119 protein-coding genes, 1 tRNA gene and 3 pseudogenes (1 of these 123 cut by a window edge) are annotated in these 108250 nt (G+C 61.4%); 80 read left to right on the top strand and 43 right to left on the bottom strand.

Annotated elements, in window-relative coordinates; all coding sequences use genetic code 11:
• Positions 1 to 42 precede the first annotated feature (42 nt).
• The 13 genes from V0R59_RS12605 (at position 43) to V0R59_RS12665 (ending at position 14311) form a co-directional block, all read left to right on the top strand.
• Positions 43 to 1446 carry a Wzz/FepE/Etk N-terminal domain-containing protein gene (locus tag V0R59_RS12605; protein WP_330077393.1) on the top strand — a complete coding sequence of 468 codons (1404 nt, stop codon included), beginning with the start codon at positions 43 to 45 and terminating at the stop codon, positions 1444 to 1446.
• Positions 1447 to 1734: 288 nt separating this feature from the next.
• The gene (locus tag V0R59_RS12610) at positions 1735 to 2139 is read left to right on the top strand and encodes a sugar 3,4-ketoisomerase (RefSeq protein ID WP_330077394.1); all 405 of its coding nucleotides are present in this window, start codon (positions 1735 to 1737) and stop codon (positions 2137 to 2139) included.
• Positions 2140 to 2260: 121 nt separating this feature from the next.
• The gene (locus V0R59_RS12615; protein WP_330077395.1) at positions 2261 to 3391 is read left to right on the top strand and encodes a DegT/DnrJ/EryC1/StrS family aminotransferase; all 1131 of its coding nucleotides are present in this window, start codon (positions 2261 to 2263) and stop codon (positions 3389 to 3391) included.
• Positions 3388 to 4635 (top strand): O-antigen translocase, encoded by a 1248-nt coding sequence (locus tag V0R59_RS12620; protein WP_330077396.1) that lies wholly within the window; start codon positions 3388 to 3390, stop codon positions 4633 to 4635. Before V0R59_RS12615 ends, V0R59_RS12620 begins: the two co-directional genes overlap by 4 nt.
• A 97-nt stretch (positions 4636 to 4732) precedes the next feature.
• Complete coding sequence (locus V0R59_RS12625; RefSeq protein WP_330077397.1) at positions 4733 to 5812, top strand: glycosyltransferase family protein; 1080 nt, start codon at positions 4733 to 4735, stop codon at positions 5810 to 5812.
• A gap of 26 nt (positions 5813 to 5838) precedes the next feature.
• A complete protein-coding gene (locus V0R59_RS12630) occupies positions 5839 to 6882 on the top strand; it encodes a hypothetical protein (RefSeq protein WP_330077398.1) in 1044 nt (347 codons plus the stop codon).
• A 60-nt stretch (positions 6883 to 6942) separates the two neighbouring features.
• Positions 6943 to 7908: an NAD-dependent epimerase/dehydratase family protein gene (locus V0R59_RS12635; protein ID WP_330077399.1), complete on the top strand. Its 966-nt coding sequence runs from the start codon at positions 6943 to 6945 to the stop codon at positions 7906 to 7908.
• 7 nt (positions 7909 to 7915) lie between these two features.
• Complete coding sequence (locus V0R59_RS12640; RefSeq protein ID WP_330077400.1) at positions 7916 to 9058, top strand: glycosyltransferase family 4 protein; 1143 nt, start codon at positions 7916 to 7918, stop codon at positions 9056 to 9058.
• 40 nt (positions 9059 to 9098) lie between these two features.
• Positions 9099 to 9692, top strand: a complete 594-nt coding sequence (locus V0R59_RS12645) for a sugar transferase (RefSeq protein WP_330077401.1) — start codon at positions 9099 to 9101, stop codon at positions 9690 to 9692.
• Positions 9689 to 10306, top strand: coding sequence for an acetyltransferase (locus V0R59_RS12650; RefSeq protein WP_330077402.1), 618 nt, complete (start codon positions 9689 to 9691; stop codon positions 10304 to 10306). The genes V0R59_RS12645 and V0R59_RS12650 overlap by 4 nt, the downstream gene beginning before the upstream one ends.
• Before the next feature lie 55 nt (positions 10307 to 10361).
• Positions 10362 to 11537 carry a DegT/DnrJ/EryC1/StrS family aminotransferase gene (locus tag V0R59_RS12655; RefSeq protein WP_330077403.1) on the top strand — a complete coding sequence of 392 codons (1176 nt, stop codon included), beginning with the start codon at positions 10362 to 10364 and terminating at the stop codon, positions 11535 to 11537.
• A gap of 282 nt (positions 11538 to 11819) precedes the next feature.
• On the top strand, positions 11820 to 13814 hold the full coding sequence (locus V0R59_RS12660; RefSeq protein WP_330077404.1) for a polysaccharide biosynthesis protein: 1995 nt from the start codon (positions 11820 to 11822) through the stop codon (positions 13812 to 13814).
• 176 nt (positions 13815 to 13990) lie between these two features.
• Positions 13991 to 14311: a ComEA family DNA-binding protein gene (locus V0R59_RS12665; RefSeq protein ID WP_330077405.1), complete on the top strand. Its 321-nt coding sequence runs from the start codon at positions 13991 to 13993 to the stop codon at positions 14309 to 14311.
• Between the two features lie 54 nt (positions 14312 to 14365).
• Here V0R59_RS12665 and V0R59_RS12670 read toward each other — a convergent pair whose 3' ends face one another.
• Positions 14366 to 14533, bottom strand: coding sequence for a DUF2897 family protein (locus V0R59_RS12670; protein WP_330077406.1), 168 nt, complete (start codon positions 14531 to 14533; stop codon positions 14366 to 14368).
• 182 nt (positions 14534 to 14715) lie between these two features.
• Between V0R59_RS12670 and pyrF the strand changes: the two genes are divergently transcribed.
• Entirely contained in the window at positions 14716 to 15417 is a 702-nt protein-coding gene (pyrF, locus tag V0R59_RS12675) for an orotidine-5'-phosphate decarboxylase (RefSeq protein ID WP_330077407.1), read from the top strand.
• A gap of 36 nt (positions 15418 to 15453) precedes the next feature.
• Here pyrF and V0R59_RS12680 read toward each other — a convergent pair whose 3' ends face one another.
• On the bottom strand, positions 15454 to 16458 hold the full coding sequence (locus V0R59_RS12680; RefSeq protein ID WP_330077408.1) for an NADP-dependent oxidoreductase: 1005 nt from the start codon (positions 16456 to 16458) through the stop codon (positions 15454 to 15456).
• Between the two features lie 230 nt (positions 16459 to 16688).
• Between V0R59_RS12680 and V0R59_RS12685 the strand changes: the two genes are divergently transcribed.
• Positions 16689 to 17450: an SDR family oxidoreductase gene (locus V0R59_RS12685; protein WP_330077409.1), complete on the top strand. Its 762-nt coding sequence runs from the start codon at positions 16689 to 16691 to the stop codon at positions 17448 to 17450.
• Here the strand turns inward: V0R59_RS12685 and V0R59_RS12690 are convergent.
• On the bottom strand, positions 17443 to 18576 hold the full coding sequence (locus tag V0R59_RS12690; RefSeq protein WP_330077410.1) for an MFS transporter: 1134 nt from the start codon (positions 18574 to 18576) through the stop codon (positions 17443 to 17445). The two genes, V0R59_RS12685 and V0R59_RS12690, sit on opposite strands and share 8 nt — an antisense overlap.
• 115 nt (positions 18577 to 18691) lie before the next feature.
• Between V0R59_RS12690 and V0R59_RS12695 the strand changes: the two genes are divergently transcribed.
• The 3 genes and pseudogenes from V0R59_RS12695 to V0R59_RS31915 all read left to right on the top strand — a co-directional run bounded on the left by V0R59_RS12695 (position 18692) and on the right by V0R59_RS31915 (position 22182).
• Positions 18692 to 20104: an aminotransferase-like domain-containing protein gene (locus V0R59_RS12695; protein WP_330077411.1), complete on the top strand. Its 1413-nt coding sequence runs from the start codon at positions 18692 to 18694 to the stop codon at positions 20102 to 20104.
• A 992-nt stretch (positions 20105 to 21096) separates the two neighbouring features.
• Positions 21097 to 21318 (top strand): annotated as a pseudogene (locus V0R59_RS31910) (HAMP domain-containing protein); the annotation flags it as partial.
• On the top strand, positions 21319 to 22182 hold the full coding sequence (locus tag V0R59_RS31915) for a methyl-accepting chemotaxis protein (RefSeq protein ID WP_375547412.1): 864 nt from the start codon (positions 21319 to 21321) through the stop codon (positions 22180 to 22182). It abuts the pseudogene before it with no gap.
• Between the two features lie 15 nt (positions 22183 to 22197).
• Here V0R59_RS31915 and V0R59_RS12705 read toward each other — a convergent pair whose 3' ends face one another.
• Entirely contained in the window at positions 22198 to 23391 is a 1194-nt protein-coding gene (locus V0R59_RS12705; RefSeq protein ID WP_330077413.1) for a benzoate/H(+) symporter BenE family transporter, read from the bottom strand.
• Positions 23392 to 23526: 135 nt separating this feature from the next.
• Here V0R59_RS12705 and V0R59_RS12710 point away from each other — a divergent pair, with 135 nt between their 5' ends.
• On the top strand, positions 23527 to 24129 hold the full coding sequence (locus V0R59_RS12710) for a glutathione S-transferase family protein (RefSeq protein WP_330077414.1): 603 nt from the start codon (positions 23527 to 23529) through the stop codon (positions 24127 to 24129).
• Positions 24130 to 24255: 126 nt separating this feature from the next.
• Here the strand turns inward: V0R59_RS12710 and V0R59_RS12715 are convergent, their stop codons facing one another.
• The 5 genes from V0R59_RS12715 to V0R59_RS12735 form a co-directional block, all read right to left on the bottom strand.
• Positions 24256 to 24627, bottom strand: a complete 372-nt coding sequence (locus V0R59_RS12715; RefSeq protein ID WP_330076419.1) for a glutathione S-transferase N-terminal domain-containing protein — start codon at positions 24625 to 24627, stop codon at positions 24256 to 24258.
• A gap of 58 nt (positions 24628 to 24685) precedes the next feature.
• Positions 24686 to 25231: a GTP cyclohydrolase I FolE gene (gene folE / locus V0R59_RS12720; protein ID WP_330076420.1), complete on the bottom strand. Its 546-nt coding sequence runs from the start codon at positions 25229 to 25231 to the stop codon at positions 24686 to 24688.
• 69 nt (positions 25232 to 25300) lie between these two features.
• Positions 25301 to 25858, bottom strand: coding sequence for a Smr/MutS family protein (locus tag V0R59_RS12725; RefSeq protein WP_330076421.1), 558 nt, complete (start codon positions 25856 to 25858; stop codon positions 25301 to 25303).
• Positions 25859 to 25895: 37 nt separating this feature from the next.
• Positions 25896 to 26216: a hypothetical protein gene (locus V0R59_RS12730; protein ID WP_330076422.1), complete on the bottom strand. Its 321-nt coding sequence runs from the start codon at positions 26214 to 26216 to the stop codon at positions 25896 to 25898.
• 68 nt (positions 26217 to 26284) lie between these two features.
• Positions 26285 to 26875: a cysteine hydrolase family protein gene (locus V0R59_RS12735; RefSeq protein WP_330076423.1), complete on the bottom strand. Its 591-nt coding sequence runs from the start codon at positions 26873 to 26875 to the stop codon at positions 26285 to 26287.
• 188 nt (positions 26876 to 27063) lie between these two features.
• On the opposite strand from V0R59_RS12735, the gene prmB reads away from it, so the two are divergent.
• Complete coding sequence (gene prmB, locus V0R59_RS12740; protein ID WP_330076424.1) at positions 27064 to 27972, top strand: 50S ribosomal protein L3 N(5)-glutamine methyltransferase; 909 nt, start codon at positions 27064 to 27066, stop codon at positions 27970 to 27972.
• A gap of 33 nt (positions 27973 to 28005) precedes the next feature.
• On the opposite strand, the gene V0R59_RS12745 is transcribed toward prmB, so the two are convergent.
• Positions 28006 to 28803, bottom strand: a complete 798-nt coding sequence (locus tag V0R59_RS12745) for a hypothetical protein (RefSeq protein WP_330076425.1) — start codon at positions 28801 to 28803, stop codon at positions 28006 to 28008.
• Positions 28804 to 28901: 98 nt separating this feature from the next.
• Positions 28902 to 29864: an alpha/beta hydrolase gene (locus V0R59_RS12750; protein ID WP_330076426.1), complete on the bottom strand. Its 963-nt coding sequence runs from the start codon at positions 29862 to 29864 to the stop codon at positions 28902 to 28904.
• Positions 29865 to 29998: 134 nt separating this feature from the next.
• Between V0R59_RS12750 and aroC the strand changes: the two genes are divergently transcribed.
• Genes aroC through V0R59_RS12765 form a run of 3 tightly spaced genes read left to right on the top strand, consistent with a single transcriptional unit; the run spans position 29999 to position 32858 of the window.
• On the top strand, positions 29999 to 31090 hold the full coding sequence (gene aroC, locus V0R59_RS12755; protein WP_330076427.1) for a chorismate synthase: 1092 nt from the start codon (positions 29999 to 30001) through the stop codon (positions 31088 to 31090).
• 38 nt (positions 31091 to 31128) lie between these two features.
• Entirely contained in the window at positions 31129 to 32274 is a 1146-nt protein-coding gene (locus V0R59_RS12760; protein WP_330076428.1) for an MFS transporter, read from the top strand.
• A gap of 38 nt (positions 32275 to 32312) precedes the next feature.
• Positions 32313 to 32858, top strand: a complete 546-nt coding sequence (locus V0R59_RS12765) for an acireductone dioxygenase (RefSeq protein ID WP_330076429.1) — start codon at positions 32313 to 32315, stop codon at positions 32856 to 32858.
• 76 nt (positions 32859 to 32934) lie between these two features.
• Here the strand turns inward: V0R59_RS12765 and V0R59_RS12770 are convergent, their stop codons facing one another.
• Positions 32935 to 33207 carry a DUF3509 domain-containing protein gene (locus V0R59_RS12770; protein WP_330076430.1) on the bottom strand — a complete coding sequence of 91 codons (273 nt, stop codon included), beginning with the start codon at positions 33205 to 33207 and terminating at the stop codon, positions 32935 to 32937.
• Positions 33208 to 33477: 270 nt separating this feature from the next.
• Here V0R59_RS12770 and V0R59_RS12775 point away from each other — a divergent pair, with 270 nt between their 5' ends.
• Together V0R59_RS12775 and V0R59_RS12780 are read left to right on the top strand one after the other, a co-directional pair.
• On the top strand, positions 33478 to 34002 hold the full coding sequence (locus V0R59_RS12775; protein ID WP_330076431.1) for an ankyrin repeat domain-containing protein: 525 nt from the start codon (positions 33478 to 33480) through the stop codon (positions 34000 to 34002).
• A gap of 51 nt (positions 34003 to 34053) precedes the next feature.
• The gene (locus V0R59_RS12780; protein ID WP_330076432.1) at positions 34054 to 34584 is read left to right on the top strand and encodes a hypothetical protein; all 531 of its coding nucleotides are present in this window, start codon (positions 34054 to 34056) and stop codon (positions 34582 to 34584) included.
• Here the strand turns inward: V0R59_RS12780 and V0R59_RS12785 are convergent.
• Entirely contained in the window at positions 34581 to 35522 is a 942-nt protein-coding gene (locus tag V0R59_RS12785) for a ZIP family metal transporter (protein ID WP_330076433.1), read from the bottom strand. The genes V0R59_RS12780 and V0R59_RS12785 overlap by 4 nt on opposite strands.
• A 125-nt stretch (positions 35523 to 35647) precedes the next feature.
• Here V0R59_RS12785 and V0R59_RS12790 point away from each other — a divergent pair, with 125 nt between their 5' ends.
• The 7 genes from V0R59_RS12790 to V0R59_RS12820 all read left to right on the top strand — a co-directional run bounded on the left by V0R59_RS12790 (position 35648) and on the right by V0R59_RS12820 (position 42383).
• Positions 35648 to 35839, top strand: a complete 192-nt coding sequence (locus tag V0R59_RS12790) for a PLDc N-terminal domain-containing protein (RefSeq protein WP_330076434.1) — start codon at positions 35648 to 35650, stop codon at positions 35837 to 35839.
• A 227-nt stretch (positions 35840 to 36066) separates the two neighbouring features.
• A complete protein-coding gene (locus V0R59_RS12795; RefSeq protein ID WP_330076435.1) occupies positions 36067 to 38127 on the top strand; it encodes an LTA synthase family protein in 2061 nt (686 codons plus the stop codon).
• A 156-nt stretch (positions 38128 to 38283) separates the two neighbouring features.
• Positions 38284 to 38520, top strand: a complete 237-nt coding sequence (locus tag V0R59_RS12800; RefSeq protein ID WP_330076436.1) for a hypothetical protein — start codon at positions 38284 to 38286, stop codon at positions 38518 to 38520.
• Between the two features lie 174 nt (positions 38521 to 38694).
• A complete protein-coding gene (locus V0R59_RS12805; RefSeq protein ID WP_330076437.1) occupies positions 38695 to 39024 on the top strand; it encodes a ribonuclease E inhibitor RraB in 330 nt (109 codons plus the stop codon).
• Positions 39025 to 39228: 204 nt separating this feature from the next.
• Positions 39229 to 40638: a circularly permuted type 2 ATP-grasp protein gene (locus tag V0R59_RS12810; RefSeq protein ID WP_330076438.1), complete on the top strand. Its 1410-nt coding sequence runs from the start codon at positions 39229 to 39231 to the stop codon at positions 40636 to 40638.
• A 3-nt stretch (positions 40639 to 40641) separates the two neighbouring features.
• Complete coding sequence (locus V0R59_RS12815) at positions 40642 to 41592, top strand: alpha-E domain-containing protein (protein ID WP_330076439.1); 951 nt, start codon at positions 40642 to 40644, stop codon at positions 41590 to 41592.
• Positions 41589 to 42383: a transglutaminase family protein gene (locus tag V0R59_RS12820; protein WP_330076440.1), complete on the top strand. Its 795-nt coding sequence runs from the start codon at positions 41589 to 41591 to the stop codon at positions 42381 to 42383. The genes V0R59_RS12815 and V0R59_RS12820 overlap by 4 nt, the downstream gene beginning before the upstream one ends.
• Here the strand turns inward: V0R59_RS12820 and V0R59_RS12825 are convergent.
• Complete coding sequence (locus V0R59_RS12825; protein ID WP_330076441.1) at positions 42367 to 43182, bottom strand: cytochrome c; 816 nt, start codon at positions 43180 to 43182, stop codon at positions 42367 to 42369. The genes V0R59_RS12820 and V0R59_RS12825 overlap by 17 nt on opposite strands.
• A gap of 522 nt (positions 43183 to 43704) precedes the next feature.
• On the opposite strand from V0R59_RS12825, the gene V0R59_RS12830 reads away from it, so the two are divergent.
• Positions 43705 to 44433: an amidotransferase gene (locus tag V0R59_RS12830; RefSeq protein ID WP_330076442.1), complete on the top strand. Its 729-nt coding sequence runs from the start codon at positions 43705 to 43707 to the stop codon at positions 44431 to 44433.
• On the opposite strand, the gene V0R59_RS12835 is transcribed toward V0R59_RS12830, so the two are convergent.
• The 3 genes from V0R59_RS12835 to V0R59_RS12845 all read right to left on the bottom strand — a co-directional run bounded on the left by V0R59_RS12835 (position 44411) and on the right by V0R59_RS12845 (position 46976).
• On the bottom strand, positions 44411 to 45382 hold the full coding sequence (locus tag V0R59_RS12835; RefSeq protein ID WP_330076443.1) for a magnesium and cobalt transport protein CorA: 972 nt from the start codon (positions 45380 to 45382) through the stop codon (positions 44411 to 44413). The two genes, V0R59_RS12830 and V0R59_RS12835, sit on opposite strands and share 23 nt — an antisense overlap.
• A 67-nt stretch (positions 45383 to 45449) precedes the next feature.
• A complete protein-coding gene (locus tag V0R59_RS12840) occupies positions 45450 to 46172 on the bottom strand; it encodes a lysophospholipid acyltransferase family protein (protein WP_330076444.1) in 723 nt (240 codons plus the stop codon).
• A 114-nt stretch (positions 46173 to 46286) separates the two neighbouring features.
• Entirely contained in the window at positions 46287 to 46976 is a 690-nt protein-coding gene (locus V0R59_RS12845; protein WP_330076445.1) for a crotonase/enoyl-CoA hydratase family protein, read from the bottom strand.
• A 300-nt stretch (positions 46977 to 47276) separates the two neighbouring features.
• On the opposite strand from V0R59_RS12845, the gene V0R59_RS12850 reads away from it, so the two are divergent.
• A tRNA-Ser gene (locus V0R59_RS12850) sits at positions 47277 to 47366 on the top strand.
• Between the two features lie 109 nt (positions 47367 to 47475).
• Here V0R59_RS12850 and V0R59_RS12855 read toward each other — a convergent pair.
• From V0R59_RS12855 to V0R59_RS12905, 11 genes are all read right to left on the bottom strand, one after another.
• Positions 47476 to 48705, bottom strand: coding sequence for an Arm DNA-binding domain-containing protein (locus V0R59_RS12855; RefSeq protein WP_330076446.1), 1230 nt, complete (start codon positions 48703 to 48705; stop codon positions 47476 to 47478).
• Complete coding sequence (gene xisR, locus V0R59_RS12860; RefSeq protein WP_330076447.1) at positions 48702 to 48956, bottom strand: excisionase family protein; 255 nt, start codon at positions 48954 to 48956, stop codon at positions 48702 to 48704. Before xisR ends, V0R59_RS12855 begins: the two co-directional genes overlap by 4 nt.
• Positions 48957 to 48966: 10 nt before the next feature.
• Complete coding sequence (locus V0R59_RS12865) at positions 48967 to 49176, bottom strand: hypothetical protein (RefSeq protein ID WP_330076448.1); 210 nt, start codon at positions 49174 to 49176, stop codon at positions 48967 to 48969.
• Positions 49169 to 49897, bottom strand: coding sequence for a hypothetical protein (locus tag V0R59_RS12870; protein WP_330076449.1), 729 nt, complete (start codon positions 49895 to 49897; stop codon positions 49169 to 49171). The genes V0R59_RS12865 and V0R59_RS12870 overlap by 8 nt, the downstream gene beginning before the upstream one ends.
• Positions 49894 to 50763, bottom strand: coding sequence for a DNA adenine methylase (locus tag V0R59_RS12875; protein ID WP_330076450.1), 870 nt, complete (start codon positions 50761 to 50763; stop codon positions 49894 to 49896). The genes V0R59_RS12870 and V0R59_RS12875 overlap by 4 nt, the downstream gene beginning before the upstream one ends.
• Positions 50763 to 52448, bottom strand: coding sequence for a DNA cytosine methyltransferase (locus tag V0R59_RS12880; protein ID WP_330076451.1), 1686 nt, complete (start codon positions 52446 to 52448; stop codon positions 50763 to 50765). The genes V0R59_RS12875 and V0R59_RS12880 overlap by 1 nt, the downstream gene beginning before the upstream one ends.
• Complete coding sequence (locus V0R59_RS12885) at positions 52445 to 52942, bottom strand: hypothetical protein (RefSeq protein WP_330076452.1); 498 nt, start codon at positions 52940 to 52942, stop codon at positions 52445 to 52447. Before V0R59_RS12885 ends, V0R59_RS12880 begins: the two co-directional genes overlap by 4 nt.
• Positions 52943 to 53033: 91 nt before the next feature.
• The gene (locus V0R59_RS12890; RefSeq protein ID WP_330076453.1) at positions 53034 to 53276 is read right to left on the bottom strand and encodes a pyocin activator PrtN family protein; all 243 of its coding nucleotides are present in this window, start codon (positions 53274 to 53276) and stop codon (positions 53034 to 53036) included.
• Complete coding sequence (locus V0R59_RS12895) at positions 53269 to 53781, bottom strand: hypothetical protein (RefSeq protein ID WP_330076454.1); 513 nt, start codon at positions 53779 to 53781, stop codon at positions 53269 to 53271. Before V0R59_RS12895 ends, V0R59_RS12890 begins: the two co-directional genes overlap by 8 nt.
• A gap of 219 nt (positions 53782 to 54000) precedes the next feature.
• Positions 54001 to 54840: an HIRAN domain-containing protein gene (locus V0R59_RS12900; protein WP_330076455.1), complete on the bottom strand. Its 840-nt coding sequence runs from the start codon at positions 54838 to 54840 to the stop codon at positions 54001 to 54003.
• A gap of 12 nt (positions 54841 to 54852) precedes the next feature.
• A complete protein-coding gene (locus V0R59_RS12905; protein WP_330076456.1) occupies positions 54853 to 55539 on the bottom strand; it encodes an XRE family transcriptional regulator in 687 nt (228 codons plus the stop codon).
• Positions 55540 to 55644: 105 nt separating this feature from the next.
• On the opposite strand from V0R59_RS12905, the gene V0R59_RS12910 reads away from it, so the two are divergent.
• The 35 genes and pseudogenes from V0R59_RS12910 to V0R59_RS13070 all read left to right on the top strand — a co-directional run bounded on the left by V0R59_RS12910 (position 55645) and on the right by V0R59_RS13070 (position 83717).
• Positions 55645 to 55866, top strand: a complete 222-nt coding sequence (locus V0R59_RS12910; protein ID WP_330076457.1) for a helix-turn-helix transcriptional regulator — start codon at positions 55645 to 55647, stop codon at positions 55864 to 55866.
• Between the two features lie 222 nt (positions 55867 to 56088).
• A complete protein-coding gene (locus V0R59_RS12915; RefSeq protein WP_330076458.1) occupies positions 56089 to 56577 on the top strand; it encodes a phage regulatory CII family protein in 489 nt (162 codons plus the stop codon).
• Positions 56570 to 56782 (top strand): TraR/DksA C4-type zinc finger protein, encoded by a 213-nt coding sequence (locus V0R59_RS12920; protein ID WP_330076459.1) that lies wholly within the window; start codon positions 56570 to 56572, stop codon positions 56780 to 56782. Before V0R59_RS12915 ends, V0R59_RS12920 begins: the two co-directional genes overlap by 8 nt.
• Entirely contained in the window at positions 56779 to 59535 is a 2757-nt protein-coding gene (locus V0R59_RS12925; RefSeq protein ID WP_330076460.1) for a bifunctional DNA primase/polymerase, read from the top strand. Before V0R59_RS12920 ends, V0R59_RS12925 begins: the two co-directional genes overlap by 4 nt.
• A 325-nt stretch (positions 59536 to 59860) precedes the next feature.
• The gene (locus V0R59_RS12930; protein ID WP_375547400.1) at positions 59861 to 60406 is read left to right on the top strand and encodes a hypothetical protein; all 546 of its coding nucleotides are present in this window, start codon (positions 59861 to 59863) and stop codon (positions 60404 to 60406) included.
• Positions 60407 to 60619: 213 nt separating this feature from the next.
• Positions 60620 to 60961, top strand: coding sequence for a phage holin family protein (locus V0R59_RS12935; RefSeq protein WP_330076461.1), 342 nt, complete (start codon positions 60620 to 60622; stop codon positions 60959 to 60961).
• Between the two features lie 130 nt (positions 60962 to 61091).
• Positions 61092 to 61316 carry a hypothetical protein gene (locus V0R59_RS12940; RefSeq protein WP_330076462.1) on the top strand — a complete coding sequence of 75 codons (225 nt, stop codon included), beginning with the start codon at positions 61092 to 61094 and terminating at the stop codon, positions 61314 to 61316.
• Positions 61317 to 61466: 150 nt separating this feature from the next.
• Positions 61467 to 62000: a phage terminase small subunit P27 family gene (locus V0R59_RS12945; RefSeq protein ID WP_330076463.1), complete on the top strand. Its 534-nt coding sequence runs from the start codon at positions 61467 to 61469 to the stop codon at positions 61998 to 62000.
• A complete protein-coding gene (locus V0R59_RS12950) occupies positions 61963 to 63795 on the top strand; it encodes a terminase large subunit (RefSeq protein ID WP_330076464.1) in 1833 nt (610 codons plus the stop codon). Before V0R59_RS12945 ends, V0R59_RS12950 begins: the two co-directional genes overlap by 38 nt.
• Entirely contained in the window at positions 63792 to 63968 is a 177-nt protein-coding gene (locus V0R59_RS12955) for a hypothetical protein (protein WP_330076465.1), read from the top strand. The genes V0R59_RS12950 and V0R59_RS12955 overlap by 4 nt, the downstream gene beginning before the upstream one ends.
• A 2-nt stretch (positions 63969 to 63970) precedes the next feature.
• Positions 63971 to 65239 carry a phage portal protein gene (locus tag V0R59_RS12960; RefSeq protein WP_330076466.1) on the top strand — a complete coding sequence of 423 codons (1269 nt, stop codon included), beginning with the start codon at positions 63971 to 63973 and terminating at the stop codon, positions 65237 to 65239.
• On the top strand, positions 65236 to 66183 hold the full coding sequence (locus tag V0R59_RS12965) for a S49 family peptidase (protein ID WP_330076467.1): 948 nt from the start codon (positions 65236 to 65238) through the stop codon (positions 66181 to 66183). Before V0R59_RS12960 ends, V0R59_RS12965 begins: the two co-directional genes overlap by 4 nt.
• A gap of 65 nt (positions 66184 to 66248) precedes the next feature.
• Complete coding sequence (locus tag V0R59_RS12970) at positions 66249 to 67568, top strand: phage major capsid protein (RefSeq protein WP_330076468.1); 1320 nt, start codon at positions 66249 to 66251, stop codon at positions 67566 to 67568.
• A 45-nt stretch (positions 67569 to 67613) separates the two neighbouring features.
• Positions 67614 to 67871 carry a hypothetical protein gene (locus tag V0R59_RS12975; RefSeq protein WP_330076469.1) on the top strand — a complete coding sequence of 86 codons (258 nt, stop codon included), beginning with the start codon at positions 67614 to 67616 and terminating at the stop codon, positions 67869 to 67871.
• A gap of 2 nt (positions 67872 to 67873) precedes the next feature.
• Positions 67874 to 68425, top strand: coding sequence for a hypothetical protein (locus V0R59_RS12980; protein WP_330076470.1), 552 nt, complete (start codon positions 67874 to 67876; stop codon positions 68423 to 68425).
• Positions 68426 to 68427: 2 nt separating this feature from the next.
• Positions 68428 to 68805: a head-tail adaptor protein gene (locus tag V0R59_RS31920; protein WP_446033242.1), complete on the top strand. Its 378-nt coding sequence runs from the start codon at positions 68428 to 68430 to the stop codon at positions 68803 to 68805.
• A complete protein-coding gene (locus V0R59_RS12985) occupies positions 68783 to 69217 on the top strand; it encodes a hypothetical protein (protein WP_330076471.1) in 435 nt (144 codons plus the stop codon). The genes V0R59_RS31920 and V0R59_RS12985 overlap by 23 nt, the downstream gene beginning before the upstream one ends.
• Before the next feature lie 9 nt (positions 69218 to 69226).
• Positions 69227 to 69826 carry a phage tail terminator protein gene (locus tag V0R59_RS12990; RefSeq protein WP_330076472.1) on the top strand — a complete coding sequence of 200 codons (600 nt, stop codon included), beginning with the start codon at positions 69227 to 69229 and terminating at the stop codon, positions 69824 to 69826.
• On the top strand, positions 69823 to 70080 hold the full coding sequence (locus V0R59_RS31925; protein ID WP_375547401.1) for a DUF2635 domain-containing protein: 258 nt from the start codon (positions 69823 to 69825) through the stop codon (positions 70078 to 70080). Before V0R59_RS12990 ends, V0R59_RS31925 begins: the two co-directional genes overlap by 4 nt.
• Entirely contained in the window at positions 70077 to 71573 is a 1497-nt protein-coding gene (locus V0R59_RS13000) for a phage tail sheath subtilisin-like domain-containing protein (RefSeq protein ID WP_330076473.1), read from the top strand. The genes V0R59_RS31925 and V0R59_RS13000 overlap by 4 nt, the downstream gene beginning before the upstream one ends.
• Positions 71574 to 71627: 54 nt before the next feature.
• Positions 71628 to 71975 carry a phage tail tube protein gene (locus tag V0R59_RS13005; protein WP_330076474.1) on the top strand — a complete coding sequence of 116 codons (348 nt, stop codon included), beginning with the start codon at positions 71628 to 71630 and terminating at the stop codon, positions 71973 to 71975.
• Positions 71975 to 72283, top strand: a complete 309-nt coding sequence (locus V0R59_RS13010) for a phage tail assembly protein (RefSeq protein ID WP_330076475.1) — start codon at positions 71975 to 71977, stop codon at positions 72281 to 72283. The genes V0R59_RS13005 and V0R59_RS13010 overlap by 1 nt, the downstream gene beginning before the upstream one ends.
• Before the next feature lie 122 nt (positions 72284 to 72405).
• Positions 72406 to 74709 (top strand): phage tail tape measure protein, encoded by a 2304-nt coding sequence (locus V0R59_RS13015; protein WP_330076476.1) that lies wholly within the window; start codon positions 72406 to 72408, stop codon positions 74707 to 74709.
• Positions 74706 to 76076 (top strand): DNA circularization protein, encoded by a 1371-nt coding sequence (locus tag V0R59_RS13020; protein WP_330076477.1) that lies wholly within the window; start codon positions 74706 to 74708, stop codon positions 76074 to 76076. Before V0R59_RS13015 ends, V0R59_RS13020 begins: the two co-directional genes overlap by 4 nt.
• Positions 76077 to 76080: 4 nt before the next feature.
• A complete protein-coding gene (locus tag V0R59_RS13025) occupies positions 76081 to 77190 on the top strand; it encodes a phage baseplate assembly protein (protein WP_330076478.1) in 1110 nt (369 codons plus the stop codon).
• Complete coding sequence (locus V0R59_RS13030; RefSeq protein ID WP_330076479.1) at positions 77187 to 77675, top strand: phage baseplate assembly protein V; 489 nt, start codon at positions 77187 to 77189, stop codon at positions 77673 to 77675. The genes V0R59_RS13025 and V0R59_RS13030 overlap by 4 nt, the downstream gene beginning before the upstream one ends.
• A 7-nt stretch (positions 77676 to 77682) precedes the next feature.
• Positions 77683 to 78078 (top strand): phage GP46 family protein, encoded by a 396-nt coding sequence (locus V0R59_RS13035; protein ID WP_330076514.1) that lies wholly within the window; start codon positions 77683 to 77685, stop codon positions 78076 to 78078.
• Positions 78068 to 79108: a baseplate J/gp47 family protein gene (locus V0R59_RS13040; RefSeq protein ID WP_330076480.1), complete on the top strand. Its 1041-nt coding sequence runs from the start codon at positions 78068 to 78070 to the stop codon at positions 79106 to 79108. Before V0R59_RS13035 ends, V0R59_RS13040 begins: the two co-directional genes overlap by 11 nt.
• Positions 79099 to 79704 (top strand): YmfQ family protein, encoded by a 606-nt coding sequence (locus tag V0R59_RS13045; protein WP_330076481.1) that lies wholly within the window; start codon positions 79099 to 79101, stop codon positions 79702 to 79704. The genes V0R59_RS13040 and V0R59_RS13045 overlap by 10 nt, the downstream gene beginning before the upstream one ends.
• Positions 79705 to 79983: pseudogene (locus V0R59_RS13050) on the top strand (hypothetical protein); the annotation flags it as partial.
• A gap of 729 nt (positions 79984 to 80712) precedes the next feature.
• Complete coding sequence (locus V0R59_RS32170) at positions 80713 to 81210, top strand: gp53-like domain-containing protein (RefSeq protein ID WP_446033243.1); 498 nt, start codon at positions 80713 to 80715, stop codon at positions 81208 to 81210.
• Positions 81211 to 81226: 16 nt separating this feature from the next.
• The gene (locus V0R59_RS13055) at positions 81227 to 81646 is read left to right on the top strand and encodes a tail fiber assembly protein (protein WP_330076482.1); all 420 of its coding nucleotides are present in this window, start codon (positions 81227 to 81229) and stop codon (positions 81644 to 81646) included.
• 48 nt (positions 81647 to 81694) lie between these two features.
• Complete coding sequence (locus tag V0R59_RS13060) at positions 81695 to 82246, top strand: glycoside hydrolase family 19 protein (protein WP_330076483.1); 552 nt, start codon at positions 81695 to 81697, stop codon at positions 82244 to 82246.
• The gene (locus tag V0R59_RS13065) at positions 82243 to 82770 is read left to right on the top strand and encodes a lysis system i-spanin subunit Rz (RefSeq protein ID WP_330076484.1); all 528 of its coding nucleotides are present in this window, start codon (positions 82243 to 82245) and stop codon (positions 82768 to 82770) included. The genes V0R59_RS13060 and V0R59_RS13065 overlap by 4 nt, the downstream gene beginning before the upstream one ends.
• A gap of 152 nt (positions 82771 to 82922) precedes the next feature.
• Positions 82923 to 83717 carry a DNA adenine methylase gene (locus tag V0R59_RS13070; RefSeq protein WP_330076485.1) on the top strand — a complete coding sequence of 265 codons (795 nt, stop codon included), beginning with the start codon at positions 82923 to 82925 and terminating at the stop codon, positions 83715 to 83717.
• A 105-nt stretch (positions 83718 to 83822) separates the two neighbouring features.
• Here V0R59_RS13070 and V0R59_RS13075 read toward each other — a convergent pair whose 3' ends face one another.
• From V0R59_RS13075 to V0R59_RS13090, 4 genes are all read right to left on the bottom strand, one after another.
• Positions 83823 to 84350, bottom strand: a complete 528-nt coding sequence (locus tag V0R59_RS13075; protein WP_330076486.1) for a hypothetical protein — start codon at positions 84348 to 84350, stop codon at positions 83823 to 83825.
• A gap of 413 nt (positions 84351 to 84763) precedes the next feature.
• Positions 84764 to 86929: a TonB-dependent siderophore receptor gene (locus tag V0R59_RS13080; RefSeq protein ID WP_330076487.1), complete on the bottom strand. Its 2166-nt coding sequence runs from the start codon at positions 86927 to 86929 to the stop codon at positions 84764 to 84766.
• A 241-nt stretch (positions 86930 to 87170) separates the two neighbouring features.
• Positions 87171 to 87554 (bottom strand): hypothetical protein, encoded by a 384-nt coding sequence (locus V0R59_RS13085; RefSeq protein ID WP_330076488.1) that lies wholly within the window; start codon positions 87552 to 87554, stop codon positions 87171 to 87173.
• Between the two features lie 98 nt (positions 87555 to 87652).
• Positions 87653 to 88840: an MFS transporter gene (locus tag V0R59_RS13090; protein WP_330076489.1), complete on the bottom strand. Its 1188-nt coding sequence runs from the start codon at positions 88838 to 88840 to the stop codon at positions 87653 to 87655.
• Between the two features lie 103 nt (positions 88841 to 88943).
• Here V0R59_RS13090 and V0R59_RS13095 point away from each other — a divergent pair, with 103 nt between their 5' ends.
• Positions 88944 to 89822, top strand: coding sequence for a LysR family transcriptional regulator (locus V0R59_RS13095; protein ID WP_330076490.1), 879 nt, complete (start codon positions 88944 to 88946; stop codon positions 89820 to 89822).
• A gap of 4 nt (positions 89823 to 89826) precedes the next feature.
• On the opposite strand, the gene V0R59_RS13100 is transcribed toward V0R59_RS13095, so the two are convergent.
• Positions 89827 to 90576, bottom strand: a complete 750-nt coding sequence (locus V0R59_RS13100) for a 3-oxoacyl-ACP reductase family protein (RefSeq protein WP_330076491.1) — start codon at positions 90574 to 90576, stop codon at positions 89827 to 89829.
• Positions 90577 to 90702: 126 nt separating this feature from the next.
• Between V0R59_RS13100 and V0R59_RS13105 the strand changes: the two genes are divergently transcribed.
• A complete protein-coding gene (locus V0R59_RS13105) occupies positions 90703 to 91629 on the top strand; it encodes a LysR family transcriptional regulator (RefSeq protein WP_330076492.1) in 927 nt (308 codons plus the stop codon).
• A 6-nt stretch (positions 91630 to 91635) separates the two neighbouring features.
• Here V0R59_RS13105 and V0R59_RS13110 read toward each other — a convergent pair whose 3' ends face one another.
• Positions 91636 to 92112: a GreA/GreB family elongation factor gene (locus V0R59_RS13110; protein ID WP_330076515.1), complete on the bottom strand. Its 477-nt coding sequence runs from the start codon at positions 92110 to 92112 to the stop codon at positions 91636 to 91638.
• A 1-nt stretch (position 92113) separates the two neighbouring features.
• Positions 92114 to 92554, bottom strand: a complete 441-nt coding sequence (locus V0R59_RS13115) for a hypothetical protein (RefSeq protein WP_330076493.1) — start codon at positions 92552 to 92554, stop codon at positions 92114 to 92116.
• A gap of 126 nt (positions 92555 to 92680) precedes the next feature.
• Between V0R59_RS13115 and earP the strand changes: the two genes are divergently transcribed.
• A complete protein-coding gene (gene earP, locus V0R59_RS13120; protein WP_330076494.1) occupies positions 92681 to 93799 on the top strand; it encodes an elongation factor P maturation arginine rhamnosyltransferase EarP in 1119 nt (372 codons plus the stop codon).
• A gap of 48 nt (positions 93800 to 93847) precedes the next feature.
• The gene (gene efp, locus V0R59_RS13125; RefSeq protein ID WP_330076495.1) at positions 93848 to 94417 is read left to right on the top strand and encodes an elongation factor P; all 570 of its coding nucleotides are present in this window, start codon (positions 93848 to 93850) and stop codon (positions 94415 to 94417) included.
• Positions 94418 to 94478: 61 nt separating this feature from the next.
• On the opposite strand, the gene V0R59_RS13130 is transcribed toward efp, so the two are convergent.
• From V0R59_RS13130 to V0R59_RS13140, 3 genes are all read right to left on the bottom strand, one after another.
• Positions 94479 to 94898: an organic hydroperoxide resistance protein gene (locus tag V0R59_RS13130; protein WP_330076496.1), complete on the bottom strand. Its 420-nt coding sequence runs from the start codon at positions 94896 to 94898 to the stop codon at positions 94479 to 94481.
• A 167-nt stretch (positions 94899 to 95065) separates the two neighbouring features.
• Positions 95066 to 95527 carry a MarR family winged helix-turn-helix transcriptional regulator gene (locus V0R59_RS13135; RefSeq protein ID WP_330076497.1) on the bottom strand — a complete coding sequence of 154 codons (462 nt, stop codon included), beginning with the start codon at positions 95525 to 95527 and terminating at the stop codon, positions 95066 to 95068.
• Positions 95528 to 95581: 54 nt separating this feature from the next.
• Positions 95582 to 96538: a LysR family transcriptional regulator gene (locus tag V0R59_RS13140; RefSeq protein ID WP_330076498.1), complete on the bottom strand. Its 957-nt coding sequence runs from the start codon at positions 96536 to 96538 to the stop codon at positions 95582 to 95584.
• A gap of 108 nt (positions 96539 to 96646) precedes the next feature.
• Here V0R59_RS13140 and V0R59_RS13145 point away from each other — a divergent pair, with 108 nt between their 5' ends.
• Positions 96647 to 97396: a sulfite exporter TauE/SafE family protein gene (locus V0R59_RS13145; protein WP_330076499.1), complete on the top strand. Its 750-nt coding sequence runs from the start codon at positions 96647 to 96649 to the stop codon at positions 97394 to 97396.
• A 63-nt stretch (positions 97397 to 97459) separates the two neighbouring features.
• Entirely contained in the window at positions 97460 to 98701 is a 1242-nt protein-coding gene (locus V0R59_RS13150; RefSeq protein WP_330076500.1) for a winged helix-turn-helix domain-containing protein, read from the top strand.
• Here V0R59_RS13150 and V0R59_RS13155 read toward each other — a convergent pair.
• A complete protein-coding gene (locus V0R59_RS13155; protein ID WP_330076501.1) occupies positions 98682 to 100028 on the bottom strand; it encodes a class II 3-deoxy-7-phosphoheptulonate synthase in 1347 nt (448 codons plus the stop codon). The genes V0R59_RS13150 and V0R59_RS13155 overlap by 20 nt on opposite strands.
• Before the next feature lie 136 nt (positions 100029 to 100164).
• Here V0R59_RS13155 and V0R59_RS13160 point away from each other — a divergent pair, with 136 nt between their 5' ends.
• Both V0R59_RS13160 and V0R59_RS13165 read left to right on the top strand, forming a co-directional pair.
• Positions 100165 to 100917, top strand: a complete 753-nt coding sequence (locus tag V0R59_RS13160) for a spermidine synthase (RefSeq protein WP_330076502.1) — start codon at positions 100165 to 100167, stop codon at positions 100915 to 100917.
• Between the two features lie 323 nt (positions 100918 to 101240).
• Positions 101241 to 102942, top strand: a pseudogene (locus V0R59_RS13165) (DEAD/DEAH box helicase).
• Between the two features lie 60 nt (positions 102943 to 103002).
• Here V0R59_RS13165 and V0R59_RS13170 read toward each other — a convergent pair.
• Positions 103003 to 103770 carry a DODA-type extradiol aromatic ring-opening family dioxygenase gene (locus V0R59_RS13170; protein ID WP_330076503.1) on the bottom strand — a complete coding sequence of 256 codons (768 nt, stop codon included), beginning with the start codon at positions 103768 to 103770 and terminating at the stop codon, positions 103003 to 103005.
• A 105-nt stretch (positions 103771 to 103875) separates the two neighbouring features.
• Between V0R59_RS13170 and V0R59_RS13175 the strand changes: the two genes are divergently transcribed.
• A complete protein-coding gene (locus V0R59_RS13175) occupies positions 103876 to 104529 on the top strand; it encodes a thiopurine S-methyltransferase (protein ID WP_330076504.1) in 654 nt (217 codons plus the stop codon).
• A gap of 67 nt (positions 104530 to 104596) precedes the next feature.
• On the opposite strand, the gene htpX is transcribed toward V0R59_RS13175, so the two are convergent.
• Together htpX and V0R59_RS13185 are read right to left on the bottom strand one after the other, a co-directional pair.
• Positions 104597 to 105484 (bottom strand): protease HtpX, encoded by an 888-nt coding sequence (gene htpX / locus V0R59_RS13180; protein ID WP_330076505.1) that lies wholly within the window; start codon positions 105482 to 105484, stop codon positions 104597 to 104599.
• A gap of 213 nt (positions 105485 to 105697) precedes the next feature.
• Complete coding sequence (locus V0R59_RS13185) at positions 105698 to 106909, bottom strand: pyridoxal phosphate-dependent aminotransferase (RefSeq protein ID WP_330076506.1); 1212 nt, start codon at positions 106907 to 106909, stop codon at positions 105698 to 105700.
• Positions 106910 to 107076: 167 nt separating this feature from the next.
• Between V0R59_RS13185 and msrB the strand changes: the two genes are divergently transcribed.
• Together msrB and V0R59_RS13195 are read left to right on the top strand one after the other, a co-directional pair.
• Positions 107077 to 107469, top strand: a complete 393-nt coding sequence (gene msrB / locus V0R59_RS13190) for a peptide-methionine (R)-S-oxide reductase MsrB (protein ID WP_330076507.1) — start codon at positions 107077 to 107079, stop codon at positions 107467 to 107469.
• Positions 107470 to 107504: 35 nt separating this feature from the next.
• Positions 107505 to 107990: a glutathione peroxidase gene (locus tag V0R59_RS13195; RefSeq protein WP_330076508.1), complete on the top strand. Its 486-nt coding sequence runs from the start codon at positions 107505 to 107507 to the stop codon at positions 107988 to 107990.
• On the opposite strand, the gene V0R59_RS13200 is transcribed toward V0R59_RS13195, so the two are convergent.
• Positions 107983 to 108250, bottom strand: the final stretch of a protein-coding gene (locus V0R59_RS13200) for a response regulator (RefSeq protein WP_330076509.1). 2051 nt of this gene lie beyond the right edge of the window; the window shows 268 of its 2319 coding nt (coding positions 2052–2319); its start codon lies beyond the right edge, outside the window; its stop codon occupies positions 107983 to 107985. The two genes, V0R59_RS13195 and V0R59_RS13200, sit on opposite strands and share 8 nt — an antisense overlap.

The following is a 108250-nucleotide window of genomic DNA, read 5'->3' on the forward strand; positions in this document are numbered from 1 at the left end:
GGATTACTTCTTGCGACCCTGATGTCATCAAAAAATTAATGCTTGGGTGCGTTTGTCCGAACGATCAATTTTTCGAAGGCGGACAGTGCATTGAGCGGCTTTTTTGAGGTACCGGCGAAATCTCCTGGGGACGATCTCGACTTTTGGGCGTTGTTCCAGTCGCTCTGGCGGCAGAGGCTGCTCATCTGCAGTGTCGCTCTGGTCACGGGTGCTTGTGCGGCTGGTTATGCCCTGCTCAGTACTCCCGTATACCAGACCAGCACTATCTTGAGGCCGGCTGCCATAAACGAACTGGACGCCCTCAATCGATCGGAAATCTACAGCCTTCCTCCAGCCACGGCGCTGGCCAAGGTCGCCGCCTCGCTGAGTTCCTACGAGATGCGTTTGAGCTTCTTTCGCAAGAATCAGGAGCTTTTTGCGCAATACATAGCTCCAGCCCAGTCGCTTGAGCAAAACTTCGATGAGTTCAACAGAAATGCCATTGCGTTGGATACTCCAGAACCTAGCAAGGACTCCGGAGATTTCGGGCGTTCTGTGATTTTGACCCTGGATTATCCCAAGGGTGTAGATGGCGCGCTTATTCTCAATAAGTTCATTGACTATGTGGTCGATATGGAGCGCGAGCATATTTCTGGTGAAATGAATGTACTCATCAGAAACAGGTTGTCGGAAATCGACGGGAAGATCAACTCGGCGCGTGCCAGCTATCAATTGGATAAGGAGGCAAAGATTGCGTCCTTGACCGAAGCAGACAGCTTAAAGAAGGCTAAGCTTCAAGATGAGCTGAATGCGTTGAGGCTGCAGTTGAGGATGCTGCGTGCCGATCGGGTTGCGCTGCTGAACGAGGCAATCAGCATTGCCCGTAGCCTGGGAATCAACAGACCTACTACCCAGTCTTCGATTGCCGTAGAGAATGCGCCACAGGGTGGGAATGTCATCAGAACAGAGGTCAATAACCAGCAGACGCCTCTGTATTTCATGGGGACCGACGCACTGGAAGCAGAGTTGAATACACTGCGCACGCGTAAGTCCGATGATTTTGTGACCGCGAGAATTTCCGAGATCGCGAAAGAGCTACAACTGCTCCAGGTCAATCGCGAGGTCGAAGTGCTGAAGAAGCGCTTGAATGAAGATCTCTTCCTCGACAACGTTCAACCTTTGCGGGCCGAGGCTGCTCGTTTGAGAAGCTTGGGTACGGACTTCAGCTCAGTGCAGCTGGTCTCGGTTGACCAACGAGCGCTGTCGTCGGAAAAGCCGGTAAAACCAAGGCGTGTCCTTATCGTTCTGGTGGGGCTGATTGTCGGTTTGGGGTTGGGTTTCCTGATGGCATTTTCCCGTTATTGTCTCCAGTCCATGCGGGATCGTTCGCTGCGGCTATCCAATACCCATGTTCTTGAAGCCCAGGATCCGGCTCTTCGTCAGGCCGGAGCGATTAGGATCGAATGAGAAGGTAGGCGCAGAGCTGCTTGTGTTTTTACCATGCGCTTGAGGTGATACATACGTATAATCTTCGCACTCTCCAAGTGCGCGGACTTGGGTGCTTGAGCAGCTACTCACTGAAATCGGAAAATTTATGGCGATATGGCATCATTTTCGGTTCCGACATCGAGAATATTTCGATGTATGGAGTCGTCGCCAGATCCCGGGTCTGGCAGCACGAGATCTCGTTATTTTTTTGGTTTTGAAATGATTATCAAGTAAGGGTTTCAAGGAATGGAAAGCAGGGGCGGGAAAGTGAGTCTGATCAATCTTGTTGAGGTTCAGACTCTTGGCGACGAGCGCGGTCATCTGAGTGTTCTGGAGGCAAACAGGAATATTCCATTCGACATCCGTCGTGTCTATTACCTCACCGCTACACAGCAGGGTGTCGCACGAGGCTTCCATGCTCATAAGGAGTTGGAGCAGATGGCAGTCTGCGTAGCCGGAAGCTGCCGTATGATCATGGACGATGGCCGCCACCGGGAGGAGATTGATCTGGATTCTCCAGCCAAGGTTCTTCATGTCGGCAAGATGATCTGGCATGAAATGCACGACTTCAGCGAGGACTGTGTCCTGCTCGTTCTGGCTAACGACTATTACGACGAGAGCGATTATATTCGTGACTATGGCCAATTTTTGCAGGCTGTTGCCAGTGTCTGACCCTCTCAATACTGCTTTTTCCAAATACACATGAGCCAATTATACCGAGCAATCAAGATGGTATTGCTCTGTTCAGGGCCTGGGCTCTGCAAGCCCGGAAAATTTATCAGGATGGTATCCCATGGTTGAATTCCTTGATTTGAAGTCGATTAACAAACTTGATCGAGAGGAAATGATCGAAGCTTGTACGCGCGTGATCGATTCGGGTTGGTACATTGCCGGTAAAGAGCTCGCCAGTTTCGAGCGCGACTTCGCTGATTATTGCGGGACGGAGTTCTGCATTGGAGTTGCCAACGGCCTTGACGCACTGATTCTGACGCTACAGGCCTGGAAGCAACTCGGCCTGCTGGTGGATGGCGATGAAGTGATCGTGCCAGCGAATACCTACATTGCTAGTATCTTGGCGATCAGTCAGAACGCTCTTGTTCCTGTACTGGTAGAGCCGGACGAATCGACGTTCAACCTCTGCCCAATTGCAGCTGAAGCTGCAGTTACCGACAGAACTCGTGTGATCCTGGCCGTCCATTTGTACGGCCAGTTGGCTGATATGCCAGCGCTGAGCGAGTTGGCTAGGCGCAAAAAACTCTTGCTTTTGGAAGACTCAGCTCAATCCCATGGAGCAGCTTTCAATGGACGTCGTGCGGGTAGTTGGGGTGATGCCTCCGGCTTCAGTTTCTACCCTGGCAAGAACCTAGGCGCTCTCGGAGATGCGGGGGCGATCACTACTAATGATGCTAAGCTCGCCGAGACGCTGCGGGCGTTACGAAATTACGGTTCTCACGAAAAGTACAAGAATCTTTTCAAAGGTGTCAATAGCCGTCTCGATGAACTTCAAGCTGCGGTGCTAAGTGTCAAGCTGAAGGGGCTGGATCAGCAAACTCAACGTCGCCGCGAAATAGCGGAGCTTTATCTGCGCGGCATCAACAACCCGTTGCTTACGCTGCCGTGCCAGGATGTGGTTAACGTGCTGGATTTTCAGGCTCACTCTTGGCACTTGTTCGTGATTCGTAGTTCGCACCGGGAAGCATTGCAGAAACATCTGTTGGATAATGGTGTACAAACGCTGATCCACTATCCCATCCCCCCGCACAAGCAGCAGGCTTATGTCGAATGGAACAAGCTGTCTTTCCCGCTAACCGAACGCCTTCACCAAGAAGTTCTGAGCTTGCCAATGGGGCCGACGTTGAGCAATGAAGAGGCTGACCGTGTTGTGTTAGCCTGTAACAGCTTCAGTGTGGCAAGTAGTCAATGACTTTTTTGAAGACAAGCTTGCTGAACGGTATAGCTGTTCTAGTTAAGCTTCTTACTTTGTTAGGGATTAACAAAATATTAGCGGTGTACGTAGGGCCCGCTGGATATGCCGCCTTGGGGCAGTTCCAGAATGCGGTACAAATGATTACTACATTTGGTTCCGGCGCTATTAATACTGGCGTGACTAAATACACGGCTGAATATGATGGTGATGTAAAGAAGCAGCACCGAGTATGGGCGACCGCAGGTACCATCGTGTGCGCCAGTTCTATTTCTGTTGCTTTGCTGATCGCTCTCTTCAACCAGCCATTGGCTGGTTGGTTTCTAAAGGATGAAACTTATGGCAGCGTATTCATCTGGTTCGCCGCGTCCCTTATCTTTTTTACCCTCAATGCCATGTTGCTGGCTATCCTGAATGGTAAAAAAGATATTCCAAGGTATGTATTGGCTAATATTGCAGGAAGTGTCTTTGCCTTGGTAGTCACAGCCGTAATGACGGTGATAATGGGCTTGTATGGTGCTTTAGTTTCCTTGGCGATATATCAGTCACTTGCTTTTTTTGTGACCTTGTTCATTTGTTTCAATGCGCCCTGGTTCAGCATCCCTGCCATAATTGGGCGTGTGGACAAAAGCACGGCGCTGAATCTAGGGAAGTTTACGTTGATGGCCTTGGTGTCGGCGATTAGTGTCCCTCTCACGCAGATCTTCGTACGTAACCACTTGGGTGAGCACCATGGTTGGGTGGCTGCTGGGTACTGGGAGGCAAGTTGGCGGTTAAGCTCGGCATATCTGATGCTGTTAACTACAACGCTGAGTGTCTACTTTCTGCCGCGATTCTCTGAAATAGAATCTGCAGCGGAACTAAAGGCAGAGGTCTTGCGAGGCTATAGGTTTATTTTTCCGGCGGTGGTCGTATTCGGAGTGATACTTTATGCCTTGCGAGACTGGGTGGTTTTTATTTTATTCAGTTCAGAATTCTATGAGATGCGTGATTTGTTTTTCTGGCAGATCATAGGTGATACTCTCAAGGTCCTAAGTTGGATCTTGGCTTATGTAATGACAGCGCGTGCGCTGTGGAAGCCTTATATCTTTGGTGAGATACTATTTGCTGTGCTTTTTTATGGGCTGGTTGTCTTATTCGATAAGTATGGTGCGGTGGGTGCAACCATAGCGCATGCGGTGAATTACTTTCTGTATTTTGTTTTTGTTTTTTTTGTTTTGAAAAGGCATAAGGTGTTTCCATAGCGAGATGCAATAGCTTTAATTTACCTGGGCAGATGTTGGTTGGCGAGGGGCGCAGGGGAAGGATTCTAAAGGCTCTCGCTTCAAGGAGTAAAGATACGTGAAAATATTACTCATCGGTGAGTACAGTGGCTTGCATAAGGAATTGAAAGGGGCGCTGAAGGCCTGGGGGCATGATGTAACGTTGGCAGCCGCAAGTGATTTTTGGAAAAAATTTGATGCTGATATTAATTTGGGTTACGGCTCGAATATCTACACCTACAAGGCGCGTCAGTTAGTACTCCCACTCTTGAAAATGAAGGATTTCAAGGGGTATGATGTCGTTCATTTGATTAATTTTTATACATTCCCTCGCCTTCCATATTTGAACCTTTTGTTTTTCAGGTTTTTGAAGCGCCATAATAAGGTAGTTACTCTTTCAGGGTCCGGAGATGATCCGTTTTTTGTAAAGTATTCTGAAAAGACTATGCGGTACAGTCCCATACCTTGGCACGAAAAATACGATCGTAATGAGCCCTATTATATGCGTGGCAAGCAACACCTGAAGGCAATGCATTCCTGTATGGAATGTGTGGATGGTGTTATTCCGATCATGTATGAGTACTATTCCACCTTTTGTGCTGCAGGTTATAGCCATAAGGTATGTCAACCTATTCCTATTCCGATTTCTATTGATAGTATCCCTTACACTGAAAATCGCGAATCCAACGGCAAATTGGTTCTATTCCACGGATTGAATCGCAGAGGGTTCAAGGGCACATTTTTGATTGAAAAAGCATTCGATTATCTTCAAGAAAAATATCCCAACGATGTTGAGTGCCTCATAAAGGGGCATATGCCATTCGGTAAATATATGGAGTTATTGTCTAGGGTCAACATTTCTGTAGACCAGGTTTTTTCTTATAGCCTGGCTATGAACGCATTGTATTCTATGGCTCAAGGCAAGGTCGTCGCGGGTGGCGCAGAACCAGAGTCTGCAATTCTCTATGGTGGCGAGTTGCCGCCTGTCTACAATCTGCCTGCGGATCAACAAGGATTGAACCAGGCCTTGGAACGGATTCTGGATGAGCGTCAAGATATCGCCGAGCGATCTTTTGCGTCCCGGGAGTTTGTAGTGAAGCATCATTCGCCGGTAAAAGTGGCGGAGGCTTACGTAAATTACTGGGGTGGCCTCTTGTGATTTATATTTTGTTCTTTGCGATAATCGTGTTTCTGAAAATCGTGTTTTTTGCCGTCTACGTGTTCAAACCTAATAGTTTTTTTTTAGGTGGTAATGATGCTGATTATTACGACTCCTATGCGCGAGGAACAAATTATCCTACCTCAAGTATCTGGCCGGACTTCTTGCGACTGCTCAACGAGTTGGGTGTATACTCTCGTGAAGGTGTCAGTTTTTTTCTGATGATTTTAGGGGTTGTTGCCATTCCGCTTTTGGTTGGAAGGCTTTCGATGGTGCGTGGCCCCGTCTTGAATGGCCGTGTGTGCCTGATGATGGTAATAGTGGTTAGCTTCTATCCTACCTTGTTCTATTACACATTAGATATCTATCGTGATGTTTTAATGTTGTTCCTCTTCTTGGTTGGTTTGGTCTGGGTCAAGTCTTTCATTGGGGCTTCTTCTTTTCATGGTTCTTTGGGAAGTGGCTTGATGGTTTTGTTAGTTGGTGGTGTGCTTTTCCTATTTCGTGGCTACCTTGGTTTTGCGTTTATATTTTCTTTCCTTGTTTTTCGGCTTGTCAGGTTTTCCCGGTTTTCGGTGTTAGGGTACGTAGTGCCTTTGCTGATAATTTTGAATTTGCTGTTTGCTGTCGGCTTTCTGAAGCCGTTGTTGAGCTATAGGAACTTGTTCAATGATGTCCAGAGCGCTACCAACCTTGGTATCCAATTCGACTCTGTTTATAAATTTATCCCTGACTTGATGAATAGCCTGTTTTCTCAACTGTTTGGCTTCTTTTATCCAAACCTGAGTGCTGTGATTGCATTCGTTCTGGAGAGTGTTCCGTTTTGCTTCGCATTTGTCTATCTTGTGCGAAACCGAAAATTTTCAACTAGTTTTGTTGACTATGTCGTCGTTTTCTCCGTTGTCTACTCGACTGTTTGGGTTTTAGGGAATGATAACCTTGGAACAGCCATGCGACTTAGAATGTATAGCTATGTTGGTGTCTTGATAGCATGCGCCATAATTTATCAGCGAAAGTCTTTTTTTCTCAAGTTTTTAGCAGGTAAAGCGGTTCTTGCAAAAGGAATCTAGCATTGTTTTTTCGCGGTTGGGATTGGTTCGCCTGTTTAACGGTTTGATGGTGAGGTATTAATGAATGTATCTATCACGGGGGCTAGTGGTTTCATCGGGCGGTTGCTCGTCGATGAGATAAGCCTCTTGGGAGACAATGTCCTTCAGCTGTCACGGAAAGTAGAGAATGGACCTTCATTCATCGTTGGTGACCTGACTGAAGCTAGTGATGCTCTGGATCAGTTTGTAGCAGACGCTGACCTCATTTACCACTGTGCTGGCGAAGTTAAGAATGCTTCGCTTATGTACGAGCTCCACGTGCGGGGAACAGCCAACCTCCTGGCAGCCGTCCAGCGGCGCATAAGACGCACAGGCCAGCCAATTCATTGGGTACAGCTGAGTAGCACAGGGGCATATGGTAGGCAAAGTGATCGATGTGTTGTGAGTGAGTCGTTTTCGCCCGCCCCAATAGGCGACTACGAAATTACAAAAACGATTTCCGATGAAATGGTTCTGGCGTTGGCTCAGTGTGAGCCGCTATTTTCCTGCACCTTAATCAGGCCTTCGATAGTTGTTGGGGCGACAATGCCCAATCGATCATTTTTCCAGCTCGCAGCCATGGTAAAGAAGCGGATGTTCTTCTACATGGGAGAGCGAAACAAGAATAAATCTACTTATGTTCATGTCGGCGATGTCGTTAGAGCTCTTATTCTCTGTGGGCGTGACCCAAGGGCAGTCGGACAGATCTTTATCGTTTCCAATGACTGCTCGCAGGAGAAGGTCATACAAGCCTTTGCATCCTATGCTGGAGTACCTGAACCTAGGCTGGCCGTGTCAGAAAAACTAGTGCGATTAATTTTAAAATTTTTACCTTCTGGGCTCAATTTACCCTTGACCAGTGAGCGAGTCGATGCTTTGACGAAAACTGGAGGTTTTGATAGTAGTCTTATTCGTAATAGACTTGATTTTGAGTTCTTGCATGATATTCCGCGCAGTGTACCAGCTATACTCATGGGTCACGAAGTCGAAAGCGCAAGTAAAGGATAGGTCTAGTATGCCGGATAAGAAAAAAATTTGTATCGTTGCAACTGTTCCAGTGGCCCTGCGGGTGTTCATGCTAGAACACATTCGTGAACTTTCTGTTTTTTATGATGTTACGCTGATGGCGAATGCTGAGCCATCCGAAATGGAGAGCACATTCAGCGATAACGTAAAATTCATTCCGCTTCCTATTAAAAGAAAAGTCTCTTTGCTTAGTGATGTTTTGTCTCTATTTAATCTATATAATTTGTTTAGACGAGAAAGATTCGATTGTGTTTTTTCGATAATGCCCAAGTCAGGGCTTCTTTCCATGGTTGCGGCTTTTTTTGCGCGAATTCCGCACAGAATTCATATGTTTACGGGTCAGGTCTGGTTTACTAAGACAGGGGTAGTACGTGCCGGGTTGAAGTTTTTGGACAAAATCTTGGTATGGAGCGCTACGTCTGTTCTCGCTGACAGCCCGTCCCAGCGGCAGTTTTTGATTGATAACAGAATTGTTCGATCCGAGAAAATTTCGGTTTTAGGGAAGGGCTCCATCAGTGGTGTAGACGTCAACCGATTCAAACCTGATGCTCTAGCCAGAAAAAAATATCGGAAAGACTTGGGAGTTGCAGACGACGCCGTCGTTTTTTTATTCATGGCTCGCTTGACGCATGTGAAAGGCATCTTGGAACTTAGCCGGGCTTTCAGCCAAGTAGCGGCGCAGATGCCAAGGGCGCATTTGCTTGTGATCGGACCAGACGAAGACGGAATTGAAGGCGATCTGCAGAAAGAGCTGGAGTCTTGCAAGTCGCGCGTTCACCGCGTAGGTTACACCTACAATCCCGAAGGCTACATGGCTGCGGCTGACGTGTTCTGTATTCCAAGCTACCGTGAGGGTTTTAGTCTAGCTACGATCCAGGCTGCAGGTGTAGGATTGCCAGCTATCGCCTCAAATATCTATGGCTTGAGTGATGCGGTACAAAAGGACCAGACTGGCATTTTTCACGAGCCAGGTAATGTTGGTGCGATGGCAGCGGCCCTGCAGTGTTTGTATCTTGATGAGGAGCTGAGGGCCAGGCTCTCGGCCCAAGCCTATCAACGTGCTCATTCGGAGTTTGCTCAGCAAGTTATCGTGGCCGAGATGGTTGCATTTGTCCGTAAACGCCTTCACTGATGAGAGAAGGCCTTGTTCCAGTGACTTGGTTGAAAGAGCTATGAAACGTTTTTTTGATATTTTTATTTCTTTTTTTTCGTTGCTTATTTTGTCTCCAGTCATAATTTTCGTTGCTTGGAAAATAAGGAGCAAACTTGGCTCACCGGTATTGTTTCGCCAGATACGTCCAGGAAAGTACGGCAAGCCCTTCGAAATGGTCAAGTTCCGCACGATGCGTGATGCGGTCGATAGCGACGGTCAGCCTCTTCCAGATAGCGAAAGAATGACGCCATTTGGTTCGTTTCTGCGCTCGTCCAGTCTGGATGAGCTGCCAGAGCTCTGGAACGTATTGAAGGGAGATATGAGCCTTGTTGGTCCTCGTCCGTTGTTGATGGAGTATTTGCCCCTTTACTCAACTGAGCAGTATCGGCGACACGAGGTTCGTCCCGGGGTGACAGGTTGGGCTCAGATAAATGGCAGGAATGCCTTGAGCTGGGAAGAAAAGTTTAAGCTTGATGTTTGGTATGTAGATAATAGGTCCTTTGTTATGGACTTTAAAATATTATTTATGACCGGCTGGAAAGTTATTAAGCGTGATGGCATCAGCGCTGCTGGCGAGGCAACTATGTCAAAATTTTCCGGGAATCGAACATGAGGCGCCTGGCTATCCTTGGAGCTAGTGGGCATGGGAAAGTCATAGCCGATATTGCGGAGTGTTGTGGTTGGCAGGACTTGGTGTTTTTCGATGATGCGTGGCCATGCCGTTCCGCTAACGGTTGTTGGCAGATAAATGGAAATACTGAGTCGTTACTTTCTACACTTGATCAGTTCGACGGTGTAATTGTCGGAATCGGCAACAACAAGATTCGCCAGGAAAAGCAACAAATGCTGATGGCGCATGGCGCCAGGATGGTATCGTTGGTTCATCCTCAAGCGATCATCAGTAGTCATTCGACGCTCGGAGTCGGCAGTGTCATCATGGCTGGAGCTGTGCTAAACGTTGATGCTGTTATTGGCTGTGGTGTTGTGTTGAACACGGCGTGCAGTGTAGACCATGATTGCTTACTTGGTGACTTCGTTCATGTGAGCCCAGGGGCGCATCTCGCGGGTGGGGTCCATGTAGGTCAGTTGTCTTGGATCGGTATCGGGGCGAGTGTTCGGCAATCGGTAAAAATCGGTGTAGCAACAATGGTTGGTGCCGGAGCCGTGGTGGTCAATAATGTCGTCGATGGTCTTACTGTTGTTGGCGTCCCCGCGCGATCTAAATAGTTCGCGACTTTGCGGTGCTCTTGTTATTCATAATATAAGTTAACGGGTACGTAAAATGTTAAATACTCCATTTTCGCCTTGGCCGTCTTTTTCTGTCGAAGAGGCTGATGCGGTGCGAGATGTTATTCTTTCCAATAAAGTTAACTATTGGACAGGGCAGGAGTGCCGTCAGTTCGAGATAGAGTTCGCTTCTTGGTCGGACTGCGATTTCGCGGTAGCAGTCGCTAACGGCACTGTTGCACTCGACTTGGCCTTGAAGGCGCTGGGGATTGTCCCTGGCGATGAGGTGATAGTCACTTCGAGGACATTCCTTGCTTCTGTCTCTTCTATCGTAAATGCTGGTGCCATCCCTGTCTTTGCTGATGTTGACGAGTCTACACAGAACATTACTCCCGATACCATTCGTGCGGTATTGACTGCAAAAACACGCGGCATTATTTGTGTGCATCTGGCTGGTTGGCCTTGTGACATGGACCCGATAATGGATATCGCGCGCGAGCACGATCTGAAAGTCATCGAGGATTGTGCGCAGGCTCATGGTGCTCGTTACAAAGGACGGTCCGTAGGCTCCATCGGTCATGTTGGCGCTTGGTCTTTCTGCCAAGACAAGATCATGACTACCGGAGGTGAAGGTGGCATGGTCACAACTAATGACAAAGCACTTTGGTCGGCCATGTGGTCGTATAAGGATCACGGGAAAAATTGGGATTCTGTATATGTCAAGCAGCATCCGCCTGGGTTCCGATGGTTGCATGATAGTTTTGGTACCAACTGGCGTATGATCGAAACTCAGGCAGCCATAGGCCGTATTCAACTGAGGGCCATGGCAGATTGGCATGCAGCCCGGCTTTCCAATGCGCAGCGTATCTGGAGCGTTGCGGTCGGTTTGGAAGGGCTGAGAGTTCCAGGCATCCCGTTGGATATCGAGCATGCGGCTTACAAGTGCTATGTGTTCGTGGAGCCTGAAAAGCTCAATCAAGGCTGGGATCGTGACCGTATTGCTGCAGAAGTCAATGCCTTGGGCGTACCTTGCTTCTCTGGGTCCTGCTCTGAGGTCTATTTGGAAAAGGCGTTCGATGACACTGGCTGGAGACCGGCAGAGCGCTTGGCCGTAGCGAAGAATTTGGGAGATACCAGTTTGATGTTCTTGGTGCATCCGACCTTGACCAACGAAGAGATCGAGAAGACCTGCGAGGTCCTTCGCGGTGTTATGCGTTCTGCTAGCCGATAGCCCAGATCCGGCAGGGCTCAGCCCTGCCGGATTACTCGAGGTGCCGGCGGACCTTCTGCTTAGAGAGCTGCTCTGGAAAAATGCACTCCATCTCTTCTGCCTTGTCCCTGATGATGAGTGAGACGTTTATCTTTTTCAGGGCGCTAAATTCGATCTGTGTTAGATTATGCCGTTGATGGAGTGAGCGCACTGCTCAAGTAAAAGCCGTGACAGAGTGCCAATCACATGAAATTGGTGCACAGGATCCAGAAGTAGGAGAGGCATAAGGTGTTTGAGAGCGTTATGGACAAGGTTCGCACTAGGCTGCTCAGTTTGCCGCGTCGGAGAAAGCGACTACTGCAGGTATTTGCCGATATATTGCTGATCTGGATATCGCTCTGGCTTGCTTTTGCAGTTCGTCTGGGCCTCGACGAAATGGAAAATCCTGTTCAACACCATTTGTGGTTGTTCGCAAGTGCACCGGTGGTTGCAATTCCACTGTTTATTCGATTCGGACTGTACCGTGCCGTAATGCGTTACTTTGGCAATGATGCGCTTGTTGCCATAATCAAGGCCGTCAGCCTTTCATCTTTAATTCTCGCGGCATTAATCTTTTGGCGCGCAAATCCGCAGTCTCTGGTTCCACGGTCTATTATCTTCAACTACTGGTGGCTCAGCCTGGTGACAATAGGTGGGCTACGTCTGGCAATGCGTCAGTATTTTCTTGGCGATTGGTTTGCGGCAACCCGTCATGTTCCCTTTGTCGGTCGTGACGATGGCTTGATAAAGGTCGCGGTTTATGGTGCGGGTGCCGCTGGAAATCAGTTGGTTGCTGCACTGCGTATGGGACGCGTAATGCGGCCTGTTGCATTCATCGACGACGATAGCAGTATCGCTGATCGTGTCATTTCGGGACTGCAGGTTTTCAAGTCCAGCAGTATTCATAAGATGATCGACATTACGGGTGCCCAAGAGGTTTTGCTGGCTATCCCCTCTGCATCTCGGGGCCGGCGCCGCGAAATTCTTGGTTACCTAGAAGGTTTCCCGCTACACGTACGCAGCGTTCCAGGTTTCATGGATTTAGCTAGCGGACGGGTTAAGGTTGATGACATCCAAGAGGTTGACATCGCGGATTTGCTTGGCCGCGATGCCGTTCCTGCACAGGGGGAATTGTTAGAACGCTGTATTTTCCAACAGACAGTTCTGGTTACCGGAGCCGGTGGTTCCATCGGTTCGGAGTTGTGTCGCCAGATCCTCTCACTGGAGCCGAAGACACTGCTGCTGTTCGAGCACAGCGAGTTCAACCTATACAGCATTCTCAGTGAATTGGAGCAGCGTGTCGGACGTGAGGCGCTGCCCGTTCGCGTGCTACCGATCCTGGGTACCATTCGCAATCAACATCAGTTACTTGATGTCATGAAAACCTGGCGGGTAGATACCGTGTACCACGCGGCAGCTTACAAGCATGTACCGATGGTCGAACATAATATCGCCGAAGGCGTATTAAATAATGTCATCGGTACCTTGAATACGGCGCAGGCAGCACTCCAGGCAGGTGTCGCCAACTTTGTGCTGATTTCGACTGATAAAGCAGTGCGCCCTACCAACGTGATGGGAAGTACCAAGCGTCTGGCTGAGATGACCTTACAGGCGCTCAGTCGCGAGCAAGCACCGGTTCTGTTTGGGGATGACAGTAATATCTCCTATGTAAACAAGACCCGTTTTACCATGGTTCGTTTCGGTAATGTTCTTGGTTCTTCCGGTTCAGTGATCCCACTATTTCACAAGCAGATCAAGTCCGGTGGCCCGCTGACCGTTACCCATCCCAAGATCACCCGCTACTTCATGACCATCCCAGAGGCGGCTCAACTTGTGATTCAGGCCGGTTCTATGGGGTTGGGCGGAGATGTCTTTGTTCTCGACATGGGCGAGCCAGTACGCATTGTCGAGCTCGCGGAAAAGATGATTCATCTTTCCGGCCTCAGTGTACGCTCCGACAAGAACCCTCACGGAGATATTGCTATCGAGTTTACTGGGTTACGTCCTGGCGAGAAGCTTTATGAGGAGTTGCTGATTGGAGACAACGTTGTCGCTACCCAACACGCGATGATTATGAGCGCCAATGAGGACTTTCTGGATTGGGATGTACTCAAGGGGCGGTTGTCTGCACTTTTAGCTGCCGTCCGGCAGGACGACTACGGCAGCGTCCGCCAGTTGCTGCGTGAAACCGTGAGTGGTTACATGCCTGACAGCGAAATCGTCGACTGGATATACCAGCAGCGCCGACTTGAGCCCTGAATCGTGTGCGAGCCCGAAAGGCAACTGTGAGAGTTGCCTTTTTTTGACCGCTACAGAGAGAAAATTCAGATTTGGTAAAGAATACCGATTTGACGCCTGCCAGTGACGATCTAGGTTTGAAAAAGGCAGTCAAGGAAACGCTGCCTCTGTCATTCGTACCTTAAGGAGTATCACCCATGCGCCATACCTATCTCGCTTCCGTTCTATTTGCCCTCATCGGCGCCATTTCTCTGCCACTCAGCGCCGCGTCCGCTACGGCTGTGCCCAGTGCGGGCGTAGCGACTACTACCCTGCAAACCGTCACGCTGGATTTGAACAAGGCAGATGCCGCGACCCTGCAAAGCCAGTTGAGTGGAATAGGCAAGAGCAAGGCCGAAGCCATCGTCGCTTACCGTGAGGAGCACGGCGACTTCGCTTCAGTAGACGAGTTGCTGGAGATCAAGGGAATCGGCAAGGCGTTACTTGAGCGCAATCGCGACAGGTTGACGGTGAACTGAGTCAATAGGGAGATGAGGCCGATCTAACCGATCGGCCTTTTCAGTTACCGCATGTCAACGATCCCGCGCTTCCTTGGCATCCATCTCCGCATTGCGTTCGTGAATCCGCTTGAGCTGTTCGTCCGTCAACGGCAACTTCTTCGCAGTGTCCCTGAGCATCATCAGTCCACCCACGATCGAGCCGATCGCCACCAGCAGAATCAACCAGGCGTACCAGGGCATGACATTCCTCCTTCATACATACGGCAATGGGGCCGTATCTGTAATATCGAGTAAAACTTGTCTGCGTTGGTTCAATTATAGGGCTGCATGCGCCACAAGGTGATTTGCGATCACCGGCCCCCGTTGCATCGCCGCATCGTTTACAATGCGCGCCGTTTTCGACTTGCCAAGAGACCCTGCCCATGTCCGCCTGCCAGACGCCCCTGATTGTCGCCCTGGATTTCCCCACCCGTGACGCCGCCCTGAAGCTGGCCGATCAGCTGGACCCTGCGCTGTGCCGGGTGAAGGTCGGCAAGGAGCTGTTCACCAGCAGCGCTTCCGGCATCGTCGAGACCTTGTGCGCCAAGGGCTTCGAAGTGTTCCTCGACCTGAAATTCCATGACATCCCCAACACCACGGCGATGGCGGTCAAGGCCGCTGCAGAGATGGGCGTGTGGATGGTCAACGTGCATTGCTCCGGCGGCCTGCGCATGATGTCGGCCTGCCGCGAGGAGCTGGCCAAGCGCAGCGGCCCGCAGCCGCTGCTGATCGGCGTGACCGTGCTGACCAGCATGGAGCGCGAGGACCTGGCTGGCATCGGCCTGGACATTGAGCCGCAGGAGCAGGTGCTGCGCCTGGCCGCGCTGGCGGAGAAAGCCGGCATGGACGGCCTGGTTTGCTCGGCCCTGGAGGCGCCGGCCCTGAAGGCCGCGCATCCGTCGCTGCAACTGGTGACCCCGGGCATCCGTCCGGCCGGCAGCGCCCAGGACGACCAGCGTCGCATCCTGACTCCGCGCCAGGCCCTGGATGCCGGCTCCGACTACCTGGTGATCGGCCGTCCGATCAGCCAGGCCGCCGATCCAGCCCAGGCGCTGGCTGCGGTCGTCGCGGAAATCCGCGGCTAAGAAAGAAGACAGGGCCCGAAAGGGCCCTGTTTCGTTTCAGACCTTCAGCACCAGCTTGCCGAAGTTCTCCCCGCTGAACAGCTTCAGCAGCGTCTCGGGGAAGGTCTCCAGGCCTTCCACCACATCTTCCTTGCTCTTCAGCTTGCCACTGGCCAGCCAGCCTGCGATTTCCTGGCCCGCAGCAGCGTACTGCGACACATAGTCCATCACCACGAAGCCTTCCATCCGCGCCCGGTTGACCAGCAGCGCCAGGTAGTTGGCCGGGCCTTTGACCGCCTGCTTGTTGTTGTACTGGCTGATGGCGCCGCAGATGACCACCCGTGCCTTGAGGTTCAGGCGACTGAGTACCGCATCGAGGATGTCGCCGCCGACGTTGTCGAAGTACACATCCACGCCTTTCGGGCATTCGCGCTTGAGGCCTTCCAGCACATCCTCGGCCTTGTAGTCGATGGTGCCGTCGAAGCCCAGTTCATCCTTCAGGTACTGGCATTTTTCCGCTCCGCCGGCGATACCCACCACGCGGCAGCCTTTGATCTTCGCGATCTGCCCGGCAATGCTGCCTACCGCACCTGCGGCGCCGGAAATCACCACGGTGTCACCGGCCTTCGGCTGGCCGACATCCAGCAGGGCGAAGTAGGCGGTCATCCCGGTCATGCCCAGGGCCGAGAGGTAGCGCGGCAGCGGCACCAGCTTTGGATCGACCTTGTAGAAACCCTGTGGCTCACCGAGGAAGTAGTCCTGCACGCCCAGGGCGCCGTTGACGTGATCACCGACGGCGAACTTCGGGTTGCGCGATGCGACCACCTCGCCAACGCCAAGGGCACGCATCACCTGGCCCAGGCCCACCGGTGGAATGTACGACTTGCCTTCGTTCATCCAGCCGCGCATGGCCGGATCGAGGGAGAGATACAGGTTCTTCACCAGCACCTGGCCGTCGGCGGGTTCGCCCACTGGTACCTGTTCGAAGCTGAAGTCGTCCCGCGTTACGGCGCCCACCGGGCGTTTGGCGAGCAGGAAGCGGCGGTTGGTCTGGGCAGTCATGGGGGCCTCGCGAAGGTTGGGCAAAAGCTTTGTGATAGACCCTCATCACGCCTTCGGCAAGCTCGTGCGCCGCAGCGAATACCCGAGCATCCAGCAGGCTGATGAAGGCTGGCAGGGATAATCATCGCTTCGCATGGTACTTCAACCGGCGCCTTGATGATGCTGCCCAAGCGCGGCGCCGCCTGACTAGACTCTCGCCACTCTCTTCACCCTTGTTGCAGGAGCTATCGATGAGCATGAAATTCAGCGGCCAGGTCGCCCTGGTCACCGGTGCCGCCGCGGGGATTGGTCGGGCCACGGCCCAGGCATTCGCAGTGGAAGGCTTGAAAGTGGTGGTCGCCGATCTCGATGTGGCCGGTGGCGAAGCCACGGTGGAAGCGATCCGTGCGGCGGGCGGCGAAGCGCTCTTCGTACCGTGCAACGTGACCCGGGATGCGGACGTTCAGCAATTGATGGCACGCACCATCGAAGCCTACGGTCGCCTGGACTACGCCTTCAACAACGCGGGTATCGAGATCGAGCAGGGCCGCCTGGCCGAGGGCAGTGAAGCCGAGTTCGACGCAATCATGGGCGTCAACGTCAAGGGCGTATGGCTGTGCATGAAGTACCAATTGCCGCTGATGCTGGCCCAGGGCGGTGGAGCGATCGTCAACACCGCCTCGGTCGCCGGCCTTGGCGCGGCACCGAAGATGAGCATCTACGCAGCCTCCAAGCATGCGGTGATCGGCCTGACCAAGTCCGCCGCCATCGAGTATGCGAAGAAGCAGATCCGCGTCAACGCGGTGTGCCCGGCGGTGATCGACACCGACATGTTCCGTCGTGCCTACGAGGCCGATCCCCGCAAGGCCGAGTTCGCCGCGGCGATGCACCCGGTGGGGCGCATCGGCAAGGTTGAGGAAATCGCCGCCGCCGTGCTGTACCTGTGCAGCGACGGTGCGGCGTTCACCACCGGCCAGGCCTTGGCCGTCGACGGTGGTGCCACCGCTATCTGACCTGCAGCAGTGCGCCGGCCACCGCCAGGCAGCCGAGCAGCAGCAGGGCACCGAACAGCGCCAGGGCGGTGCCGGCGCCAAAGCGGTCGGCGAGCAGCCCGGTGAAGATCACCGGCAAGCTGAAACCCAGATACGCCAGCAGGAAGAATCCGGCGCTGGCGCGGGTCTTTTCCGTGCCGGCCAGGGCATTCACCGCCGACAACCCGCCCAGGTAGATGAAGCCGTAGCAGGCGCTGCTGGCACCGATCGCCCCCAGCAATACTGCAGCGAGCACGCCGCTGTGTGCGCCCCAGGCCAGTACGGCGTAGCTGCACGGCAGGACCAGCAACCCCAGCAAAGTCGAACGGTTCGACGCCATGCGCCGGGCCAGTGGCTGGAACAGCAAGCCGCAACTGATCACGCAGAAGGTCGACAGTCCCGACCAGTTCGCCAGTTCATGGCGCGCCAGGATCGATGGCATCAGCGCGATCACCAGGCCGACACAGGCCCAGGCCAGCAGGATCGCCAGGCCATAGGGCAGGCTGCCCTCCGGGTAGAACGGCAGGCGTAGCAGGGGCGTGGCACGGCGTGGTGCCGGGTCCGGCAATCTCAGCACCGCCAGCAGCGCGAGCAGGGCCAAGCCCAGGTGCAGGGGGAAACTGCCCGGTGCCAGGCTCGGCCCCTGCAACAGGAACAGGCTGGTGACTGCGGCGCCCAGGCCGAAGCCCAGTGACGTGCTGGCGGTGACCCGGTTCGCTGCGGCGCGGCTGTCGCCGCCCTGCAGCAGCTCGCCCATGTACGCCGTGCCAGTGGCCGAGGCCAGTGCCGTGCCGATCCCGAGCAGGGTGCGAGCGAAGGCGAGGCTGGTCAGGCCCGGGGCGACCAGCATCAGCCCGGTGGCCGCCATCGACAGCAGCAGTGCCGCAGCAATCAGGCGCTTGTGTCCGACCCGGTCCGCCAGCCCGCCCAGCAGCAGCAACACCGGCAGCACGCCGATCACATAGCCGGAGAACGCCACCGCCGTGGCCGCCGCGCCTTGGCCGGACAAGGCTGCGTAGGCGGTGTACAGCGGGGCCTGGAGGTTGACGGCGAAGGTCACCAGGCACAGGGCGAAGGCCAGTGTGGTGGAGGCGTGGCGGCTGGTCATGGGGTTCTCCTTGGATGACTCCTCGATTGTCCAGAGGCGTCCTGTGTGGAGAAAGACACAGCCCGCAGGCTTTTGTGATTAACTGTTTGCCCAAAACGACCAAACACTTTACGTGATGAAACTGAACCTCGACCGCCAATCGACCACCCCCCTGGTGCAACAGCTGAGCGATGGACTGTGCCAGTGGATCAGCGCCCAGCGCCTGCGCCCCGGGACCCGGCTGCCCTCCATTCGCCATTTGGTGCGCGAGCAGGGTGTCAGCCAGTCTTGTGCCATCGAGGCCTACGACCGTCTGGTGTCCCAGGGCTGGCTGGAGGCGCGGCATGGCGTGGGATTCTTCGTCGCCGAGCGTCGAGGCCAGGCATCGTTCGCCGAGGAACCGGCCTGGGGCGAGGGTGCCGAGGGGCGCTGGCGGCTGTTCAGCGACGAACAGGAAAACCTGCTGCGGCTCGGTTGCGGCTGGCTGCCGGCTAACTGGCGGCAAAGTGAGGAAATCGCCCTGGCGATTCGCCAGGTCAGCCGCGGCGCCGATCAGGACCTGTTCGGCTATGGGCCGCCGCTGGGCCTGACCGCGTTGCGCCAGCAGGTGCGCAAGCGCCTGGCGCTGCTCGGCATCCATGTGCAGCCGGAACAGATCCTCGCCACCCAGGGCGCCAGCCAGGCCCTCGACCTGCTGGTGCGCACCCTGCTCAAGCCTGGCGACACGGTGCTGGTGGAGCGTCCCGGCTATTACAACCTGTACAACCTGCTGCGGCTGCATGGCGTGCGCATGCTGGAGGTCCCGCGTACGCCGCAGGGCCCGGATCTCGACGTCCTGGCCACAATGCTGCGTGAGCATCGCCCGCGCTACCTGTTCGTCAACAGCCTGTACCAGAACCCCACCGGCACCAGCCTTAGCCCGCGCAGCGCCCAGCGCCTGCTGGAGCTGGCCGGCGAACATGACCTGCGGATCATCGAGGACGATATCTACGCCGACTTCCAGGAAGGTCCGGCGACCCGTCTGGCGACCCTCGACAGCCAGCAGCGGGTGATCTACCTGGCAAGCTTCTCCAAGACCCTCAGCAGTTCGCTGCGGGTTGGCTACCTGGTGGCCGATGCCGGGCTGGTGGCGCGGTTGGCGGAGGTGAAGATGGTCACCGGGATCGGCGCCTCGCGTTTCGCCGAACAGGTGGTGGCGCAGTTGCTAGGCAGCGGTGTGTACCGCAAGAGCGTGCAGCGCCTGCGGGTACGCCTGGCCGAACACATGGCCAGCGCGTTGCGGTTGCTGGAAGCCAACGGCTGGGAAGTCTTCGCCGAACCCTACGGCGGCATGTTCGTCTGGACCCGCTACCCGGGCGCAAACTTTTCCCACCTGCAAGCGCTCGCCCAGGACGCGGGTGTACTACTCTCACCGGGCTCCGCCTTCGACCCGCAAGGCCGCGACAGCGACTGGCTGCGGATCAACGTCGCCTATGCCCGCGACGTGCGCGCCCAGGCGTTTTTCCAGGCCGTCCGGCAAGCATCGTCGTGGCGACCTCCAGCTTCCTGAAAACGACGACTCCCTAGCTTTTTGCCATTATTGCGACTGGGGTGTCTTGTGCACTCCCCAGCGCCATTGCCACTCTGCACCCTTGGATATCCGGCACGTTTTCCAAGGGCAGCAGGAGAGGGCGGCGAACAATGAACTCGGGCGCGAATGGCGGTTTTGCCAACCTGGGCATGGCCCGCAAGCTGGGGCTTGGATTCACTCTGGTACTGCTGCTGACGGCAGTGGTGGCGGCGATCGGTATCGCCGCGTTGTACGGGCTGGGCCAGCGTTTCGACGGCCTCAAGCAGATCACTGCGTTCAACAACGGCGTGCTGGCGCTGCGCATGCACGAGCAGCGCTACGCCCAGCGCTCCGACCCCAAGGAGGCCGAGGCGCTGCGCAAGGGCGTCGAGGCGTTGACCAGCCAGGCCGCAGCTCTGCCGGAACTGGGTGGCAGCGATGTCGGCAGCGCCCTGACCGCCTACCGCCAGGCCTTCGATGAATACGTGGAACTGACCCAGTCCAAGGAGCTGGCGCTGGACATGGCCAGCTGGTCAGTCTCCAGCGTCGCCAACAACCTCGATGTGCTGCAGGCCGGACTGGCCGACGACGGCACCTGGACCCTCAAGGATTCCCAGGGCCAGAAAGGGGCCGAGTTCGTCGAGCAGGCCGGCAAGGTCGCCCAGGTGGCGCGCCTGATGCTGCAGGCCATGGACGAAGCGCGGGTGCGTCTGGAACAGAACCGCAAGGGCGCCGAGGACGCGCGCCAAGGCCGCATCGAGCAGGCCGAGCAGGCCGCGCAACTGGCTGCGGAACTCAAGGGTACAGTGCAGGACCCCGGTTACCAGAGCGTGCTCGGCGAAGTCACCACCCATATCGCCAGCTTCGGCGAGAAACTCGGCGAATACACCGACCTGCTGGCCCGTGAAGAGCAGTTGCGCAAGCAGTTGCAGGATCGCGCCGACCAGGTGACCGCGCGGGTGGAGCAGATCAACGCCAGGATCGATGCCGACATGCAGGCAGAGCTCAAGCGCAATGCCCTGCTGATCCTGGTGTCGTCACTGGCAGCACTGCTGGTGGGCGTGGTTGCTGCGATCCTCATCACCCGTGCGATCGTCCTGCCGCTGCGCCGGGTCATTGTCCGCGCCCAGGAAATCGCCGCTGGCGACCTGCGCGGCGAAATCGCCGTCGACAGGCGCGATGAGGTCGGCCAGTTGCTCCTGGCCATGCAGCAGATGGGCAGTGGCCTGAGCGGTATCGTCAGTGGTCTGCAGGCCGGGATCGACAAGCTGGCGAGCAACGCCCATACCCTGTCGGCGGTGACCGAACAGGCCAACCGCGAAGTCAGCAGCCAGAAGGACGAGACCGACCAGGTCGCCACCGCCATGCAGCAGATGACGGCCACCGTGCACAGCGTCGCCCGCGATGCCGAGGAAGCGGCGCAGGCCGCGCAGTCGGCGGACGGCAAGGTGGAAAGCGGCCAGCAGGTGGTGCGCCAGAGCATGCAGCGCATCGAGCGCCTGGCCAGCGCGGCGGACTCCGCCAGCCATAGCATCGAAAGCCTCAGTGCCGAGATCCAGCACATCGGTTCGGTGCTGGAAGTGATCAAGAGCGTTGCCGAGCAGACCAACCTGCTGGCCCTCAACGCGGCGATCGAGGCGGCCCGGGCCGGCGAGCAAGGGCGCGGGTTCGCGGTGGTGGCGGACGAAGTGCGCGCCCTGGCCCAGCGTACCCAGCAATCCACCGGCGAGATCGAGCGCCTGGTCAGCAGCCTGCGCAGCAACGCCCAGGCCTCGGTGGCGCAGATCCAGGGCAGCGGTGAACTGGTCAAGCTCGCGGTGGCCGACGCCCTGCAGACCGAAAGTGCCCTGGGCAGCATCGCCAGCGCGGTGTCGTTGATCCAGCAGATGAACCAGCAGATCGCCGCGGCAGCGGAGCAGCAGAGCTCGGTGGCCGAGGAAATCAGCCGCAGCGTCACGCAGATCCGCAGCAGCGCCGATCAGTCGGCGGTGGCCATGCGCGGCAACGCCAGTTCGAGTATCGAACTGGCGCAGCTGGGGACGGAGCTGAAGGGGATGGTCGGGCATTTCCGGATTTGACTCCGGAAAGGCCTGTCAGGCGGTCTTGCGCCAGTTGAGGATCAGCAGCGTCAACACCCCGGCGACGATGCCCCAGAAGGCCGAGCCGATGGAGAACAGGGTGAAGCCCGAGGCGGTGACCATGAAGGTGATCAGCGCCGCCTCGCGTTCCTTGGCCTCGTTCATCGCCACGCTGAGGCCGTTCATGATCGAGCCGAACAGGGCCAGGGCGGCGATGGACAGCACCAGTTCCTTCGGCAACGCGGCGAACAGCGCCGCGAGGGTGGCGCCGAAGGTGCCGACGATGGCGTAGAAGATCCCGCACCAGACCGCCGCGGTGTAGCGCTTCTCGGGGTTCTCGTGGGCGTGTGGCCCGGTGCAGATGGCCGCGCTGATGGCCGCCAGGTTGACGCCGTGGGCACCAAAGGGCGCGAGCAGCAGCGAGGCGATGCCGGTCGTCGAGATCAGCGGCGAGGCGGGCACCTGGTAGCCGTCGGCGCGCAACACGGCGATCCCGGGCATGTTCTGCGAGGTCATCGCCACCACGAACAGCGGAATGCCGATACTGATCGTCGCAGCCAGGGAGAAGGTCGGGGTGGTCCACACCGGCGTTGCCACTTCCAGGGTGAAGTGGCTGAAGTCCAGCAGCCCCAGCACGGCGGACAGCGCCGTCCCCACCACCAGCGCCGCCAGCACCGAATAGCGCGGCGACATGCGCTTGACCAGCAGGTAGCTGAACAGCATGGCCAGGACCAGGCCGGTGCGATGCTGCGCGGCGACGAAGATCTCGCTGCCGATCTTGAACAGGATGCCCGCCAGCAGCGCCGACGCTAGCGAGGCCGGGATGCGCCGCATCAGGCGTTCGAAGCTGCCGGTCACGCCGCAGATCACCACCAGCACGGCACAGGTGATGTAGGCGCCGATCGCTTCGCCGTAGGTCACGCCGCCGAGGCTGGTGATCAGCAGCGCCGCGCCGGGGGTCGACCAGGCCACGGTCACCGGGGTGCGGTAGCGCAATGACAGGCCGATGCTGCACACTGCCATGCCCATCGACAGGGCCCAGATCCACGAGGAGATCTGGCCGGTGGTCAGGCCAGCCGCCTGGCCAGCCTGGAACATCAGGACCAACGAGCTGGTGTAGCCGGTGAGCATGGCGATGAAGCCGGCGACCACCGCCGAGGGAGAGGTGTCGGCCAGCGGCCGCAGTTGTGCGGAGGTGGCGTCGGGCATGGGAAATTCCTTATTGTTTCGATGTAAGCAGATTTTTCAGACTACCGTGCGATGGGGTGCCGATTGCGGTACAGCGATCAGAGCATTTAGCCGTACAGTCGACAGGTTTCGTTTTGCGCAATGGGGGAGGGCACGATGTACAAGGTCTACGGGGATTACCACTCGGGCAACTGCTACAAGATCAAGCTGATGTTGCATCTGCTCGACCTGCCCTACACCTGGCAGCCAGTGGATATTCTCAAGGGAGAGACGGAGACGCCGGAGTTCCTGGCGATGAATCCCAACGGCAAGGTGCCGGTGCTGCAACTGGAAGATGGTACTTGCCTGTGGGAGTCCAACGCGATCCTCAATTTCCTTGCCGAGGGCAGCGAGTTCCTGCCGGGCGAGCCGCGCTTGCGCACCCAGGTGCTGCAGTGGCAGTTCTTCGAGCAGTACAGCCATGAGCCGTACATCGCCGTGGCGCGCTTCATCCAGTTCTACCTGGGGCTGCCGGACGAGCGCCTGGACGAATACCGCAAGCTGCACAAGGGCGGGCACAAGGCGCTGAGGGTGATGGAGCGGCAGCTGGAGGTTACGCCGTACCTGGTGGGGGACCAGTATTCGATCGCCGATGTGGCGCTTTATGCCTATACCCATGTGGCCCAGGAGGGGGGCTTCGACCTGGCGGGGTATCCGAAGGTCAGGGAATGGCTGGCGCGGGTTGCCGAGCATCCGCGGCATGTGCCGATGGTGGATTGAAACACTGACCTGAAGGGTGACACGGAGCCTGTGGGAGCGGGTTCACCCGCGATTGAGGGCGGTGGATTCACCGACGCAATCGCGGGTGAACCCGCTCCCACATTGATCCCTGATCAAGCCCGACAATCAGGCTGCCGAAAACCGCTTGTTCAGATAATCGATGATCACCTTGGACTCATACATCCAGGTGGTCTTGCCATCTTCTTCGATGCGCAGGCACGGCACCTTGATCCTGCCGCCACCTTCGAGCATGGCCTGGCGGTCCTGTTCGTTGTTCTTCGCATCCCGCAGCGCCACCGGCACGTTCAGGCGGTGCAGGGTGCGGCGCGTCTTCACGCAGAACGGGCAGGCGTGGAACTGGTACAGGCTCAGGCCGCGAGCCTGTTCCTCGACCCTGGCTTGTGCCGCCGGATCACGCTTGAGCTTGGCCGGACGGCTGATCCAGTCGAAAAAGACGATCATTTGGCCGAGGCCGACCCGCAGGGCTTTGACGATCATGATGATTCCTCGCAATAAAAAGCCGACCTGAGAAGGTCGGCTCGAAAAACGCACCCGATCACTTGATCAGGCTGAGAAACTCGCTGCGGGTCGCTGCGTTTTCACGGAATTCGCCGAGCATCACCGAGGTGATCATGGACGAGTTCTGCTTCTCCACACCGCGCATCATCATGCACATGTGCTTGGCCTCGATGACCACCGCCACGCCCATGGCGCCGGTGACCTGCTGGATCGCCTCGGCGATCTCGCGGCTGAGGTTTTCCTGGATCTGCAGGCGACGGGCATACATGTCGACGATCCGTGCCACCTTGGACAGGCCCAGCACCTTGCCACTCGGGATGTAGGCGACATGCGCCTTGCCGATGAACGGCAGCAGGTGGTGTTCGCACAGCGAGTACAGCTCGATGTCCTTGACCAGGACCATTTCGCTGTTGTCGGAGCTGAACAGTGCGCCGTTGGTGACTTCTTCCAGGGTTTGGTTGTAACCGCGGCAAAGGTACTGCATGGCCTTCGCGGCCCGCTTCGGCGTGTCGAGCAGGCCTTCGCGGGAGACATCCTCGCCGAGTTGGCCAAGGATCGCGGTGTAATGCTGTTCCAGGGACATGGATCTACCTGTGGTGTATTTCGCAAACGCGAAGGGTACGGCGGCTGTGACGGCACCGCAAGTGCGGCGTTACTCGTCGCGGCCTTCGAGCATGGTCCGGCGCAGCATCACGTACACTGCGCCGGTGCCGCCGTGACGGGCCTGGCAGGAGGTGAAACCGAGCACCTGGGGGTGCTGGCGCAGCCAGGTGTTGACATGGCTCTTGATCATCGGCCGCTTGCCGTCCAGGCGTACCGCCTTGCCGTGGGTGACGCGCACGCAGCGGATTTCGAAGCGGGTGGCTTCGGCGAGGAAGTCCCAGAGGATTTCCCGGGCCTTTTCCACGCTCATGCCGTGCAGGTCGAGGCTGCCCTCGAAAGGGATCTGGCCGATCTTGAGCTTGCGCATCTGGCTTTCCTGGACGCCATCGCGGCTCCAGTGCAGGTCGTCTTCCGGGCCGACGTCGATGACGAACTGGTCGGACAGGCCATCGACCACGGTCTGGTCGTTGCGCACCGTCGCGTGCTGCCGCAGGCTGGCCAGCTGCTTGCGGTCGGCCTTGGCCTTGCCGGTGTCAGCGCGGTCATGGGTGATCGGCTTGACGCCACGCATCTCGCTCTTGAACAGGGAAAAATCGTCGTCTTGCATGTAAAGCCTCCGCCAGAACCGCGCAGAGTCTACGCAGTCAGTCGTGTTTTTTCATCAGGTGCGGGGACAGGTTCAGTTCGCGGCTGCGCCGCATGCGCAGGCGACGGCGGCGCCAGATCCACACGCCGAGGTAGAGCACCAGCAGGCCGCCGGCGAGTACCAGGCTGGCGGCGGCGGGGTTGTCGTTCAGTTCACCCAGCGCCGCCGGGCGGCCCAGCAGGCTGGCGGCACCGGCCATGGCCAGGAGCACGCCGAGGGTCGCAAGCAGGGCGGAGAAGGCCGCGGCCAGCCGCGCACCCCAGGTGCCCGACTGGCGCGGGCGCAGGCGCTTGGCGTCGAAACCGTCGGATATCTTCATGCCGATCTCCTCTGTAAAGATCCGGGATTGGACCGGAAATCGTCGAGGTGGTTCCGACCGCCGCCGCCTCAGACCAGGCTGTTGGTCGGGGTCACGCAGGCGAAGTTGTCGGCCATGATCGCCATTTCGCTCTGCTGGATCTGCGCCGCCGGGATCACGCCGTCCTTGAACGGCAGGTCGCGGGTGGCGCAGGCATCTTCCACCAGGGTGCAGCGGTAGCCGTAGTCCTTGGCGCGACGCACGGTGGTGCTGACACTGGAGTGGCTCATGAAGCCGCAGACGATCAGGTCGAGGTGGCCGAGCTCCTGCAGGGTTTCATGCAGCTTGGTGTTCTTGAACGCATTGGGCATGCGCTTCTCGATGATGATCTCGTCGCCCTGCGGTTCCAGGCCCGGGATGAACTGGCCGCGCGAACCCTGGGGATCGAACAGGCCGCCGACGGTGCCGAGGTGACGCACGTGGATGATCGGACGACCGGCCTTGCGTGCGGCTTCGAGCAGTTTGCCGATGTTCGCCACTGCTTCCACCATGCCCGACAGCGCCAGGGGACCGCTGAGGTACTCCTTCTGCGCATCGATAATCACCAGGCTGGCGTTGCTCAGCTTGGCGGGTGGGTAGCCGCGTCCGCTGAGGTGGAACATCGTCGTTGGAACAGACATTAAGGGCTCCTTTGGATAGGGCTTTTTCCCTATTCTCCCCTGCTTGGCCGCCGATGTGAATCGCTTAGCGTACAAGCGGCGTAGTTAGTGGCTTTCAGCCATGTCAGAAAATCGCCCATATTCGCCGTCGCGGCCAATTGTGGCGCGCGGGCTGGTAGAATCGCCGGTCGTCTTTCCAGGAGTCTGCCGTGATCACTTCCCGCCTGCGCACGTTGCGCGACCATATTCGCTGGGCTGTCAGCCGTTTCCATGAGCACGACCTGTTCTTCGGGCACGGTGCCGACAATGCCTGGGACGAGGCCCGCCTGTTGGTGCTGGGCGCGGTGCACCTGCCATGGGAAGTGGCCGACAGCTACCTCGATTGCCGTCTGGAAGACGACGAGCTGGTCAAGCTGCAGCGCCTGCTCAAGCGCCGTATCGAGGATCGCGTGCCCACGGCTTACCTGCTCGGCGAGGCCTGGTTCTGTGGCATGTCGTTCCTGGTGGACGAGCGCGTGCTGGTGCCGCGCTCGCCGATCGGCGAGCTGATCGAGCGACGTTTCGAACCCTGGCTGGGCAATGAGCCGGCGCGGATCCTCGACCTCTGCACCGGCTCCGGTTGCATCGGCATCGTCAGCGCCGAGGTGTTCCCCGAGGCGGAAGTGGTGCTGGCCGACCTGTCCTTCGAGGCCCTTGAAGTGGCCAACCAGAACATCGAGCGGCATGGCCTGGAAGAGCGGGTCTACACCGTCCAGGGCGACGGTTTCGCTGGCCTGCCGGGCCAGCGTTTCGACCTGATCCTGTCCAATCCGCCCTATGTCGACGCCGAGGATTTCGCCGACATGCCAGCCGAGTACCACCACGAGCCGGAACTGGGCCTGGCCTGTGGCAACGATGGCCTGGACCTGGTGCGGCGCATGCTGGCCGAGGCGGCGGACCATCTGACCGAGAAAGGCTTGCTGATCGTCGAGGTGGGCAACAGCCAGGTGCATGTCGAGCAGCTGTACCCGGAAGTGGATTTCGCCTGGCTGGAGTTCGAGCGTGGCGGCCACGGGGTGTTCATGCTGACCGCCGAGCAATGCCGCCAGCACCAGGCGCTGTTCGCGTCCCGGGTCTGAATGCAATCGGGGCCGCAAAACGGCCCCGATTTTTTAGCGGTGGGTGGCAATCCAGATCAGCAACCCGGCCTGGAACACCGCGAACGCCACCAGGCAGGTGATGGTAAAGCGCAACCCGCCGTCCTCGCGCTTGTACTTGGCAACCCGCTCATCGCGCTCGCGCAGTTGCGCTTCCTTCTCGTGCAGCTTGGTTTCCGCCTGCTGCAGCATGTTCGCCGCGTCGATGATATCGACCCGCTGCAACTTGTCGGTATTCCAGCCGCCCTTGAGCTGGCCCACCTGGGTTTCCACCCAGCGGCCCTTGAGGTGCTGGGCATCGGCGTACTCGACTTCCACGCCATGGCTGCGCAGGGTGTGGTCGCGGCGCAGGCGGGTGTCTTCGTTGAGTGCATCCTTGTTCGCCAGCGCACCGCCTTCTAGACGGTAGTGCGACCAGCGCCGCTGTGCCCAGAGCACCGCCTGGGCCAGCAGGAAGCGCCCGATGCCGCGGTTCAGCGGCTCGATCTGCAGGCCGCTCTCGGGCTGGATGCTGACCAGCTTCTGCTCGTGATCGACACGAACGTCCAGGGTGTTCTGTTCCTTGCGGGTCTTCTGCCCGGGCAGGCGGATTTCCATGCGCAGCAGGCTGTGTTCCTTGCTGTGGCGCTCGGCGTAGCCGTACTGGACGAAGCGCAGCGGCCGCGCGCCGCTGCTGCGGTCGGTCGGCAGCGGCGCCAGGCGCAGCAACTGGAAATGTTCCGCGGCCAGGTCCGCCCAGGGCAGCGGGGCGGCTTCCGGGGCAACCGGTTCGTCAGTCGCTTCGCCAGCGTCCTGGGTGGGTGCATCAGTCATCACGGGTGTCCTCTTTCTATCCTCGCCAGGCAGCCTGCAATGGCATTGCCTGCAACGGTTTATCGGCCGTCACGGCGAGGACTGGAGGACGATTTTGCTCAGCTGGGTGTCAACTGGCGCACAAAAGCGACGATGCGTTCGCCCAGCTCGCTGGCCAGGGGCAGTTGCGGGTTGGTGTAGGCGTTGCGCTGCTGGCCCGGGTCTGCAGGGCTGATGCGCAGCATATGGTTCATGCCGTCGATAAGCGCCAGTTGCGCGTCAGGCTTCGCCGCCTGCAGCGCCTTGGCGTCGGCTGGGCTGACCTGGATATCGTTGCGGCCCTGGATGATCAGCGCCGGGATCGTCAGCTTGCCGAAGGCCGCCGCCGGATCCTGGCGGAACAGGGAAATCAGGTAGGGCTGCACGCTGGGGCGCAGGATGTCCTTGAGCGCGGCGGGGACCTGGCTGACCTGGCGGCCGGCCTTGAGTTGATCCAGCGCGGCTTGCGCGCGCTTGAGCTGGTCGGCCGGAAGTTGCTCGGCCAACTGTTCGCGCAGCACCTGGTCCACCGGGCGACCACTGCCGGCGAGAGCGATCACCCCGTCGGCCCCTGCGGGACCAGCAGCCAGGCTGGCGATCAGCGCGCCTTCGCTGTGGCCAAGCAGGATCAACGGGCCGAAGCGCGGATCGGCCTTGATCCTGTGGCTCCAGGCCACGGCGTCGGCGACATAGCGCTCCACGCTGAGATCACGCTCGTCCGGCGTCGCGGCCAGGCTCGCGGCCACGCCGCGCTTGTCGTAGCGCACGCTGGCGATGCCCTGCGCGGCCAGTTGCAGGGCCAGGCGCCGGAGGATGTCGATGCGCCCGACCGCCGGGTTGTTGCCATCGCGGTCGGTAGGCCCGGAACCGGCGATGATCAGCACCACCGGCGGCGGGGTCTGGCTGCGCGGCAACAGCAGGCTGCCCTGCAGCACGCCCTGGCCGGTGTCGAGGCTGAGCGGACGTTGCAGCACGCTGGGCGTGGCGGCCTGGGCAAAGGAGCAGACAAGCAGGAGCAGGAGGACGGCGAGGCGCGACATCACGAGGCTACACGGGGGAAGGTGGCATTTTGACCAAGCACCGGGCAGAAGGTTCGCCGCCAGGGATGAACTGAAGGGTTCGCCTGCGTATACTGGCGGCCTCGTTCAAATCAGGCTGAATTCGCGGAGCGTCCTGCATGTCCGGCAATACCTACGGCAAGCTGTTCACTGTCACCACCGCTGGCGAAAGCCATGGTCCGGCGTTGGTCGCCATTGTCGATGGCTGCCCGCCAGGCCTGGAGATCGCCCTGGAAGACCTGCAGCGCGACCTGGACCGGCGCAAGCCCGGCACCAGCCGCCACACCACCCAGCGCCAGGAAGCCGACGAAGTCGAGATCCTTTCCGGCGTCTTCGAGGGCCGCACCACCGGTTGCGCCATCGGCCTGCTGATCCGCAACACCGACCAGAAGTCCAAGGACTACTCGGCGATCAAGGACCTGTTCCGCCCGGCCCACGCCGACTACACCTACCACCACAAGTACGGTGAGCGCGACTACCGTGGCGGTGGCCGCAGCTCGGCGCGGGAAACCGCCATGCGCGTGGCCGCCGGCGCCATCGCCAAGAAGTACCTGGCCACCCAGGGTATCCGCATTCGTGGCTATATGAGCCAGCTGGGCCCGATCGAGATCCCGTTCAAGACCTGGGACTCGGTGGAGCAGAACGCCTTCTTCAGCCCGGACCCGGACAAGGTCCCGGAGCTGGAGGCCTACATGGACCAGCTGCGTCGTGACCAGGATTCGGTCGGGGCGAAGATCACCGTGGTCGCCGAAGGCGTGATGCCGGGCCTCGGCGAGCCGATCTTCGATCGCCTCGACGCCGAGCTGGCCCATGCGCTGATGAGCATCAACGCGGTCAAGGGCGTGGAGATCGGCGCCGGCTTCGCCAGCGTCGCCCAGCGCGGTACCGAGCACCGCGACGAACTGACCCCGGAAGGCTTCCTCAGCAACAACGCCGGCGGCATCCTCGGCGGGATTTCCTCGGGCCAGCCGATCGTCGCCCACCTGGCGCTGAAACCGACTTCCAGCATCACCACCCCGGGTCGTTCCATCGACAAGGACGGCAACCCCGTGGACGTCATCACCAAGGGCCGCCACGACCCGTGCGTGGGCATCCGTGCCACGCCGATCGCCGAGGCGATGATGGCCATCGTGCTGATGGATCACCTGCTGCGCCATCGCGGACAGAACGCCGACGTACGGGTGAACACCCCGGTACTGGGCCAGCTCTGATGCCCGGCATCGCCCGTCGCGCCATGGCTTCCTGAGCCGTGGCGCTTCCCTACTGGCGGCTGTCCAGTTTCTATCTTTTCTACTTCGCCCTGCTCGGGTCCACCGCGCCGTTCCTGGCGCTGTATTTCGACCACCTCGGCTTTTCCAGCGCGCGCATCGGCGAGCTGGTAGCCATTCCCATGCTGATGCGCTGCGTCGCGCCCAACCTGTGGGGCTGGCTTGGCGACCGCAGCGGCCAGCGCCTGTTGATCGTGCGCCTCGGCGCGCTGTGCACCCTGCTCAGCTTCGCCCTGATCTTCGTCGACAAGAGCTATGCCTGGCTGGCGCTGGTGATGGCCCTGCATGCGTTCTTCTGGCATGCCGTGCTGCCGCAGTTCGAGGTCATCACCCTGGCCCACCTGCAAGGACAGACCGGGCGCTACAGCCAGATCCGGCTGTGGGGCTCGATCGGTTTCATCCTCACCGTGGTCGGCCTGGGGCGGCTGTTCGAATGGCTGAGCCTGGATGTCTATCCGGTGGCGCTGGTATGCATCATGGCCGGCATCGTCCTGGCCAGCCTGTGGGTGCCCAACGCGCAGCCGGCGGAGCAGGGCGAGCGACCGACGAGCGGTGGCTTCCTCAAGCAACTGACGCGACCCGGGGTGCTGGCCTTCTATATCTGCGTGGCGCTGATGCAGCTCAGCCACGGCCCGTACTACACCTTCCTCACCCTGCACCTGGAACGCCTCGGCTACGCCCGCGGCACCATCGGCATGCTCTGGGCCCTCGGCGTGCTGGCGGAGGTGCTGCTGTTCGTGGTGATGAGCCGGATCCTGGCGCGGGTGTCGTTGCGCCGGGTGCTGCTGGCGAGTTTCCTGCTGGCGGCGTTGCGCTGGGTGCTGCTGGGCAGTTTCGCCGAGCACCTGGCGGTCCTGCTGTTCGCCCAGCTGCTGCACGCGGCAACTTTCGGCGCCTTCCATGCCTCGTGCATCGCCTTCGTCCAGCGCAGCTTCGGCGCACGCCAGCAGGGGCAGGGGCAGGCGTTCTATGCCGCGTTGTCCGGTACCGGCGGTGCGCTGGGTGCGTTGTATGCCGGCTACAGCTGGAAGGCGCTGGGCCCGGGCATCACCTTTAGTATTGCCAGCGTCGCGGCGCTGGCCGCAGCCGTTATCATTGCGACCCGCTTGAAAGAGGACGCCGTGTAGCGTCCGTCCAAGGTTTTCGAAAGATCAGGAGTTGCCCCTTGAGCATCCTCAGCGTTTATCACCAGTCCACCCCCGACACGCCGAACAAGGTCCTTACCCACGCCGACGATATCGCCGCGACCCTGGCGGAGCAGGGCGTGCGCCTGGAGCGGCGCGAGCCGGCGCAGCGCATTCGGCCGGGTACCGCGCAGGCGGAGGTGATCGCGGCGCTGGACGCGCAGGTCGAGGCCCTGGGCGGCGGGGCTGTCGAGGTATTGAGCGTTCACCCCGAGCACGCGCAGAAGGACGAGATCCGTGCGGGGCTGATCGACGAGCGTCGCCATGCCGGTGCGGGCCTGCACTTCTTCGTCAGTGGGCGAGGGCTGCTCAACCTGCGGGTTGGTGAGTATGTCTACGCGCTGGTGGGCGAGCGGGGAGATGTGGTCAGTGTTCCGGCGGGTACGGCGCAGTGGTTCGATATTGGCGAGCAGCCGAACCTGGTGCTGGTGCGGGTGTTCGAGAGCGAGGCAGCAAGCAAGGTCGAGTTGACCGGGGATGAAACTTCGCGCGCTTTCCCGACGCTGGAAGACACCTTTTTCGTTTGAAGCTGCCTGAACCCGGACACAAAGAAGCCCGCTGCGCATTCACGCCGCGGGCTTCGTGTTTTCAGCAGCTTGCTGTTCAGCGATAGGTCGGCAGGGCAAAGCGCTGCTGGCTCTGCAGCATCGAGATCACCGGCAGTTCACTGGCCTGCTCGGCCAGGTCGCGGCGAATCGCGCTGATCGCCCAGGACAACTGCTCGGCGTTGTGCAACTGGGCATAGGAAACCGAGCGGCGGGTCTGCTTGCCGTCGGCGGCGCGCAGGGTCAGCAGGATGCCGCCATCCGGGCGCGGTTGAGTGGTGACCTGGTAGGCGGAGAATACCGAGGCAAATTTTTCCTGAATGAGGTCCATATCAGCTCCTGGCTGTGATTGGCAGACATGAACTGATGGGTGCAGCGACCGTGCCAGCTTTTAATTGATAAAAAATCCTTATAAATCAATAATTTGAATTTTTTTTAAATTCAGGCCCCGTGCATTGTGCAAGGTCGTGCATTTTGCACAGTGCAATTTGCAATGCCGCTTTCCCGATCGAACTTTCCCTTCGCTGCGGTGGACTTATCCACATATCCACAAGTCAACGGCCGACAATCTGTTGAGTTTTGTCCGGCGGGGAGGTTCCTTATGTCTGATCAACGCGCACCCGTCACCATGGATGCCGAGGAGGCTGCGGCCTTTGCCGCGGAAGTCTTCGACCGTGCCCGCCAGGGCGATGCCACGATGCTCGCGCGCCTGCTGGCCAGCGGCCTGCCCGCCAACCTGCGCAATCACAAGGGCGACACTTTGCTGATGCTCGCCAGCTATCACGGTCATCTGGCGGCTGCGCGGGTATTGCTGGAGCACGGTGCCGATCCCGCCATCGCCAACGACAACGGACAACTGCCCCTGGCCGGCGCGGCGTTCAAGGGCAACCTGGATATGGTCCGGCTGCTCCTGGAGCAAGGTGGCGACCCGGATGCCGCCGCCGGAGACGGCCGTACCGCGCTGATGATGGCGGCGATGTTCAACCGCCTGGCCATCGTCGATTTCCTCTTGGCGCAAGGCGCTGATCCGGCTCGTCGCGATGCCCGTGGCGCCGATGCCCTGGCCTCGGCCCAGGCCATGGGCGCCAGCGACACCGTCGCGCGCCTGCAGGCGCTGGCCGGTTAACCCTCGGGGGCGTATCCTTGGCGCCTTTTTCCAGCGGCGCAGGGCCTCACCATGAAAAACCAACTGGTCGAACTCATCGGCAAGATCAGCTCCGGCTGCATGAGCGAACAGGACATCGAGCGGATCGCCGACGAAGCGGCGCAAGCTTACGCCGACCCCGCCGCCTTCCTCGCCGCCAACCCCGACATCAACTACGACGACAGCTTCCCGATCCCGCTGGGCGAGTGGGTGGTGGTCGGCAGCCTGCCGGATACCGTGCTGTTCCAGGCCGACACCTACCCGGACCTGCTCGGCCAGATCATCGACTCCTTCGACAAGAGCGTGGCGTTCAACATCAAGCCCAAGCAACTGCTCAAGGTCGAGGCGCTGACGGCGCTCAACCGCATGCAGATCCAGATGGGCAGCATGAACAAGGAAGCGGGCGGCTACGTGCTGATGAACTTCAGCCAGTTGCTGGACGATGAATTGCAGATGGTGCTGGTCTGCGGCAACGACCTGCCGCGGGTGCTGGAGCTGTGCGCGGAGCTGAACATCGCTGCCGCGCCGGCCCTGGAAGCGCTGCGGGTGGCGGTTCACGTCTAGCCCAGCGCGGTATCGAGGAACATCATCACCGCGAACCCGCCCATCAAGCCCAGGGTCGCCGACGTCTGGTGACCGTTGCGGTGGGTTTCCGGAATCACCTCGTGGGACACCACGAAGAGCATCGCCCCCGCCGCCAGGCCCATGCTGATGGGGTAGGCGAGGGCGAAACCGCTGGAAATCCCCAGGCCGATGACTGCGCCGATCGGCTCCATCAGGCCGGAGCCGATGGCCACCAGCGCCGCCTTGAAGTTCGACAGGCCGGTGGCGCGCAGGGCCAGGGCCACCGCCAGGCCTTCGGGGATGTCCTGGATGGCGATGGCGCTGGTCAGCGGCAGGCCGACATTCAGGTCGCCGGTGGTGAAGCTGACGCCGATGGCCATGCCTTCCGGCAGGTTGTGCAGGGTGATCGCCAGCACGAACAGCCAGACCCGGTTGATCCGCTCGGCCTGCGGCCCGCAGGGGCCGGTACTTTCGTGTTCGTGCGGCGTGAAGCGGTCGAGGCCGAGCATCAGCAGCACGCCGAGGCCCATGCCGATCACCACGGTCAGCGCGGCGAACGGACCGTTGCCGGTGATCTCGCGGGCGGCATCCAGGCCTGGCAGGATCAGCGAGAAGGAACTGGCGGCGAGCATCATCCCGGCGGCGAAACCGAGCATCACGTCCTGGGTGCGCGCGCTGACCTCACGCAATACCACGGCGAGGATCGCGCCCAGGGCGGTGGCGGCAAAACCGGCCAGGCCGCCGAGCATGGCCAGGTGCAGGTTTTCCTGGTGGTCGCCATGGACCGCATTCCAGGCGCTGGCACCCATCAGCCAGAACACCGCCAGCAGGGTCAGGCCGAGTCCGGCGCTGAGCCAGGGCGTTGCCTGTGCCTGCTGCAGCCAGGCGCTGAACAGTGGCGTGGGGGCGGAAGGGCTGTGGGTCTGGGATGGGGGCATGGGCATCTCTCCGGCAAAACGTGAAACCAGTCTAATCAAGGCTTTGGAACGACCTCCAGGCAAGAGCGTCTATAAGGCCAATAGCCAGCTATTCTCTGGTGAATGCTTGAATTGGGAGTTGTGAAATGGGTTCGACGTTCAACGGCCTGGCCGGCCTGATCATCCTCGCGCTCGACATCTGGGCGATCCTCAACGTGATCAAGAGCAGCGCCGGGGGTGGCGCCAAGGTCCTGTGGATCCTGCTGATCATCCTCTTGCCGGTGCTCGGCCTGATCATCTGGGCCATCGCCGGCCCCCGTGGAGACGTGCGGATCTAGGGAAAAGCTTCCGCTTGCCCCACGCCGATTTGTGATGGCGCAGCAACCCGGCTAGCCTGAGTCGCGCCCGCGTCTGCCTCAACAAAATTTTCACAATCGATTGAAGACAATCGCGCGCGTCATCATCCATTCGCCAACTGGTCCGGCCACCTGGTAATTCGACCCGGGTGCCGCCGCTTCGCGTCAATGTGCTTCCCATAACCAGAATTCCAGGGATCTTCCTCTTCATGGCTAAAACGGACGCCCCGCGCCTGCAACCGACGGTCAAATCACACCTGCTCTACACCCTGCTGTGCGGCCTGGCGATCATGCTGATGCTCAGCCTGGTGCGCTTTGCCCTGCTGGTCTACAACAGCGACATGATCGGCGACACGCCTTACTCCACCGTCGCCGAGGGCTTCAGCAACGGCCTGCGCTTCGACCTGCGCGTCGTCGTCTACCTGAGTATCCCGCTGTTGCTGGCGATCCTCAGTGCCCGGGCCATGGCCGCTCGCGGCCTGTTCCGCCTGTGGCTGACCGTGACGTCCAGCGTCACGCTGTTCCTCGGCCTGGTGGAGATGGACTTCTACCGCGAGTTCCACCAGCGCCTCAACGGCCTGGTATTCCAGTACATCAAGGAAGATCCGAAGACCGTCTCCAGCATGCTCTGGTACGGCTTCCCGGTGGTTCGCTACCTGCTGGCCTGGGTAGTTGGCACCGTGGTCATGAGCCTGGCGTTCAAGGGCATCGACCGCCTGACCCGCCCTCGCGGCCAGTACCAGAGCAATCTGGCCGGTGCGCGCAGTGTGGCGCCTTGGTACGTGCGTGGCGTGGTGTTCGTCATGATCCTCCTGGTGGCCGTGGTCGCCGCACGTGGCACCCTGCGCCAGGGCCCGCCCATGCGCTGGGGCGATGCCTTCACCACCGACTCGAACTTCGTCAACCAGCTGGGCCTCAATGGCACCCTGACCCTGATCGACGCCGCCAAGAGCCGCATGTCCGAGGACCGCGACAACATCTGGAAAGCCACCCTCGACCAGCAGGTCGCGCAGGAAACCGTGCGCAGCATGCTGCTGACGCCGAACGACAAGCTGGTCGACGCCGATGAAGCGGCGATCCGCCGCGACTTCACCCCGCCGGCAGACAAGACCCTGCCGATCAAGAACGTGGTGGTGATCCTCATGGAAAGCTTCGCCGGCCACTCCGTCGGTGCGCTGGGCGGCAAGGGCAACATCACCCCGTACTTCGACAAGCTGGCCGAGGAAGGCCTGCTGTTCGATCGCTTCTTCTCCAACGGCACCCATACCCACCAGGGCATGTTTGCCACCATGGCCTGCTTCCCCAACCTGCCAGGCTTCGAATACCTGATGCAGACTCCGGAAGGCGGTCACAAGCTGTCCGGCCTGCCGGCGCTGCTCAGCGCCCGCGACTATGACGACGTTTACGTCTACAACGGTGACTTCGCCTGGGACAACCAGTCCGGCTTCTTCGGCAACCAGGGCATGACCACCTTCATCGGCCGTCGCGACTTCGTCAATCCGGTGTTCTCCGACCCGACCTGGGGCGTGTCCGACCAGGACATGTTCGACCGCGGTGCCCAGGAGCTGGCCCACAACTACGGCAAGAAACCTTTCTATGCCTTGCTCCAGACCCTGTCCAACCACACGCCGTACGCGCTGCCGGCGCAGTTGCCGGTTGAGCCGGTCACCGGTTTCGGTCGCCTCGACGAGCACCTGACCGCCATGCGCTACTCCGACTGGGCGTTGGGCCAGTTCTTCGAGAAGGCGCGCAAGGAGCCGTACTTCAAGGAAACCCTGTTCGTCATCGTCGGCGACCACGGCTTCGGCAACAACCAGCAGGTCACCGAGCTGGACCTGGGCCGCTTCAACGTGCCGATGCTGATGATCGCACCGGGCATCCAGGAGAAGTTCGGCAAGCGCAGCCATATCGTCGGCACCCAGATCGACATCGTGCCGACCATCATGGGCCGCCTCGGTGGCGAAACCCGTCATCAGTGCTGGGGACGCGACCTGCTCAACCTGCCGGAAGGCGACCAGGGCATGGGCATGGTCAAGCCGTCGGGCAGCGAACAGATCGTCGGCCTGTTCCAGGGCGATCACCTGTTGATCGAGTCCAAAGACATGGCGCCGCGCGTCTACCGCTACCAGCTCGGCAGCGAGTTCAAGGCCGAGCTGATCGAAAGCCCGGAACAGGCTGCGATGCAGAAGAAACTCGAATCCTTCATCCAGACCGCGACCAAGAGCCTGCTGGACAACACCGCCGGTGTGGTTCATGGCATTCCGAAGTGATCGCCCCTGGCTGATATGCAATTCCGAGGACCCCGGCTTGCCGGGGTCTTTTTTGGTCCGTGGCTGGCGCCACGCAACTGGAACAACGCCCCTTGGCCATGGTCAACGGAAGGTAGGCTGGAAATACCCCGTACTTCCATTCGAGGACTACGCCAGATGAAAGAGTGGGAAATCACCTTCGTGGACCAGAAGGGCGAACGCACCTCGTTGCTGTTCGCTTGCGAAAACCGTCCGAGCATCGAAGACGCTGCGCGGCGGATCAGGGGCCACTTGTTCCCGGTCATGGATGAACTCGACCTCAACGACTTCCAGGACCGCGCCGATTGCCCGACCGCCAAGTGGCTGAAGGAGCAGAGCGGCGTGGAAATCACCGGAATCGCCGAGAAAGCCTGAATCGACTCAGCTGGCGATGTGCCAAGGCTGACGCTACGCTGCAAACAAGGCCGTCGTTTTTCCGGCGCCGGTCTTTGCCGTCGTTACATCCGCTCGAGAACCCCGCCCGCCAGGGCAGCAGGGTTGATGCGAACGCATCGAAAGTCTATCCATCGTGAGTGAGGAGGACGATTCATGAGCAACCTGTACGAAGACATCAGCAGCACCGTACTGCGCCGCATGAAAGAAGGCGGCTTCGACTTCACGCAAATCCATCCCATCGAGTTTTACGCGGTATTCCCGGACGAGGACCGGGCGCGCAGGGCTGCAGGCAAGTTTCGTGGCGAGTCGCTGTGTGCCCTGGTGCACGAGAGCGATGAAGGCTGGCAACTGGAATTGAGCAAGATCATGTACGCCACCCACGGTGGCATCGGCGCCTTCGAGCAGGACTTCGAGGCAGTGATCCGGCCGCTCGGCGGCGAGGCCCAGGGCTGGGGCGTCAAGCAGGAACGACTGATGACCTGAAACCCCTCCCGGGGCGGCGCCTGCCGCAGCCCCGGGCCAACCTGCGCTTCGCAATGAAGCGTGTGCCCCACGGTCGTGGACACGGCTGCACAAGTCTGGTGCGACGACCTTTCTCAGATTTTTCAACTCCTTGATTTGAAGGACTTATTGCCGATGGCACGGGCCTTGCGATGAGGTTCGTGCACGGGTGACAAGGAGTTCGGCATGATTCGCAAGTTCTACGACGAGATGTACGCCGCCGACGGTCAGCTCCGTCCGCACTATCGGGAATTCGCCCGCTGGCTGGGGGAAACGCCCCCGGAACTGCTGGCGCAACGCCGCCGCGAGGCCGATCTGCTGTTCCATCGCGCCGGCATCACGTTCACCCTCTACGGCGACGAACAGGGCACCGAGCGCCTGATCCCCTTCGACACCATTCCGCGGGCCATCCCGGCCAGCGAATGGCGCATGGTGGAGCGCGGCTGCATCCAGCGGGTCAAGGCGCTGAACCTGTTCCTGGCCGATCTGTACCACGAGCAACGCATCCTGCGCGCCGGGATCATTCCCGCCGAGCAGGTCCTGGCCAACGACCAGTACCAGCTGGCGATGCAGGGCCTGAGCCTGCACCGCGGACTCTACGCGCACATCGCCGGGGTCGACCTGGTGCGCGATGGCGATGGCACCTACTACGTCCTCGAAGACAACCTGCGCACCCCCAGCGGGGTCAGCTACATGCTCGAAGACCGCAAGATGATGATGCGCCTGTTCCCGGAGCTGTTCGCCGCCCAGCGCATCGCCCCCATCGACCACTACCCGAACCTGCTGCTCGACACCCTGAAGAGCGCAAGCCCGCTGGACAACCCCAGTGTCGTGGTGCTGACCCCGGGACGCTTCAACAGCGCCTTCTTCGAGCATGCCTTCCTCGCCCGTGAGATGGGCGTGGAACTGGTGGAAGGTGCCGACCTGTTCGTCCGCGACGAACGGGTGTTCATGCGCACCACCGGCGGACCGAAGCCGGTTGACGTGATCTACCGCCGCCTCGACGACGCCTACCTCGACCCGCTGGCGTTCAACCCGGAATCCATGCTTGGCGTGCCCGGCCTGCTCTCCGCCTACCGCTGCGGCAACGTGGTGCTGGCCAATGCCATCGGCACCGGTGTCGCCGACGACAAGTCGATCTACCCCTATGTCACCGACATGATCCGCTTCTACCTCGACGAGGAACCCATCCTGAACAACGTGCCCACCTGGCAATGCCGCAATCCCGCCGAGCTGTCCCATGTGCTGGCGCACCTGCCGGAGCTGGTGGTCAAGGAAACCCAGGGTTCCGGCGGCTACGGCATGCTGGTGGGGCCGGCCTCGACCCAGGCGGAAATCGCCGCGTTCGCCGAACGCATCAAGGCCCGTCCGGCGGCCTATATCGCCCAGCCGACCCTGTCCCTGTCGACCTGCCCGACCTTCGTCGAGAACGGCATCGCGCCGCGCCATATCGACCTGCGGCCGTTCGTTCTCTCCGGGCGCGATACCCGCGTGGTGCCCGGCGGTCTGACCCGGGTGGCCCTGCGCGAGGGCTCGCTGGTGGTGAACTCGTCCCAGGGCGGCGGCACCAAGGACACCTGGGTGGTGGAGGACTGAACCATGCTCAGCAGAACCGCTTCCGACCTGTACTGGATGTCGCGCTACCTGGAGCGCGCGGAAAACCTCGCGCGCATGCTCGATGTCAGCTATTCGCTGTCGCTGATGCCGCAGGATGGCCGTGGCGACGGCCTGGACGAAATGACCCTGGCCCTGCGCATCACCGGTACCCTCGACGACTACCTGGACCGGCATGGCCAACTGCATGCCGAACGCCTGCTGCATTTCTTCGCCCTCGACCCCGAGAACCCCGCGAGCATCTACAGTTGCCTCGGCGCGGCGCGGGCCTGTGCCCATGCGGTACGCGGCAAGATCACTGCCGACATGTGGGAAAACATCAACGCCACCTGGCTGGAGATCCGCGGCATCGCCGAGCAGGGCCTGGGGCGCTATGGCATGAGTCGCTTCTGCGAGTGGATCAAGGAGCGCTCGCACCTGTTCCGCGGTGCCACCTACGGCACCATCATGCGCAACGATGCCTTCCGTTTCATCCGCCTCGGTACCTTCATCGAGCGCGCCGACAACACCCTGCGCCTGCTCGATGCGCGCTACGAGATGTTCGGCGAGGCGGCGGAGCATGTCAGCGACAGCTCCGCCCGTGGTTACTACCAATGGAGCGCCTTGCTCCGTGCCCTGTCCTCGTTCGAGGCCTATACCGAGATCTACCGCGACGCCCCCACGGCGCGCCACGTAGCCGAACTGCTGCTCCTGCGTGCCGACGTGCCCCGTTCCCTGCGCGCCTGCACCGAGGAAATCGACCAGATCCTGGCCAGCCTGCCCGGCAGCAACGGCCGCCCGGCTCAGCGCCTGGCGGCGGAGGTGGATGCCAGGCTGCGCTACACCGGCATCGACGAAGTCCTGTCCCAGGGCCTGCACCCCTGGCTGAACCATTACATCCCGCTGGTGCGCGAATTGGGCAATGCCATCCACAGCGCTTACCTGGAGGTCGTATGAGACTGACAATCAGCCACGAAACCGCTTACCACTATGAAGACCAGGTGCGTACCAGCATCCAGTACCTGCGCCTGACCCCGCCCGACAACCAGCGCCAGCAGGTGCTGCAATGGCAACTGGACCTGCCGCGCCCGGTACAGGCCCGGCGCGATCCGTTCGGCAACATCCTTCACGTGCTGAGCCTGGAGGAACCCCATGCCGACCTGCTGATCGCCGCCCGCGGCGAAGTGGAGATCGATCCCGACCTCGAAGCCGAGCAGGACAGCCAGTCGCCCTTGCCGTTCCTGCGCTTCACCCGCCTGACCGAAGCCGATGCCGCGTTGCGCGCCTTCGCCAGCCAGCACTGCGGCGAGTACCGCGACCGTGGCGCGCTGATCGGCCTGATGGGCGCCCTGCACGCGCACATGGCCTACCGCCCGGGGGCGACGGAGGTGGAGACCAGCGCCGCCCAGGCTTTCGCTGGCGCGGCGGGTGTCTGTCAGGACCATGCCCACGCCTTCATTGCCTGCGCCCGCAGCCTGCAGGTGCCGGCGCGCTATGTCTCGGGGTATCTGTTCGACAATGCCAGCCAGCACATGGCCAGCCATGCCTGGGCCGAGGCCTGGCTGGACGACGCCTGGTACAGCTTCGACGTGACCAACCAGCTGGCGGTACCGGAACGCCACCTCAAGCTGGCGGTGGGCCTGGATTACCTGGATGCCTGCCCGGTACGCGGCATGCGGCGCGGCGGCGGCTACGAGCAGATGCACGCCAACGTGCAGGTGACCTCCGGGTTCAACGCGCAGCAGTAGGGGTTTTACGTCCGGCCATGTGGCTGAGATAGGCGAGCAGGGCGTCGAGGTCGGCGTCCGTCAGCACCTCCTTGCTGAACCCCGGCATGCGCGCTTGCGGCCATTGCCGCAAATCCTGCGGATTGCGGATATAACGGCGAAGGAATTCCGGGTGAAAATATTCCGTCGGGTTGTACGGCAGGTTCAGGTCCGGGCCGAACTGGGCATCGCCGGCGTTGTTGAGACGGTGGCAGGCCAGGCAGTTCTTCTGGAACAGGGCGAAGCCGCGATTCACCGGGTCGCTGGCGCTTAGCCCGGGTGCCGGGCGCAAGGCGGGGAAACGTTCGGCCACCGGGGCCAGGCGGCGGATGCTGGCGACCTGGAACGGCCATTGTTCGGGGCTGATGCCGCTGGCTTGCGGTCGGGTCCAGACCAGGTAGAAGGGGCCGGCGCTCGGCTTGTCCGGGCCCAGGGGTGGCCACGGCTGGCGCGGATCTTCCACGGCCAGCCAGGCTTGCGCGGGGCCGGACTGGAGCAGTGGGCCGGCGGGCATTTCCGCGGCAAAGCCATCCAGGGCCACGGCCTGCAGGTGGTCTTCCGGCCTGATGCCGGTGAGCAGCGCGGCCAAGGGCACGGCGCGGTAGCGCATGGTCTTGTTGTAGGAGACGTCCTGGTCGATGCGGATCTCCCTGGCCTGCGGGTGCTTGAGCAGGGCTTCGCTGTCCCACTGGCGGCTAGTGCCGCCCAGCTCCAGGGTCAGTTGCGCGGCGTGCGCCGGCAGGCTCAGCAGGGCGAGCAGGAGCATGAGGCAACGGCGCATGGGCGAGTCTCCAACCAGTGAGGGTCGGCAGCATACACCAGCCATGAACGGACACTGAACGGCGAGCGCTCACCCGAACAGACGCGTGAGGTTGGGGAGGATCAGCAACAGTGTGGTGGCGAACAGGATGAGTCCCGCCTGACGTACCTTGTGTTGTTTGAGCATGGCTGTCTGCCTTTTTGTTGTTATTCCTGAGAGCCGGATGGCGTCCTTGTCCCGTGGCCACGAATGCCTCTGTGGGCATCTGTTTTCGTGACCTGCTGTTAATGGGTATACAACCTGAAGTGCTGCTACGTTACCGCTGTTTTAGAACGCTTTCGTCTGTACTTTGGTCGTGAAAGACCTTTTGTTCATGAGGCTTTATGCCATCCGCGTACCACGTGCCTGACTAGACACGTGCGCGGGATACACGCACGGATCGAACGGAAATGACCGTTCGTCCGAGGGAATGCTTGCCTGCTGCCAAGATTCGCGGCAGGCTTCACCGGTGTTTTTTCACCACTGTCGTTCAGGGCCAAGTCTATGTCGTTACGCATCTGCATCCTGGAAACCGACGTCCTGCGACCCGAGCTGGTCGAGCAGTATCAGGGCTATGGACGGATGTTCGAGCAACTGTTCACCCAGCAACCGATCGCCGCCGAATTCAGCGTCTACAACGTGATGAATGGCCACTACCCGCCGGAAGACGAAGTCTTCGATGCCTATCTTGTGACGGGCAGCAAGGCCGATTCGTTCGGTGACGATCCGTGGATCGGCAAGCTCAAGGCATTCCTGCTGGATCGCTACCAGCGTGGCGACAAGCTGCTAGGCGTGTGTTTCGGCCACCAGTTGCTGGCCCTGCTGCTGGGCGGCAAGACCGAGCGCGCGACCCAGGGCTGGGGCGTCGGCACCCACCGCTACGTGATGGCCGCCCGTGCGCCATGGTTGAGCCCGCAGGTGGAAGAACTGACCCTGCTGATCAGCCACCAGGACCAGGTCACCGCCCTGCCGGAAAATGCCACGGTGATCGCCTCCAGCGATTTCTGCCCGTACGCCGCGTACCACATCGGCGACCAGGTGCTGTGCTTCCAGGGCCACCCGGAATTCATCCACGACTATTCCCGCGCGCTGCTCGACCTGCGCCAGGCCAGCCTGGGCGAGGCGGTGTACCGCAAGGGCATCGACAGCCTGGGGGTAGAGCACCAGGGCCAGACCGTCGCGGAATGGATGATGCGCTTCGTCGCCCAGCCTAAAGCCAGCCCGAACGCTTGAAACTGCCATAGAGCGCGACACAGCCCACCGCAATGGCCCCCAGTACGGCGAAATAGCCGTAGTGCCAGCTCAGCTCCGGCATGTTCTGGAAGTTCATGCCATAGATCCCCGCCACTGCGGTTGGGAACGCCAGGATCGCCGCCCAGGCGGCGAACTTGCGTTGCACGATGCTCTGCCGCGATGATTCCAGCAGCATGCCGATCTCGATGGTCTGGCTGGCCAGGTCGCGGATTCCCGCCAGGTCTTCCATCTGCCGCGTGACATGGATCTGCACATCGCGGAAGTACGGGCGCATGTTCTTGTCGATGAAGGGGAAGGTCAGGCGCTGCAGTTCTTCGCTGACCTCCACCATCGGCGCCACGTAGCGGCGCAGGCGCAGGATGTCGCGGCGCAGGTTGTGGATGCGGCGGATATCCTCTTCCACCAGCGAGCCGGCGAGCACGCTTTGCTCCAGTTCCTCGATCTCGCCGTGGATGGCTTCGCTGACCGGCTGGTAGTTCTCGGTGACGAAGTCGAGCAGGGCGTAGAGGACGAAGTCCTCGCCGTGCTCCAGGAGCAGGGGGCGTGCCTCGCAGCGCTGGCGCACCAGCGCGTAGGACTTCGAATGACCATTGCGGCAGGTGATGATGTAGCCCTTGCCGGCGAAGATATGGGTTTCGATGAATTCCAGCCTGCCGTCCTGGCGCACCGGTGAATAGGTGACGATGAACAGCGCATCGCCGAAGGTTTCCAGCTTCGGCCGGCTGTGCTTTTCCAGGGCATCCTCGATGGCCAGTTCGTGCAGGTTGAACTGACGTTGCAGGTTGGCCAGTTCCTGGGCGTTGGGTTCTTCCAGGCCGATCCAGACGAAATGCCCGGGCTTGTTGGCCCATTCGGCGCCCTCGTCGAGGCTGATGTTGGTGACCTTCCTGCCGGCGCTGTACACCGCCGCTGCTACGACTCGACCCATGGTTGTGCGCATCCTCCGCGTTGACATGACAGACAGCTTGGTCTGACCGCGGCGAAACGGCAACTTCTCAGCCGCGCTGGCGCTCCCGCTCCATCAGGTCGATGCAGGTCTGCATTTGCGTGCGGCATTGTTCCATCAGCGCCGGGATGTCCTGCTGGGTCATGCCGGTGGTGGAAATCGGCGGCAGCGAGCGGATCATCACCTTTTCCCGGCGCCAGCCGTTGAGGTTGAGGCGCCTGGCGTAGCGACTGACACAGACCGGGACAATCGGCACGCCGGCTTCGATGGCCATGTGGAACGCGCCTTTCTTGAACGGGTGCAACTGCTCCTCCGGGTTGCGCGTGCCCTCCGGGAAGATCCAGATCGAGGTGTGCTTTTCCTGCAGGGTTCGGGTGGTGAGCTGCATGGCGCGGCGGGCCTGGTAGGCGTTGCCCCGGTCCACCAGCACGTTGCCGCCGAGCCAGAACAGCTGGCCGAACAACGGAATCCAGCCCAGGCTCTTCTTGCCGACGCAGACGGTGCGCGGCGGTACCACGTGGCCGAGGACGAACAGGTCGTGGTTGGACTGGTGGTTGGCGATGATCACGCAGCCGGGCGGCTGGTCGAACAGCGGGCCGACCTCGGCCTCGATCTTCAGGCGCAGCAGCCAGCTCGATGGCCAGGCGTACAGGCGCGCGTAGAGTCGGCTGTTATCGGGATTGAAGGGACGGCACAGGCCGATGACCACGCCGACCAGGCTCGCCAGGATGAAATGCACGCCTAATAGAAGCATGCGGGGAATAAAGAGCATTCGTACGACTCACTCGACAAAACGCGAGGGAGTGTACGGATGTGCACCAAGGGCGGCAAACGCCGTGTGAGGGTGCTCCGGCGTCCGCAGCAGGACGCCGGAGCGAGCGGGCGATCAGCCCATGTGTTCCTGGTCGCGGATGATGGCGTCGTCGAGGGTGTCCAGCAGCGCCTTGCGTACCTTGAGCTTGGTGTTCTTGTGCGCGCTCATGTTGATCTTCTTCAACTGGCGCGCTGCGCCCAGGGCGGTTTCCACCAGCTGTTCGGCCGGCACTACCTTGTCGAGGAAACCGGCATCCACGGCGCTGGCCGGGTCGAACATCTCGCCATTGATCACCGAGCGATGGAAGGCCGAGCGGCGCAGGCGGTCACGGGCCAGCTCGATACCGGCGTGGTGCATGGTCATGCCGATCTGTACCTCGTTCAGGCCGATGCTGAACGGGCCTTCGACGCCGATGCGGTAGTCGGCCGAGAGCAGCAGGAAGGCGCCCTTGGCCACGGCATGGCCGGGGCAGGCGACGATCACCGGGAACGGGTGGGAGAGCAGGCGACGGGCCAGGGTCGAGCCGGCGGTGACCAGCGATACCGCGGCCTGCGGGCTGGCGGTCATCACCTTGAGGTCGTAGCCACCGGACAGGATGCCCGGCTGGCCGGTGATGATCACCACGGCGCGGTCTTCGCTGGCGCGGTCCAGCGCGGCATTGAAGGCGGCGATCACGTCGGGGGAAATGGCGTTGACCTTGCCGTTGTTCAGGGTCAGGGTCGCGATGCCATCTTCGAGGTGGTAGGTAATCAGCTCACTCATGACGGGATTCCTTGTAGGAGAAGTGGCGAGAAAGTGGCAAGACGTTACCCAGCCACTGCGGTCAGGTAAAGCACGATGACTGACCGGTTGGTCATCGTTTCCTCCATGACCCTTGTCCGCCGGGCGCAGGGTGGAGAAGTGCCGCAAGGCACACCAGGGATTGGCTGAAATGCCATGGCCTGCTGCGCTTTTCCGGGCTTCGGCATAAATATTTGAAAATTCTGAAAAAAACCTTTGCCAAGTGAAAAGGTTTCGACTAAATTAGCGCGCCTCGACAGGCTGAAAGGCTTGAAGAGATCCGGTGAAGTGTCCGAGCGGTTGAAGGAGCACGCCTGGAAAGTGTGTATACAGGAAACTGTATCAAGGGTTCGAATCCCTTCTTCACCGCCACTTTCGTAATACTGAAAACCCCTGAAAACGTTAGAGTTTTCAGGGGTTTTTTGTTTTCAGCTTCCGGGTTTAGGACACTTTTAGGACGGAATTGGCGTCATCCATGCCGCTATGCGCCGCTCTCGCCCGACCCGAAACCCATCATCTGTGAAACCATGGTCGCCATGCTTTTGGTGTCCATGGGAATCCAGCGCCCGTAGTGCTTTTTCACCATGGTGGTATCCGAATGCCCCAGCTGGCGGGCCACCCATTCGACCGGGACGTAACTGGACAGCGCCTGACTCGCGAACGTATGCCGGCACTGGTTCGGCCCTCGGTGGCGCACTCCCACCTTGACCAGGTGAGAAGTGAACCAGCGTCCCAGGCTTGATGAGTGCCAAGGTCCGCCGCTGTGAGCATTGCGGAACACGAAACGAACATGCTCCTTTTTGGTGGTGATGTTGTCGCGCTGCACGACCTCAATAGTCACGCTTGGTATGTCAGCTGTGAACTGCGCTTGTTTCCTCAGGTATTGCAGGGCAGGCTGGATCAGCTCGATGGTCCGGATGCGGCTCCGTTCTTTTGGAACCTTGTATTCGCTGTAAACGCGAGCGCGCTGGATCTTTACGGTACCGGCTTCGAGATCAACATCATCCCATCCGATGGCTACTAGTTCAGAAACGGAAAGTCCAGCCCAGCAGTCGAAGAGGATCATGTTTGCATCTTCGGTCCTCCACTCTTTGATGACGCTGATCTTCTCGATCTCTTCCCTGGTGAACGGATCTGCGAACTCGTCTTCACCATCGCGCTCGATGTTCTTGATGCGATCGAGCGGGTTGGTTCGCAGCACGCCGTCCGCAAACGCATCTCCCCACACCCCTCGGACCACGGTGAAGATGTCGTTTACTGTTTTCGGGGTGAGTCCTTCTTTCAGCAACTGCGCCTGGAACAGTTCAAGATCGCTCTTGCTCACATCGACAATGCGCCGTGGACCAAACTTGTCCGTTACGTGTTTCGCCTTGTAGCCGTAGTTCTTGCTGGTACTGCTGGCTTTCTTCGCGATCTGGACTTCGAGCCAGCGGCCCACTCCGTCACTGACGGAACGGTTTTGATCGACTCCCACCTGGCCGCTGAGTAAGGCGCCACGGCGTGAGTTTGGGAAATGGGCCAGGTAGTTGAAACGCCCATCCTTGATTTCAGCAAGGATCGTCCGGCGTTTGTTGTCTGCGTAGGCAATTGCGGCTTTGTTGATCTTCAGGATGCCGGCCAGCGGTTCTTTACACCGCTGGCCGTGGAGCATGAAAGATATGCGCAGTTGATTGCCGTTGCGTTCGACGCCGCGAGGCAACTTCTCTGTCATGGCTTCCCTTCCATCCAGCCTTCGATTTCGGAGCGGTTATAGACGACCCGATTAGCTGGATCCCAGCGCCAGTGTCGGCCTTCCAGCCAGAGGCCGTTGGTGCGGTACTTGCGGGCGGCTTCGGTGCTCAGCCCAAAGATGGGGAACAGCAGCTCTTGCCTTACCCAGTTGGCGGGGTTGATGAAAAATTCATGCTTGGTCGCCGGTTCGGCTTGCTTGATATCAATTGGTACAACGGTGCTCTTGGCCATGGGGCTTTCCTTATCGCAGGGGGCGCAGGCCCTTCGCCTGCTGGAGTTTCTTGGCGGCCTGGTTGGCCATGACGGATTCCCACTCAGCGCTCTTACGCTGTTGGCGGATCCGGCTGCATTTGTCGTGTCGGTATGCGGATCTCGCCTTCCCGCAGATGTCGCACATGACGTTGAGGTCGAGGGTGTAGGTGGCCAAACGTGGGCGGCTGCGCTCAGTCATGGTGTGCCTCGCGAGCTGCTCGCCGATCAAGGCGGTCCAGTTCGGCCAGGATCAGCGCTCCCGCCTTGATGAGCATCAGGCGCTGATTGGTTGGCTTCCAGCACTCTTTCGCCCAAGGCCAGAGTCCTTGTTGTCCTGAATTGAGGTAGTCGATGTGATCGTCTGGGCGGGCGCCCCTAGGGTCTGCCCAGAATGCATAGGTGCTTGCAGCCTGGGCGAGTTCGCCGTAGGTGTATTGGTCATCCTTCCCTGGCGTGTAACCCTCTTCCCGAACTTGTCGGCGGCGCTCTGCGAGGAGGTCTCGAACCGCAATGCTCCACGTTGGACTTTGCGACTGGAGCAGTGACCTGGTTGCCTTGATCTGTTCGGTCAGAGCTTCATTTGCCGTGTCTGTAAGCTGCACCCAGTCCTCCAGCAGCGAGCACGAGCGCTCGGCCAACTGGAGAAGATGGAAGTTGAGGTCGGGCTGATCGCCCTCCGCTTTGTTGAGGCCGTGCACGACCGTAGGTGCGGCGGTATGGCTGTCAGAGGGTTGGATGTTGATCTCGGGCTTCCAGCCCTCGGTGTTTGTTTTCTGGCGGTGGCGCTCGATTTCTGCGATCAGTCCCAGGGTCACCGCCGGCGGCATAGCCATACCGTAGTCGTTGCCTGCTACCGCATCGTACGGGTTGGACTTGGCCGCTGTGGCCAGGATCTTCAATTCGTGCAAGTCGATGTTCATGCTGTGTGCTCCAGTAGTCCGCCACGATGCAGTGAGTTCATGCAGGCCCGGTTGAGCCAAAGGCACTCTGTGCGAGTCGCTCCGCCCCGTCCGGCGCTGATACGGGCCTGCGTTGAGTTCAACGTCCAGCCCAGGAGGGCGTCCGCGTAGAGCTCGCTGGCGTAGCCGCTCAAGACGACCATCCCTTTCAGCGAGCACAGCGTTTGCAGGAGCTCCGCGTGCTGCTCGTCGGTCATCTCATGCCTGTAGTAGCGGCCGGACTGGGCGCCGCGTACCCGGGTGTCATGCAGGTAGGGCGGGTCGACGTAGTGAAGGGTTCGCGGGGAGTCGTGCCCAAGCATCACTTCCAGCGCCGGGCGGTTCTCGATCAGGACGCCGGCGAGACGTTGGCCGACGGCTGCGAGTTGATCCGGATAGCGAGCCCACAGCTGTTGCGCGGTGCCATACTGACGGGCGCAGTCGATTCGGAATCCCGTCGTGCCCTTGCTGGCCCCGGCCGACCCGAACCCCATCTGGGCTCGAATGATCGTGCGCCGTGCGCGCTCCACGGGATCCTCCGTCGCGAGCCAGGCAAGTTCGAACTCTTCCCGGGCGTAAGGTGTGAGAACAAGCTGCTCGACCAGGATGGCGCGAGTCTCGACGCCCTGCAGCACGCGGAACAGGTTCACGACATCACCGTCGAGGTCGTTGTACACCTCGCCGTGTGCCCGTGGTTTCTGCATGAGTACGCCTGCCGCGCCGCCGAAGGGTTCGACGTAAACCTGGTGCGGTGGGAAGTGCTCTATGACCCAGTTGGCCAGACGGAACTTGCCGCCGTGGTAGCGGATGACCGGAGCCCTGACCTCTGCTGTGGTTGCGCTCGCCATCACGCAGCCTCCCGTTGAGCGACGCTCAGGCCGACAGCGACTGGGCGTACCCAAATCGGCAGGCTGCTGAGTACGAAGGTTTCGCCCTGGGCGACCAGCAGCAAGGTGGTGCCCATGACATGACCGATCGCTTCTGCTGCGTAGGGCGGCACTGCGTTTCCGATCCGCTCGCGCCAGGCTTGGTCACTCAGGCCGTCCAGTTCCAGTTGTTCTTCGGGTTCGACAAGGCTCTGAATCGCAGCCAGTTCGAGGGTCGTGAAAGGGCGATGGTGTGTGCCGTCAAGGGACTGAATCACGCAGGTCAGGCGGTCATTGGCAGCAGGCAGTCGAGGGTCTGCAACGCTCCAGCGGCCGTTGTCGTGCATCGCACTGGCGGATACCGCGCCTGCTGGCCCCGTCCAGGGCACCACGCCGTAGTGTCCACCGGCGACCCACGGATCTCCTTTGAGGCGGTTGAGGCCGGGCCGGGGGTCCGCAACTGAAAGCTGCCCGCCCTGAACCCCTTTGCCTCCGGCGATGACCGTGCCTGACGGCTTGTCGAACGGAATTACCCGGTAGTTCCCGCTGTGACGGTTCCAGTTGGGGCGGGGGTCGGCAATGCTGAATGTTCCTTGCCCTGGGCTCTTGACGCCTATGATTGCGCCGCTCGTATCCTGCCAGCGTCGGACACCATACTGCTGGTACTGTAATGCGCCTGCAGGGCTCCTGGGGTCGGCCACGGAGAATGCTCCGTTCGTTGGGCTGGAACGCCCGGCCGCGGTGCCCATGCTGTTCTCCCAACTGTGAACCCCAATGTATCCGGCGCGGTATTCCGGCACAATGATCAGGTCGCGCAGGTAGCCGTCCTCGATCGCTAGATCGTTCAGGCTGCGCCAGTCCTTCCCGGCTTCAACCAAGGCGAGTCGCACCCAGGTCTTCCACTGGAGTGAAGGGATCCGATGCATAGGGCCGCCTGCCTCGACATCGCCTGCCAGCGGCATGCGGCTGAGAATGTCGCCGACTGCTCGCAATGTCTTTTGCTCGGGCTCATAGAGGAACGCAGGAACCTTATCGACGTGGCGAGCGACCAACAGGAAGCGCTTGCGGCTCTGTGCCAGCCCGCCGATCACTCCGCAGTCATGAGTGGTCTCGGCCGCGGCATAGCCGAAGCTCCCCAGCAGGCTGTTGATCTGGTCGAGCAGGTGCCGAGCGCGTGTGGCCAGTCGTGGGACATTCTCGAACACGAGCAGGGGGACTGGGTCGTCCGCCCAGGCTTCGCCAAACAGCCAGATGCATCGCAGCGTCAGTTCGTTCAGCGCCTGGTACTTCGGTGTCTGGCTCATCTTCTCGGACAGAAGACCGCTCGCGCCCTTGCAAGGACTGCTGATGAACACTGCGTCCGGACGCTGGCCACCAGCTGCGCGGCGAATGTCTTCGGGCGTTGCCTCTTGCCAACCTGGCGGCGGCTCCTTGCCATGAAAGCGTGTGTACTGATCGCGTGTGAACAAGTCCAGCAGGGTACCCTTCACACCACTCAGGCGCTCGAAGTCCGCCAGACCAGCTGGATCAACGTCGACACCGCCAAGGCACTGCCACTCGGCCTGAAGGTTGCCGACGATGGGCTTCGCGCGGTTGAACCCCTTGGCGCCGCCGCCCAGACCGCAGCACATGTGGAAGTGCTTGAGTACGTGCTTACGCAGAGTCATGCCGCGTCCTCCGTCTTGGCGGCTGGATCGTTCCGGCGTACTTCGGCAAGTACTAGTCCGGCCAGCCGCACCAGCGCCTCCGATTCCCGGGTGGCCCGATCACGCCATTCCTCGCTGCCTTTCATCGCGTCCCAAGTGCGGCGAGCCAGAACAAGGGTTTCAGAGGCTTGGATGATCAGCTTGTGATCGGTCGCGGTGACTGCGAGCCCTGTATACGCTTTGATCCGTTCCTCGAGGTCTTTGATGGTGCCGAGCAGCGCGGCGGTCTTCTTTAGGTGCGTGCGTTGCACCTGCTCACGATCGATCGCCGCGTTTTCCAGTTGTACTTCCAGATCCTGCAGGCGTTTCCAGGTCATCGCGTCACGCTGGGTGAGGCCATCGGTGGTGCCGCGCTCGTAGGCTCGCGCCCGCGCCCTGGCAAACAGGGTGGGCAGGAAGCAAAGGGTGAAGATCCATGCGACGGCGATGGCGAGCATGTAGTTGGGTATTTGCATTTGCTGTGCTCCGAAGCTGCCGGCGTCAGGCCTGTATGTGGTGGTGGCCTGACGCAAGCTGGGGTGCCCCTGGTGGCCGGGGCCGCCTGAATCACGCTGTCCGTTTTGCCGCTTGGTTGTCGAGGTAGTCGGCGAGGTCGTACAGGTAGATCACGTATTGCGCTTTGGCCGAGTTGTGCAGCTTCCTCAGCGACAGGTTGATCTCGCCCTTCTGGATCAACTCCCTGAACCGCCTGTCCGTTCCGATGTGGGGGAAGTAGTGTTCGCGAATGGCGGTCATGGACGGGCAGGGGCTGGCCCATTGGGTGCGCAATTGTTCCAGCGTCTTACTCATGGAGACTCCCGGGCCCCTCTTGGCCGGGCTGGAGCTTCGCGCGGATGACTTCGGCCAAGTGGTGCATGCTGATCCCAGTGGCGGCCGCCTGTAGTTCGCCCTGGGCGTCGGTGACAACTGCGCCGAAGGGGCGGGTAGGGGTGGTCGTGGGGATTACGTAGGCGATGTGGCCGGGAGTCAGTACCGCGTTTACGCAGTCTTGGGCTTCCATCAAGGCGATCGCCTGTTGGGATTGTTCGCCGGTGAAGGCCCGGCCGTTGGCCAGTTCTTCCAGATAGTCCCGCAGAGCCATGTATTTGGCGCTGTCGCCACGCTGCAGGGTGAGCGAGCCGGTAATCGGGCCGAACGTGACCTTGAGGTGGTGGGTGCGGTCGTCGTTCTCGACCGCGATGTGCACGTCAGTCGAGGTTTCAGGGCGGCGCATCTGGCAAGTGGCGGTGCCGCCGTTCTCCAGTGTTGGCTGCAGCAGCATGACGCGGCGGAGCGGGACGGTGTATTCGTTCATGCGGCCCCCTGCGTGGGGACGGCGCGAACAACGCCATTAGAGGAGATGACCAGTTGCAGGCCGGTGCTGCGCTGGAATTGGTCAGCGTGCTGCCGGCGACTGCAGATGGTGGGGTGCAGGTAAACGTTGCTTTGCGGGGGTGTGTTTCGCATGTTTCGTTCTCTATGGTGAGGGAGGACGAAACAAATAAAACGTATTGTTGTTTTTGTGTCAACACGTTTAGTTGTTGGTTAGGGCGCGAAAAACAACGAATAGTATGATCAGGGCGATGACAAGGGTGGGCCACCTGGTACTTCTGGCCTTGGTTGGTGGTGCGGTCTCTAGGGTGGCGTCGGCTGGAGGATTCAGGGCTAATGGGTCAAGCAGTTGGGCAAGGACGACGGGAATCGGTCCGGAATTTGACTCAAGTATTTTCTTGACGCTTGCAGACGCTACGGCGCCTTCGTCCATCAGTGGCGCGAGGGTTTGTGCGTACTCTTCGGGAACGTGGCCAATGGATTCGCCTCCCGTTGTCTCCACTACAATGGCAAACCTACTGTGCTTGTTCCCGGGATCCCTGCGGAGGGTTACCCTGGATCCTGTGCGGATGAACAGATCAATAATCTCCCCGCGTCCCTCGTGTCTCGTTCCGGCCACCATGAAGTCGGCAGTTGCTAGAGGGCGCTGACGTTTTTTTAAATCTTGGGCGGCTTTTTTTGCGTCAGCGGCAGATCGTTTGGTCACCAGTCTCTCTTCTGCAGCGGCGTTCTTTCGCGCTGCGACAGCGAGTTGGCGTTGGGTTGGGGGGAGAACTGTTTCGATCGCTTTTGCGATCTCGGCTCGCTCTTCCTCTGTAGCGGATTGATCGCTAGGCGATTTGCTTAGAATCTCTTTCAGGAAGTGAGCTGCTGGGAAATCCGTGTCGGGGTTGCGAATGAGCCACAGATTGATCGCGTGGATTTCTTCGTCGGCGATCATGCCGTCCGCAGTTACGGACTCGCAGATACTCAGAAGCTCCATGCCGGCTTCAGTCTGGAGCTGCTTCTTTGTAAGTGAAATTCTTCGTTTTGCAGCTTCCATGCTATCGCTCACCTAAAGTGCGCCGCCGTGCCAGACGATGCGCCCAATGATCTGCAGTTGATCTATGTCGGTTTCACTGATGGGCTGGTCGGGAAACGTGCGCTTGTCGTCATTATCGCTTCTAATGATCCAGCCTCCGGTGATCCCTTGGATTAAGCGCTTGATTATCAGCTCGCCGCCGTGGCGCCTGATTAAGTAGATGCGCCCGTCGCGCGGCTCGATCTGGCTTTGATCCAAAAGAACAACATCGCCGTCGCTGATGGTCGGCTCCATGCTGTGGCCTTGAGCGTAAATCACGTGGAGGTTCTGTTCTTTCAGTGCCATGCGATTCAGCCAGGCCCGCTTAAAAACCAGCCCGCCTTTAATTTCAACGTGATCGTTGAATCGTCCATTGCCAGCAGCGCCTAGCGCGCTGTATTGCGGAATCAATGCGTAGTCATCCTTGGAGGGGGCTTGCTGATCACCCTCGCTCAGCGCGGGAGCTTGGTAGCGCTCGCCACCCTCGATCAGCTCCATCAACGATATGCCCAGAGCGTCAGCCAGCAATCGCAGGTCGGTGATATTTGGTTCTCGAAGGTCTCGCTCGTAGTTGCCTATGCGAGCTTGGCCTTTTTCCCAGCCGCATTTTTCAGCGAGTGCACCCTGGGAAAGATGATTCTGTCGCCGTAAGCGGGCGATGCGCTGTCCGAGAGATTCCATTCAGAAAAAATATCACGATGCGTTTAGATGGTCTCAAACTAAACGTGTTGAAAAAACAACGTATCGTTGTTATGTTGTTTTTAGTTGGAGATCAGGAGCTTTTGGATGAATCGCATATCGCAGGTCCGGGCGCAGGGAGGGGTTACGCAGATCGCTTTGGCGGAGGCGCTCAAATGGTCGCAAGGTCGGCTGAGCAACTACGAGTCAGGAAGACGAGTCCCTGGACTGGCCGAGAGCCGAGCTGTTGTCGCGGCTCTGAATTCGTTGGGAGTGATATGCGGATTGGATGATGTATTCCCGCCCGACGGGGCTGAAAACTCTGAGTAAAGGAATGCCGAGCTGAGGTTTTCACCACAAAAATCCCCAGCCCAGCAAGTGGTGCAACGCACCACGCTAACCCGCCACCTGGACTCCCTCACCACAAGATCGTCCTGATGGCTAAACCGCATGCATGTCCGCACAGCAAGCAAAACAAAACACAACGGTTGTGGCCGTAGGATAGGTCCTAGCCTACCGGCGGTCCACACCGTTAATTAAGGATTAACGGTTATGAGTCGAATCGACACCCTGCCGGACGCTGGTCCGGTCCTTTCACTACGCCATGCGCTCTATCGCGCTGGCCGGAGCTACAAGGGCGGGATCACCACTCTCGCCTTCGATCTGGGTATGGACCTGGACGCTCTACAGAAGAAGCTCAAGCACGATGAAGAACGCCGCTGGCTATCTCCCGATGAGCTGGAGGAAGTTCTGCAATGGACCCAAGACAAGCGCGTCCTTGATGCGCTGGGCCGTGCGGCTGGGGTGGTCTGGTACCGCCCTCAACCTGTTCCCGCAACTAAAGAGCAACTTAAGGCCGTGGGCCAGTTGCTGGAGGAAGCGGCTCAGTTTGTCAGCAGCATGCATGAAGGCGCCGCTGACGATATTTGGGAGTTGCACGAAGTCCAGAAGCTGGAGGCTTGCGGCATGGACGTAATCCGGCAGGTGCTGGGGATCATGGCGGGCGCTCGTCAGGCCATGGAGGACCGTGCCCATGGATAACTTTGCAGATCCGATCGATCAGGCGGCTGAACAGTCTGAGCGTTTCCTTCAGGCTGCCCTGCAGCGCCATGTGAATCGTCCCGTCAAGCCTAGCGCGCAGTTCTGCGAGGACTGCGACGAGGCAATTCCTTTGGCTCGCCAAGAGGCGGCGCCTGGGTGTGATACCTGCATCGACTGTCAGGATCTGCGGGAGCGGCGGCGATGAGTGAGCGCCCAACAACTGCAACAGCTGATTGGGCGCGGCGTTACATCGAAGCCTTTGGCCTTGCCCTGGTGCCCATCGCACCGGGCGACAAGGCGCCCAAGGGTGACGCTTGGAACAAGCCGGGTGGCTACTTCACTGATGCTGACGAAGCTGAAACATTCTGGCAGGCGCACCCGAGGCATAACCTCGGTGTTGTGCTTGGCCCGTCGGGCGTCTGTTCGCTCGATGTCGACGATGTGGACATGTGCCGGATCGTCCTTCAGTCCACTGTCGGCTTGAACCTGGACTTGTTCGCCGAGCAGTACCCGACCGTCGTCGGTAACCCGGCGCGGTACCGGCTGCTGTTCCGCGTTCCTGACGGTGTTGAGTTGACCCGGCGGGCACTGGCATGGCCCAGCAAGGCTGACCCTGACGGATCGATCTACAGGGGCATCATGGCCCAGGTCAAGTCTGCCCGGGATGCCGGCGACACGCTCACCGAAAATGCCCTGCTGTTGGCTGCCACTCCATTCAAGAAGGTGACCGTGTTCGAACTTCGGGGTGGCCTGGTTCAAGACGTCCTGCCGCCTTCCATTCATCCGCAAACGGGCAAGCCCTATTTTTGGCGAAAGACCCCGGATGCTGCCGGCTTGCCTGTGCTGCCCGCTGAGCTGCTGAACATCTGGCAGGGATGGGACGAGTTCAAGGCTCAGGCTGAGGCAGCATGCCCTTGGCGCCCAAAACCGAGCGCAACGGTGCTTCGCGCAGTCGCGAAGCCTCGGCCATTGGCCCAGTCAGGCAATCGCGATCTGCCGGAAGTCATTCCTGAGTTCAACCGCGTGCACGACATCGCGACGATGATCGAAGCGCACGGATACAAGCGCATGGGTGACAAATGGCTATGCCCTCACAGCAGCAGTGGCGACCCGGGTGTCACCATCACTGACGGCAAGCTGTACTCGCACCACGGTTCTGACCCCCTTGCCAACGGCCATAAGAACGACGCTTTCGACGTGTACTGCATCCTGATGCACGACGGCGACCATCGAGCAGCAACTAGGGCGGCAGCGGTGGCCTTGGGCCTAGATGCGCGCTCGCGGCCCCCGGAGCCGCCGCCGCTCGGTGAGCTTCCCCGCACCCCATCGCTTGTCGAGCAGTTCGCACAGGCTAGCGAAGGTGATGCTCCAGCGGCTGACCAGGAGGCCCCCAGTCCGGCCGACCGAGAGGTTTCCTCCTCGGTCGAAGGGGGCGCGGGGGAGAGCGGGTTGGTGCTCAAGAGCGCCCTCCGTCGATTTGCACTGGTCGAAGGCACGACGAACGTGTGGGACATGGACAAGGGGCAGTCGATGAAACGGTCAGGCTTCGAAGCTCTGATCGGTAAGCCTGCTGCGAAAGCCTGGATGGACAGGACCGACAAGAAGCTGGTGTCTTCCGAGCAGGTCAAAGAGCTTGAACAGGCTCGGCGGATGTCCAGCAAGAAGGGCGGAGCGATGAATCTCGCTCCGCTCGATCGCTATGTGTACATCGACGGTACGAAAGAGGCTTGGGATCGGGAGAAGAAGCGCCGGCTGCCGGAGGGCAGCATCAAGATGGCGTTAGGGGATGCCTACCAGCTTTGGCTGAACAGCCCGACTCGTCGCGTGGTCGACGTCGATCACATCGTGTTCGACCCAACGATGACAAAAGACCCTGCGGTGTACATCAACACATTCGAGGGCTTGCCCTTGGAGCCTGTCCGCGATGATGCCGCGTGCGAAAACCTGCGGTGGCTGGTGTCTTTTCTGTGCAACCACGATGCCGAGGCCCTGGAATGGCTTACTAGGTGGTTGGCTTACCCGCTCCAGCATATGGGCGCGAAGATGGACACGGCGATTCTGTTTCACTCGACAATGGAGGGCTCCGGCAAGAGTCTGCTGTTCTCTGACGTCATGGGCGAGTTGTATGGCCGCTATGGCGCTACCGTCGGGCAGCAGCAGCTGGAGGGCAACTTCAACGCCTGGCAGAGCGGCAAGCTGTGGGCCGTCTTCGAAGAGGTCGTTAGCCGGGATCAGCGTTACAACCAGGTGGGCAAGATCAAGCACATGGTGACCGGCAAAACGGTCCGTATGGAGTCGAAGTTCATCAACGGTTGGGAAGAGTCCAACCATATGAACTCCGCATTTCTAAGCAACGAGATCATGCCCTGGCCGATCAGCGAAGACGACCGGCGCATGTTGGTCATGTGGCCGCAGGAAACTCTGCCGGCTGTCCGGCAGAAGGCGATCGCTCGGGAGCTGGCCAACGGTGGCGTCGCGGCCCTGTACGGATGGCTATTAAGCGTCGACTTGGCCGACTTCGACCAGCGCACTCGTCCGCCTAAGACTGAGGCTCGTCAACGGCTTGTCGAACTGAGTCGCACCGCTTGGCAGACGTTCTACAGCCTTTGGAGGCTTGGAGAGCTCGGGCACGGCCTATGGGGTTGCGCACTGACCTCCGACGTATATGCGATGTTTTTGGAGTGGTGCTCGCTCAACAAGGAGCACTCGATGAGCCAGACCAAGTTCTCGCTAATGCTCAGTGCGAAGGTAGATAAGACACGGGCTATCCCGTGGACCGATGGCAATACAAGACGCTTCGCCGCGTTCTTCTTTCCCTCTGATGGTGATCCTTCCCTGCCCCCATCCCTGAATGCGGCCGAGCTGGGCAAGAACGTCTCTGAATGGCGTGCTCGGGCAAAGCTGGCTGGCTGGACCGTGGACGGCTGGGATCACGTGAAAAGGACGCTTGCCGCATGACTACGTCTAGAAGTGTGTTGGGTGTGTTGGGTTTGTGTTGGGTTGAAATTGGAAAGCCAACACACGTTGGGGCCCCGGAAACCGTGGCTTGCGCGGATGGTGTGTTGGGTGTGTTGGGTTTGCGCGCGCGCGTGCGCGTGTGCGTTTTTTCTAATGGCGTCGGTCAACGACAAAAAAAATTCTACGCGAGGTCCGAAAAACCCAACACACCCAACACACTCAACACATATCTAATTAATTCATTGATTTTATTGAATATTTTTTGTGTTGGGTTTGTGTCGGGTAAGCGAAATTTGTGTTGGGTTCAGCTTTTGGGGGATTTTCGATGAACAAGGACGAAATGCAGTTCGTGCTGGCCTCCAGGCTTGCGGCTCATCGGGGCGAAATGGCGCAGCTGTTAGATCAAGCGGAGCGCCTGAGCCTGGTTAGCGACCTCATGCGTCACTGGGGCGAGCAGTGCGCCCGGCAGGGACTTGGTTCCAGTATGGGGAGCCAGATGGGAACGATCATGGAGTGGAAGGGCGCCGCCCCGCGAGGTGGCTCCTCTGGGTCGCGAATCCTGATAGCAGGTGCTGGGCTTGATCACTCGGCTGCCGAGGTGGACGCTGCTGTGGCCGAACTGGACCGGCGTGATAAGCGCGGCGCTGCCCTGGCCAAGCTGGCGCGTCTGCGGTATTTGCATGGAGCGCCAGTGCGGGAGCAGATGCGTGAGGTCGGGTTGGCTGAAGGCGCAGATCGCACATATCGGAACTGGGTCAAGGCGCTTCACCTTCAGGTGTTCGGGATCTTGAGTGCGCGTGCTGGGCGAGTTCGACAGTCTACCGTTCGTCGGGTTGAAATGCGGCTTGTCTGCAACATTGATGCTACATAGCTGCCACATCGCGACGAACCGAAAACTGCCCCTTTTCGGTTTTTCCGGTAGCAGGTAGAAAGGCGTCACGATATCAAAACTGCGCTTCGGCGCTCCCCCCCCCCTACAAGCACTGTGTTGTGCGACCCGCGTCAGCTTCATCGGCGCATTGAGAACCCTGCCCTCCGGCGGGGTTTTCTGTTTCTGGCACCTTGCTTTGCCAATGAGGCTTACATGAATAGCGAGCAACAAGCGTTGGTTGAGATGCCGATCTGGATGGTCATCCTGCTGTCCCTGGTCGGTGGTGTTTCCGGTGAGATGTGGCGGGCCGACAAGGCTGGGGTTCGTGGTTGGTCGTTGGTGCGTCGCATCGTTCTCAGGTCTGGTGCCTGCGTTGTCTGTGGGGTCTGCACCATCATGCTGTTGTACTCGCTGGGGGCATCGATCTGGATGGCCGCTGCGTTCGGTTGCCTGACCGCGATGGCCGGGGCTGATGTCGCGATCAGCCTCTATGAGCGCTGGGCCGCCAAGCGTCTGGGCTTGGCTGATGTCGCTGCGCCAAGCCATGAGCAGTAACGAACGGCGGGGGAGCAGTGCTTCTCGCGGATATGGGCGGCGCTGGCGTGAGGCTCGCGAAGTCTTCCTGGGGGCTCACCCGTTCTGCTCGATGTGCTCAACCAGTCACCGCCCGGTGGCTGCGACCGTCGTGGACCATAAGATCGCTCCCCGGGTGCAGGAAGCCAAAGACGCGGGCGATCCCGAAAGGCTCAAGGCTGCATGGAAGTTGTTCTGGGATAAGAGCAACTGGCAGCCGCTCTGCAAGCTTTGCCATGACTCGGTTAAGCAACGGCTGGAGCGCAGCGGTCGGATCGCCGGCTGTAATGCCTCAGGTCTGCCGCTTGACCCCAATCATCACTGGAACCGGCGCTGATCGCCGGGCCGGCGCTCCCGCGCGCCCTGGCTTGCCGGGGTAGGGGGGGTAAAAAACTTTTTGCTCGCCCCCTCGTTGACCGCTCGCCCACCTCTGTGTGCAAAACCGGGAAAAATGAGGGAGGGGGGGTATCAGACATAGGAGGTTTCCATGGCCGGAAACGGTAACTCCGGGCGGCCTGGACTGCCCGCGTCGGTGCATCTGCTCAACGGCAACCGCAGCAAGCTCTCGCCTGCACAGCTGATGAACGAAATCAAAGATCCGGCGGTGCCGGTGGGCGTGCCGCCGATGCCGGACTTCATCACCGGGGACGCGGCGGTCGAGTGGACGCGGATCACCGAAGCGCTGTTTGCTGTGGGCTGGGTGTCGCGGCTCGACCAGATGGCGCTTGCCACGTACTGCCAAGCCTACGGCGACTGGTTGCGCTTCCAGCGACTGATCGCCGAGCGCAACGCGGCATCGCTCGATGGCCTGGGCGGTGAGATTCAGACCTTCAAGACCGGTGCCCAGCAGACGCACGTGCTGCGGCAGCTGGCCAACGACGCCGAGAAGCGTGCGAACGCTGCGGGTGCTCAGTTCGGGTTATCTCCCCTGGCGCGCCGGAACATGAGAGCCGCCCCGGCGGCGCAAGGAGAGTTGTTCCCACATGCAGGACGAGACGCTGCCGACAAATATTTCAACTGACTGCCGTGTTAAAGGGTTCGCTGACCAGGTGCTGGCCGGCGCAATCATCGCCGGGCCGGATGTTCGTAATGCTGCCCGGCGCCATCTGCTAGATGTTGAGACAGGACATGAGCGCGGGCTGATCTGGAATGCCGAAGCGGCAGAGCGTGCCATTGGCTTCTTCGAGGATGTGCTGCGCCTGAACGGCGGCGACTTCGAAGGGCTGCCGTTTCGTCTTGCTCCGTGGCAGGCGTTCATCGTGGGTAGCCTGTTTGGCTGGTACACCGACGATGGCTACCGCCGGTTCCGACAGGCATACATCGAAACCGGAAAGGGCTCTGGCAAATCGCCCCTGGTCGGGGGGATCGGTCTCTATGGCCTGGTTGCTGATGGCGAGCAGCGGGCAGAGGTCTATGCTGCGGCCACCAAGAAAGACCAGGCGCAGATTTTGTTCCGCGATGCGGTCGCGATGGTGAACATGGCGCCTCACCTTGCCGGCCGCCTGGTGCAGTCGGGGCGTGATGAAAAGGTCTGGAACCTGTTCTACCCCGCGACCAATAGCTTTTTCCGCCCGATCAGCTCCGACGACGGTCAGTCCGGCCCTCGGCCCCATGTGGCGCTGATCGACGAGCTGCACGAACACAAGACCGCCAGCGCGGTGAACATGATGCGGGCCGGCACCAAGTTTCGGCGTCGAGCCTTGATCGTGATGATCACCAACAGTGGCTCCGACAAGGGCTCAGTGTGTGGTCAATATCACGACCTGGGCGTGCGGATCTGCGAAGGCAAGGAGCACAACGATGCGTTCTTCGCCTTCATCTGCTCGTTGGACAAAGGTGATGACCCGTTCAAGGACGAAGCATGCTGGCCAAAGGTGAACCCTTCGCTGGACTTCATTCTTGAGGGGCAAACCGATGGTATCCCCGGTCGCAAGTACCTGCGGGAGCAGGTGGCCGAGGCCAAGGGCCTGCCTGCGAAAGAAGCCGTGGTCAGGCGCCTGAACTTCTGCGAATGGACCCAGGCGACATCGCCGTGGCTTTCCTGGGAGATCTGGCGCGGTGCAGCCGAGCGGGTGCCGATGCGTGTTCTGCGCAACCGCCCATGCGTCGGCGGGCTGGACTTATCGAGTACCACGGACCTGACGGCGTTCGTGCTGATGTTCAGCCCCATGCCCTATGACCCGCACTGGCGCTCGCTGTCGTACTTCTGGATCCCCGACGATGACCTGGCGGGCCGAGAGAAGCGTGACCGAGTGCCATACACGCAATGGATCAAGGAGCGCCACCTGGAGACCACACCTGGTCGGGCCATCAGCAAACTGCATGTGCTTCGGCGCCTGCAGACGATCTGCGATTTCTTCGACGTTCGGCGGATCGCATATGACCGCTGGCGGATCGAGGACTTGCTGCAACTGATGACCGACAACGGCATCACGCTGCCCGAACTCAAGCCCTTCGGTCAGGGCTTCAAGGACATGGGCCCAGCGGTGGACGAGTTCGAGCGGCGCCTGCTGGGGCGCAAGGCCGAGCCAGAGGATGTCATCGAGCTGGATCCAGACGACTACGAGGTTGTGTCGGAGGTCACCACGGTCACCGAGGTGGTCGAGACCCTGCTGCACGACGACAACCCGGTGATGACCTGGAACGCCGGCAACGCAGTGATCGTTTTCGACCCAGCCAACAACCGGAAGGTGGACAAATCCAAAGCCACGGGCCGCATCGACGGCATCGTCGCAGCCGTAATGGCGGTCGGCATCAGCAGCGACATTTCCGAGGCATCAGGCACGTCGATTTACGACGAAGGGGTAGGTATATGAAGTTGATTATTGCGTCCTGGGCGGCGGGCCTGCTGGGCTTCGCGCTGCTGGTCGCCGGCGTTTGGATGCTGCATCGACCTGCGGCATTCATCGTCGCGGGGATGGGTTTGCTGGTCTGGGCCAAGTTGGCCGATCAGGCGGCTGCGCACCAGGCGGCAAGGGAAGGGGGCTGACCATGTTCTTTTCCAGCCTACGCGCCTCTGGCGTGGGTACGTTGACCAACCCGGACAACGGCTTCTGGCGCGGCTTGATAGGCCGGGGGCGTAGTTCGGCAGGCGTTGCTGTTACCCCGGAAAGCGCTCTTGCTCTACCCATCTTGCAAAACTGCGTGACGCTGCTGGCTGAGACCGTGGCGCAATTGCCGCTGGAGCTGTTCGAGCGCAAGGACAAAGGCCAGAGGGAGGCGGCCATTAATCACCCCCTCTACGACGTACTGCGGTACCAGCCCAACCCGTTCCAAACCCCTTGCGAGTACATGGAGCGGCACCAGGGCGCAGCCGGCCTGCGAGGAAACGCGTTCAGCTTCATCGAGCGCCGTGAGGACGGCAACGTCACCTCGCTGTGGGCCCTGAAGCCGGAGCAGGTGCAGGTGCTGAAAGGGGCGGACCTGATGCCCTACTACCGGCTTGGTGTCGGTGAGGCGGTGCCGATGCGGATGGTTCATCACGTCCGCTGGTTCGGCACCAATCCCTACGTCGGTCTGTCGCCGATCGAGCTGCACGCCGATGCAATCGGCCTGACCCAGGCTGTTCGTCAGTACACCGGCAAGAGCTTCGCAAACGGCGTGGCCGTGTCGGGAGTGATTGAGCGCCCCCGCGAGGCACCCGCGATCAAGGATCAGGGCACCGTCGACAAGATTGTTGATCAGTGGGGCCAGAAGTTCGGCGGCATGGATAACGCGAAGAAAGTCGCGCTGCTGCAAGAGGGCATGACATTCAAGCCGGTGTCCATGTCCAACGTTGACGCCGAGATCGTCGGCATCATGAAGCTGACTGGTCTGGACATCGCGCGGATCTACAAGATCCCGTTGCCCATGGTCAACGACTTGGAGAAGTCGAACTACAACACGCTGGAACAGCTGATGATCCAGTTCGTTGTGTTCGCCCTGCTGCCCTGGGTGAAGCGGCACGAGCAGGCGATGATGCGCGACTTCCTCCTGCCGAAGGATCGGCGGACACACTTCATCGAGTTCAACCTGTCGGGCCTGCTGCGCGGCGATCAGAAAAGCCGCTATGAGGCCTACGCTATCGGCCGGCAATGGGGGTGGCTCAGCGTGAATGACATCCGGCGCTTGGAGAACATGCCCCCGGTGCAGGGAGGCGATATCTACCTGCAGCCCCTCAACATGGTCGACGCTGGCAAGCAGCCCGATCTGAACAACCCCACAGTGCGCGCCCAGCTGGAGCTGCAGCACGCAGAGATCGGGAGGATCCTTGCCCAATGAGTAAGCAATACCTGCGGGCATCCAGCCTGCTGTTCAACCAGCCGCTGCTGGTTACCCCCGACATGCTCGACCTGGGCGTGCGCTGGGCCAACCAGACCATGAGTCTCAACATCATCAACCTGGGAGGCGGCTCGGCCCAGCTCTGGAAGGACGACGACCCCATCGACCGGGTTGCGATCGCTGACGAGCAACGCCGCAACGCGATTGCGCAGACCGGGGTCGAGGTTATCCCGGTGAGCGGTGTCCTGGTCAGCCGTGGGAGCCACATCAACGCGTGCGAAACCATGACCAGTTACGAAGGGCTCCGCTCGCAGTTGCAGCGCGCTGTTGCCGACCCGCTGGTCGAACGCATCGTTCTGGATATCGACAGTCCTGGCGGGTCAGCCGTGGGCGCTTTCGAACTGGCCGATGATATCCGGGCAATGACGGAGCAGAAGCCCATCACTGGCCTGGTCAACTACATGGCCTACAGCGGTGGCTACCTGATCGGGTCCGCTTGCAGTGAATTGGTGGTGAGTCGTACCAGCGGGGTCGGATCGATCGGTGTCATTGCGAGCCACATGGACCGCTCCAAGATGGAAGAAGGGATGGGCGTCAAGGTGACCACGGTATTCGCCGGGGCGCACAAGAACGACCTGTCTCCCCACGAACCCATTACCGAACAGTCCTTGGCATTCCTCAACGAGCTGGTGCAGGAGAGCTACCAGATGTTCGTCAACTCGGTCGCCGAGTTTCGCGGTCTGCCGGTGGCGAAGGTGATTGCCACGGAGGCCGGTTTGTACCGCGGCCAGGGCGCAATCAACGCTGGGCTTGCTGATCGACTTCAGAGCCCGCAACACGCTGTCGATGAGCTGTCGCGTGCTGTTGCGCAGAACCGTGCAACACGCCAGTCGAGCCGTATCAGCGTGCGCGCAGCAGCCCTGGCCATGCAATCGCTGACCTGAGCCACCCTCTTATCAAACGAATCCTGACCCGCCAAGTGCGGGTTTTTTTATGCCTTGGAGGCAGCATGTCCCTTGTACTTCAGATGCGTAACGAACGCGCCGGCCTGGTTGCCCAGGTGCAGGCGCTGGCCAAGATCGAGGCCGATGGCGGCAGCTTGTCTGTCGAGCAGTTGCAGCAGTTCACCACTCTCGAAGCTCAGGTCCATGACCTGACCGCCAAAATCAAGCGCGCCGAGTCGGCGGAGCAACTGGCTGCGGCCAGCGCGGTACCTGTCAACGAATCGGCCCAGGGTGTAACCAGTCCACCAGGCAGTATCTCCGGACCGTTCAGCGAGAAGGCGAAGCCCGGTACTGGTATGGCCCAGATGGCACGCTTGTTGGCGTCTGCCCAGGGCAACCAGCAGACCGCCGCGCAGATGGCCAAGGACGGCGGCTTCCCCGCTGATGTTCACATGGCACTCAGCGTTGTCACCCCTGGGGCTGGCGGCGTACTTGTCCCGACGAACTTCGCGACCGATGTCATCGAGTCGCTGCGTCCTGTTTCCATTGTTCGAAAAATGGGCGTCACCAGCCTGCCGTTGAACAACGGCAACCTGACCCAGCCGCGAATCACCGGCAACACCGTCGTGACCTATATCGGTAGCGATACCGATATTCCGATCACCGGGATGACGTTCGCTGATACGAAGCTGTCGGCGAAAAAGGCAGCGGCGATCGTTCCAATCTCGAACGACTTGTTGGCGATGAGTGGGGTCAACCCGCGTATCGACGGCCTCGTGCTGAACGACCTGACTGTGAGCATGGGCCTGTCAGAGGATCTGCACTTCATCCGCGCTGATGGTTCCGGCTCCCTGCCCAAAGGTATGCGTCACTGGGCGTTGCCGTTCAACCTCCTGCCTGCTCCAGCTGTAGACGGCTTGACCCTGGAAAAGATCGACCTGTTCCTCGGCGGGATGATGCTGCGCCTGGAAACGGCCAACGTGATGATGAAGTCTTGCGGCTGGCTGATGGCTCCGCGCGTGCTGCGCTGGCTGCAATCGCTCCGGGACGGCAACGGTAACAAGGCCTACCCGGAGATCGATTCGGGCATGCTCAAGGGCTACCCCGTTGGCCTCAGCAACCAGATCCCTGTGAACCTAGGCGCTGACGGCAACGAAACCGAAATCTACTTCGTCAACTTCGCGGATTGCATGATCGGCGAAGACATGGACCTGACCCTGAGCTTCAGCAATGAGGCGTCCTACAAGGATGCCCAGGGCGAAGTCGTCAGTGCCTTCCAGCGTGACCAGACACTCCTGCGCGTCATCGCGAAGCACGACTTCGGCCCGCGCCACGTCGAGAGCATCGTTGTGGCGATCGCCGTGAAGTGGGGCGCAGGCATGTAAACCTTGGCCCCGGATTGGCCGGGGCCGCTCAGCTGGATGGAAGTTATGGCAAAGGTAATTGTTGTGTTCACCGGTTCCTGGCGCGGTTACAGCAGGGGCGAGGTGGCCGGGTTCGAGGAAGACGTCGCGCAGTCGCTGATCGATGGTGGCCGTGCTGAGCTGCGCGAAGGCAAGAAAGGAGGCAAGTCTGGTAGCGGTAAGGGCAAGCCGGCCCCGGCCGCCACCCAGCCCGGCCCGTCGACGGAGCCACCGGTACCGGATCCGGACTCGGATGGTGCGGAAGACGATGAAGGCAAGCCCTGATCGTGGCGCGCCGCATCGCCTACACGGGGGCGCCCGTGCTGACGCTTGACCAAGTGGCCTTTCAATGTAGGGCGGAGCCTGAAGACCTCCAGACCGAGCTGATCGACCACATCATCATTCCGGGCGTGACTGCTCAGGGAGAGTCGAAAACGGGGGCGGCGATTCGTGAAGCGATCTATGAGGAAGACTGGCCGGCGGGTTATCCGTCGGGGCATTCGCTGGATGTTGGCCAGGTGGTCGCCATTGAGTCCATCCACGTCCTGGGTGATGCCGGTTCGCCGGTACCGTTTTCTGGCGCTGTGGAGCTGATACCGGGTGGCAAGGAAAGCTACCTGGAGTTCCCGGGAGGCCGGCCAGCTGGCCGGCTGAGGATTCGCTACCGTGCCGGCGTGGATGTGGAGGCTCACCCCGGGGTTCTGAGTTGGTTGCTGATGGCTGCTGAAACGGCTTTCACCCATCGCGGCCAATTGATCGTCGGGCAGTCCTTGGCCGAAGTCCCGAGTAGTTTTGTCGACCACCTGCTGGCTGATATCACCGTTCCGCCGAGGTTCTAGCTATGGCGATACGAGCACCTGAATCTGGCGAGCTAACGCATCGCATGGCCGTCAGAAGGCGGTCTGACAAAACGGCTGGTCCTGGCCTGGAACCTGAGTTCACACCACTCTGTGGGCGTTGGGTCAAAGTCGAGCCGCTTGGCACGGCGACCTACGCCAGTGTCCAGCAGACCCAAACGACTACTACCCATCGCCTTTACTGCCGCTTCATTCCTGACTTGGACGCCGACTGCGAGTTTGTTGGGCGTGGCCGCGTGTATCGCGTGATACGGCCTACCGATCTGGGTGGGCGCCGGGTCTGGTCGGTGATCGAGGTCGAGGAGTTAGGACCGGCGAATCGAGAAGGAGGGCAGCCACATGGCGAACTCAGTTTCGATTGACGGCTACCTGCACGTCGAGGGTTTCGACCAGTTCGAACGCGATGTCTTTAACAAGCGAAAGATCCGCGCAGGGATGCGAAAGATCGGCCAGCTGATCACCGGGCGGGCCCAGATGAACCTGGCGCTCGGTGGTGGACGGGATGGCTACCCGATCAACCGCACCGGAGCCACAACCGACTCAATTGGCTTCAAGTTGTCGCGCTCGGGCTTCCTCGTCCGGGTAGCGCCGAGCAAAAGCGCGAGCATGAAGGCGTTCTATCCGGCGTACCTGCACTACGGCGTACGCCGCAAGACAGGTCCCGGATGGCGGATCACGCCTCGCGACAACTATATGACCGACGCCCTGGTCGACAGCCGGGACGAAGTGCAACGCATCTTGCAGCAGGCTTTTGCCGCCGCGCTGCTCAACTGAGAGCCCTTTATGAAAATCACCCCTGTGATCGAGCAGTTACGCACGTATGCGACCGGCTTCGAGGGACGCGTGGCCGGCGGCCTGGATTGGGATCCCACCAAAGACAGCGCGAAGATGAAGCCCCCAGCGGCCTACGTGATCGCCGTCGGCGACTCGGCTGACGAACCCCCAGCGCAGAACGTGATCACCCAAGACGTTCGCGACGCGATCGATGTCTGCGTCGTGCTGCCCACCGATGACGAGCGGGGGCAGTCTGTCGTCGACGTCCTGCACGGCGTTCGTGCGCAGGTGTGGCGCGCCTTGGTCGGCTTCGAGCCCGATGATGAATCGGGCCCGCTGCTGTATGACGGGGGCCAGTTGCTGCTGCTTGAGCGTGGCCGCATGGTCTATCGCTACCGCTTCTATGCCGACTTCAAGTTGGGTCGGCTTGAGTGGGACGGCGAGGGCAAACCGCAGACCTGGCAAGAAATGGTCTTGGCCGGTTTGCCAGCGCTGGAGGGGGTCGACAGCCGCTATGACTTCATCGATCCCCTGGTCGACAAGAACCTTTCCCCGGCAGGCCCTGACGGCCGTGTCGAATTCCAAACCAAAGAGGATCTACCCCAGTGACCACTGTCCACCTGTGGCCGGCCCCGGGGCGCGCGTGCCCGATGCCGGAGAAGGGCGGCGAGCTGCTGCCCGACAAAGGCGCGCCTGTAACCCTCAATGCCTACTGGCAGCGCCGCATCAACGATGGGGACGCCTTGAAAGAAGACCCCGCCACGGCTGACGAAGCCCAGGCAGATCCGGCCCCTGCCGCCGACGCCCCGGCAGATCCGGCGCCGGCCCCCACACCTAAGCCAGCCCGGAGGCCGAAGGCATGAGCGTAAGTTTCAGCAACATCCCCAGTGATATCCGTGTCCCGCTGTTCTACGCGGAAGTCGACAACTCGATGGCCAACAGCGGCACTTCGACGCTGCGCCGGCTGCTGGTCGGCCAGGTCAACGACGACGTGACCGGCCCCGAGGTTGGGCGCCTGACCCTGGTGTCGCAGACTAGCCAGGCCCGTACCATCGCTGGTGACGGCTCGATGCTCGCCGCGATGCACGCTCGTGTGCGTGCGATGGACGTGGCCGGTGAGGTCTGGTGCTTGCCGCTCAAGGTCAGCACCGGCGCTGTTGCGGCAGGCACCGTTACCGTAACGGGCGCGGCCTCGGCGTCTGGACTGCTCAGTCTCTACGTCGCCGGCGCCCGGGTGCAGACGGCAGTTGTTGTCGGCGCCGATGCGTCGGCAGTAGCCGCCGGGCTGGCAGCGGCGGTAAACGCAGCGGTGACGCTGCCCGTGACCGCCACGGCGGCGTCCGGTGTGGTCACGCTCAAGGCCAAGTTCAAGGGCGAACTGGGGAATGACATTCGGCTGCAACTCAACCGCCTGGGCCGCGTCAACGGCGAAGTTATCCCGGCGGGCCTGACGGCGGTCGTCGCTCCAATGACTGCCGGCGCCGGCACCCCGGACATGGCTGCAGCACTGGCGGCGCTGGGTGATGAAGAGTTCGAATTCATCGCCCAGCCCTGGACCGATCCGACCACGCTCGACGCCTGGAAGGACACCATGGACGACAGCGCCGGGCGCTGGTCCTGGGCCAAGCAGATTTACGGCCACGTCTATTCCGCGCGGCGCGGGACGCTGGGCCAGCACGTCGCCGCCGGGCGCCTGCGCAACGATCCGCACGTCACCGTGCACGGCTTCGAAGCCGGCGTGCCCCAGCCAGCCTGGGAGGTGGCAGCGGCCTGGATGGCGCGCACGGCGGCATTCATCAGCGCGGACCCGGCTCGGCCAACCCAGACGGGCGTGCTGGTCGGGATCAGCCCTGCTGATGCCAGCGATCGATTCCTACTGAACGAGCGGCAATCGCTGCTCACCAGCGGCGTGGCCACCGCCAGTTACAGCGGCGGTAGCTACCGTATCGAACGGGCGGTGACGACCTACCAGCGCAACGCCTACGACCAGCCGGACGATTCGTACCTCGACAGCGAGACGCTGCACCAGTCGGCGCACGTGATCCGCTACCTGCGCTCGATCATCACCAGCAAGTACGCCCGTCACAAGCTCGCCAACGACGGCACCCGCTTCGGCGCCGGGCAAGCGATCGTCACGCCCAAGGTGATCCGTGGCGAGCTGGTGGCGGCCTACGGAGCCCTGGAGCGTGACGGCATTGTCGAGAACACAGAGCTGTTCAAGCAAAACCTGATCGTTGAACGCGACCCGAACAACCCGAACCGCCTCAACGTGCTGTTCCCGCCGGACCTGGTCAACCAGCTGCGCGTGTTCGCACTGCTCTACCAGTTCCGCCTGCAGTACGCCGACGCGGCGTAACGCAGTTCATCTACTCCGGCCCGCCTTGTGCGGGCTTTTTTATGGGAGGCCCCCATGGGTCAGAAAGTCGCGGGCACTTGCTACATCAAGGTCGATGGCGACCAGCTCACCATCACCGGCGGCGTTGAAGCCCCGCTGATGGACGTGAAGCGCGAAAGCATCGTGCCAGGGTTTTACAAGGAAGAAGACCTGATCCCCTACGTCAGCGTCGACGCCGTAAAAACCCCCAATTACCCGCGCGCCAAGCTGGCGGCTGGGACCAACATGACCGTCACTGCGGAGTTCGCGGACGGCTCTGTCTACGTGCTGTCCGGCGCGTTTCTGGTGGACGAAACCAAAGTGACCGGCGATGACGCCAAGGTCTCGCTCAAATTCGAAGGCATCGCAGGAGACTGGCAGTAATGAGCACCGTAAACCATAAGCTGAGCGCCCCGATTCAAGCCCATGGCGAGGAAGTCAAGGAGCTGGAGCTGCGCCGTCCCACGGTGCAGGAATGCCGCGCAATCAAAGTGCTGCCTTACACCATCGGCGCCGATGGCTATCCGGTGGCAGAACTCGAAGCAGCGGCGAAGTACATCGCCGTGTGCGCAAAGATTCCTCCTACCTCGGTTAACCAGTTGGACCTGCGGGACCTCAACCAGTTGGCCTGGCTGATCGTCGGTTTTTTCCTGCCGAGCGATTCGAAGGAATCCGAGAAATCGTCGAGCTGACGTATGACCTCGCCTGGTTCTGGAAGGCCAGCCCAGTCGAGATCCAGAACCTGCCGCTCGACGAGCTGTTCGAGAGTGAGGAAAACGCCTGGCGGATCAACGACCTGACCAAGGGGGCATAAATGGCTGATCGCTTCCAGCTCAAGGCCCTGATCACCGGCGTGGACAAGCTATCGCCGGTGCTGCAGGGAGTACGAAAGAATGCGGCAATCCTGCGAAAGCAGCTGAACAATTCTGGGCTCGGGAAAATCACCTTCGGTGAGGCCCTGCAGGGTGGAGCCATAGCGGCCCCGTTCGTGATGGGCGTCAAGGCTGCCATGGGCTTCGAAAGCGCCATGGCGGACGTGAAGAAGGTGGTGAACTTCGAGACCCCGGCGCAGTTCAAGGCCATGAGCGATGACGTGCTGGGCCTGTCCGAGCGTCTGCCCATGACGGCCGAGGGCATCGCGCAGATCGTCGCAGCTGGTGGTCAGTCCGGCATTGCCCGGGAAGAACTGAATCGCTTCGCCGAAGACGCCGTGAAAATGGGTGTGGCCTTCGACCAGACCGCCGAGCAATCCGGGCAGATGATGGCGAAGTGGCGCACCGCCTTCAAAATGAACCAGGATGAAGTGGTCACGCTGGCCGACCAGATCAACTACCTGGGCAATACCGGCGCGGCCAGCACCGGGCAGATTTCCGAGATCATCACCGCGATCGGCCCGCTGGGCGAGGTGGCCGGCGTCAATGCTGCACAGCTTGCGGCAATGGGCTCGACGTTGGCCGGCGTGGGTATTGCCCAGGACGTGGCGGCGACGGGCATCAAAAACTTTATGCTGACCCTGACCGCCGGTACGGCGGCCACCAAGTCGCAGAAGGAGGCCTTCAAGTCGCTGCGCCTGGATACCAACGAGATTGCGAAGGGCATGCAGACAGACAGCGAAGGCACGATCAACAAGATCCTGCAGACGCTGGCCAAGGTCGACAAGGCGAAGCAGGCGGCGGTTCTGACCCAGTTGTTCGGCAAGGAGTCGGTGGGGGCCATTGCGCCGCTGCTGACCAGCCTTGGCACGCTGCAGACCAACTTCAAGGCGGTGGGCAAGGACGGCAAGTACGCCGGCTCGATGACGGGCGAGTATGAGGCTCGCGCGGCGACGACCCAGAACGCGGTGCAGCTCCTGCAGAACAAGGTCACCCGCTTGGGGATCTCGGTCGGCTCGATGCTGCTGCCGCCGTTCAATGATTTCCTCGACATGGTCGGGCCGCTGGTCTCCCAGGTGACCAGCCTGGCTGTGGCCCACCCTGGCCTGATCAAGGGCATTCTCGGTGCCGCCGTTGGTTTCACCGTGTTGCGCCTGGCTGCTGCAGGTGCAACGGCCATGCTGACGCTGATGAACGGTGTCGCGAGCATGAGCCCAATTGGCCTTGTGGTGCGCGGCATCGCCATCGCCGCCGGCCTGGTGATCGCCAACTGGTCAACGATCGGGCCTTACTTCCAGAGGGTCTGGGCCATGATCGAGGCCCCGGCCATGCGGGTCTGGGGCTGGATCAAGACTGCGTTGTCGTGGACGCCGCTCGGCCAGTTGATCGCCAACTGGGGGCCGCTGACCGAGTTCTTCGGCGCGACCTGGGAACTGATCAAAGCGCTGTCGGTGCCGTTCTTCGACTTCCTCAAGTCGGCGTTCGAATGGACCCCGCTCGGCCAGGTGGTCAAGCACTGGGAGCCACTAACGGCGTACTTCAAGGGACTGTGGGACAAGCTGCGGCCGATCATCGAGCCGATGATGAAGTTCCTGGGCTTCGAGTCCGAAGGTGGTGCCGACGGCGCAGGTGTGATTTCGGCGGCGACGAACAAGGTCAAGGCGTGGACCGAGGAGCAACAGGCGCGCAACGCCGCCGGTCAGCCGGTCCCGGGGGCTCTGGTGCGACCTGTCGTTGACGCGCCGCAGCTGATGCCCCAGGCCACCAGTGCGGCCAGTTTGTTGCGGGTTCCGGTGCCCCAAGCTGCGAATGGGCCGCTTCTGTCGGTTGTTCCGGCGGCGCCAGTGCCGCCCACCCAGCAGCCGCTCCCGCCGGTAGCCAGCATGCCAGCGGTGGCCGCTGCGCCGAAAGCGGCGCCGGCACCCCTGCCTTCGGTGTCATATGACCCGCGTGACCCTGACGCAAAAGATCCATTCCTGCTGCCGGCGTCGACCGCGAACAAGGTGCGCTACCCAGGCGCCGGACTGGTCGCGCCACAAACGCAAGGGGAGAAGAGCCTGCCCGCGTCCCGGGGTTCGCTGGTCGAGCAGGCGACAGTCAACAAAACCAAGCTGGAGGGCTCGATGCTCGTTCGTTTCGAGAATGCACCGGCAGGCATGCGGGTTGACCAGCCGCAGACCAACCAGCCTGGTCTGTCGGTAACCCCGCAGGTCGGCTACCGGTCGCTAGGCGGAGGTGGGGCATGACGACATGGCGCGACCAGTTGCACCCTGCGTCGTTTCGCGGGGTGCCGTTCCATGTGGATAGCGACAGCATGCCGGTCGGCCGGCGTACCCAGTTGCATGAATACCCCCAGCGTGACAAACCGCTGGTGGAGGACATGGGCCGGGTCACGCGGACCAGCAGGCTGACCGCGTTTGTGGTCGGTGATGACTGTCTCGTCAAGCGCGACGACCTGCTGAACGCGCTCGACAAGCCCGGCCCGGGGGAGCTGATACACCCTTGGTTCGGGCGGATGATCGTCACGGCGGGCGACTGCGACGTGACACACGAGCGCCGTGAGGGCGGGGTGGTCCGCTTTGAACTGACGTTCATCGAAGAGGGCGAGAAGGGCTTTCCGGCTGGCGTGCCGAATACGGCGAGGCAGCTGGAAGAGTCGTCGGAAAACCTCCTGCAGTCAGCTATTCGGCGATACAAGGCTGCCATGGCCGTGGTCAACCGTGTTCGTGTGTCGGTGCTCGCGCTGCAAAACGCGATTGCCGGCATCCAGCAGGCGATCTATCAGGAGTTCGCTCAGTTGACAGGACTGGTCAGTTCGGTGGAGGCCCTGGCCGACATGCTGATCAACTCGCCGGGCAACTTCGCGGCGATGTTCCGGGCGCAGTTTGCCGACTTCACAGGCCACAACCGATCCTCGGGCTACAGCTGGGGGGCAACGTCGAGCAGTGCCGCGTCGGAGCTGGAAGCGGACCCTGAGTTCGCAAGGACGGTTGCCGGGGTGCCGGCGGTGGAGCCTGAGTTTGCCGGCTTTGTCCCGGCGGGCCGCGATATTGCCGGGAAGGTTGAAGCCGCCCAGGTACTTGTCGCGGCGCTGGCTGCCGATCGAGCGGCGACCAATGCTCCTGGTGGGCTGGCCACGGCTACCGTGGCCCAGGCGGCGCGTGAGCTGGTGCGCGACGTGCTGATCGTCTATGCCGTGAGGGTTGCGGCGACCATGCCTGCGGTCAAGGCGCCGGCAGGCTTGCCGGGTACGCCGACGCTGCAGCAGCAAGTCGCCGCGCCGGTTGAGCGACCGGAAGTACCAGTCACGGCCGACGTGGTGGCCATCCGCGACACCCTCAACGCCATGCTCTGGGAAGCCGCTCAGAACGTACCTCATCAGCATTTCGAGGTGCTGGAGGTGGTGCGTAAGGCGCTGCGCGGGCACCTGACCGAGGTCGCGCGAGCGGGAGTACGGCTCACCCAGGTGACGACGCACGAAAGCTTGCCGGCGGTGGTGCTCGCATACCAGTGCTACGGCGACGCCTCGCGGTCCGCTGAAATCGTTACGCGTAACAAGGTGAATCACCCCGGCTTTCTGCCCGTCGGTGAGTTGACCATCGCCCAGGAATAACCCTATGGACCCATCGAATGCCGTCACGCTCACCGTGAACGGCCTGGATTATCGCGGCTGGAAGAAAGTCAGCATCAGTGCCGGCATCGAGCGACAGAGTCGAGATTTCAAGCTCGACGTGACTTGGCGCTGGCCCGGCCAGGACACCGAGATTCCGGTGCGCCAGGGTGACCATTGCGAGGTACGCATCGGCGGCGACCTGGTGCTGACCGGCTGGATCTACAGCACGCCGATCAGCTATGACGCACGGTCGGTGAACCGCTCTGTCAGCGGCCGCTCTCTGACGTCGGATCTCGTCGATTGCTCGGCAATCAACAAGCCAGGGCAGTGGCGGGGACAGAGCGTCTACCAGATCGTCGAAGCGCTGGCCGAGCCCTACAACGTGGCGGTGGTCACGCAGACCCCGGACACAACGCAGGTGACAGATCACAGCATCGAACCCGGGGAAACCGTGTTCGAGTCGATCGACCGGCTGCTGACGCTCTCGCGGCTGCTGTCCACGGATGATGCCCGTGGTCGGCTGGTGATCGCGAAGGCGGGCAGCGCCGGGCGTGCGGTGGATCGCCTGGAGCTGGGCCAGAACATCCTGACCGCCTCGGCGGATCTGGATTTTTCCGGCGTGTTCTCCGAGTACCGGGTCACCGGCCAACGTTCCGGCACGAACAACGAGTTCGGAACGGCGGCGTCCGAGGTCAAGGCTACCGCAACCGACCCTCGGGCCGCGCGAAAGCGTGTGTTGCAGATCCATGAAAGCGGCCAGCTGACCCCGGCGCTGGCCGAGGCCAGGGCGAATTGGGAGCGCGGCAACCGCATCGGCAAAGCGCTGACCGTTCGCTACAAGGTGCAGGGCTGGCGGCAATCGAACGGCGCGCTGTGGCTTGCCAACATGATCGTGGCAGTCGTCGATCCGCTGATCGGTTTCGAGCGCGACATGCTGATCAGCGAAATCGAGTACAGCCTCGATGACAACGGCACCGTGGCGAACATGACCCTCGGCCCGCCGGAGGCCTTCGAGCCGGAGCCGAAAGACCCGCACAAGTCGCGCAAGCTCAAGAAGGGCGGCAAGGCGGACAACTTCGAATATTTGATCCCAGCAGACTGGAAGCCAGAATGAAGCCGAGCAATTTCCTTGTACGGGGCGTGCTCGCCCTGGTCGGCGCCGGCAGCAAGATGCAGTCGGTACAGATGCAACTGACGGCCGACGAAGTGAAAGACGATATGGAGCACTTCGAGCCCTACGGCCTCACCTCCAATCCCCATCCCGGCGCCGAGGGCCTGACGGCCTTCATTAACGGCGACCGCTCCCATGGCGTTGTGCTCTGCATTTCTGACCGCCGCTTCCGCCTGCAGGCGCTCAAGACTGGCGAAGTCGCGTTGTACACCGACGAGGGGGATTTCCTGCACTTCAAGCGCGGCCGGGAAGTCGCCATCGAGACGCTGACCCTCAACGTGAAGGCCGACGCCGGTGTGAACTTCGATACCCCGCTGATCCGCACCACGGGCCGCATTGAGGCCGCTGGCGACGTTGTGGCCGCCGGGGTCAGCACGTCGCAACACGTTCACGAAGGCTCCGACAAGAAGCCGGTACCGGGGAGCTGACATGGCCATGCTGACTGATGAACTGGGCGAAAGCGCCTGGCGAAGGGCGGCAGTGATCAGCCTGCTGTCGTGGCGCCGGGCTGATGCCGGCGACGTGCTCGATGACGCCCAACGTTACGGCTGGTGGGGCGACAGCTTCCCCAGCCTCGCAGATGACCGCATCGGCTCGCGCCTGTGGCAGTTACGCCGGCGCTCGCTGACGGCGGAGACCGAGCGCGACGCTATCGCTTTCGCCCGCGAGGCGCTGGCCTGGATGCTCGACGACGGCCGGGTCAGCGCCGTTACCGTAACGGCCGCCCGGGGAGTCAACCGCCTTGACCTGGTTGTGGTGCTTTCCATGCGGGACGGCACCGCGATCGATGTGCAACTCGACAATCTCTGGCAGGTGATCCATGCCGTTTGAAACCCCTACCTTGCCCGCCCTAATCGCTCGCGCCCAAAGTGATCTGGCGGGTTCCAGCAGCCTGCTGCGTTCTGACGCCGAAGTGCTGGCCCGGGTGCATGGCGCGGCCAGCTTCGCGCGCTACGGGCACCAAAAGTACATCGCTGACCAGATCCTGCCGGACACCGCAGATGAAGACACGCTGCGCCGGATGGCCCGTGCGCGGCTCAAACGGGATCGCCTGGCGGCGGTGGCCGCAACGGGGCATGTGACCTTCACCGGTGCCGTCTCGGCGCTGCTCGATGCCGGCACGCTGCTGCAGCGTGACGATGGCGTGCGCTTTCGTGTGGCGGCCACGGCGCAATTGGCTGCGGCTGAGGGCACAGCGAGGGTCGAGGCGGTTGACACCGGCCCGCTGGGCAATACCGAGGCCGGAACAGCGCTTCGCCTTGTGTCGCCGGTCCTGGGAGTGAACAGCGTCTTTACCGTGGCAGCACCTGGCCTGCAGGGCGGCACCGAGCAGGAAAGCATTGAAACGCTCCGGGGCCGGGTAATTCGCTCATATCGGGTGATCGCCCACGGAGGAAGCAAGAGTGACTATGTGACCTGGGCCACCGAGGTGGCCGGTGTCACACGTGCGTGGCTGGTGCGGCACTGGGTCGGTCCCGGGACTGTCGGGCTTTTCTTCGTGCGGGACAACGATATCGACATCATCCCAGGTGTCGACGCGTTGGCGAGTGTGAAGGCGTACATCGAGCAGGAGCGCCCGGTTACGGCGGAAGTCTACGTGCTGCCGCCGCAAGAGAAGCCGGTGCAGTACCAGCTTTCGGTCACGCCTGACAGCAGCGCCGTCCGGCGGGCGGTAGAGGCTTCGCTGGTCGACCTGCACAACCGTGAATCCGAACTCGGTGGCGTGCTGCTGGGAACACACATCAGCGAGGCGATTAGCGGCGCGACCGGTGAACGTGATCATAAGATTCACGCCCCGATCGGCGACGTGGCGGCTCAGAAAAACGAGCTGCTGACCTATGGGGGGGTGCTGTGGCTATAAGAACAGCAGCCGACTACCTGGCCCAACTGGTAGCGCTACTCCCCCCCGGCCCGGCCTGGGATCTTGAAATGAACCCCGAGCTTGCTGGGCCCCTGCATGCTGCAGCGGAACTGCTCGCGAGCGAGGACGCCCGAGCGGCCGACCTGCTGTCCGAGGCAGACCCGCTGACCGTGCGCGAGCTTGTACCCGATTGGGAGCGTGTGATGGGGCTGCCAGATCCGTGCATGGGAGATTCCCCGAAGTTCGAAGACCGCCAGCTTGCGGTCCGGCGCCGGCTCACTGAAACCGGTGGCGCAACCCCGGCTTACTTCGTCGACATCGCGATCGCCCTGGGCTACCCCGAGGCGCGGGTGATTGAGCATCGAGCCCCCCGGTTTGGCCGAAGCCGGTTCGGCAGCGCCCGTTTTGGCACATGGTCGGCGCAGTTCATGTGGACGCTTGAGACCGGCCCGCGTCGCCGTGTCGGGCGGCGCTTTGGCGTCAGCTACTGGGGCGAGCGATTCGGCAGCAGTGCCAGCGCTGCCCTGGAGTGCGCGATACAGCGAAGCGCGCCGGCACACACCGTTGAATTCATTAAGTATGGCGAGAACACGTAGATGGATTACCCAAAGAACGTACCCAACGTCGGCCTGGTGAACGGTCGATTTGTCGATGAAAACACCGTGACCGGGGTGCCGGGTTCACTTATCCCGGCGGCCTGGGGGAATGCCGTCACTGATGAAATTCTGGCTGTGATTCGCGCTGCCCAGTTGGCGCCGGCCGAGGGCCAGAACGACCAGTTGCTGGCGGCTGTCCGGCGGCTTGTGGACTTCACGGTGATGTACAACAAGCCAACCACGCTGGGTGGTTACGGCATTACTGATGCACTTTCGAAACAGGGCGGCGAACTTACGGGCCCCTTGTACATGAACTCCGGGCGCAGCATTTTCTTGCGTGGCGGGCCAACGGAGTCTTATGCGAGCGGCCTGATGGCTATCACTGACACGGATGTTGCGCAAGGCGGTATGGGCTTCTACGGCGGTGTCAGCGCTGGCTTTACGCGGGCTTACATGGCGCTCGGCCCGACCCCTTGGGCTAATGGCTATGGAGTTCGCATTAACCAATCTGGAGTAGAGATTTCTGGTCCGGTAAAGTTTGACCAAGGGATTGAGGCTGACGGCTCGAAACTTAGCAATGTTTTGTGGAAGTCGGTCAACGGGCGTCCGACTACGCTTGGCGGCTATGGCATTACTGACGCGCTTTCGAAAGAAGGAGGGGAACTTACGGGGCCCTTGTACATGAACTCGGGGCGCAGCATCTTTTTGCGGGGCGGGCCAACGGAGTCTTACGCGAACGGGCTGATGGCGATCACTGACACGGATGTTGCGCAGGGCGGGATCGGATTCTTCGGTGGTTCCAGTTCAGGGTTTACGCGGGCGTACATGGCGCTCGGTCCGACCCCGTGGGCCAACGGTTATGGTTTTCGCGTTGGCGGCGACGGCGTTGAAGTCTGGGGGCCGGCGAGATTTACCGATGTGTTAACGGGGAATGGCTCAGGGCTTCATAGCGTGCCGTTCGGGGCGCTTACAAACTTGCCGACTTCGCTCGCCGCACACGGTGTCACGATGGCGTCCCAATCCGAGGCTGAGGCGGGGGCCGACAACAATAAGCCTGTGAGCGTGCTTCGGGTCTGGCAGGCCATCGGTGCAAAAGTACGTCAGGCTGCTGAGGATGTTGTGGGTATTGCGCGTGTGGCGTCGCAACTTGCTGTGGATGCCGGCGTCGATGCCCTGGCGTTTGTTACGCCCAAGACTCTACGTAATGGCTTCGGCGCCCTACTTACCGGCAATGGCTATCTTCGTTTGCCTACTTGGGCTGGCGGCATCATTTTCCAGTGGGGTACTGGACTGCAAATCGGTGCAGGCCAGACGGTAACAATTACGTACCCGCTTGCACTACCGCGCGGTCATTTCATTACTGTCGTGGGGAATAGTTTTTCTAGCGGCAGCACAACAAGTACGAGTTCGCTTGGCGTTGCTTATGGCACTAATACCTACTTTACGGTGAGCGCCGCTGGTTCAACTGGGCAGCCAAATATCCCATGGTTCTCAATCGGTTATTAATAATGGAGTGGTTGCGATGAAATATTACTCACCTTCGACCGGCGGTTTTTACTGTCCCGTCATTCACAAGAAGGCAATACCATCTGATGCAATTCAAATCAGCGATGTTCAACATCATGATTTTCTGATCGGGCTGTCTGGCGGGAAGCGGCTTGAGGTCGATCAGGCGGGAGTGTTGATCCTGATTGATGCCAGCATCGACATCGAGGCCATCGAACGGGCTTGGCGTGATGCTGAGCTGTCACGTGTGGCGTGGCAGCGTGATCGACATCGCGACGAGCTTGATATGCGCCTGGCTACGACTCTTGGCAACGATCAGTTCGAGCAGCTGCTGGGCTACATGCAAGCGCTGCGCAATTGGCCCGAGGCTGAGGATTTCCCCGCAACTGATCAGCGCCCGGTTCCGCCGCCCTGGATCGCTGATCAAACCCAATGAAGCCTCGCACCGTCGGGGCTTTTTCTTGCCTGCTATTCGAGAATTAAAATGCCTATCACTGAAAAGCAACTGCTGCAGATCTTACCGAGCGCCGGCAAGCAAGCCGGCGTTTTTGTTCCTGCCCTCAACGCCGCAATGGGCAAGTACGGGATCATCACTCGGCTGCGCATCGCGGCCTTCATTGCCCAGATCGGCCACGAGTCCGGGCAGCTCCGCTATGTTCGGGAGCTGGGTAGCGATGATTACCTGAAGAAATACGACACCGGCAAGCTTGCCCAGCGCCTGGGCAACACGCCCGAGGCCGATGGTGATGGCCAGAAATTTCGCGGTCGCGGGCTGATCCAGATCACCGGCAGGTTCAACTACAACGCCTGCAGCGAAGCGCTGTTCAGTGATGGTCGGCTGCTCGGTACTCCGGAGTTGCTGGAGCACCCTGTCTACGCGGCGCTGTCGGCGGCCTGGTTCTGGCAGACAAGAGGGCTAAACGGCCTGGCGGATCGGGGAGACTTCCTTCAGATCACCCAGAAGATCAATGGCGGGGCGAATGGCCAGGAGGATCGTCAGAAGCTCTATGAGCGGGCGTTGGCGGTGCTTCAGTGAGCCTGCTGGACTTGCGCTTGCCCGCTGTTGCGCTGCTGCTCGGGCTCGGCCTGGGTGGCGGTGCTGCCTGGAAGTGGCAGGCCAACGAGTATCGGCGGCAGCTCGCCGAGCAAGCTGGCCTGTTCCAGGACGAGCGCCTGGCAGCGGGACTCGCAGTTATCAACTGGAACAACGCTGAGCAGGCCAAACGCAGTGCTTTGGAGTCCCGCCTGCAGGCCGCTGAGAAAAACCACCACCAGGAACTCACCGATGCCCAACAAGCCCAGGCTCGCCTTCGCGATCGCCTTGCTACTTCTGATTTGCGGCTGTCAGTCCTCATCGCCAATTCAGCCGCCTCAGCCGCCTCAGCTGGTTGCGGTGGGGTGTCAGCCACCCCCGATGCCGGCGGCGTGGTTCATGGAACCATTCGTGCCCAACTTGACCCAGCGCATGCTCAACGAATTATCGGAATCACCGACGACGGCGATCGAGGACTGATCGCCCTGCGGGCCTGTCAGACCTACGTGCGTGAAGTCATCAAGTGATAAAGAGGCGAGCCGGTTGGATGCGTCAACATCCAGCCCGGCCCGCTGAACCCGCAGACCCTTCCTGCAAGTCCAGCCGCAGCCCCTGCCTTGTGCACAAAGCGCGGCGAGCCTAACACCTGTTTATCCATACAGTAAAGACTTGCATATCTATGACCTCTCCAATCATCCCCTGGATGGGTGGCAAACGCCGCCTGGCCGACCGCTTGATCCCTCTCTTTCCCCCTCATGAATGCTATGTCGAGGTCTTCGCCGGCGGTGCCGCGTTGTACTTCATGCGTCCACAGCCCGCCCCGGTGGAGGTGCTGAACGACCTCAACGGTGACCTGGTCACCCTCTACCGCGTTGTGCAGAACCATCTGGAGGAGTTCGTCCGCCAGTTCAAGTGGGCGCTCAGCTCCCGCCAGATCTTCGAGTGGCAGAAGATGATCCGCCCCGAGACCCTGACTGATATTCAGCGTGCAGCCCGATTCTTCTACCTGCAGCAGCACGCATTCGGCGGCAAAGTCACCGGGCAGACGTTCGGTACTGCCACCACGGGGCCTGCGATCAACCTGTTGCGCATCGAGGAGAATCTGTCCGCCGCGTGGCAGCGCCTCGCCGGCACCTACGTGGAGAACCTACCCTGGCTCGCCTGTGCCGAGCGCTACGATCGACCGCACACCTTCTTCTACATGGATCCGCCGTACTGGCAGACCGCCGGCTACGGTGTGGACTTCCCGTTCGAGGAGTACGAGCGCATGGCCGACTTCATGCGCCGGTGCAAGGGTAAGGTGATGGTCAGCATCAACGACCATCCGGACATCCGCCGTGCCTTCGATGGCTTCCACTTTGAGTGCCTAGATATTCGCTACACAAACACGAACCAGCGACAGTGCAAAGCTGAGGTCACTGGTGAACTTGTGATCATGAACTGGAAACCGTCTCAACTAGGTCAGCTATTTTAGTGACATAGGCCCTTGTCGGCCACCTTCGTCAGGTGGCTCTCGGCAAGGGCTGCAAGTAGGAGTTATTCGGCATATTCAGTTGGGAGAATTGTCCTTGGCGACAACTCACTCGCTGATCCTCTCTTTCAGAAGCGTCATAACAAGTTCTTCATTGAACTCTTTGTAGGAAGCCTCAGCAAGGCTATCGGACCCGTTTTCGAAAATGTACCATGTTGCATTTAGTTTTAGCTTATGAGGGTGTGGCCAGAATATTAAATTTACGTACTCTGAATTTGGAAGTATAGCGTTGAACTGTAAAGGCCTTTGAGTATCGTCGCAATAATACGGGGTGAGGACTAGAATGTTTCCAATATCCTCAAGGGAGAATGCTTGTGTTTGGAATTCAATTTCTTCCGCTCCAACTCCGAAATCAATAGTTGTGAGTTGAGTTAGAAGTTGATGCTTGACGCCCACGTCATGCAGGCGATGGAACCAGCTTTGAGTTTCTATGTATAGTTTTTCTATCTTCTCAAGAGTATCTTTCTTTCTGTACTCTGCACTTTGATGTTGCGATTCCTTTCTCTCTTTTTTCTGTTTGAGGATCAGAAAGACTTCTGAGGTGACTGCTGGGGTGACTTTGTGAGGTACATTCATGTTTGTCGTCCTAGCTTGACATAGGCAGCTGGGTATCAGGCTATCTCATATTCTGTTGGTCCGTCGAGAGATGAGATAGCCTACCTTGAGGCGGGAAGAAGGCTCAGGTAGGTCTACATCTACCTCGGGAGCGAACAGCGCACATCCTAGGACACTTTTAGGGCAAAAATGAGGCCGGATTAGGCCGTCACACGCCCCGCCTGATGCCGGGGAGCTTAGAAAAATCGGGCCTGTGGCGGTCTGCTGCGGAAGGTGGGCGGGTTCGAATCCCTTCTTCACCGCCACTTTCGATACAACGAAAAGCCCCTGGAAACGATGAGTTTCCGGGGGCTTTTTGCATTCCGGGCCTCCTCACTGGCACCGCTGGCTCTCACGGGGTACCTGGTCCCCGTGAGAGCGCTCATGCAGAACGATCAGAAGCTGAACGAAGCTGACACCCGTGCCGTCCGCGGCGCACCCTGGAACAGATAGTTGTCTCCCAGGTAATCCCCCACATCCCGCCAGTAGCGCTTGTCGAAGACGTTGTCCACGGTCAGCCGCAGCACCGTGTCATACCCGGCGATCCGCGTGCGATAGCGGCTGCCCACGTCGAACACGGTGTAGCCACCGACCTCCACCGTACCTTCCTGGTTGGCGTACTTGCTCGCGCTGTAGCGCATCCCGCCGAGCAGGGCCAGGCCGGGAATGCCCGGGATGCTGTAGTCGGCCTGCAACGCCGCGCGCAGGCGCGGGACGTTGAGGGCCTGGTGATCGTCGTAGGCGTCGGTGCCGCTGTCCTCGACCCGGGCGCGGATCGCAGCGGCGCTGGCGTTGATCTGCAGGTCCGAGGTCACCCAGCCGCTGGCACCGAGCTCCAGGCCGATGTTTTTCTGTTGGCCTTGCTGGATGTAGTTGAAGTGTCCGGCTCCATCCGGCTGCGCGTACTGGTAAGCCTGGCGCAACTGGAACAGCGCGGCGCTGAAGCTCATGCGCTGCCAGTCGCGCTTGATGCCCAGTTCGATCTGGTGCGAGGTGGTAGGGGCGAGGATGTCCTGGTTGTTGGCGGCGAACCAAGGGGCGACGCCGCCGGCAGACAGGCCCTTGCTGTAGCTGGTGTAAACGGAGATGTCAGGCCGCGGTTTGTAGATCAACGCGGCGTTGGGCAGCAGTTCGTATTGGCGGGTGTGGCGCAGTGAGTCGCCGTTCGGGTCGAACGCTTCCTCATCCAAGCGCACCATACGAGCGCCGATCACGCTTTGCCATTGCTCGGTGAAGCTGATCCGGTCGCTGAAGAACAGGCCGTACTGGCGGCTGTCGAGGCGGCGTTCGGTGTGGCCGGGCGTTTTGTCGGACGGCAGGACTGCGGGGGTGTCCTGATAGATGTTCGGTTGCTCCGAAATCAGGCTGGTGATCTCGTTGAACATCGGGCGCTGGTCCAGAGTACGGCGCTGCGCGCTGGTGCCGACGGTCAGTTCATGGCTGACACCCAGTGCATCGAAGCGTCCGTTCAAGGTCGCCTGTGCTTCATCGGTGCGCCGGGTGTCATCAGGGCTGCGGAAGTCATAGATGTCGTAATCGCCGTTGGGGCTGAAGGTGTTGCCCAGGCCAGGGCAATCGCTCGTGTAGTAGCACCCCCACGCAAACGAACTGTAGTCATCGATCACCACCCGACTGCGCGACGCACTCAGCGCCCCGGTCCACGCCTCGTTGAAGCGATACTCGAAGCGCCCGCCCAGGTTCAGCGAATCCGACTTCACCGGCTTCGCCCAGTCCTGCCATGCCAGGCGGTCCTTCGGATCGATGCCGTGGGGCAGGGCGGTGCCGCCGAGCAGTTGATAGCCCGGCACCGAGTACTGCTCGCGGGTCTGGTACTCGAGATCCAGTTGCAGCAGGGCATCCGGGCTCATCTGCCAGTCGAAGGCGAGGGAGGCGAAGTCGCGCTTGCCGTCGGCGTGATCGACGTAGCTGCGGATATCCTCATGGGCCAGGTTGGCGCGCAGGCCGAACTGGCGCTCGCTGCCGAACCAGCCGCCGAGATCGGTGGCGATGTAGCGCTCACCCTCGGCACTGCCGGAGACGGTAACCGAACGCACGTCTTCCGGCCGCTTGGTCACATAGTTGATCAGCCCGCCGGGCTCGGACACGCCGCTCTGCAGCCCGGAGAGGCCCTTGAGCAACTCCACCTGCTGCTTGTTCTCCAGCGCCACGTTCTGCTCGCCGGTGATGGTCTGGCCGTTGATCTTGTAGCTGTGCGCCGCATCGAGGCTGAAGCCGCGTACGTTGAAGTTCTCGTAGTAGCCGATCGGCGCATAGGACTCACCCACCGAGGCGTCGCTCTGCAGCACTTCGCTGAGCAGGCGCACCTGGCGGTCCTGCAGCAGCTGTTCGGTGAACACCGCGACCGAGGCCGGCGTGTCCAGCAGCGGCGCGGAACCGAAGCCGGCGACCTGGGCCTGGCGCGGCTGGTAGCCATCGCTCCAGCTGTCGGAGACCGTGACCGGGGCCAGGGTGACGCTGCTTTCGGCAAAAGCATGCGGGGCGCTCAGGGCCAGGCCGACCGTGAGCAGGCTGAGGGGCAGGCGGGGGCGTTGCAGGGACATGCGGCAAAACTCCTTGAGGGCCCGCAGCGGGCGCGCCGTTATGGGTCGGCAGCTACTCCGAAGCTGAAAGCCCGGTACGGCGACAGTAAGGCGCAAAAAGGGCGCGCAAGTGCGAAAGGCTACTGGCATTGCGCCAGTTGGCGCCGGAGCGCGGGCGCAATCTTAGCAGGGGCGACCGCGTTGCGGTGCCCCCAATTGCAATGTATTCGTATTTGAAGGAACGAGCGGGTGGTGCGGAAATTCAGGTCTTGGCAGGCTGCTGCTGGGTGCGGCGGCGCCAGTTGCCGTCCAGCTTCGACCAGGTCTTGCCGTCGGTCACCGCAAGCAGCTTGCGGCCATCCTTGAAGGTGGCGAGGAAGGTGATTTCCTCGTCCTTGCTGCCGAGCCAGAGGCCGGCGAGCAAACCCAGCGGGCCAGCCATGAGGCAGCCGGCCATGCCCCAGCCGAGAGCGCTGCTGAAGTTGCGGCTGGTTTCCTGGTTGGCGACTTTCATGTCCTTGATGCGGGAGAGAGCAATCTTTTCGCCCGGTGAGGGGCTGGTGGCGGTCTTGAGTGTGAGCGATCCATTGCGGTACTCGCCTTCACCTTGCAAGAAATCGCCGGACTGAACGGTGAGTCTTGTCATAGGGGTTATCCAGGTTGAGAGGGCTTTTTGACCAATCCCTACTGAGCGCTCCGGATACCCCCAAGTCAATCGCCAGGCGACGGAGGGTAGGGCGTCTGTCAGACGGTTCTGACTTCCATCACCTTTCTTCCTGCCAGCCACCAGATCAGCAAGGCAACCGCGCCAAGGCCCAGGCCGGCAAGGACGATGGCGTTCCAGCCCCAGTGCTGGAACAACTGCGTGCCGAGCAGCGAGCCTGTCGCGCCGCCGATGAAGTAGCAGGTGATATAGCCGGCGTTGAGGCGGTTGCGTGCTTCCGGGCGCAGGGCGATAACGGCGTTCTGGTTGCTGACATGGACCAGTTGTACCGCCAGGTCGAGCAGCAGTACGCCGATCAGCAAGGCCGCCAGTGAAGTAGGGGCGAAGGCCAGGGGAATCCACGAGAGCATCTGCGCCAGCAGGCCGAAAGTGGTGCCCTGGGCACCCTTGCCGCGGTCGGCCAGGCGCCCGCCCCAGTTCGCCGCCAGCGCACCGGCGGCACCGGCCAGGCCGAACAGGCCGATCACGCCGTCGGAATAGTTGTAGGGTTCGGCCTTCAGCAGGAATGCCAGGGGCGTCCAGAACAAGGCGAACAGGCAGAAGGAAAAGGCCCCGAGTAATGAGCGCAGGCGCAGCAGCGGTTCCTCGGCGAACAACCGGAACACCGAACCGATCAGCGCCGGATAGGCCAGCCCGGCATGTTGCCGCCGCTGCGGCAGGGCGCGCAGCAGGGCGAGGGCGCTGAGGGCCATCAGGCCGGCGGCGAGCAGGTAGATGCTGCGCCAGTCACCCAGCGTGGCCATGAAGCCGGCGGCGGTGCGGGCCAGCAGGATGCCCAGCAGCAGCCCGCCCATCAGCGTGCCGACCACCCGCCCGCGTTCGGCAGGATCGCTGAGGCCGGCGGCCATCGGTACCAGCACCTGGGCCACCACCGAGAACAGGCCGGTCAGCGTGGTGCCCAGCAACAGCCACGGCAGGCTCGGGGCGAAGGCGCTGATCAGCAGGCCCAGGGTAGCGATGGCAATCATGCTGACGATCAGCCGGCGTTGCTCGAACAGATCGCCCAGCGGCGCCAGCAACAGCAGGCCGGCGCCGTAGCTCAGTTGCGCGGCGATGACGATGCAGCCGGCGCTGGCGGTGGTCAGGCCGAAGTGTTCGGCGATGCTGTGCAGCAGGGGCTGCGCATAGTAGTTGCTGGCCACCGCCAGGCCGACGGCGGTGGCCATCAGCAGGATCAGGGCGCGGCTCAGGGGAGGCGTGGCGGTCATGGCCGTCTCCGTTCAATGGGGTGAGGCGGGCAGTATGGAAAATGCACTAGGATGACGCCAACGCATCGTTTTCATTCAATCAATCTCGAAACAAGATGGATAAATGAACCTCAAGCAGATCGAGTACGCCTTGGCCGTCGCCGAGACCGGCAGCTTCACCCGTGCCGCCGAGCGTTGTCACGTGGTGCAGTCGGCGCTCAGCCATCAGATCGCCCGATTGGAAGAACAGCTTGGCGCGCAATTGTTCGAGCGCAGTTCACGCTGGGTGCGCCTGACGGCGGCGGGCGAGGCCTTCGTGCCCAGCGCCCGCACCGCGCTGGAGGCGGCACGGCGCATCGCCGACGAAGTCGCGGCGGCCTGTGGCGAGTTGCGCGGGCGGTTGTCCATTGGCGAAATCAGCTCGTTGACGGAGCTGGACCTGGTCGACCTGCTGGCCGGCTTCCATCACCAGTATCCGCAGGTGGATATCCGCTGGTTGCAGGGCAAGAGCGAAACGATGATCGGCGATGTCCGCGAGCGGCGCCTGGACGTGGCGTTCATCGGTGTCTGGCCGGGCGAATCGCTGGACGGTGTCGAGTGGCGCCTGCTGGCCAAGGAGGAACTGATGGCTGTGTTGCCGCCGGAGCATTCGCTGGTTATCCACAAGCGCTTGGCACTGGCGGACCTGGAAGAGCAGCCGCTGGTGGACTTCCAGGCCGGTACCGGGGCGCGGCGCCAGACCGACGAGGCCTTCGCTGCCGCCGGCTTGCGGCATCGGGTGCAGTTCGAGGTGGGGACCACCCGCCTGATCGAGAAGTTCGTCCAGCGCGGCCTGGCCCTCGGCCTGGTGGCGGAACGCATCGCCGGCGGTTTCGAGCGGGTTGCGGTACGCCCGGTGAGCGATGCACCGGTGCGGCACCTGTACGCCATCTGGTCGAAGAAACCGACCCCCGCCGCCAGTGCTTTCATCCAGTTGCTGGAGAAACATCTGGCGGCGCGGTAGGCCATCAGGCGGCGAAGCCGCCGTCGATGGTCAGGCTGGCGCCGGTGATGTAGGCGGCTTCCGGGCCGGCCAGGTAGGCGACGAAGCTGGCGATTTCCTCGACATGACCGTAGCGACCGACCGCCATCAGGCCGATCAGGCTGTCGGCGAAATCGCTGCTGGCCGGGTTCATGTCGGTGTCCACCGGGCCGGGTTGCACATTGTTGATGGTGATCCCACGCGGACCGAGGTCGCGGGCCAGGCCACGGGTCAGGCCGACCAGTGCCGACTTGCTCATGGCGTAGGTGGCGCCGCCGGCGAAGGGCATGCGCTCGGCGTTGGTGCTGCCGATATTGATGATGCGCCCGCCCTGGCCCATGTGGCGTACGGCGGCCTGGGTGGCGACGAAGACGCTGCGCACGTTGACCGCCACGGTGCGGTCGAAGTCGTCCAGGCTGAACTCGGCGATATCGCCAAGGGCCAGGACGCCAGCATTGTTGACCAGGATATCCAGGCCGCCGAAGTGCTCGACGGTCAACTCGATGGCCTTCTGCACCGCTGCGGCGTCGGCGCTGTCGGCCTTCACGGCCAGGGCCTTGCCGCCGTGCTGGCGGATTTCGTTCTGCAACTGTTCGGCGCCGGCCTGGGAACTGACGTAGGTGAAGGCGACGGCGGCGCCCTGTTCGGCCAGGCGCTTGACGATGGCCGCGCCGATACCGCGCGAGCCGCCCTGGACCAGTGCCACTTTGCCGCTGAGGTTCTGTTGATTCGACATTGCTGATGCTCCTGAAAGGACAAGGCCGATTGCCTTGTGGATGGGGCCCAGTATCGAGCGACGATTGCTTCCTGATAATCCGCTAATCGCTATAGTCTGAATAAACCATTGGTTTGGAATCCCGGAATGGAAACCTTCAGCAGCATAGAGTGCTTTTTGCGCAGCGCCGAAGTCGGCAGCTTCGCCGAAGCTGCCCGGCGCCTGAGCCTGACCCCGGCGGCGGTGGGCAAGAATGTCGCTGGCCGGGAGGCGCGGCTTGGCGTGCGCCTGTTCCAGCGCAGCACCCGCAGCCTGACCTTGACCGAGGCGGGGCAGTGTTTCCTCACCGAGGTGCGCGACAGCTTCCAGACCATCCAGCACGCCGTGGCCAACCTTGCCAGTATCGAAGGGCAGCCGGCGGGGACCCTCAAGGTCAGCATGGGCACGGTGTTCGGGCGCCTGTACATCCTGCCGCTGCTGGGCGAGTTCCTGCGGCGTTTTCCGGCGATCACGCCGGACTGGCACTTCGATAACCGTCAGGTCGACCTGATTGCCCAGGGCTTCGATGCGGCCATCGGCGGCGGCTTCGACCTGCCCCCGGGGGTGGTGGCGCGCAAGCTGGCGCCGGCGCATCGGGTGCTGGTGGCCTCGCCCGATTACCTTGAACGCTGCGGGTCGCCGCGGCAGCCGGAGGATCTGGAGAAGGCGGACGGGATCCTCATCCGTTCACCGCAGACCGGACGGGTGCGCTCCTGGCCGCTGACCAGTCGGTCCGGGGAGCAGCGGCCACTGGCCTTGCGCCAGCGCATGACCATGACGGACTCCGAGGCTGCCTGTGCGGCGGCGGAGCAGGGCCTGGGCGTGGCGCTGGTGAGCATGCCGTTCGCCGTGCCGTACCTGCAGCGCGGGAGCCTGTCGCGGGTGTTGCCGGACTGGTATGTGGATGATGGGAACATTGCCCTGTACTACGCACAGCACAAGTTGCTGCCGGGGAAGACCCGGGTGTTCGTGGATTTCGTGCTTGAGCAGTTCAGGGAGCAGGGGTTGGAGCGGCAGTTCGATGCGTTGGCCTGACGGGGCTCATTCGACGGTGACCACCTCAAGCACCTGGCGTCCTGCGCCGAGGTCCACCTCGTCGCCCTCGGCCTTGCCCAGCAACTGCTGTCCCAGCGGCGAACGGGGCGTGATCACCGTCACCAGATCCGCCCCCTCGCCAATCTTCAGCCCGGCCGCTTCCGGGCCGAGAAACACCCGCTGCCGATTCCCCGCCTCATCCTCCAGTAGCACCAGGTTGCTCAGCTGAACCCCGGTCTCTGGATCGAAATCCCGCAGGCTCAATTGCAGATAGGCAGCCCGCGCCTGACGGATCTCCTCCATGCGACGGGCCTGGCCGGTCGCCAGGTAGGAAGCTTCCAGGCTGAGGGTGTCGTACTTGTTCTCGGCGATGTTCTCCTCGGCCGTGGCCGCCTCGTAGGCGGTCTGCGCGGCGCGCTGGAGGACATCCAGGTCCACGCCCAGGCGTTCGATGATGGCGTGCAGCAGGTCGGTCTTGTTCATTTCAACGGCAGAACTCAAGGACATTGGCCCGGCTTTTCTCGGTCGGGGCGGTGCGGTTCTGTTGCAGCCAGAACTGGCAGCGCGGGCTGGACAGGTTGCGCAGGTTTTCCTCGGCACGCGCTTCTGCGTCCTGGATCTGCTGGGTCTGCAGCGCCTGCTGGTATTGCTCGAACATGTGGTTCTGTTCCGGCGACTGTTCCGCCGCACCCGGCATCCGCGCCGACGGCGGTTGGCGCGGGGTTGCCGGCAAAGGTGGCGGTGCGAGTGGCTGGCTGAGCACTGCAGTAACCGGTTCCCGCACCTGCGGCAGGAATTGCCACGCCCCCCACAAGGTCAGGCCGATGGCCACGAAACCGAGCCACAGGCCCAGGGCGACGCCGACGATCAGCGGCAGCATTTTCGGGGACACCTTCAGTTCGCGACGACGCGCTCGGTAGGACATGGCAACCTCCTGGCCAGGACAGGGGCGGGATTGTCGCACGATGGATCGCAGCCGGCACTTTTGTCGGCCGGCGATAACCCGGACAATCGGCGATTAATCTGGATGGGGGGGCAAGAGGTGCCTGATATGAAACCGACCTGGGACATTTTCTGCCGCGTGGTCGACAACTACGGCGATATCGGGGTGACCTGGCGCCTGGCCCGGCAACTGGTGGCCGAGCACGACCTGGCCGTGCGCCTGTGGGTCGACGAGTTGCAGGCCTTCGCGCGGATCTGCCCGGAAGCGGACGCCCAGGCGCCGCGCCAGGTGCAGGCGGGCGTCGAGGTGTGCCGCTGGGACGCCGACTGGGCGCCGGCAGCAGTGGCCGACGTGGTCATCGGTGCCTTCGGTTGCCAACTGCCCGCCGAATATGTCGAGGCCATGGCCCAGCGACCCGCCCCGGCCCTGTGGCTGAACCTTGAGTACCTCAGTGCCGAGGACTGGGTCGAGGGCTGCCATGGCTTGCCGTCGCCCCAGGCCAACGGGCTGCGCAAGGTGTTCTTCTTCCCCGGATTCACTGAGCGCACCGGCGGTCTGTTGCGCGAAGCCGGGTTGCTGGAGCGGCGTGAAGCCTTTGATCGCACAGCCTTCCTGCATGACCTGGGCGTCGAGGTGCAGCCCGGCGCGCGCCTGCTGTCGCTGTTCGCCTACGAAAACTCCGGACTGGCCAGCTGGCTGGATGCCCTGGCCGGGGACGCCCGGCCCAGCCACCTGCTGGTGCCGGAGGGGCGGATTCTCGGGGATGTCCGGGCCTGGCTGGGGGAGGACGCTTTGGCTACCGGCGACATCCGTCGACGTGGGGCGCTGACCGTGCAGATCCTGCCGTTCGTGCGCCAGGACGACTACGACCGGTTGCTGTGGAGCTGCGATTTCAACGCGGTGCGTGGCGAGGACTCCTTCGTCCGCGCGCAATGGGCGGGCCAACCGCTGCTCTGGCACATCTATGTGCAGGAGGAATACGCCCACTGGGAAAAACTCGAAGCCTTCCTCGAACGCTACACCCTGGGCCTGAAGCCCGATGCGGCGGCGGCGCTGGTGGAACTGTGGCGGGCCTGGAACATGGATCGCGACATGGGCGAGGCGTGGAAACAGCTGCTGCCGCACTGGGACGAACTGGCCGTGCATGCCAGCCGCTGGTGCGCGGAACAGGCCGCTCGGCCGGACCTTGCCACGGCGCTGGTACAGTTTTACCGAAATTGGATATGATACGCGGCCTCGATTTTTATAAATCCATCCAGATTCGGATACTTCGTAATGAAAACTGGTAAAGAGCTGAAACCCGGTACCGTACTGCGGATCGACAACGACCCATGGCTGGTTCAGAAAGCTGAATTCACCAAGTCGGGCCGTAACAGCGCGATCATGAAGACCAAGCTGAAGAACCTGCTGACCGGCTACAAGACCGAAACCGTCTACTTCGCCGACGACAAGCTGGACGACGTGATCCTGGATCGCAAAGAAGCGACCCTGTCGTTCATCAGCGGTGACTCGTACACCTTCATGGACACCACCGACTACACCATGTACGAACTGAACGCCGAAGACATCGACGCCGTTCTGCCGTACATCGAAGAAGGCATGGAAGACATCTGCGAAGCAGTGTTCTTCGAAGGCCGCCTGGTTTCCGTAGAGCTGCCGACCACCATCAGCCGTCAGGTCGTCTACACCGAGAACGCTGCTCGTGGCGACACCTCCGGCAAGGTCATGAAGCCTGCCAAGCTGAAGAACGGCACCGAGATCCAGGTTGCCGACTTCATCGAGATCGACGAGTGGATCGATATCGACACCCGCGACAACAGCTTCAAAGGTCGTACCAAGAAGTAAGACTTCTTGCCCGACATGAAAAACCCGGCCTTGGCCGGGTTTTTTTATGCCTGTGGATAACTCAGACGCTGATGTGCAGGCGGACGTCGACGTTGCCACGGGTGGCGTTGGAGTACGGGCAGACCTTGTGCGCCGCGTCTACCAGGGCTTGGGCGTCGGCCTGCTCAAGACCCGGGAGGCTGATGCGCAGGTCGATGTCGAGACCGAAGCCACCTTCGATCTGGCCGATGCCGACTTCGGCAGTGATCGAGGTGTCGGCGGGCAGCTGGCGCTTGCTCTGGCCGGCGACGAATTTCAGGGCGCCGATGAAGCAGGCCGAGTAACCGGCGGCGAACAGTTGCTCCGGGTTGGTCGCTGCGCCGCCGGCACCGCCGAGTTCTTTCGGGGTGGCCAGTTTCACGTCGAGGATGCCGTCGTTGGAAGCGGCACGGCCATCGCGGCCACCAGTGGAGGTTACGGTTGCGGTGTAGAGCGTTTTCATGGGGATTTCCTCGAACCTTGTGAGCGGTGTGCGCCGTTGGCGCTGTCTGGGTACGGGGATAAAATTAGCGCTCAATTATTTAGTGCGCAATATAAATTTTCGGATTTTTCTCCCAACGGTAAGGCGACGGGGCTGGCTAGGATGCCGAAAACCCCGTCGCAGAGCCCTTAAAGACTTTTTTGCAGCTGATCGCGCAATTCCAGCAACTGCGCCTGCAGTTGCTGCAGGCGTTCAACCGTCTGGCCGCTGGCTCCCAGAATGCAATGCGGCACCTTGCGCGCCTGTTGTTGCAACTCGCGGCCGGCGTCGGTCAGTTCGACGATCACCACGCGTTCGTCCTCGCGGCTGCGGGTGCGCTTGAGCAAGCCTTCGGCCTCCAGGCGCTTGAGCAGTGGCGTGAGCGAGCCCGGGTCGGTGAGCAGGCGCTGGCTGATTTCGCCGACCGTCAGTGCGTCCTGTTCCCAGAGCACCAGCATCGCCAGGTACTGTGGATAAGTCAGGCCCAGCGCTTGCAGCAGGGGCTTGTAGACCTTGGTCATCAACAACGAGGTGGAATGCAGGGCAAAGCACACCTGATTGTCGAGCAGCAACTCGTCGCAGTTGCCTGGGGCTTCGGTGTCAGCGTTCATGCAAATCCTTTTCTGTCTCGGATCTTTGTAAGTTTAGTGCACAAATATTTAGCACTATCGCCAGCTCAATTCGCTTTGCAGCGCCAGATCCCAGGGCGGCACCGGACTGAATCGGCTCTTGAGGAATTCGAGCAGCAAACGGCTCCGAGAGTTCGTTTCATGTTCGAGGCGCAGTGCATAGATGCCGGTGGTTTCGGTTGGTGGCAGGCCGTTTTCGCAGAACAGCGGCAGCAGTTCGCCACGCAGCAGGTATTCGCTGATCAGCCAGGTCGGCAGGTGAGCGATGCCGAGGCCGGCAAGGGCGCCGAACAGCAAGGTCTCGGCATTGTTGGCGGTCATGCGCATCCGCGAAGGGCGGAATACGCGCATCTGGCCATCCATTTCGAAGCGCCAGGCGAAAGGCGGGGCCAGCCCGTCCCAGTCCAGGCCATCGTGGTCCGGCAGTTCGGCGGGGCTGGCAGGTACTCCGCGCTGGCGCAGGTAGGCGGGGCTGGCGCAGGCGATGCGCACCATGTAGGCCAGCGGTGTCGCTACCAGCCGGGTATCGGCCAGCGGGCCGGCACGCAGGACCAGGTCGACCTCGCCGAGATGGGCGCCGTGCAGGTCGACGAAGCTGTCGATCAGGCGCAGTTGTACGTCGAGGCCGGGGTAGGCCACGAGGAAGTCGGCAATGGCCGGCGCCAGGTGACGGCGCCCGAAGGCTGCCGGTGCATCCATGCGGATCAGGCCTTCCGGGGCGCAACTCAGGGACACCGCCTCGGCCCGGGCCAGGCGCAGTTCCTCGACGATTCTCCGGGCCCGTTCGGCGAAGGCGATACCTGCCTGGGTCGGGCGCACGGCGTGGGTGCTGCGCACGAACAGGCGGCTGCCCACGGCGTTTTCCAGGTTGTCGATGCGCCGCGCTACCGCCGACGGGGTCAGTGGATGGCGCCGGGACGCAGCGGAAAAGCTCGCGGTTTCCAGTACATCGAGAAACAAGCCGAGCTGTTCGGTCAGGGCATCGGGATTCATCAAGGGCTCGCTTGTGCGAAATGGGCAAAGCCATTGTGCGTTGCTATGCGTTTCCCCGCTAGCCCGCCATCGGTAGCATGCTGAAACGATTTGATTGACGAGGCTGGCATGATCGAGTGGTTGATGTATCTCGCCTTGGGCGCTGCCCTGGGCACGGTGGGAGGTTTGTTCGGCATCGGTGGCGGCTTGATCGCCATTCCGGCGTTTGGCGTGCTGTTCGGCATGGACCAGCAACTGGCCCAGGGCACGGCGCTGGTGATGGTGGTACCGAACGTGATGCTGGCGCTGTGGCGCTATCACCAGCGCAACCGTATCGAATTGCGTTATGCGCTGCCCCTGGCGGGCGCCAGTTTTCTCTTCGCCTGGCTCGGCTCGATCTGGGCGGTGGGACTGGATGCGCAGAACATGCGTATCGGCTTTATCGGTTTCCTGATCGCGTTGGCGGCCTGGAACCTGGTGCGCATGTTCATGCGCGGCACGCCACCGTCCAGCGAGCTGCGCCATCCGTGGCCGTGGCTGGGCGTGCTGGGTAGCGTCTCCGGGGTCATGGGCGGGCTGTTCGGGGTTGGCGGCGCGGTGGTCGCCACACCGGTGCTGACCAGCGTCTTCGGTACCACCCAGGTGGTTGCCCAGGGCTTGTCGCTGGCCCTGGCCTTGCCGAGCACCTCGGTGACCCTGCTGACCTACGCGCTACACCAGCATGTCGACTGGATGATGGGCATTCCCCTCGCTGCGGGCGGCCTGCTCAGCATCAGTTGGGGGGTGAAGCTGGCCCATGCCATGCCGGAAAAGGTCCTGCGCTCGCTGTTCTGCGGTTTCCTGCTGGTCTGTGCGTTGCTGCTGGCATTCGAGGTCTGAAAGCAGTCGCGGCACCGCGTCGGCGGGGCTACTGTAGTGGGTCTTGCTTGCAGGGAGTCCGGCATGCCCACTACCCAATCGTTTTCCCCGGCCCAGGCACGGCGCCTGGCGTTGTCCGCCCAGGGCTTCTCGGCGGTCGCCAGCGACCAGTCCGCAAGCACGGCGCAACTGGCGCGGATGCTGCGCCGGCTTGGCGTGGTGCAAATCGACTCGGTCAATGCCCTGGTGCGTTCCCATTACCTGCCGCTGTTTTCCCGCCTGGGCCACTACGCGCCCGAGCTGCTCGACCAGTTGGCCTGGGGGCGTGGTCGCCAGCGCAAGCTCTTCGAATACTGGGGCCATGAGGCCTCGCTGCTCCCGCTGGAACTGTACCCGTTGCTGCAATGGCGCATGCGCCGGGCACGGCAGGGACAGGGCATCTACCGGCAACTGGCGGACTTCGGGCGTGAGCAGCAGGCGACGATAGCCCGGGTTCTGGCCGCCGTCACCGAGCAGGGCGCGCTGGGTGCCGGCAGTCTGTCGACCCGCGAAGAGCGTGCCGGTCCCTGGTGGGACTGGAGCGCGGAAAAACATGCGCTGGAATGGCTGTTCGCCGCCGGCGAGGTGACAGTGGCCGGACGCCGCGGTTTCGAGCGCCTCTACGATCTGCCGGAACGGGTACTGCCGGCCAGCGTGCTGGCGCAGCCGGTGCCTGATGAGGCCGAAGCCCAGCGCGGGCTGCTGGTGCAGGCGGCCACGGCGCTGGGCGTCGCCACCGAGAAAGACCTGCGTGACTACTTCCGCCTGGCCCCGGCGGACAGCCGCGCTCGCGTCGCCGAACTGGTAGAGGACGGTCGGCTGCAGCGCTGCGAAGTTCGCGGCTGGGCGCAGCCGGCCTACTGCCTCGACACGCCGCGGGTGCCGCGCAAGGCCATTGCCAGCGCCCTGTTGTCCCCCTTCGATTCCCTGGTCTGGGAGCGCGAGCGGACCGAGCGGCTGTTCGATTTCCGCTATCGCCTGGAGATCTACACCCCGGCGCACAAGCGGGTCTATGGCTACTACGTATTGCCGTTCCTGCACCACGAGCGAATCGCCGCGCGGGTCGACCTGCGTGCCGAGCGCGCGCAGCAGCGTTTGGCCGTGCATGCCCTGCATGAAGAAGAGACGGGACTGGACGAGGCGGGGATCGACGCCCTGGCCGCCAGTCTCTGGCGACTGGCCGGCTGGCTGGGTCTGGAGACCGTGCAGGTCAACTGCCTGCGGGCCGGCACCCCGCGCTTGCGCGAGGCACTGGCCCGCGTGGCGATCAGCGGCGAACCTGCTTGAGGGTCTCGGCGATGAGGAAGGCCAGCTCCAGCGACTGATCGGCGTTCATCCGCGGGTCGCAGTGAGTGTGGTAGCGGTCGGACAGGCCATCCTCGGTGATCGGCCGGGCGCCGCCGATGCATTCGGTGACGTTCTGCCCGGTCATCTCGATATGGATGCCGCCGGCATGGGTGCCCTCGGCCTGGTGCACCTGGAAGAACTGCTTCACCTCGCTGAGGATCTGCGCGAAATCCCGGGTCTTGTAGCCGCTGCTGGCCTTGATCGTGTTGCCGTGCATCGGGTCCGAGCTCCATAGCACCTGGCGGCCCTCGCGCTCGACGCTGCGGATCAGGTTGGGCAGGTGGTCACCGACCTTGTCCGCTCCCATGCGCACGATCAGGTTGAGGCGCCCGGGATCGTTGGCCGGGTTGAGGATGTCGATCAGGCGGATCAGGTCCTCGGTGTTCATGCTCGGGCCGACCTTGACCCCGATCGGGTTGTTCACCCCGCGCAGGAACTCGACATGGGCGCCGTCCAGCTGGCGGGTGCGGTCACCGATCCACAGCATGTGCGCCGAGCAGTCGAACCAGTCGCCGGTGAGGCTGTCCTGGCGCACGAAGGCTTCCTCATAGTTGAGCAGCAGCGCTTCGTGGGCAGTGAAGAAACTGGTCTCGCGCAGTTGCGGCGCGGTATCCAGGCCGCAGGCGCGCATGAAGGCCAGGGTCTCGTCGATGCGGTCGGCCAGTTGGCTGTATTTCTCGGCCAGGGCCGAGTTGGCGATGAAGTCCAGGTTCCACTTGTGCACCTGGTGCAGGTCGGCGAAACCGCCCTGGGCGAAGGCGCGCAGCAGGTTGAGGGTGGCGGTGGCCTGGTGGTAGGACTGCAGCAGGCGTTCCGGATCCGGCACGCGGCTCTTCTCGTCGAAACCGATGCCATTGACGATGTCGCCACGGTAGGCGGGCAAGGTCACGCCGTCGATGGTTTCGTCACCGGATGAGCGCGGCTTGGCGAACTGCCCGGCCATGCGCCCGACCTTCACCACCGGGCAGCCAGCGGCGAAGGTCATGACAATGGCCATCTGCAGCAGGACCTTGAAGGTGTCGCGGATCTTGGCGGCGGAGAACTCGGCGAAGCTTTCCGCGCAATCGCCGCCCTGCAGGAGGAAGGCACGGCCCTGGGTCACTTCGGCGAACTGCCGGCGCAGCTCGCGCGCCTCGCCGGCGAAGACCAGCGGTGGATAACTGGCGAGGGTCTGCTCGACCTTCAGCAGGTGCGCGGCGTCGGGGTAGATAGGCTGTTGCTGGATCGGCAGGGCGCGCCAGCTAGCGGGACTCCAGGGTTGGCTCATGGTGGACTCGACATGTCTGATAAGGACGAAAAGGCATGCCCGTCATGCTATCACCAGCCACACGCCTTGTTGCACTGCCCGCATTGACGGACAATGCCGCCTTTTGCTTGGGCAGGCCGGGTTGGCGGGAGACAGCATGACAGAGCGGGAAGAGCGGCTGCTGGCGCAGGTGCACGACCAGTTCGGCACGATCAGCGTGTACGAGGTCGAGGACTATCGCTTCCTCGAATTCGGCGAAGCGATCGAGCAGAGCTGTGTGTTCACCGCCGACCCGAGCTGGCTGGAGTACGACTATACCCGCGCCATGCTGGTCGGCGCGCTGTGCCACGAACAGCCGGAGAGCGCGCTGTTCCTCGGCCTCGGTGCCGGCACCTTGACCCAGGCATGCCTGAAGTTCCTGCCGCTGGAGGATGTCGAGGCCATCGAGCTGCGCCCCGAGGTGCCGCGCCTGGCCATCGAATACCTCGGCCTGGACGACGATCCGCGCCTGTACATCCGCGTCGGCGACGCCCTGGAACTGCTACCCACGGCGGAACCGGCGGACCTGATCTTCGTCGACCTGTACACCGATCACGGCCCCGGTGTTGGCCACCTGGCGTGGGGCTTCCTGGAAAACTGCCAGAAGCGCCTCAATCCCGGCGGCTGGCTGGTGATCAACCAATGGGCCGGCGATGATGGCCGCCCCCTTGGTGCGGCGCTGTTGCGCGGGTTGTATTCGCGGCATTACTGGGAACTGCCGGTGAAGGAGGGCAACGTCATCCTGCTGGTGCCCGCCGACCTCGACCAGACCCTCGACGCCGCCGGGCTGCGCGCCCGCGCCGAGGCCCTGGCACCACGCCTCGGCTACTCCCTCAACTCCCTGATCGAGGTAATCCGCCCGGCATCCTGAGTAAATCGTTTCAGCCAGTCAGCCCCCGTGTCAGGCATCGCAGGGGCCTTGGAGATCGACAAGGCTTGTCGTTCCAAGGCTTGCGGTCGTCGTTTTCCGAAAAAAAGCTCTCACGGCAACTGCGAATTCAGGTATGATGCGCGCCGGTCTTTCAACGGACCTCGTTTAGGTAGTGCAATTCCCCGAAGCCAGCTTCGGCTGCGCGTCCGCATCGCGGACTCTTCCTGGACGTTCTTTTTATCTTCAATCGTTTTCGCAAATCCCCGCCGACAAAGCTGCCAGGGTGACCTTCGGGTCTTACAAGGCATGCGCAGCTTTGGAGCATGGGTCTTTGCGGATGCACTTAGAGGCAGACCCATGACCCAGGAAACCGGCGGCTTCGCCGCTCTCGATCTTCATCCAAGTATTGTTGCTGCCGTACTGGCTACTGGCTACGAAGAGCCATCCGCCATTCAGCAACAATCGATCCCGATCATTCTCGCCGGTCATGACATGATCGGTCAGGCGCAGACCGGTACCGGTAAAACCGCCGCCTTCGCCCTGCCCATCCTGAACCGCATCGACCCGAGCAAGCGCGAGCCGCAAGCCCTGATCCTGGCGCCAACCCGTGAGTTGGCGCTGCAAGTAGCCACCGCATTCGAAACCTACGCCAAGCAGATGCCGGGCGTGACCGTGGTGGCCGTATACGGTGGTGCCCCGATGGGCCCACAACTGAAAGCCATCCGCAACGGCGCGCAAATCGTCGTCGCTACCCCTGGCCGTCTGTGCGACCACCTGCGTCGCGACGAGAAAGTCCTGGCAACCGTCAACCACCTGGTGCTCGACGAAGCCGACGAGATGCTCAAGCTGGGCTTCATGGACGACCTGGAAGTCATCTTCAAGGCCATGCCGGAAAGCCGCCAGACCGTTCTGTTCTCGGCCACCCTGCCTGCTTCTATCCGTGCCATCGCCGAGCGCCACCTGCGCGAGCCGAAGCACGTCAAGATCCAGAGCAAGACCCAGACCGTGACTGCCATCGAGCAGGCCCACCTGATGGTCCATGCCGACCAGAAGGTCTCCGCTGTCCTGCGTCTGCTGGAAGTGGAAGAGTTCGACGCGCTGATCGCCTTCGTGCGTACCAAGCAAGCCACCCTGGACCTGGCCAGTGCCCTGGAAGCCAAGGGCTACAAGGCCGCTGCGCTGAACGGTGACATCGCCCAGAACCAGCGTGAGCGCGTGATCGATTCGCTGAAGGACGGTCGCCTGGACATCGTCGTCGCTACCGACGTCGCTGCCCGTGGCCTGGACGTACCGCGCATCACCCACGTGTTCAACGTCGACATGCCGTACGATCCAGAGTCCTACGTCCACCGTATCGGCCGTACCGGCCGTGCCGGTCGCGAAGGCCGTGCGCTGCTGCTGGTTACCCCGCGCGAGCGCCGCATGCTGCAGGTGATCGAGCGTGTTACCGGTCAGAAGGTTGCCGAAGTTCGCCTGCCGAACGCCCAGGCCGTTCTCGATGCCCGCATCAAGAAGCTGACCAACAGCCTCGCGCCGCTGGTTGCCGACGCCGAAGCCAGCCATGGCGACCTGCTGGACCGCCTGACTGCCGACATCGGTTGCAGCCCGCGTGCCCTGGCCGCAGCCCTGCTGCGCAAGGCCACCAACGGTCAGGCGCTGACCCTGGAAGCCGTCGAGAAAGAGCAGCCGCTGGTTCCGACCTACACCCCGCGCGAGCGTACCGGTGAGCGTTCCGAGCGCAGTGGTGGCGAGCGTGAGCGTCGTGCGCCGCTGCCGCTGGCCGAAGGTCGTGCCCGTTGCCGTACCGCGCTGGGCGCGCGTGACGGTATCGCGGCGAAGAACCTGCTGGGCGCCATCCTCAACGAAGGCGGCCTGGCCCGCGAAGCCATCGGCCGTATCCAGGTCCGTGACAGCTTCAGCCTGGTCGAGCTGCCGGAAGAGGGGCTGGAGCGCCTGCTGGCCAAGCTCAAGGACACCCGCGTTGCCGGCAAGCAGCTGAAGCTGCGCCGCTATCGCGAGGATTGATCCGCGAGTAACGAAAAAATCCCCGACTGGTTCGGGGATTTTTTTTGCCTGTTCGGGGGCTCAGTCGAAGCGGTAGATATCCATCCCCAGGGCACCGAGGGTGAACCCCTGGTGCTCGATGCCGAACCGTTCCCCCGCACCGCGAGCGAAATACAGCGGCAACAGGTGCTCATCGCTCGGATGGTTGCGCACCGCGAAGGGTGCCTGGCGGCGATAGTCGAGCAGTGCGGCGCTGTCGTTGGCCGCCAGTTTCTCCACCACCCAGTCCCGGAACGCCAGGGCCCAGGGCGCAGCATCGTTCCCGGTCGCCCGCCAGTCCAGCTCACCCAGGTTGTGGGTGATGCTGCCGGAGCCGATCAGCAGGATGCCTTCCTCGCGCAGCGCCGACAGGGTGCGTCCGACCTGTTCCTGGAAAGCCGGACCGAGCAGGCTGGGCAGGGAAACCTGCACAACCGGGATATCCGCTTGTGGATACATCAGCGACAGCGGCACCCAGGCGCCGTGGTCGAACGGCCGCTTCGGGTCCAGGCCGGTGCGCAGGCCTGCGTCATTGAGCATGCCGGCGATCCGCTCGGCCAGTTCCGGTTCGCCGGGCGCCGGGTACTGCACGGCGAACAGCGCGGGCGGGAAACCACCGAAGTCATGCCAGGTGGCCGGGCGTGGGGAGCTGGCTACCCACAGGTCGTGGCTTTCCCAGTGTGCCGAGACCACGACGATGGCTTTCGGGCGCGGCAGGCTGGCAGCCAGGCGAGCCAGGGCCGGGCCGCTTTCGCCCGGTTCCAGGGCCAGCATGGGCGATCCGTGGGAGATGAACAGGCTGGGGAGCATCGCGAAAGTCCTGAAGGGGTATGATGGCCACCATCTTCGGGCAGATCATTGATCTGATTCCAATATAAGTTTTCGCAGTATTTGATCGAAATCTTCGAGGTCGGCATGCAAGCGGATTTTTGGCACAAGCGCTGGGAGCGCAATCAGATCGGTTTCCACCAGGACCAGGTCAATCCGTACCTGGCCCGGTACTGGCCGCAACTGGGGATCGCCCCCGGTAGCCGGGTGCTGGTGCCGCTGTGCGGCAAGAGTCTGGACCTGGCCTGGCTGGCGGGGCAGGGGCTGCGGGTGCTGGGCGTGGAGCTGTCGCAGCGGGCAGTGGAAGACTTCTTCACCGAGCAGCAGTTGCAGCCGGAGCGCTTCCAGCACGGTGCGTTTACCTGCTATCGCAGTGAGGGCGTGGAGATCTGGTGCGGCGATTTCTTCCAGCTGACTGCCGAGGACCTGGCGGATTGCGTGGGGGTGTATGACCGTGCCGCGCTGATCGCCCTGCCGCCGGAGATGCGTCAGCGTTACGCCGCACAGCTCGACAGGCTGCTGCCTCGGGGCTGTCGGGGTGTGCTGGTGACCATGGATTATGACCAGTCGAAGCTGGACGGGCCGCCCTTCGCGGTGCCGGATGACGAGGTCCGGGCGCTGTTTGCCGGACGCTGGCAGGTCAGCGAGGAGGCGGAGCAGGACATTCTTGGCGAGAGCTGGAAGTTCGTGCAGGCCGGTGTCGGCAGCCTGGTGGAAAGGGTCTACCTCCTGCGAGGCTGAAAGGCTGCGCGGTCCTCCTGGAAATGAAAAAGCCCGCCGAAGCGGGCTTTTTCGTTTTCGTTGTCGATCAACCGCGGCGACGCAGCGCTTCGATACGCTCTTCCAGCGGCGGGTGGCTCATCAGCAGGCCGGCGAGGCCCTGCTTCAGGCCGCCGTTGATGCCGAAGGCGCTCAGGGTGCTAGGCATCTGTACCGGCACGCCCTGCTCCGAACGCAGGCGTTGCAGCGCGCTGATCATCGCCCCGGTGCCGGCCAGGCGGGCACCGGCGTCGTCGGCGCGGTACTCGCGTTTGCGCGAGAACCACATGACGATGATGCTGGCGAGGATGCCCAGGATCAGCTCGGCGACGATGGTCGCGACGTAGTAGGCGATGCCCTGGCCTTCCTCGTTCTTGAAGATCACCTTGTCGACGAAGTTGCCGATGATCCGCGCGAAGAACATCACGAAGGTGTTCACCACGCCCTGGATCAGGGCCATGGTGACCATGTCGCCGTTGGCGACGTGGCCGATCTCGTGGGCCAGCACGGCACGCACTTCATCGGGGGAAAAGCGTTCCAGCAGGCCCTGGCTCACCGCCACCAGCGCGTCGTTGCGGTTCCAGCCGGTGGCGAAGGCGTTGGCCTCGTAGGCCGGGAAGATGCCCACCTCCGGCATCTTGATGCCGGCTTCGCGGGACAGCTCCTCGACGGTCTGCAGCAGCCATTGCTCGTGACGGGTGCGCGGCTGGCTGATGATCTGGGTGCCCGTGCTCATCTTCGCCATCCACTTGGAAATGAACAGCGAGATCAGCGAGCCGGCGAAGCCGAACACGGCACAGAACACCAGCAACGAGTCGAGCTTGAGGTCAACCCCGTTTGCCGCCATGAACCCGTTGAAGCCGAAAAGGCTCAGGGTGATGCTGGCAATCAGCACGACCGCAAGGTTGGTGGCCACAAACAGCAAAATGCGCATCATGGTTGTTACGTTCTCCTGACGGATAGATATGTAGCGTATGCGGGTATATAAGGTGCGCGCCTTGGTGATTCAACTGGCCGACTATTTCAAACTGTGTACGCGTCAAACAGACAGACACGTCAATCCAACCCGCGGTTCAGAGCCGCGGGTAGGAAAATGCGAAGGGAGAGTGGTCGATACCTGCGACTTTTCAGACACAGGTATGACTGTAGGCTATTGCCGGTAGGTCTTCAGGAAATTTCCGATGCGGCCGATGGCCTGCTCCAGGTCGTCGACCCGTGGCAGGGTCACGACGCGGAAGTGGTCCGGGGTCGGCCAGTTGAACGCAGTACCCTGGACGATCAGCAGTTTTTCCGAGAGCAGCAGGTCAAGGACGAACTTCTCGTCGTTGTAGATCGGGCAGACCTTCGGGTCGATCTTCGGGAAGGCGTACAACGCGCCCATCGGCTTGACGCAGCTGACCCCGGGAATGTCGTTGAGCAATTCCCAAGTGCGGTTGCGCTGCTCCAGCAGGCGGCCCGCTGGCAGAACCAGGTCGTTGATGCTCTGGTAGCCGCCGAGGGCGGTCTGGATCGCGTGCTGCGACGGCACGTTGGCGCACAGGCGCATGTTGGCCAGGATGTCGAGGCCTTCGATGTAGCTCTGGGCGTGCTGCTTGGGCCCGGAGATGATCAGCCAGCCGGAGCGGAAACCGGCCACGCGGTACGACTTGGACAGGCCGTTGAAGGTCAGGCAGAGCAGGTCCGGTGCCAGCGAGGCGCTGCTGACGTGGATGGCGCCGTCATAGAGGATCTTGTCGTAGATCTCGTCGGAGAACACCACCAGGTTGTGCTGGCGGGCGATTTCCAGCATGCCCAGCAGGACTTCGCGGGAGTACACCGAGCCGGTCGGGTTGTTCGGGTTGATGATCACCATGGCCTTGGTGTTCGGGGTGATCTTGGCCTTGATGTCTTCCAGGTCGGGGAACCAGTCGGCCTGCTCGTCGCACAGGTAGTGCACGGCCTTGCCGCCGGCCAGGCTCACTGCGGCGGTCCACAGCGGGTAGTCGGGCGCCGGGATCAGCACTTCGTCGCTGTTGTTGAGCAGGGCCTGCATCGACATCACGATCAGCTCGGATACTCCGTTGCCGAGGTAGATGTCCTCGATGCCGACGCCTTCGATCTGCTTCTGCTGGCAGTACTGCATCACCGCCTTGCGCGCGCTGAACAGGCCCTTGGAATCGCTGTAGCCCTGGGCGGTCGGCAGGTTGCGGATCACGTCCTGGAGGATTTCCTCCGGCGCCTCGAAACCGAAGGGTGCCGGGTTGCCGATGTTCAGCTTGAGGACGCGGTGGCCTTCCTCTTCCAGACGCTTGGCGTGCTTGAGCACCGGGCCGCGGATGTCGTAGCAGACATTGGCGAGCTTGTTCGATTTGCTGACCTGCATGATGTGATCCCGATAAGAAAAGATCGCCGCCTACTGCGCGGTGAAAAGGTTTGAAATGCGAGTAAGACGGGTGCCAGACTGATGTCTGAATTGAGGCGCAATAATACGTCTCGCCCGTGCCGACGAAAAGAAGCAGCACGGGCTTTTTGATTTGCCGAGGCCTGCCGATGGAAAAGCTAGAGAAAACCCTTGAAGAATGGCGCGAGATGCTCGACCCCGCGCAATACCAGGTGTGCCGCCTGAAGGGCACCGAGCGGCCGTTCAGCGGCAAGTACAATTCGACCAGGACCGATGGCGTCTATCACTGCATCTGCTGCGATGCGCCACTGTTCGACTCCCGTGCCAAGTTCGATTCCGGCTGTGGTTGGCCAAGCTTCTACGAGCCGATCGAGGACAGCGCGATGATCGAGATCCGCGATACCTCCCACGGCATGATCCGTACCGAAGTCACCTGTGCCCGCTGCGATGCGCACCTGGGCCACGTATTTCCCGACGGGCCGCCGCCGACCGGCCTGCGTTACTGCATCAACTCTGTGTGTCTGGACCTGAAGGCGCGCTGACGCGCGTTCTTCATCACTATCAAGGAGCGCGATCCATGGCGGGACCATTGCTGGACATTCCCTGCACCACCATCAAGGGCGAACAAAAGACCCTGGCGGACTTTCCGGCCAAGGCCGTGCTGATCGTCAATACCGCCAGCCAGTGTGGCTTCACCCCGCAGTACAAGGGGCTTGAGGCGCTGTGGCAGGCGTACCGCGAACGCGGCCTGGTGGTCCTCGGCTTTCCCTGCAACCAGTTCGGCAAGCAGGAGCCGGGTGACGAGAAGGCGATCTCGCAATTCTGCGAGCTGAATTTCGGTGTCAGTTTCCCGCTGTTCCGCAAGATCGACGTCAATGGTCCGGGTGCGCACCCGCTGTTCGTCGAGTTGAAGAAGCGTGCCCCCGGCCTGCTTGGTTCGCAAGGCATCAAGTGGAACTTCACCAAGTTCCTCCTCGACCCGAAGACCGGCGCGGTCAGTCGCTACGCCCCCACCACCAAGCCGGATGCCCTTGGCGCCGACATCGAGGCGTTGCTCAAGTGATCGCCGGCGGCGCCCAGTGGTCGATCAGGGCTTCCAGCTCCTCGCGGCGGAAGGGCTTGGCCAGGTAGTCGTTCATGCCCGCGGCGCGACAGCGTTCGCGTTCCTCGGGCATGGCGTTGGCGGTCAGGGCGACGATCGGCAGATTCGGCCAGCGCCCGCTCTGGCGAATGCGCCGGCTGGCCTCGTAGCCATCCATCACCGGCATGTTGCAGTCCATCAGCACCAGGTCGAACTCACTGTCCTCCAACAGCTCCAGCGCT

Origin of the sequence: Pseudomonas ulcerans, from assembly GCF_036324125.1 — a bacterium.
GTDB classification, from domain to species: domain Bacteria; phylum Pseudomonadota; class Gammaproteobacteria; order Pseudomonadales; family Pseudomonadaceae; genus Aquipseudomonas; species Aquipseudomonas ulcerans.

What these genes read in the sequence shown, in the direction of transcription:
- V0R59_RS12615 (WP_330077395.1), top strand. Translation starts at nt 2,261, where the DNA reads ATGGTTGAATTCCTTGATTTGAAGTCGATTAACAAACTTGATCGAGAG.
- V0R59_RS12620 (WP_330077396.1), top strand. Translation starts at nt 3,388, where the DNA reads ATGACTTTTTTGAAGACAAGCTTGCTGAACGGTATAGCTGTTCTAGTT.
- V0R59_RS12635 (WP_330077399.1), top strand. Translation starts at nt 6,943, where the DNA reads ATGAATGTATCTATCACGGGGGCTAGTGGTTTCATCGGGCGGTTGCTC.
- V0R59_RS12640 (WP_330077400.1), top strand. Translation starts at nt 7,916, where the DNA reads ATGCCGGATAAGAAAAAAATTTGTATCGTTGCAACTGTTCCAGTGGCC.
- V0R59_RS12645 (WP_330077401.1), top strand. Translation starts at nt 9,099, where the DNA reads ATGAAACGTTTTTTTGATATTTTTATTTCTTTTTTTTCGTTGCTTATT.
- V0R59_RS12650 (WP_330077402.1), top strand. Translation starts at nt 9,689, where the DNA reads ATGAGGCGCCTGGCTATCCTTGGAGCTAGTGGGCATGGGAAAGTCATA.
- V0R59_RS12655 (WP_330077403.1), top strand. Translation starts at nt 10,362, where the DNA reads ATGTTAAATACTCCATTTTCGCCTTGGCCGTCTTTTTCTGTCGAAGAG.
- V0R59_RS12660 (WP_330077404.1), top strand. Translation starts at nt 11,820, where the DNA reads ATGGACAAGGTTCGCACTAGGCTGCTCAGTTTGCCGCGTCGGAGAAAG.
- V0R59_RS12665 (WP_330077405.1), top strand. Translation starts at nt 13,991, where the DNA reads ATGCGCCATACCTATCTCGCTTCCGTTCTATTTGCCCTCATCGGCGCC.
- V0R59_RS12670 (WP_330077406.1), bottom strand. Translation starts at nt 14,533, where the DNA reads ATGCCCTGGTACGCCTGGTTGATTCTGCTGGTGGCGATCGGCTCGATC.
- pyrF (WP_330077407.1), top strand. Translation starts at nt 14,716, where the DNA reads ATGTCCGCCTGCCAGACGCCCCTGATTGTCGCCCTGGATTTCCCCACC.
- V0R59_RS12680 (WP_330077408.1), bottom strand. Translation starts at nt 16,458, where the DNA reads ATGACTGCCCAGACCAACCGCCGCTTCCTGCTCGCCAAACGCCCGGTG.
- V0R59_RS12685 (WP_330077409.1), top strand. Translation starts at nt 16,689, where the DNA reads ATGAGCATGAAATTCAGCGGCCAGGTCGCCCTGGTCACCGGTGCCGCC.
- V0R59_RS12690 (WP_330077410.1), bottom strand. Translation starts at nt 18,576, where the DNA reads ATGACCAGCCGCCACGCCTCCACCACACTGGCCTTCGCCCTGTGCCTG.
- V0R59_RS12695 (WP_330077411.1), top strand. Translation starts at nt 18,692, where the DNA reads ATGAAACTGAACCTCGACCGCCAATCGACCACCCCCCTGGTGCAACAG.
- V0R59_RS31915 (WP_375547412.1), top strand. Translation starts at nt 21,319, where the DNA reads ATGGGCAGTGGCCTGAGCGGTATCGTCAGTGGTCTGCAGGCCGGGATC.
- V0R59_RS12705 (WP_330077413.1), bottom strand. Translation starts at nt 23,391, where the DNA reads ATGCCCGACGCCACCTCCGCACAACTGCGGCCGCTGGCCGACACCTCT.
- V0R59_RS12710 (WP_330077414.1), top strand. Translation starts at nt 23,527, where the DNA reads ATGTACAAGGTCTACGGGGATTACCACTCGGGCAACTGCTACAAGATC.
- V0R59_RS12715 (WP_330076419.1), bottom strand. Translation starts at nt 24,627, where the DNA reads ATGATCGTCAAAGCCCTGCGGGTCGGCCTCGGCCAAATGATCGTCTTT.
- folE (WP_330076420.1), bottom strand. Translation starts at nt 25,231, where the DNA reads ATGTCCCTGGAACAGCATTACACCGCGATCCTTGGCCAACTCGGCGAG.
- V0R59_RS12725 (WP_330076421.1), bottom strand. Translation starts at nt 25,858, where the DNA reads ATGCAAGACGACGATTTTTCCCTGTTCAAGAGCGAGATGCGTGGCGTC.
- V0R59_RS12730 (WP_330076422.1), bottom strand. Translation starts at nt 26,216, where the DNA reads ATGAAGATATCCGACGGTTTCGACGCCAAGCGCCTGCGCCCGCGCCAG.
- V0R59_RS12735 (WP_330076423.1), bottom strand. Translation starts at nt 26,875, where the DNA reads ATGTCTGTTCCAACGACGATGTTCCACCTCAGCGGACGCGGCTACCCA.
- V0R59_RS12745 (WP_330076425.1), bottom strand. Translation starts at nt 28,803, where the DNA reads ATGACTGATGCACCCACCCAGGACGCTGGCGAAGCGACTGACGAACCG.
- aroC (WP_330076427.1), top strand. Translation starts at nt 29,999, where the DNA reads ATGTCCGGCAATACCTACGGCAAGCTGTTCACTGTCACCACCGCTGGC.
- V0R59_RS12770 (WP_330076430.1), bottom strand. Translation starts at nt 33,207, where the DNA reads ATGGACCTCATTCAGGAAAAATTTGCCTCGGTATTCTCCGCCTACCAG.
- V0R59_RS12775 (WP_330076431.1), top strand. Translation starts at nt 33,478, where the DNA reads ATGTCTGATCAACGCGCACCCGTCACCATGGATGCCGAGGAGGCTGCG.
- V0R59_RS12780 (WP_330076432.1), top strand. Translation starts at nt 34,054, where the DNA reads ATGAAAAACCAACTGGTCGAACTCATCGGCAAGATCAGCTCCGGCTGC.
- V0R59_RS12785 (WP_330076433.1), bottom strand. Translation starts at nt 35,522, where the DNA reads ATGCCCCCATCCCAGACCCACAGCCCTTCCGCCCCCACGCCACTGTTC.
- V0R59_RS12790 (WP_330076434.1), top strand. Translation starts at nt 35,648, where the DNA reads ATGGGTTCGACGTTCAACGGCCTGGCCGGCCTGATCATCCTCGCGCTC.
- V0R59_RS12795 (WP_330076435.1), top strand. Translation starts at nt 36,067, where the DNA reads ATGGCTAAAACGGACGCCCCGCGCCTGCAACCGACGGTCAAATCACAC.
- V0R59_RS12800 (WP_330076436.1), top strand. Translation starts at nt 38,284, where the DNA reads ATGAAAGAGTGGGAAATCACCTTCGTGGACCAGAAGGGCGAACGCACC.
- V0R59_RS12805 (WP_330076437.1), top strand. Translation starts at nt 38,695, where the DNA reads ATGAGCAACCTGTACGAAGACATCAGCAGCACCGTACTGCGCCGCATG.
- V0R59_RS12810 (WP_330076438.1), top strand. Translation starts at nt 39,229, where the DNA reads ATGATTCGCAAGTTCTACGACGAGATGTACGCCGCCGACGGTCAGCTC.
- V0R59_RS12815 (WP_330076439.1), top strand. Translation starts at nt 40,642, where the DNA reads ATGCTCAGCAGAACCGCTTCCGACCTGTACTGGATGTCGCGCTACCTG.
- V0R59_RS12820 (WP_330076440.1), top strand. Translation starts at nt 41,589, where the DNA reads ATGAGACTGACAATCAGCCACGAAACCGCTTACCACTATGAAGACCAG.
- V0R59_RS12825 (WP_330076441.1), bottom strand. Translation starts at nt 43,182, where the DNA reads ATGCGCCGTTGCCTCATGCTCCTGCTCGCCCTGCTGAGCCTGCCGGCG.
- V0R59_RS12830 (WP_330076442.1), top strand. Translation starts at nt 43,705, where the DNA reads ATGTCGTTACGCATCTGCATCCTGGAAACCGACGTCCTGCGACCCGAG.
- V0R59_RS12835 (WP_330076443.1), bottom strand. Translation starts at nt 45,382, where the DNA reads ATGGGTCGAGTCGTAGCAGCGGCGGTGTACAGCGCCGGCAGGAAGGTC.
- V0R59_RS12840 (WP_330076444.1), bottom strand. Translation starts at nt 46,172, where the DNA reads ATGCTCTTTATTCCCCGCATGCTTCTATTAGGCGTGCATTTCATCCTG.
- V0R59_RS12845 (WP_330076445.1), bottom strand. Translation starts at nt 46,976, where the DNA reads ATGAGTGAGCTGATTACCTACCACCTCGAAGATGGCATCGCGACCCTG.
- V0R59_RS12855 (WP_330076446.1), bottom strand. Translation starts at nt 48,705, where the DNA reads ATGACAGAGAAGTTGCCTCGCGGCGTCGAACGCAACGGCAATCAACTG.
- xisR (WP_330076447.1), bottom strand. Translation starts at nt 48,956, where the DNA reads ATGGCCAAGAGCACCGTTGTACCAATTGATATCAAGCAAGCCGAACCG.
- V0R59_RS12865 (WP_330076448.1), bottom strand. Translation starts at nt 49,176, where the DNA reads ATGACTGAGCGCAGCCGCCCACGTTTGGCCACCTACACCCTCGACCTC.
- V0R59_RS12870 (WP_330076449.1), bottom strand. Translation starts at nt 49,897, where the DNA reads ATGAACATCGACTTGCACGAATTGAAGATCCTGGCCACAGCGGCCAAG.
- V0R59_RS12875 (WP_330076450.1), bottom strand. Translation starts at nt 50,763, where the DNA reads ATGGCGAGCGCAACCACAGCAGAGGTCAGGGCTCCGGTCATCCGCTAC.
- V0R59_RS12880 (WP_330076451.1), bottom strand. Translation starts at nt 52,448, where the DNA reads ATGACTCTGCGTAAGCACGTACTCAAGCACTTCCACATGTGCTGCGGT.
- V0R59_RS12885 (WP_330076452.1), bottom strand. Translation starts at nt 52,942, where the DNA reads ATGCAAATACCCAACTACATGCTCGCCATCGCCGTCGCATGGATCTTC.
- V0R59_RS12890 (WP_330076453.1), bottom strand. Translation starts at nt 53,276, where the DNA reads ATGAGTAAGACGCTGGAACAATTGCGCACCCAATGGGCCAGCCCCTGC.
- V0R59_RS12895 (WP_330076454.1), bottom strand. Translation starts at nt 53,781, where the DNA reads ATGAACGAATACACCGTCCCGCTCCGCCGCGTCATGCTGCTGCAGCCA.
- V0R59_RS12900 (WP_330076455.1), bottom strand. Translation starts at nt 54,840, where the DNA reads ATGGAAGCTGCAAAACGAAGAATTTCACTTACAAAGAAGCAGCTCCAG.
- V0R59_RS12905 (WP_330076456.1), bottom strand. Translation starts at nt 55,539, where the DNA reads ATGGAATCTCTCGGACAGCGCATCGCCCGCTTACGGCGACAGAATCAT.
- V0R59_RS12910 (WP_330076457.1), top strand. Translation starts at nt 55,645, where the DNA reads ATGAATCGCATATCGCAGGTCCGGGCGCAGGGAGGGGTTACGCAGATC.
- V0R59_RS12915 (WP_330076458.1), top strand. Translation starts at nt 56,089, where the DNA reads ATGAGTCGAATCGACACCCTGCCGGACGCTGGTCCGGTCCTTTCACTA.
- V0R59_RS12920 (WP_330076459.1), top strand. Translation starts at nt 56,570, where the DNA reads ATGGATAACTTTGCAGATCCGATCGATCAGGCGGCTGAACAGTCTGAG.
- V0R59_RS12925 (WP_330076460.1), top strand. Translation starts at nt 56,779, where the DNA reads ATGAGTGAGCGCCCAACAACTGCAACAGCTGATTGGGCGCGGCGTTAC.
- V0R59_RS12930 (WP_375547400.1), top strand. Translation starts at nt 59,861, where the DNA reads ATGAACAAGGACGAAATGCAGTTCGTGCTGGCCTCCAGGCTTGCGGCT.
- V0R59_RS12935 (WP_330076461.1), top strand. Translation starts at nt 60,620, where the DNA reads ATGAATAGCGAGCAACAAGCGTTGGTTGAGATGCCGATCTGGATGGTC.
- V0R59_RS12945 (WP_330076463.1), top strand. Translation starts at nt 61,467, where the DNA reads ATGGCCGGAAACGGTAACTCCGGGCGGCCTGGACTGCCCGCGTCGGTG.
- V0R59_RS12950 (WP_330076464.1), top strand. Translation starts at nt 61,963, where the DNA reads ATGCAGGACGAGACGCTGCCGACAAATATTTCAACTGACTGCCGTGTT.
- V0R59_RS12955 (WP_330076465.1), top strand. Translation starts at nt 63,792, where the DNA reads ATGAAGTTGATTATTGCGTCCTGGGCGGCGGGCCTGCTGGGCTTCGCG.
- V0R59_RS12960 (WP_330076466.1), top strand. Translation starts at nt 63,971, where the DNA reads ATGTTCTTTTCCAGCCTACGCGCCTCTGGCGTGGGTACGTTGACCAAC.
- V0R59_RS12965 (WP_330076467.1), top strand. Translation starts at nt 65,236, where the DNA reads ATGAGTAAGCAATACCTGCGGGCATCCAGCCTGCTGTTCAACCAGCCG.
- V0R59_RS12970 (WP_330076468.1), top strand. Translation starts at nt 66,249, where the DNA reads ATGTCCCTTGTACTTCAGATGCGTAACGAACGCGCCGGCCTGGTTGCC.
- V0R59_RS12975 (WP_330076469.1), top strand. Translation starts at nt 67,614, where the DNA reads ATGGCAAAGGTAATTGTTGTGTTCACCGGTTCCTGGCGCGGTTACAGC.
- V0R59_RS31920 (WP_446033242.1), top strand. Translation starts at nt 68,428, where the DNA reads ATGGCGATACGAGCACCTGAATCTGGCGAGCTAACGCATCGCATGGCC.
- V0R59_RS12985 (WP_330076471.1), top strand. Translation starts at nt 68,783, where the DNA reads ATGGCGAACTCAGTTTCGATTGACGGCTACCTGCACGTCGAGGGTTTC.
- V0R59_RS12990 (WP_330076472.1), top strand. Translation starts at nt 69,227, where the DNA reads ATGAAAATCACCCCTGTGATCGAGCAGTTACGCACGTATGCGACCGGC.
- V0R59_RS13000 (WP_330076473.1), top strand. Translation starts at nt 70,077, where the DNA reads ATGAGCGTAAGTTTCAGCAACATCCCCAGTGATATCCGTGTCCCGCTG.
- V0R59_RS13005 (WP_330076474.1), top strand. Translation starts at nt 71,628, where the DNA reads ATGGGTCAGAAAGTCGCGGGCACTTGCTACATCAAGGTCGATGGCGAC.
- V0R59_RS13010 (WP_330076475.1), top strand. Translation starts at nt 71,975, where the DNA reads ATGAGCACCGTAAACCATAAGCTGAGCGCCCCGATTCAAGCCCATGGC.
- V0R59_RS13015 (WP_330076476.1), top strand. Translation starts at nt 72,406, where the DNA reads ATGGCTGATCGCTTCCAGCTCAAGGCCCTGATCACCGGCGTGGACAAG.
- V0R59_RS13020 (WP_330076477.1), top strand. Translation starts at nt 74,706, where the DNA reads ATGACGACATGGCGCGACCAGTTGCACCCTGCGTCGTTTCGCGGGGTG.
- V0R59_RS13025 (WP_330076478.1), top strand. Translation starts at nt 76,081, where the DNA reads ATGGACCCATCGAATGCCGTCACGCTCACCGTGAACGGCCTGGATTAT.
- V0R59_RS13030 (WP_330076479.1), top strand. Translation starts at nt 77,187, where the DNA reads ATGAAGCCGAGCAATTTCCTTGTACGGGGCGTGCTCGCCCTGGTCGGC.
- V0R59_RS13035 (WP_330076514.1), top strand. Translation starts at nt 77,683, where the DNA reads ATGCTGACTGATGAACTGGGCGAAAGCGCCTGGCGAAGGGCGGCAGTG.
- V0R59_RS13040 (WP_330076480.1), top strand. Translation starts at nt 78,068, where the DNA reads ATGCCGTTTGAAACCCCTACCTTGCCCGCCCTAATCGCTCGCGCCCAA.
- V0R59_RS32170 (WP_446033243.1), top strand. Translation starts at nt 80,713, where the DNA reads ATGGCGTCCCAATCCGAGGCTGAGGCGGGGGCCGACAACAATAAGCCT.
- V0R59_RS13055 (WP_330076482.1), top strand. Translation starts at nt 81,227, where the DNA reads ATGAAATATTACTCACCTTCGACCGGCGGTTTTTACTGTCCCGTCATT.
- V0R59_RS13060 (WP_330076483.1), top strand. Translation starts at nt 81,695, where the DNA reads ATGCCTATCACTGAAAAGCAACTGCTGCAGATCTTACCGAGCGCCGGC.
- V0R59_RS13070 (WP_330076485.1), top strand. Translation starts at nt 82,923, where the DNA reads ATGACCTCTCCAATCATCCCCTGGATGGGTGGCAAACGCCGCCTGGCC.
- V0R59_RS13075 (WP_330076486.1), bottom strand. Translation starts at nt 84,350, where the DNA reads ATGAATGTACCTCACAAAGTCACCCCAGCAGTCACCTCAGAAGTCTTT.
- V0R59_RS13080 (WP_330076487.1), bottom strand. Translation starts at nt 86,929, where the DNA reads ATGTCCCTGCAACGCCCCCGCCTGCCCCTCAGCCTGCTCACGGTCGGC.
- V0R59_RS13085 (WP_330076488.1), bottom strand. Translation starts at nt 87,554, where the DNA reads ATGACAAGACTCACCGTTCAGTCCGGCGATTTCTTGCAAGGTGAAGGC.
- V0R59_RS13090 (WP_330076489.1), bottom strand. Translation starts at nt 88,840, where the DNA reads ATGACCGCCACGCCTCCCCTGAGCCGCGCCCTGATCCTGCTGATGGCC.
- V0R59_RS13095 (WP_330076490.1), top strand. Translation starts at nt 88,944, where the DNA reads ATGAACCTCAAGCAGATCGAGTACGCCTTGGCCGTCGCCGAGACCGGC.
- V0R59_RS13100 (WP_330076491.1), bottom strand. Translation starts at nt 90,576, where the DNA reads ATGTCGAATCAACAGAACCTCAGCGGCAAAGTGGCACTGGTCCAGGGC.
- V0R59_RS13105 (WP_330076492.1), top strand. Translation starts at nt 90,703, where the DNA reads ATGGAAACCTTCAGCAGCATAGAGTGCTTTTTGCGCAGCGCCGAAGTC.
- V0R59_RS13110 (WP_330076515.1), bottom strand. Translation starts at nt 92,112, where the DNA reads ATGAACAAGACCGACCTGCTGCACGCCATCATCGAACGCCTGGGCGTG.
- V0R59_RS13115 (WP_330076493.1), bottom strand. Translation starts at nt 92,554, where the DNA reads ATGTCCTACCGAGCGCGTCGTCGCGAACTGAAGGTGTCCCCGAAAATG.
- earP (WP_330076494.1), top strand. Translation starts at nt 92,681, where the DNA reads ATGAAACCGACCTGGGACATTTTCTGCCGCGTGGTCGACAACTACGGC.
- efp (WP_330076495.1), top strand. Translation starts at nt 93,848, where the DNA reads ATGAAAACTGGTAAAGAGCTGAAACCCGGTACCGTACTGCGGATCGAC.
- V0R59_RS13130 (WP_330076496.1), bottom strand. Translation starts at nt 94,898, where the DNA reads ATGAAAACGCTCTACACCGCAACCGTAACCTCCACTGGTGGCCGCGAT.
- V0R59_RS13135 (WP_330076497.1), bottom strand. Translation starts at nt 95,527, where the DNA reads ATGAACGCTGACACCGAAGCCCCAGGCAACTGCGACGAGTTGCTGCTC.
- V0R59_RS13140 (WP_330076498.1), bottom strand. Translation starts at nt 96,538, where the DNA reads ATGAATCCCGATGCCCTGACCGAACAGCTCGGCTTGTTTCTCGATGTA.
- V0R59_RS13145 (WP_330076499.1), top strand. Translation starts at nt 96,647, where the DNA reads ATGATCGAGTGGTTGATGTATCTCGCCTTGGGCGCTGCCCTGGGCACG.
- V0R59_RS13150 (WP_330076500.1), top strand. Translation starts at nt 97,460, where the DNA reads ATGCCCACTACCCAATCGTTTTCCCCGGCCCAGGCACGGCGCCTGGCG.
- V0R59_RS13155 (WP_330076501.1), bottom strand. Translation starts at nt 100,028, where the DNA reads ATGAGCCAACCCTGGAGTCCCGCTAGCTGGCGCGCCCTGCCGATCCAG.
- V0R59_RS13160 (WP_330076502.1), top strand. Translation starts at nt 100,165, where the DNA reads ATGACAGAGCGGGAAGAGCGGCTGCTGGCGCAGGTGCACGACCAGTTC.
- V0R59_RS13170 (WP_330076503.1), bottom strand. Translation starts at nt 103,770, where the DNA reads ATGCTCCCCAGCCTGTTCATCTCCCACGGATCGCCCATGCTGGCCCTG.
- V0R59_RS13175 (WP_330076504.1), top strand. Translation starts at nt 103,876, where the DNA reads ATGCAAGCGGATTTTTGGCACAAGCGCTGGGAGCGCAATCAGATCGGT.
- htpX (WP_330076505.1), bottom strand. Translation starts at nt 105,484, where the DNA reads ATGATGCGCATTTTGCTGTTTGTGGCCACCAACCTTGCGGTCGTGCTG.
- V0R59_RS13185 (WP_330076506.1), bottom strand. Translation starts at nt 106,909, where the DNA reads ATGCAGGTCAGCAAATCGAACAAGCTCGCCAATGTCTGCTACGACATC.
- msrB (WP_330076507.1), top strand. Translation starts at nt 107,077, where the DNA reads ATGGAAAAGCTAGAGAAAACCCTTGAAGAATGGCGCGAGATGCTCGAC.
- V0R59_RS13195 (WP_330076508.1), top strand. Translation starts at nt 107,505, where the DNA reads ATGGCGGGACCATTGCTGGACATTCCCTGCACCACCATCAAGGGCGAA.